Origin of the sequence: Pseudomonas sp. NPDC087615 (assembly GCF_044743445.1) — a bacterium.
Classification (GTDB): Bacteria; Pseudomonadota; Gammaproteobacteria; order Pseudomonadales; family Pseudomonadaceae; genus Aquipseudomonas; species Aquipseudomonas baetica_A.
The window spans coordinates 1-114,141 of sequence record NZ_JBIUWM010000002.1 but is presented as its reverse complement, the minus strand read 5'-3'; the positions used below and the strand labels follow the sequence as shown (position 1 = coordinate 114,141).

Annotated in this window: 103 protein-coding genes, 1 tRNA gene, 3 pseudogenes and 1 riboswitch (1 of these 108 only partly in view); of the genes and pseudogenes, 43 read left to right on the top strand and 64 right to left on the bottom strand. The window is 59.1% G+C overall.

Going from position 1 to position 114,141, the window contains the following annotated elements; all coding sequences use genetic code 11:
• On the bottom strand, window positions 1-156 hold the beginning of the coding sequence (locus tag ACIOU6_RS01985; RefSeq protein ID WP_007911408.1) for a sigma-E factor negative regulatory protein. It extends 432 nt beyond the left edge of the window; the window shows 156 of its 588 coding nt (coding positions 1-156); the start codon lies at window positions 154-156; the stop codon falls past the left edge of the window.
• A 30-nt stretch (window positions 157-186) separates the two neighbouring features.
• Window positions 187-768: an RNA polymerase sigma factor RpoE gene (gene rpoE / locus ACIOU6_RS01980; protein WP_003172477.1), complete on the bottom strand. Its 582-nt coding sequence runs from the start codon at window positions 766-768 to the stop codon at window positions 187-189.
• Between the two features lie 557 nt (window positions 769-1,325).
• Here rpoE and nadB point away from each other — a divergent pair.
• Entirely contained in the window at window positions 1,326-2,942 is a 1,617-nt protein-coding gene (nadB, locus tag ACIOU6_RS01975; protein WP_401133321.1) for an L-aspartate oxidase, read from the top strand.
• On the opposite strand, the gene ACIOU6_RS01970 is transcribed toward nadB, so the two are convergent.
• Window positions 2,911-3,363, bottom strand: a complete 453-nt coding sequence (locus ACIOU6_RS01970; RefSeq protein WP_401133319.1) for a protein YgfX — start codon at window positions 3,361-3,363, stop codon at window positions 2,911-2,913. The genes nadB and ACIOU6_RS01970 overlap by 32 nt on opposite strands.
• Window positions 3,347-3,601, bottom strand: coding sequence for a succinate dehydrogenase assembly factor 2 (locus ACIOU6_RS01965; RefSeq protein WP_401133317.1), 255 nt, complete (start codon window positions 3,599-3,601; stop codon window positions 3,347-3,349). Before ACIOU6_RS01965 ends, ACIOU6_RS01970 begins: the two co-directional genes overlap by 17 nt.
• A gap of 150 nt (window positions 3,602-3,751) precedes the next feature.
• On the opposite strand from ACIOU6_RS01965, the gene ACIOU6_RS01960 reads away from it, so the two are divergent.
• Both ACIOU6_RS01960 and ACIOU6_RS01955 read left to right on the top strand, forming a co-directional pair.
• The gene (locus ACIOU6_RS01960; RefSeq protein ID WP_401133314.1) at window positions 3,752-4,693 is read left to right on the top strand and encodes a YgfZ/GcvT domain-containing protein; all 942 of its coding nucleotides are present in this window, start codon (window positions 3,752-3,754) and stop codon (window positions 4,691-4,693) included.
• Between the two features lie 34 nt (window positions 4,694-4,727).
• Window positions 4,728-5,549: an HDOD domain-containing protein gene (locus ACIOU6_RS01955; protein WP_221734354.1), complete on the top strand. Its 822-nt coding sequence runs from the start codon at window positions 4,728-4,730 to the stop codon at window positions 5,547-5,549.
• A gap of 96 nt (window positions 5,550-5,645) precedes the next feature.
• Here ACIOU6_RS01955 and ACIOU6_RS01950 read toward each other — a convergent pair whose 3' ends face one another.
• Window positions 5,646-7,031 (bottom strand): sensor histidine kinase, encoded by a 1,386-nt coding sequence (locus ACIOU6_RS01950; RefSeq protein ID WP_401133311.1) that lies wholly within the window; start codon window positions 7,029-7,031, stop codon window positions 5,646-5,648.
• Window positions 7,024-7,695, bottom strand: a complete 672-nt coding sequence (locus ACIOU6_RS01945) for a response regulator (protein ID WP_221734356.1) — start codon at window positions 7,693-7,695, stop codon at window positions 7,024-7,026. Before ACIOU6_RS01945 ends, ACIOU6_RS01950 begins: the two co-directional genes overlap by 8 nt.
• Before the next feature lie 237 nt (window positions 7,696-7,932).
• Between ACIOU6_RS01945 and ACIOU6_RS01940 the strand changes: the two genes are divergently transcribed.
• The 5 genes from ACIOU6_RS01940 to ACIOU6_RS01920 are packed head-to-tail and all read left to right on the top strand — an operon-like array spanning window position 7,933 to window position 13,314.
• Window positions 7,933-9,225 (top strand): OprD family porin, encoded by a 1,293-nt coding sequence (locus ACIOU6_RS01940; RefSeq protein WP_221734357.1) that lies wholly within the window; start codon window positions 7,933-7,935, stop codon window positions 9,223-9,225.
• 53 nt (window positions 9,226-9,278) lie between these two features.
• Window positions 9,279-10,256: a tripartite tricarboxylate transporter substrate binding protein gene (locus ACIOU6_RS01935; protein WP_221734358.1), complete on the top strand. Its 978-nt coding sequence runs from the start codon at window positions 9,279-9,281 to the stop codon at window positions 10,254-10,256.
• Between the two features lie 59 nt (window positions 10,257-10,315).
• Window positions 10,316-10,774: a tripartite tricarboxylate transporter TctB family protein gene (locus ACIOU6_RS01930; protein ID WP_221731337.1), complete on the top strand. Its 459-nt coding sequence runs from the start codon at window positions 10,316-10,318 to the stop codon at window positions 10,772-10,774.
• Window position 10,775: 1 nt separating this feature from the next.
• Complete coding sequence (locus tag ACIOU6_RS01925; RefSeq protein WP_221731338.1) at window positions 10,776-12,290, top strand: tripartite tricarboxylate transporter permease; 1,515 nt, start codon at window positions 10,776-10,778, stop codon at window positions 12,288-12,290.
• Window positions 12,283-13,314, top strand: a complete 1,032-nt coding sequence (locus tag ACIOU6_RS01920; protein WP_221731339.1) for an AbrB family transcriptional regulator — start codon at window positions 12,283-12,285, stop codon at window positions 13,312-13,314. Before ACIOU6_RS01925 ends, ACIOU6_RS01920 begins: the two co-directional genes overlap by 8 nt.
• A gap of 64 nt (window positions 13,315-13,378) precedes the next feature.
• Here the strand turns inward: ACIOU6_RS01920 and ung are convergent, their stop codons facing one another.
• Window positions 13,379-14,071, bottom strand: coding sequence for a uracil-DNA glycosylase (gene ung, locus ACIOU6_RS01915; RefSeq protein ID WP_221731340.1), 693 nt, complete (start codon window positions 14,069-14,071; stop codon window positions 13,379-13,381).
• A gap of 132 nt (window positions 14,072-14,203) precedes the next feature.
• On the opposite strand from ung, the gene ACIOU6_RS01910 reads away from it, so the two are divergent.
• Window positions 14,204-15,316: an enoyl-CoA hydratase/isomerase family protein gene (locus tag ACIOU6_RS01910; protein WP_221731341.1), complete on the top strand. Its 1,113-nt coding sequence runs from the start codon at window positions 14,204-14,206 to the stop codon at window positions 15,314-15,316.
• A 60-nt stretch (window positions 15,317-15,376) separates the two neighbouring features.
• Here ACIOU6_RS01910 and ACIOU6_RS01905 read toward each other — a convergent pair whose 3' ends face one another.
• The 4 genes from ACIOU6_RS01905 to ACIOU6_RS01890 all read right to left on the bottom strand — a co-directional run bounded on the left by ACIOU6_RS01905 (window position 15,377) and on the right by ACIOU6_RS01890 (window position 23,626).
• On the bottom strand, window positions 15,377-20,932 hold the full coding sequence (locus tag ACIOU6_RS01905) for a calcium-binding protein (protein ID WP_401133305.1): 5,556 nt from the start codon (window positions 20,930-20,932) through the stop codon (window positions 15,377-15,379).
• A 2-nt stretch (window positions 20,933-20,934) separates the two neighbouring features.
• Window positions 20,935-21,795, bottom strand: a complete 861-nt coding sequence (locus tag ACIOU6_RS01900; protein ID WP_401133302.1) for a hypothetical protein — start codon at window positions 21,793-21,795, stop codon at window positions 20,935-20,937.
• A 36-nt stretch (window positions 21,796-21,831) separates the two neighbouring features.
• A complete protein-coding gene (locus tag ACIOU6_RS01895) occupies window positions 21,832-23,040 on the bottom strand; it encodes a glycosyltransferase family 4 protein (protein WP_401133299.1) in 1,209 nt (402 codons plus the stop codon).
• A gap of 199 nt (window positions 23,041-23,239) precedes the next feature.
• On the bottom strand, window positions 23,240-23,626 hold the full coding sequence (locus ACIOU6_RS01890) for a hypothetical protein (RefSeq protein WP_221731345.1): 387 nt from the start codon (window positions 23,624-23,626) through the stop codon (window positions 23,240-23,242).
• 389 nt (window positions 23,627-24,015) lie between these two features.
• A riboswitch (guanidine-I (ykkC/yxkD leader) is annotated at window positions 24,016-24,116 on the top strand.
• A 61-nt stretch (window positions 24,117-24,177) separates the two neighbouring features.
• Here ACIOU6_RS01890 and ACIOU6_RS01885 point away from each other — a divergent pair.
• From ACIOU6_RS01885 to ACIOU6_RS01825, 13 genes and pseudogenes are all read left to right on the top strand, one after another.
• On the top strand, window positions 24,178-25,245 hold the full coding sequence (locus tag ACIOU6_RS01885; protein ID WP_401133296.1) for a putative urea ABC transporter substrate-binding protein: 1,068 nt from the start codon (window positions 24,178-24,180) through the stop codon (window positions 25,243-25,245).
• An 18-nt stretch (window positions 25,246-25,263) separates the two neighbouring features.
• Window positions 25,264-26,079, top strand: a complete 816-nt coding sequence (locus tag ACIOU6_RS01880) for an ABC transporter permease (RefSeq protein ID WP_221731347.1) — start codon at window positions 25,264-25,266, stop codon at window positions 26,077-26,079.
• The gene (locus tag ACIOU6_RS01875; protein ID WP_221731348.1) at window positions 26,076-26,864 is read left to right on the top strand and encodes an ABC transporter ATP-binding protein; all 789 of its coding nucleotides are present in this window, start codon (window positions 26,076-26,078) and stop codon (window positions 26,862-26,864) included. Before ACIOU6_RS01880 ends, ACIOU6_RS01875 begins: the two co-directional genes overlap by 4 nt.
• A 13-nt stretch (window positions 26,865-26,877) precedes the next feature.
• Window positions 26,878-27,603, top strand: a complete 726-nt coding sequence (locus tag ACIOU6_RS01870) for an urea amidolyase associated protein UAAP1 (protein ID WP_221731349.1) — start codon at window positions 26,878-26,880, stop codon at window positions 27,601-27,603.
• 11 nt (window positions 27,604-27,614) lie between these two features.
• Window positions 27,615-28,268, top strand: coding sequence for an urea amidolyase associated protein UAAP2 (locus ACIOU6_RS01865; RefSeq protein ID WP_221731350.1), 654 nt, complete (start codon window positions 27,615-27,617; stop codon window positions 28,266-28,268).
• A gap of 278 nt (window positions 28,269-28,546) precedes the next feature.
• Window positions 28,547-32,194 (top strand): urea carboxylase, encoded by a 3,648-nt coding sequence (uca, locus tag ACIOU6_RS01860; RefSeq protein ID WP_401133292.1) that lies wholly within the window; start codon window positions 28,547-28,549, stop codon window positions 32,192-32,194.
• 24 nt (window positions 32,195-32,218) lie between these two features.
• Window positions 32,219-33,991: an allophanate hydrolase gene (atzF, locus tag ACIOU6_RS01855; protein WP_401133290.1), complete on the top strand. Its 1,773-nt coding sequence runs from the start codon at window positions 32,219-32,221 to the stop codon at window positions 33,989-33,991.
• 218 nt (window positions 33,992-34,209) lie between these two features.
• A complete protein-coding gene (locus ACIOU6_RS01850) occupies window positions 34,210-35,697 on the top strand; it encodes a sensor domain-containing diguanylate cyclase (protein WP_221731353.1) in 1,488 nt (495 codons plus the stop codon).
• A 4-nt stretch (window positions 35,698-35,701) separates the two neighbouring features.
• Complete coding sequence (locus tag ACIOU6_RS01845) at window positions 35,702-35,920, top strand: cysteine-rich CWC family protein (protein ID WP_311775952.1); 219 nt, start codon at window positions 35,702-35,704, stop codon at window positions 35,918-35,920.
• A gap of 32 nt (window positions 35,921-35,952) precedes the next feature.
• Entirely contained in the window at window positions 35,953-36,645 is a 693-nt protein-coding gene (locus ACIOU6_RS01840; protein WP_221731355.1) for a pseudouridine synthase, read from the top strand.
• A 317-nt stretch (window positions 36,646-36,962) separates the two neighbouring features.
• Window positions 36,963-37,847 (top strand): alpha/beta fold hydrolase, encoded by an 885-nt coding sequence (locus tag ACIOU6_RS01835; protein WP_221731356.1) that lies wholly within the window; start codon window positions 36,963-36,965, stop codon window positions 37,845-37,847.
• 158 nt (window positions 37,848-38,005) lie between these two features.
• Window positions 38,006-38,079: transfer RNA gene (locus ACIOU6_RS01830), tRNA-Gly, on the top strand.
• 330 nt (window positions 38,080-38,409) lie between these two features.
• Window positions 38,410-38,502 (top strand): annotated as a pseudogene (locus tag ACIOU6_RS01825) (type II toxin-antitoxin system HicA family toxin); the annotation flags it as partial.
• A gap of 88 nt (window positions 38,503-38,590) precedes the next feature.
• Here the strand turns inward: ACIOU6_RS01825 and ACIOU6_RS01820 are convergent.
• On the bottom strand, window positions 38,591-38,953 hold the full coding sequence (locus ACIOU6_RS01820) for a DUF6124 family protein (protein WP_401133287.1): 363 nt from the start codon (window positions 38,951-38,953) through the stop codon (window positions 38,591-38,593).
• A 570-nt stretch (window positions 38,954-39,523) separates the two neighbouring features.
• Between ACIOU6_RS01820 and ACIOU6_RS01815 the strand changes: the two genes are divergently transcribed.
• Window positions 39,524-40,252: a class I SAM-dependent methyltransferase gene (locus tag ACIOU6_RS01815; RefSeq protein WP_221731358.1), complete on the top strand. Its 729-nt coding sequence runs from the start codon at window positions 39,524-39,526 to the stop codon at window positions 40,250-40,252.
• A gap of 144 nt (window positions 40,253-40,396) precedes the next feature.
• The gene (locus tag ACIOU6_RS01810; RefSeq protein ID WP_401133284.1) at window positions 40,397-41,647 is read left to right on the top strand and encodes a VWA domain-containing protein; all 1,251 of its coding nucleotides are present in this window, start codon (window positions 40,397-40,399) and stop codon (window positions 41,645-41,647) included.
• An 81-nt stretch (window positions 41,648-41,728) separates the two neighbouring features.
• Here ACIOU6_RS01810 and ACIOU6_RS01805 read toward each other — a convergent pair whose 3' ends face one another.
• From ACIOU6_RS01805 to tam, 14 genes are all read right to left on the bottom strand, one after another.
• Window positions 41,729-42,307 carry a TerD family protein gene (locus ACIOU6_RS01805; RefSeq protein WP_221731360.1) on the bottom strand — a complete coding sequence of 193 codons (579 nt, stop codon included), beginning with the start codon at window positions 42,305-42,307 and terminating at the stop codon, window positions 41,729-41,731.
• Window positions 42,308-42,334: 27 nt separating this feature from the next.
• Window positions 42,335-42,910, bottom strand: coding sequence for a TerD family protein (locus ACIOU6_RS01800; RefSeq protein ID WP_221731361.1), 576 nt, complete (start codon window positions 42,908-42,910; stop codon window positions 42,335-42,337).
• A 31-nt stretch (window positions 42,911-42,941) separates the two neighbouring features.
• The gene (locus tag ACIOU6_RS01795) at window positions 42,942-43,940 is read right to left on the bottom strand and encodes a TerC/Alx family metal homeostasis membrane protein (protein ID WP_221731472.1); all 999 of its coding nucleotides are present in this window, start codon (window positions 43,938-43,940) and stop codon (window positions 42,942-42,944) included.
• A 43-nt stretch (window positions 43,941-43,983) separates the two neighbouring features.
• Window positions 43,984-44,433: a tellurite resistance TerB family protein gene (locus ACIOU6_RS01790; RefSeq protein ID WP_221731362.1), complete on the bottom strand. Its 450-nt coding sequence runs from the start codon at window positions 44,431-44,433 to the stop codon at window positions 43,984-43,986.
• A gap of 46 nt (window positions 44,434-44,479) precedes the next feature.
• A complete protein-coding gene (locus ACIOU6_RS01785; RefSeq protein ID WP_221731363.1) occupies window positions 44,480-45,646 on the bottom strand; it encodes a TerD family protein in 1,167 nt (388 codons plus the stop codon).
• Window positions 45,646-46,230 carry a TerD family protein gene (locus ACIOU6_RS01780; protein WP_401133279.1) on the bottom strand — a complete coding sequence of 195 codons (585 nt, stop codon included), beginning with the start codon at window positions 46,228-46,230 and terminating at the stop codon, window positions 45,646-45,648. Before ACIOU6_RS01780 ends, ACIOU6_RS01785 begins: the two co-directional genes overlap by 1 nt.
• Before the next feature lie 2 nt (window positions 46,231-46,232).
• The gene (locus tag ACIOU6_RS01775) at window positions 46,233-46,988 is read right to left on the bottom strand and encodes an HAD family hydrolase (RefSeq protein ID WP_401133276.1); all 756 of its coding nucleotides are present in this window, start codon (window positions 46,986-46,988) and stop codon (window positions 46,233-46,235) included.
• Window positions 46,985-47,935: an HpcH/HpaI aldolase/citrate lyase family protein gene (locus ACIOU6_RS01770; RefSeq protein WP_401133273.1), complete on the bottom strand. Its 951-nt coding sequence runs from the start codon at window positions 47,933-47,935 to the stop codon at window positions 46,985-46,987. The genes ACIOU6_RS01775 and ACIOU6_RS01770 overlap by 4 nt, the downstream gene beginning before the upstream one ends.
• Complete coding sequence (locus ACIOU6_RS01765; RefSeq protein WP_221731367.1) at window positions 47,935-49,029, bottom strand: cysteine protease StiP family protein; 1,095 nt, start codon at window positions 49,027-49,029, stop codon at window positions 47,935-47,937. The genes ACIOU6_RS01770 and ACIOU6_RS01765 overlap by 1 nt, the downstream gene beginning before the upstream one ends.
• Window positions 49,022-49,780 carry a trehalose phosphatase gene (locus tag ACIOU6_RS01760; protein WP_401133270.1) on the bottom strand — a complete coding sequence of 253 codons (759 nt, stop codon included), beginning with the start codon at window positions 49,778-49,780 and terminating at the stop codon, window positions 49,022-49,024. Before ACIOU6_RS01760 ends, ACIOU6_RS01765 begins: the two co-directional genes overlap by 8 nt.
• Window positions 49,770-50,897 (bottom strand): phosphoribosyltransferase domain-containing protein, encoded by a 1,128-nt coding sequence (locus tag ACIOU6_RS01755; RefSeq protein WP_401133268.1) that lies wholly within the window; start codon window positions 50,895-50,897, stop codon window positions 49,770-49,772. The genes ACIOU6_RS01760 and ACIOU6_RS01755 overlap by 11 nt, the downstream gene beginning before the upstream one ends.
• Before the next feature lie 70 nt (window positions 50,898-50,967).
• Window positions 50,968-52,107: a trypsin-like peptidase domain-containing protein gene (locus tag ACIOU6_RS01750; protein WP_401133265.1), complete on the bottom strand. Its 1,140-nt coding sequence runs from the start codon at window positions 52,105-52,107 to the stop codon at window positions 50,968-50,970.
• Between the two features lie 93 nt (window positions 52,108-52,200).
• On the bottom strand, window positions 52,201-53,202 hold the full coding sequence (locus tag ACIOU6_RS01745; RefSeq protein WP_221731473.1) for an ATP-grasp domain-containing protein: 1,002 nt from the start codon (window positions 53,200-53,202) through the stop codon (window positions 52,201-52,203).
• A gap of 164 nt (window positions 53,203-53,366) precedes the next feature.
• Window positions 53,367-54,140 carry a trans-aconitate 2-methyltransferase gene (gene tam, locus ACIOU6_RS01740; protein WP_221731371.1) on the bottom strand — a complete coding sequence of 258 codons (774 nt, stop codon included), beginning with the start codon at window positions 54,138-54,140 and terminating at the stop codon, window positions 53,367-53,369.
• Window positions 54,141-54,297: 157 nt separating this feature from the next.
• Between tam and ACIOU6_RS01735 the strand changes: the two are divergent.
• Window positions 54,298-54,462: pseudogene (locus tag ACIOU6_RS01735) on the top strand (low affinity iron permease family protein); the annotation flags it as partial.
• A 46-nt stretch (window positions 54,463-54,508) separates the two neighbouring features.
• On the opposite strand, the gene ACIOU6_RS01730 reads toward ACIOU6_RS01735, so the two are convergent.
• The 7 genes from ACIOU6_RS01730 to ACIOU6_RS01700 form a co-directional block, all read right to left on the bottom strand.
• On the bottom strand, window positions 54,509-55,012 hold the full coding sequence (locus tag ACIOU6_RS01730) for a DUF4142 domain-containing protein (RefSeq protein WP_221731372.1): 504 nt from the start codon (window positions 55,010-55,012) through the stop codon (window positions 54,509-54,511).
• 68 nt (window positions 55,013-55,080) lie between these two features.
• Window positions 55,081-55,209, bottom strand: a complete 129-nt coding sequence (locus tag ACIOU6_RS01725) for a KGG domain-containing protein (RefSeq protein ID WP_401133591.1) — start codon at window positions 55,207-55,209, stop codon at window positions 55,081-55,083.
• Window positions 55,210-55,348: 139 nt separating this feature from the next.
• Window positions 55,349-56,698 (bottom strand): diguanylate cyclase domain-containing protein, encoded by a 1,350-nt coding sequence (locus ACIOU6_RS01720; RefSeq protein WP_221731373.1) that lies wholly within the window; start codon window positions 56,696-56,698, stop codon window positions 55,349-55,351.
• A gap of 79 nt (window positions 56,699-56,777) precedes the next feature.
• Entirely contained in the window at window positions 56,778-57,416 is a 639-nt protein-coding gene (locus ACIOU6_RS01715; protein ID WP_221731374.1) for a LysE family translocator, read from the bottom strand.
• A 168-nt stretch (window positions 57,417-57,584) separates the two neighbouring features.
• On the bottom strand, window positions 57,585-58,301 hold the full coding sequence (locus ACIOU6_RS01710) for a hypothetical protein (RefSeq protein ID WP_401133260.1): 717 nt from the start codon (window positions 58,299-58,301) through the stop codon (window positions 57,585-57,587).
• Window positions 58,302-58,338: 37 nt separating this feature from the next.
• On the bottom strand, window positions 58,339-59,055 hold the full coding sequence (locus tag ACIOU6_RS01705; protein ID WP_401133257.1) for a hypothetical protein: 717 nt from the start codon (window positions 59,053-59,055) through the stop codon (window positions 58,339-58,341).
• 195 nt (window positions 59,056-59,250) lie between these two features.
• Window positions 59,251-60,525, bottom strand: coding sequence for a hypothetical protein (locus tag ACIOU6_RS01700; protein ID WP_401133255.1), 1,275 nt, complete (start codon window positions 60,523-60,525; stop codon window positions 59,251-59,253).
• 219 nt (window positions 60,526-60,744) lie between these two features.
• Here ACIOU6_RS01700 and ACIOU6_RS01695 point away from each other — a divergent pair, with 219 nt between their 5' ends.
• Window positions 60,745-61,344, top strand: a complete 600-nt coding sequence (locus tag ACIOU6_RS01695) for a hypothetical protein (protein WP_401133253.1) — start codon at window positions 60,745-60,747, stop codon at window positions 61,342-61,344.
• Window positions 61,345-61,390: 46 nt separating this feature from the next.
• On the opposite strand, the gene yiaY is transcribed toward ACIOU6_RS01695, so the two are convergent.
• Window positions 61,391-62,539, bottom strand: a complete 1,149-nt coding sequence (yiaY, locus tag ACIOU6_RS01690) for an L-threonine dehydrogenase (protein WP_221731379.1) — start codon at window positions 62,537-62,539, stop codon at window positions 61,391-61,393.
• Between the two features lie 154 nt (window positions 62,540-62,693).
• Here yiaY and ACIOU6_RS01685 point away from each other — a divergent pair, with 154 nt between their 5' ends.
• A complete protein-coding gene (locus ACIOU6_RS01685) occupies window positions 62,694-63,713 on the top strand; it encodes a DUF4917 family protein (protein ID WP_221731380.1) in 1,020 nt (339 codons plus the stop codon).
• A 60-nt stretch (window positions 63,714-63,773) separates the two neighbouring features.
• On the opposite strand, the gene ACIOU6_RS01680 is transcribed toward ACIOU6_RS01685, so the two are convergent.
• The 7 genes from ACIOU6_RS01680 to ACIOU6_RS01650 all read right to left on the bottom strand — a co-directional run bounded on the left by ACIOU6_RS01680 (window position 63,774) and on the right by ACIOU6_RS01650 (window position 68,831).
• Window positions 63,774-64,118 (bottom strand): YegP family protein, encoded by a 345-nt coding sequence (locus ACIOU6_RS01680; RefSeq protein WP_401133248.1) that lies wholly within the window; start codon window positions 64,116-64,118, stop codon window positions 63,774-63,776.
• A gap of 167 nt (window positions 64,119-64,285) precedes the next feature.
• Window positions 64,286-64,591, bottom strand: a complete 306-nt coding sequence (locus tag ACIOU6_RS01675; protein ID WP_221731382.1) for a ribbon-helix-helix domain-containing protein — start codon at window positions 64,589-64,591, stop codon at window positions 64,286-64,288.
• A gap of 13 nt (window positions 64,592-64,604) precedes the next feature.
• Window positions 64,605-65,186, bottom strand: a complete 582-nt coding sequence (locus ACIOU6_RS01670; protein WP_221731383.1) for a DJ-1/PfpI family protein — start codon at window positions 65,184-65,186, stop codon at window positions 64,605-64,607.
• Window positions 65,187-65,452: 266 nt separating this feature from the next.
• Entirely contained in the window at window positions 65,453-66,667 is a 1,215-nt protein-coding gene (locus tag ACIOU6_RS01665) for a class I SAM-dependent methyltransferase (RefSeq protein ID WP_401133245.1), read from the bottom strand.
• 138 nt (window positions 66,668-66,805) lie between these two features.
• A complete protein-coding gene (locus ACIOU6_RS01660; protein ID WP_401133243.1) occupies window positions 66,806-67,423 on the bottom strand; it encodes a TPM domain-containing protein in 618 nt (205 codons plus the stop codon).
• 33 nt (window positions 67,424-67,456) lie between these two features.
• Window positions 67,457-68,209 carry a TPM domain-containing protein gene (locus ACIOU6_RS01655; RefSeq protein WP_401133240.1) on the bottom strand — a complete coding sequence of 251 codons (753 nt, stop codon included), beginning with the start codon at window positions 68,207-68,209 and terminating at the stop codon, window positions 67,457-67,459.
• 13 nt (window positions 68,210-68,222) lie between these two features.
• Window positions 68,223-68,831 carry a LemA family protein gene (locus tag ACIOU6_RS01650; RefSeq protein ID WP_401133237.1) on the bottom strand — a complete coding sequence of 203 codons (609 nt, stop codon included), beginning with the start codon at window positions 68,829-68,831 and terminating at the stop codon, window positions 68,223-68,225.
• A 259-nt stretch (window positions 68,832-69,090) separates the two neighbouring features.
• On the opposite strand from ACIOU6_RS01650, the gene bglX reads away from it, so the two are divergent.
• Window positions 69,091-71,382 carry a beta-glucosidase BglX gene (gene bglX / locus ACIOU6_RS01645; RefSeq protein WP_221731388.1) on the top strand — a complete coding sequence of 764 codons (2,292 nt, stop codon included), beginning with the start codon at window positions 69,091-69,093 and terminating at the stop codon, window positions 71,380-71,382.
• Window positions 71,383-71,536: 154 nt separating this feature from the next.
• On the opposite strand, the gene ACIOU6_RS01640 is transcribed toward bglX, so the two are convergent.
• The 5 genes from ACIOU6_RS01640 to ACIOU6_RS01620 all read right to left on the bottom strand — a co-directional run bounded on the left by ACIOU6_RS01640 (window position 71,537) and on the right by ACIOU6_RS01620 (window position 75,886).
• Complete coding sequence (locus ACIOU6_RS01640; protein ID WP_401133233.1) at window positions 71,537-72,694, bottom strand: phosphatidylserine/phosphatidylglycerophosphate/cardiolipin synthase family protein; 1,158 nt, start codon at window positions 72,692-72,694, stop codon at window positions 71,537-71,539.
• 1 nt (window position 72,695) lies between these two features.
• Complete coding sequence (locus ACIOU6_RS01635) at window positions 72,696-73,286, bottom strand: YceI family protein (RefSeq protein ID WP_221731390.1); 591 nt, start codon at window positions 73,284-73,286, stop codon at window positions 72,696-72,698.
• A 202-nt stretch (window positions 73,287-73,488) separates the two neighbouring features.
• The gene (locus tag ACIOU6_RS01630; RefSeq protein WP_401133230.1) at window positions 73,489-73,785 is read right to left on the bottom strand and encodes an amidase; all 297 of its coding nucleotides are present in this window, start codon (window positions 73,783-73,785) and stop codon (window positions 73,489-73,491) included.
• Complete coding sequence (locus ACIOU6_RS01625; RefSeq protein WP_401133227.1) at window positions 73,782-74,855, bottom strand: serine hydrolase domain-containing protein; 1,074 nt, start codon at window positions 74,853-74,855, stop codon at window positions 73,782-73,784. The genes ACIOU6_RS01630 and ACIOU6_RS01625 overlap by 4 nt, the downstream gene beginning before the upstream one ends.
• Window positions 74,856-75,007: 152 nt before the next feature.
• Window positions 75,008-75,886, bottom strand: a complete 879-nt coding sequence (locus ACIOU6_RS01620; protein WP_401133225.1) for an acyl-CoA dehydrogenase — start codon at window positions 75,884-75,886, stop codon at window positions 75,008-75,010.
• Between the two features lie 153 nt (window positions 75,887-76,039).
• On the opposite strand from ACIOU6_RS01620, the gene olsB reads away from it, so the two are divergent.
• A complete protein-coding gene (olsB, locus tag ACIOU6_RS01615) occupies window positions 76,040-76,795 on the top strand; it encodes an L-ornithine N(alpha)-acyltransferase (protein WP_221731394.1) in 756 nt (251 codons plus the stop codon).
• Window positions 76,795-77,586 carry a 1-acyl-sn-glycerol-3-phosphate acyltransferase gene (locus tag ACIOU6_RS01610; protein ID WP_221731395.1) on the top strand — a complete coding sequence of 264 codons (792 nt, stop codon included), beginning with the start codon at window positions 76,795-76,797 and terminating at the stop codon, window positions 77,584-77,586. The genes olsB and ACIOU6_RS01610 overlap by 1 nt, the downstream gene beginning before the upstream one ends.
• 111 nt (window positions 77,587-77,697) lie before the next feature.
• On the opposite strand, the gene ACIOU6_RS01605 is transcribed toward ACIOU6_RS01610, so the two are convergent.
• Window positions 77,698-78,282: an ACP phosphodiesterase gene (locus ACIOU6_RS01605; protein WP_221731396.1), complete on the bottom strand. Its 585-nt coding sequence runs from the start codon at window positions 78,280-78,282 to the stop codon at window positions 77,698-77,700.
• 168 nt (window positions 78,283-78,450) lie between these two features.
• On the opposite strand from ACIOU6_RS01605, the gene ACIOU6_RS01600 reads away from it, so the two are divergent.
• The 3 genes from ACIOU6_RS01600 to ACIOU6_RS01590 are packed head-to-tail and all read left to right on the top strand — an operon-like array spanning window position 78,451 to window position 81,023.
• Window positions 78,451-78,771 (top strand): helix-turn-helix transcriptional regulator, encoded by a 321-nt coding sequence (locus ACIOU6_RS01600; protein WP_221731397.1) that lies wholly within the window; start codon window positions 78,451-78,453, stop codon window positions 78,769-78,771.
• 5 nt (window positions 78,772-78,776) lie between these two features.
• The gene (locus tag ACIOU6_RS01595) at window positions 78,777-79,943 is read left to right on the top strand and encodes an MFS transporter (protein ID WP_221731398.1); all 1,167 of its coding nucleotides are present in this window, start codon (window positions 78,777-78,779) and stop codon (window positions 79,941-79,943) included.
• A gap of 30 nt (window positions 79,944-79,973) precedes the next feature.
• Window positions 79,974-81,023: an alkene reductase gene (locus tag ACIOU6_RS01590; protein ID WP_339430678.1), complete on the top strand. Its 1,050-nt coding sequence runs from the start codon at window positions 79,974-79,976 to the stop codon at window positions 81,021-81,023.
• 205 nt (window positions 81,024-81,228) lie between these two features.
• Here ACIOU6_RS01590 and emhR read toward each other — a convergent pair whose 3' ends face one another.
• Window positions 81,229-81,861 (bottom strand): efflux system transcriptional repressor EmhR, encoded by a 633-nt coding sequence (gene emhR, locus ACIOU6_RS01585; RefSeq protein ID WP_221731400.1) that lies wholly within the window; start codon window positions 81,859-81,861, stop codon window positions 81,229-81,231.
• A gap of 267 nt (window positions 81,862-82,128) precedes the next feature.
• Here emhR and emhA point away from each other — a divergent pair, with 267 nt between their 5' ends.
• The 4 genes from emhA to ACIOU6_RS01565 all read left to right on the top strand — a co-directional run bounded on the left by emhA (window position 82,129) and on the right by ACIOU6_RS01565 (window position 89,523).
• A complete protein-coding gene (gene emhA / locus ACIOU6_RS01580; RefSeq protein ID WP_401133219.1) occupies window positions 82,129-83,286 on the top strand; it encodes an efflux RND transporter periplasmic adaptor subunit EmhA in 1,158 nt (385 codons plus the stop codon).
• 3 nt (window positions 83,287-83,289) lie between these two features.
• Complete coding sequence (gene emhB / locus ACIOU6_RS01575; RefSeq protein WP_401133216.1) at window positions 83,290-86,439, top strand: efflux RND transporter permease subunit EmhB; 3,150 nt, start codon at window positions 83,290-83,292, stop codon at window positions 86,437-86,439.
• Complete coding sequence (gene emhC, locus ACIOU6_RS01570; RefSeq protein WP_401133213.1) at window positions 86,436-87,896, top strand: efflux RND transporter outer membrane subunit EmhC; 1,461 nt, start codon at window positions 86,436-86,438, stop codon at window positions 87,894-87,896. Before emhB ends, emhC begins: the two co-directional genes overlap by 4 nt.
• 367 nt (window positions 87,897-88,263) lie before the next feature.
• Window positions 88,264-89,523: an OprD family porin gene (locus tag ACIOU6_RS01565; RefSeq protein WP_401133210.1), complete on the top strand. Its 1,260-nt coding sequence runs from the start codon at window positions 88,264-88,266 to the stop codon at window positions 89,521-89,523.
• A gap of 53 nt (window positions 89,524-89,576) precedes the next feature.
• Here the strand turns inward: ACIOU6_RS01565 and pcaC are convergent, their stop codons facing one another.
• From pcaC to pcaR, 11 genes are all read right to left on the bottom strand, one after another.
• Window positions 89,577-89,969: a 4-carboxymuconolactone decarboxylase gene (gene pcaC / locus ACIOU6_RS01560; RefSeq protein WP_136492108.1), complete on the bottom strand. Its 393-nt coding sequence runs from the start codon at window positions 89,967-89,969 to the stop codon at window positions 89,577-89,579.
• A gap of 10 nt (window positions 89,970-89,979) precedes the next feature.
• On the bottom strand, window positions 89,980-90,771 hold the full coding sequence (gene pcaD, locus ACIOU6_RS01555) for a 3-oxoadipate enol-lactonase (RefSeq protein WP_401133206.1): 792 nt from the start codon (window positions 90,769-90,771) through the stop codon (window positions 89,980-89,982).
• A gap of 11 nt (window positions 90,772-90,782) precedes the next feature.
• A complete protein-coding gene (locus ACIOU6_RS01550; protein ID WP_401133203.1) occupies window positions 90,783-92,147 on the bottom strand; it encodes a 3-carboxy-cis,cis-muconate cycloisomerase in 1,365 nt (454 codons plus the stop codon).
• Between the two features lie 45 nt (window positions 92,148-92,192).
• Entirely contained in the window at window positions 92,193-93,488 is a 1,296-nt protein-coding gene (locus ACIOU6_RS01545; RefSeq protein WP_221731407.1) for an MFS family transporter, read from the bottom strand.
• A 113-nt stretch (window positions 93,489-93,601) separates the two neighbouring features.
• On the bottom strand, window positions 93,602-94,168 hold the full coding sequence (pcaG, locus tag ACIOU6_RS01540) for a protocatechuate 3,4-dioxygenase subunit alpha (RefSeq protein WP_221731408.1): 567 nt from the start codon (window positions 94,166-94,168) through the stop codon (window positions 93,602-93,604).
• A 1-nt stretch (window position 94,169) separates the two neighbouring features.
• Complete coding sequence (gene pcaH, locus ACIOU6_RS01535) at window positions 94,170-94,874, bottom strand: protocatechuate 3,4-dioxygenase subunit beta (RefSeq protein WP_401133200.1); 705 nt, start codon at window positions 94,872-94,874, stop codon at window positions 94,170-94,172.
• A 36-nt stretch (window positions 94,875-94,910) separates the two neighbouring features.
• Window positions 94,911-96,116: a 3-oxoadipyl-CoA thiolase gene (gene pcaF / locus ACIOU6_RS01530; RefSeq protein ID WP_401133197.1), complete on the bottom strand. Its 1,206-nt coding sequence runs from the start codon at window positions 96,114-96,116 to the stop codon at window positions 94,911-94,913.
• Window positions 96,113-96,895: a CoA-transferase subunit beta gene (locus ACIOU6_RS01525; protein WP_221731475.1), complete on the bottom strand. Its 783-nt coding sequence runs from the start codon at window positions 96,893-96,895 to the stop codon at window positions 96,113-96,115. The genes pcaF and ACIOU6_RS01525 overlap by 4 nt, the downstream gene beginning before the upstream one ends.
• Window positions 96,892-97,749 (bottom strand): CoA transferase subunit A, encoded by an 858-nt coding sequence (locus ACIOU6_RS01520; RefSeq protein ID WP_401133194.1) that lies wholly within the window; start codon window positions 97,747-97,749, stop codon window positions 96,892-96,894. The genes ACIOU6_RS01525 and ACIOU6_RS01520 overlap by 4 nt, the downstream gene beginning before the upstream one ends.
• Window positions 97,750-98,037: 288 nt before the next feature.
• Complete coding sequence (locus tag ACIOU6_RS01515) at window positions 98,038-99,384, bottom strand: MFS transporter (RefSeq protein WP_221731412.1); 1,347 nt, start codon at window positions 99,382-99,384, stop codon at window positions 98,038-98,040.
• Window positions 99,385-99,678: 294 nt separating this feature from the next.
• Window positions 99,679-100,521: a pca regulon transcriptional regulator PcaR gene (gene pcaR / locus ACIOU6_RS01510; RefSeq protein ID WP_221731413.1), complete on the bottom strand. Its 843-nt coding sequence runs from the start codon at window positions 100,519-100,521 to the stop codon at window positions 99,679-99,681.
• Window positions 100,522-101,171: 650 nt separating this feature from the next.
• Here pcaR and ACIOU6_RS01505 point away from each other — a divergent pair.
• Both ACIOU6_RS01505 and ACIOU6_RS01500 read left to right on the top strand, forming a co-directional pair.
• Window positions 101,172-101,372 (top strand): hypothetical protein, encoded by a 201-nt coding sequence (locus ACIOU6_RS01505; RefSeq protein ID WP_221731414.1) that lies wholly within the window; start codon window positions 101,172-101,174, stop codon window positions 101,370-101,372.
• A 375-nt stretch (window positions 101,373-101,747) separates the two neighbouring features.
• Entirely contained in the window at window positions 101,748-103,223 is a 1,476-nt protein-coding gene (locus tag ACIOU6_RS01500) for an inorganic phosphate transporter (protein ID WP_221731415.1), read from the top strand.
• Between the two features lie 239 nt (window positions 103,224-103,462).
• On the opposite strand, the gene ccoM is transcribed toward ACIOU6_RS01500, so the two are convergent.
• From ccoM to ACIOU6_RS01485, 3 genes are all read right to left on the bottom strand, one after another.
• On the bottom strand, window positions 103,463-103,576 hold the full coding sequence (gene ccoM / locus ACIOU6_RS01495; RefSeq protein ID WP_003222396.1) for a cytochrome c oxidase subunit CcoM: 114 nt from the start codon (window positions 103,574-103,576) through the stop codon (window positions 103,463-103,465).
• A 146-nt stretch (window positions 103,577-103,722) separates the two neighbouring features.
• Window positions 103,723-103,884 carry a hypothetical protein gene (locus ACIOU6_RS01490; protein WP_187679436.1) on the bottom strand — a complete coding sequence of 54 codons (162 nt, stop codon included), beginning with the start codon at window positions 103,882-103,884 and terminating at the stop codon, window positions 103,723-103,725.
• 93 nt (window positions 103,885-103,977) lie between these two features.
• Entirely contained in the window at window positions 103,978-104,319 is a 342-nt protein-coding gene (locus ACIOU6_RS01485; protein ID WP_221731416.1) for an aspartate-semialdehyde dehydrogenase, read from the bottom strand.
• Window positions 104,320-104,549: 230 nt separating this feature from the next.
• Here ACIOU6_RS01485 and rapA point away from each other — a divergent pair, with 230 nt between their 5' ends.
• Window positions 104,550-107,396, top strand: coding sequence for an RNA polymerase-associated protein RapA (gene rapA / locus ACIOU6_RS01480; protein ID WP_221731417.1), 2,847 nt, complete (start codon window positions 104,550-104,552; stop codon window positions 107,394-107,396).
• A gap of 154 nt (window positions 107,397-107,550) precedes the next feature.
• On the opposite strand, the gene ACIOU6_RS01475 is transcribed toward rapA, so the two are convergent.
• Window positions 107,551-108,900, bottom strand: a complete 1,350-nt coding sequence (locus ACIOU6_RS01475) for a spinster family MFS transporter (protein ID WP_401133188.1) — start codon at window positions 108,898-108,900, stop codon at window positions 107,551-107,553.
• A gap of 301 nt (window positions 108,901-109,201) precedes the next feature.
• On the opposite strand from ACIOU6_RS01475, the gene ACIOU6_RS01470 reads away from it, so the two are divergent.
• Together ACIOU6_RS01470 and ACIOU6_RS01465 are read left to right on the top strand one after the other, a co-directional pair.
• Complete coding sequence (locus ACIOU6_RS01470) at window positions 109,202-109,570, top strand: YkgJ family cysteine cluster protein (RefSeq protein WP_221731419.1); 369 nt, start codon at window positions 109,202-109,204, stop codon at window positions 109,568-109,570.
• A gap of 148 nt (window positions 109,571-109,718) precedes the next feature.
• The gene (locus tag ACIOU6_RS01465; protein WP_221731420.1) at window positions 109,719-112,001 is read left to right on the top strand and encodes a bifunctional diguanylate cyclase/phosphodiesterase; all 2,283 of its coding nucleotides are present in this window, start codon (window positions 109,719-109,721) and stop codon (window positions 111,999-112,001) included.
• Here the strand turns inward: ACIOU6_RS01465 and ACIOU6_RS01460 are convergent.
• The gene (locus ACIOU6_RS01460; RefSeq protein ID WP_401133185.1) at window positions 111,892-112,788 is read right to left on the bottom strand and encodes an NAD(P)-dependent oxidoreductase; all 897 of its coding nucleotides are present in this window, start codon (window positions 112,786-112,788) and stop codon (window positions 111,892-111,894) included. The genes ACIOU6_RS01465 and ACIOU6_RS01460 overlap by 110 nt on opposite strands.
• 195 nt (window positions 112,789-112,983) lie before the next feature.
• Between ACIOU6_RS01460 and ACIOU6_RS01455 the strand changes: the two are divergent.
• Window positions 112,984-114,141, top strand: a pseudogene (locus ACIOU6_RS01455) (hypothetical protein); the annotation flags it as partial.

Here is a 114,141-nt window from a genome sequence, read left to right as displayed (position 1 = left end):
ATCCTTGTGCATGGCTGCCCGAGCGATCTGGTAACGAGCCCAGGTCTCACGGGTTTCAACGTCGTCCAGTGCATTGAGCACTCGACGCAATTCCAGTTCGTCCGCTTCGTTATCCATCACTGCGGACAGCGATTCCTGCAGGGCTTCACGACTCATGGCGTTCCTCTCTTGGCTGTCGCCGCTGTCTCAGTTTTCCTGCAACAACGGTTGCAGGGCTTTATCGATGGCCTCCCGGGCGCGGAAAATCCGAGAGCGCACGGTACCCACCGGACACTGCATGACGCTCGCAATGTCCTCGTAACTCAGACCATCGAATTCGCGTAAAGTTAAAGCCGTACGCAAATCCTCTGGCAGTTGCTGAATGGTTCGATGGACGGTGCCTTCGATCTCATCCCGCAGCAGTGCACGTTCTGGTGATTCGAGATCCTTGAGGCCATGATCGCCGTCGTAGAACTCTGCATCTTCTGAACTTACATCGCTATCTGGCGGCCGGCGGCCGCGTGAAACCAGGTAATTCTTCGCCGTGTTTATGGCAATACGGTACAGCCACGTATAAAACGCACTGTCGCCGCGAAAGTTTCCAAGTGCTCGATACGCCTTGATAAAGGCTTCCTGAGCGACGTCCTGGGCTTCATGGGTGTCGTGGACAAAACGCACGATCAACCCGAGAATTTTGTGCTGATATTTCAGCACCAGCAGATCGAAAGCTCGCTTGTCGCCACGTTGAACGCGCTCGACCAGTTGCTGATCCTCTTCCTGGGTTAGCATGAACACTCCTCGATAAGCCCGGAGGAGACTTGCATAACTAAATGACCAGACTTGCAACCATAGACTCGGGCTTTTCGCAAAAGTTCTCCCCCTCCAAGCAAGTTTCCTGCGGGCTCTGTTTTGGCACGCACGAAAAACGCAGCGCGGGATAAACCGGCTGCGCGAATAATCTTGTCATCGGTTTCACCGGCAGGAACCCAACCGCAGATTCCGCACGCAAGCCGACACTGTCCCTTGTTTCTGGCACCGTCTATTGATCTTGGGCCTTTGGCAAAAGTTCCAATTATTTATAGACGCCCCCACCCCACATTGGGCAACCCCGGGAAGAAAAAGTCTGTTTCATCGCCGATACAGTCGTTTCTCCCCAAAACTTATGGAAAATCTTCCGACGAAACACACGGCTTTTTCCGTCACAGTAGTTTCACAATGCCATATAGGCCCGGCTATTGTGCCGCCCCACCCCTCTATATACTAGTGGGCTGTGTGGCTGTCTTGACTCGCCGATCCAGCTGTCTTGCACCACCCCCGATCCGGGTCGCTTTGAGCGGAATCCTGAAATGAGCCAACAGTTTCAACACGATATTCTGGTCATTGGCAGCGGTGCTGCCGGTTTGAGTCTTGCGCTGACCCTTCCGGGTCATTTGCGCATTGCCGTACTGAGCAAGGGCGATCTCGCCAACGGTTCGACGTTCTGGGCCCAGGGTGGCGTCGCCGCTGTGCTGGACGACACCGACACTGTCGAATCCCACGTCGATGACACCCTGAACGCCGGCGGCGGTCTGTGCCATGAAGACGCCGTGCGCTTCACCGTCGAGCACAGCCGGGAAGCCATCCAATGGCTGATCGATCAAGGCGTGCCGTTTACCCGCGACGAGCAGTCCGGCACTGAGGACGGCGGTTTCGAATTCCACCTGACCCGCGAAGGCGGCCATAGCCACCGGCGCATCATCCATGCGGCCGATGCCACCGGCGCTGCGATTTTCAAAACCTTGCTGGCCCAAGCCAAAGAACGCTCCAACATCGAACTGCTGGAGCAGCGAGTTGCCGTCGATCTGATTACCGAACGTCGCCTGGGCATGGACGGCGACCGCTGCCTTGGCGCCTACGTGCTGAACCGCGCCACGGGCGAAGTCGATACCTACGGCGCACGCTTCGTGATTCTGGCTTCCGGGGGGGCTGCCAAGGTCTACCTCTATACCAGCAACCCTGACGGCGCCTGTGGTGATGGCATCGCCATGGCCTGGCGCTCGGGCTGCCGGGTGGCGAATCTCGAATTCAATCAGTTCCACCCCACCTGCCTGTATCACCCGCAAGCCAAAAGCTTCCTGATCACTGAAGCGTTGCGCGGCGAAGGCGCGCATTTGAAGCTGCCCAATGGCGAACGCTTCATGTACCGCTTCGACAAGCGCGCCGAGCTCGCACCGCGTGACATCGTCGCACGCGCCATCGACCATGAAATGAAGCGTCTGGGCGTGGATTGTGTCTATCTCGACATCAGCCACAAACCCGAAGCCTTTATAAAAAGTCACTTCCCGACGGTTTATGAACGCTGCCTCGGTTTCGGCATCGACATCACTCAACAACCGATCCCGGTCGTACCCGCCGCGCACTACACCTGTGGCGGAGTCATGGTCGACCAAAACGGCCGCACCGATGTACCGGGTTTGTACGCCATCGGTGAAACCAGTTTCACCGGCCTGCACGGCGCCAATCGCATGGCCAGCAACTCGCTGCTGGAATGTTTCGTCTACGCCCGCTCGGCGGCGGCAGACATTCTGGCGCAACTCGATGATGTGACAGCGCCAAGCGCCCTGCCCGCGTGGGATGCCAGCCAGGTCACCGACTCCGACGAAGACGTAATCATTGCGCACAACTGGGATGAACTGCGCCGTTTCATGTGGGACTACGTCGGTATCGTGCGCACCAACAAGCGCCTGCAACGGGCACAGCACCGTGTGCGCCTGTTGCTGGACGAGATCGACGAGTTCTACAGCAACTATAAAGTCAGTCGCGACCTGATCGAACTGCGCAACCTTGCACAAGTGGCTGAGCTGATGATTTGTTCAGCCATGGAGCGCAAGGAAAGTCGCGGCCTGCATTACACCCTCGACTATCCTGACCTGCTGCCCGAAGCGCTCGACACTATTCTGGTGCCGCCCACCTACGTCGGCTGAACTTGAGTCGTACTCGCAGGCGTCGGTGCAGATCCGCCGCCTGCGAGTCCCGAGGCACACAGATCGATCTGACCCGCCACTCCCCGCGCAAACGAAAGCGCAGCACCACGATCAACGGCAGTGCCAGACTGTCGGGTCGCAACTGCACGGCTTGCCAGCCATTGGCCTGATTCCACAGTTGCCAGCCGTCGGCATCTCGACGCAATCCACAAAATGCTTTGGGATGACTCAGCAGGATCTGCCGCGGCAACACCCAGAAACCGTGAAGCAGGCAACCGAAAGCACCGACCAGACTCGCCCAGAGTGGAATAGACAGTAGGCACAACGAGCCCAAAGCGAATGCCTGGGCCAATAGATACGCCGCCAGCAACTGCCGTGAGGCATGCCAGCGGCATTCAAACGTATTACTTGGGCTGAACACGATCCAGGATCATGCGAACCATGCGTTGCAACTCCGGATCTTCGGACTCGCTGCGCTCCATGAACCAACCGAACATGTCCTGATCCTCGCACTCGAGCAGGCGCACGTACAAATCGCGATCAACCTGATTCAGGCCTGCGTAAACCTCTTTCACGAACGGCACCAGCAGCACGTCAAGTTCAAGCATGCCGCGACGGCTGTGCCAAAAGTGGCGATTGAGTTCAACTTGTTCGACCATGGGGCCCTCCTCAAATTTGGCGGCAAGTATACAGCCCCGACGCGGCTCGCACAGTCGGCTTTGGTCGGGCACCACCGATCCTTTATGAACTACCCATTTCAACAGCACGCCCTTATGATGTGCCCCAGTCTATTTACCCTGCGAAGACCCATGGCCGATTCTGCTTTTTTCTGCACCCTGTCTCATGAAGGCGTTCTCGCGGTTCGCGGCGCGGATGCCGGAAAATTCCTGCAAGGCCAATTGACCTGCAACATCAACTACCTGAGTGACACCAAGGCCAGCCTGGGTGCGCGCTGCACACAAAAAGGCCGGATGCAGTCCAGTTTCCGCATTCTGCTCGAAGGTGACGGTGTGGTGCTGGCCATGGCCAGTGAGCTGCTGGAGCCGCAACTGGCGGATCTGAAAAAATACGCCGTGTTCTCCAAATCCAAACTGACTGACGAAAGCGCCGCCTGGGTGCGTTTCGGCCTGTCGCATGGCGACAGCGCCTTGGCCGGCCTCGGTCTGGACTTGCCGGCGGAAACAGACTGCGTCGTGCGCAGTGAAGGTCTGGTCGCAATTCGCGTCTCGCCGGATCGTGCCGAACTTTGGATGCCAGCCGATCAAGCCGATGCGATCAAAGGCAAATTGTCGGCAGCCCTGCCTGAAGGTGAACTCAATCATTGGCTGTTGGGGCAGATCCGCGCCGGTATCGGTCAGGTCATGCCGAGCACCCGCGAACTGTTCATCCCGCAGATGCTCAACCTGCAAGCAGTTGGCGGCGTGAGCTTCAAGAAAGGTTGCTACACCGGCCAGGAAATCGTCGCGCGCATGCAATACCTGGGCAAACTCAAGCGCCGTCTGTATCGCGTGAGCCTGGAGGCGGGTGAGTTGCCGGCGCCCGGCACGCAACTGTTCGCGCCTAGCCACAACAGTTCGATCGGCGAAGTCGTGCTGGCCGCCCACGCCGGACAAAACATTGAACTACTGGCGGTGCTGCAGGCCGAAGCTGCCGAAGCGGGCGATCTGCATCTGGGCAGCCTTGAGGGCCAGGCACTGCATTTGCTCGATTTGCCCTACGAACTGGATCGCGACCGCGAAATCCAGCGCTGATCGCCGCTTTTGTGCAACACCCTAGAGAGTCTAAATGAGCGAACTGGCGGATAAGGTCCAAAAGGATTTGATTGAGGCCATCGACAACGATGACCTGGTTCTGCCCACGTTGCCGGAGGTGGCCCTGCAAATTCGTAAGGCCGCTGAAGACCCGGAAATCAGCGTCAGCGACCTGAGCAAAGTGATAGGCCGAGACACCGCGCTCTCGGCGCGTCTGATCAAAGTGGTCAACAGCCCACTGCTGCGCGCGGCGCAGGAAGTCACCGACCTGCACACTGCCATCACCCGACTGGGCATCAACTACAGCAGCAATCTGGCGATTGGCCTGGTGATGGAGCAGATTTTCCATGCCAGCTCCGAAGTGGTGGAACAGACGATGCGCGACGTCTGGCGCAAAAGTCTGGAAATCGCCGGGGTCAGTTATGCGCTGTGTCGCCGCTACTCTCAGCTCAAGCCCGATCAGGCGGCATTGGGCGGGTTGGTGCATCAGATCGGCGTGCTGCCGATTCTGACCTACGCCGAAGACCACTACGAACTGCTGTCGGACCCGGTCAGCCTCAACCATGTGATCGACAACATTCATCCGCTGCTGGGTGACAAACTGCTGCGCGTTTGGGAGTTCCCCGAGCGACTGGTGAAATTGCCGGGGCTTTATCAGGATTTCACACGCGATTCGGCTGAGATCGATTACGTCGATCTGGTGCAAGTGGCGAGCCTGTATTGCCACAAGGACACCGACCATCCGTTTGCACGCATTGATCCGCTCACTGTCCCGGCGTTCAGGAAGCTTGGGATCGATCCCGAGAACAAAGTGTTGTGCGCAGACCTGGAAGAGTCGCGGACGATGTTTTACTGATCTGAAACCACGCCATTCGCGAGCAAGCCCACAGGTTTTACGCGCCCACTGTGGGAGCGAGCCTGCTCGCGAAGAGGCCTGCACAACCCATACAAATCACCCGGCGATAAAGCTCACCCGCACCTTCAACCCCGCCTGCTCACCATCGTGCAGGCTGATCTGCGCCAGATGCGCCCGACAAATCTCACCGACAATCGCCAAGCCCAAACCCGAGCCCGCCACCTGCTGATTACGCCGATAGAAGCGCTCGAACACCCGATCACGCTCCTCCAGCGGAATCCCCGGCCCGTCATCTTCAACCTCAAGCACCGCCGGCGCCGTGACCCGCAGAATCACATTGCCGCCCGACGGTGTATGCGCCAATGCGTTGTCCACCAGATTGCTCAGCAACTCATTGAGCAGCGTCGGCTCGCCACGCAACCACACCGGCTCATCCGCCTCCAGCGCCAGCGCGACACCGCGCGCGTGCGCCAGCGGCGCCATGGCCATGCCCAGTTCACGGGCCAATTGACTCAGATCGAGCAACTGCGCGCCGCCCTCGGCAATCGCCCGAGCGCCGTTTTCGACGCGGGCCAGCGACAGCAACTGATTGGCTAAATGGGTCAGGCGATCGGTGCTTTGCGCGGAGGATTCCAGAGTGCTGCGCCACGTCTCGGGTTCACTTGATCGCAGACCCAACTCAAGCCGCGCCTTGAGCGCTGCCAGTGGCGTACGCAATTCATGCGCCGCATCGGCGATGAACTGCGCCTGACGTTCAAATTGGCCGCGCAGGCGCTCGGTAAAATGGTTGAGGCTGCGTACCAGCGGACCAAACTCGTGCTGCACTTCCACCAATGGCAACGGGCGCAAGTCATCGGGCTGACGCTCCTCCACCGCCGTGCGCAACCGCTCCAATGGCCGCAACGCTGCACTGACCGCGAACCAGACCAACAGCAACGCGCCAATCGCCAACATGCCCAATCGCAGCAACGTATCGCCCGCCAGACCGCGCGCCATGCTGACGCGAGCTTCGTCGGTTTCAGCGACGCGAATTTCCGCCATGCCATTCATGTTCGGTTCGCTCACCGCTTTGAGCAGGCTGACCACGCGCACGTTCTGGCCCCGGTACGTGGCGTTGTAGAAGCGCGCCAACGCCGGATAATCGTCGGTTCTTGGCGTGCCGGGCGGCGGTCCTGGCAGGTTTTCGTAACCGGAAATCAGCTTCTGATGAATGTCGTTGACCTGGTAATAGATCCGCCCGGCGCTGTCGTAAGCAAAAGTATCGAGGGCCACATAAGGCACATCGGCACTGAGGGTGCCGTCACGCTGGGACAAGCCGGCAGCGATGGTTCGCGCCGAGGCCAGCAAGGTTCGGTCATAGGCAGTGTCGGCGGCGACGCGGCCATTCCAGTAAGCACTCAAGCCGCTGGCGAGCATCAACACCACCAGCAATAGCGCCAGATTCCACAGCAACCGCCAGCGCAGGCTGCTGGGCTTATGCATCGCGGCTTTCCAGCAGATAGCCGAGACCACGGAAGGTCACGATCGCCACCGGTTGGCCGTCGAGTTTCTTGCGCAAGCGATGCACGTAGATTTCGATCGCGTCAGGGCTGGCCTCCTCGTCAAGGCCAAACACCTGCGACGCCAGTTGCTCTTTGCTCATCACCCTCCCCGGGCGGGCGATCAGCGCTTCGAGTACCGCTTGTTCGCGGGACGTCAGGGTCAGCAATTCCTCGCCGAGGGTGAAACGACGGGTGTCGAGGTCGTAGGCCAGCACACCGCAACGCTGCTGACGCTCGCCACCGAGCACAGTGCGGCGCAACAGGGCCTTGACCCGCGCTTCCAGTTCGGTCAGTTCGAAAGGTTTGGCAAGGTAGTCGTCAGCGCCAAGATTGAGGCCGTGCACGCGATCCTTCACATCGCTGCGCGCGGTCAACATCAGCACCGGCAAATTCTTTCCGCGCGCGCGCAATCGCGCCAGCACCTCAAAACCGTCCATGCGCGGCAGGCCGACATCGAGAATCGCCACCGCGTACTCCTCGCTGCCGAGCGCAAGGTCGGCCGCCACGCCATCGTGCAACACATCCACGGTAAGACCCGTGCTCTTGAGCGCCTGAGCAACACTTTCGGCCAGTTGCAGATGGTCTTCGACGAGCAGAACACGCATGGATTTTCACCTCATTCAGGGATGGCCGACGCCACGCTTTGCCGCGAAGTTTACAGCCGCATCTGCCGCTGTGAAGCCCGAAAACCTTGAAAGTCAGTTGAAAGGTTAGCGAAAGGTTGGCCCGTTAGAGTCAATGCACGGACAGTCCAGACTGCCGTCGCTGATGCCACACAGCGTTACGAAAAACGCCACGAAGCGTTTTCGACCAATAAGAACAATAAACGGAGTACCCCACGCATGCCGTCCTTGCAGACCAAGGCTCTCACGCCTGTTCGTCCTTCCCGTTTCAGCCATACCGCCCTTGCCAGTGCCGCCGCCCTCGCCGGTTTTTCGCCGCTGAGCCACGCCGACTTCATTGAAGACAGCAGCGCTACCTTCGAAACCCGCAACATGTATTTCAACCGCGACTTTCGCTCGGGCACCAGCGCCCAGCAATCCAAACGCGATGAATGGGCTCAGGGTTTCATGCTCAATCTGCAATCGGGTTACACCGACGGCACCGTGGGGTTCGGTGTCGATGCGCTGGGCATGCTCGGGGTCAAACTCGATTCGAGTCCGGACCGTACCGGCAGCGGCCTGCTGCCGACCCACGACGATGGGCGCGCAGCGAACGAATATTCGAAAGTCGGCCTGACCGGCAAAGTAAAAATCTCCGCCACGGAACTGAAAATCGGCAGCCTGATTCCCGAACTGCCAATCCTCAAGGCGAACGACGGGCGCATCCTGCCGCAGACCTTTGAAGGCGGCTTGCTGACGTCCAAAGAGATCAAGAACCTGACCTTCACCGGTGGACGTCTGGAGAAAGCCAAGGATCGCGACAGCACCGATTTCGAGGACATCGCCCTCAACAACAAGAACGGCCGTTTCGCTGGCGCCGTCGCCGGTAAGCACTTCGATTTTGGCGGCGTGGACTACAAGTTCACCGACAAGATCACCGGCAGTTACCACTTCGCCCAACTCGACGAAGTCTACAACCAGCACTTTTTCGGCCTCGTCGCCTCACGGCCGATGGGCCCCGGTACGTTTGCGACCGACCTGCGTTTTGCCGTCAGTGATGACCAAGGCGCAGCCCGTGGCGGCGAGATCGACAACCGCTCGCTCAACGGTCTGGTCAGCTATGCCTTGAGCGGCCACAAGTTCACCGCCGGTTATCAGCACATGTCCGGCGACAGTGCATTCCCCTATGTCGATGGCAGTGACCCGTACCTGGTCAACTTCGTGCAGATCAACGATTTCGCCGGCGCCGAAGAACACTCCTGGCAAGCACGTTACGACTACGACTTCGGCAAACTCGGCATCCCTGGCTTGAGCTTCATGACCCGCTACTTGAGCGGCGACAACATCAAACTCAAGAACGGTGATGAAGGCAAAGAGTGGGAGCGCAACACCGAAATCAAATATGTGGTGCAAAGCGGTGCCCTGAAAGACGTTGCCGTACGCCTGCGTAATGCAACCTACCGTTCCAACTATTCTGCTCGCGATGCGGACGAAGTGCGTCTGCTGGTGAGCTATAGCGTTGCTCTTTGGTAAATGCCCTTGGGTAAGCAACACCTCGAATAACAACAATGTCCGTGGAGACTGAAATGAACTTATCACTGCGTAAAGTGGCACTCGCCGCCAGTTGCATCCTGTTTGCCGGCCAGCTCTTGGCCGAGCCGAGACGTCCGGAATGTATCGCCCCGGCCTCGCCTGGCGGAGGTTTCGACCTGACCTGCAAACTGGCGCAAAGCGCGCTGGTCAACGAGAAACTGCTGAGCAAACCGATGCGCGTGACCTACATGCCCGGCGGTGTTGGCGCGGTAGCCTACAACGCGGTGGTCGCTCAACGTCCCGCCGACGCCGGCACCCTGGTGGCGTGGTCGAGCGGTTCGCTGCTGAACCTGGCTCAGGGCAAGTTCGGTCGTTTCGATGAAAGCAACGTGCGCTGGCTGGCAGCCGTCGGTACAAGCTACGGCGCCATCGCCGTGAAAAGCGATTCGCCCTACAAGACTCTCGACGATCTCGTTCAGGCGCTGAAGAAAGATCCGAGCAAAGTGGTCATCGGTTCCGGTGGCACCGTCGGCAGCCAGGACTGGATGCAAACGGCGCTGATCGCCAAGGCTGCCGGGATCAACCCGCGTGACCTGCGTTACGTCGCCCTCGAAGGTGGCGGCGAAATCGCCACGGCCCTGCTCGGCGGTCACATTCAGGTCGGCAGCACCGACATCTCCGACTCCATGCCGCACATCCAGAGCGGTGACATGCGTCTGCTGGCGGTGTTTGCCGACAAGCGTCTGGATCAGCCGGAAATGAAAGACATCCCGACGGCCAAAGAGCAAGGCTATGACATCGTCTGGCCGGTGGTACGCGGTTTCTACCTCGGGCCAAAAGTCAGCGATGAAGACTACGCCTGGTGGAAAGCGGCATTCGACAAACTGCTGGCCTCCGAAGACTTCGCCAAGCTGCGCGATCAGCGTGAACTGTTCCCGTTCGCCATGACCGGTCCGGAACTGGACACCTACGTGAAGAAGCAGGTCGCGGACTACAAAGTGCTGGCCAAAGAGTTCGGCCTGATTCAGTGATCGTCTCTGTCTAGCGGCTGCGGCCCCGCTCGCCCGGGGCCGCAGCACAGGAGTTCCCCATGCTTATTCAACGCATTTTCGCCTCGGTGCTGTTGCTGGCCTGCGTCGGCCTGGCACTGATGGCCTGGCCGTATCAGGCAGCCTTTTCCTACGAACCGGTTGGCCCTCGCGCCTTTCCCCTGTTGATGCTCGGTCTGATGGGCCTGGCCTTGCTGTACATGGTGTTTCGTCCGGCGCCGATCAAAAGCAAAGATGACGAGCCGCCGCTGGATCGTGAAACCCTGACCAAGATCGGTATTTGCGTGATTCTGCTGCTGGTCTTCGCCGGCACCTTCGAACCCCTTGGTTTCGTCATCGCCAGCATCCTGACGGGGATACCGATGGCGCGCCTGTACGGCGGCCGCTGGCTACCAAGCATCGTGATCATCAGCCTGATGGCCGTCGGTCTTTACCTGCTGTTCGACCGCGTGATGGACGTTCCGCTGCCCCTCGGCCTGCTCGACGTTCTGGAGAACTGATATGGATACTCTTGGCTATTTGGGTCAGGGTTTTGGCGTCGCGCTAACCCCGTACAACCTGGTCACCGCGCTCTGCGGCACCTTGATCGGCACTGTCGTCGGCCTGCTGCCGGGTCTGGGCCCGATCAACGGCGTGGCCTTGCTGATCCCGATTGCATTCGCCCTCGGCCTGCCGCCGGAATCGGCATTGATTCTGCTGGCGGCGGTTTATCTGGGCTGCGAATACGGCGGGCGAATCAGTTCGATCCTGCTGAACATTCCTGGCGAAGCCTCCACCGTAATGACCACCCTCGACGGCTACCCGATGGCCCGCAAGGGTCTGGCTGGCGTGGCGTTGTCGCTGTCGGCGTGGAGTTCATTCATCGGCGCGTTCATCGCCACTTGCGGCATGGTGCTGTTCGCCCCGCTGTTGGCGAAATGGGCGATTGCCTTTGGTCCAGCGGAATACTTCGTGTTGATGGTCTTCGCGATAGTCTGTCTCGGCGGCATGGCCGGTGATCGACCGCTGAAAACCTTTATTGCGGCACTGATCGGTCTTTTCCTGTCGACCGTCGGCATCGACGCCAACAGCGGCGTGTATCGCTTCACCGGTGACAACATTCACCTGACCGACGGCATTCAGTTCGTCGTGCTGGTGCTGGGCCTGTTCTCCATCAGCGAAATCCTCCTGCTGCTGGAAAAAACCCACCACGGCCAGGAAGCGGTAAAAGCCACCGGCCGCATGATGTTCAACTTCAAGGAAGCGGCGTCGGTGTTCACGGTGAACCTGCGTTGCGGCGTACTGGGTTTCATCATGGGCGTATTGCCGGGGGCCGGTGCGACGCTTGCCAGCGCCGTGGCCTACATGACCGAGAAACGTCTTGCCGGCGCCACTGGCAAATTTGGTGAGGGCGATGTCCGTGGCCTCGCAGCCCCGGAAACCGCCATCGGCGGCGCCGCCTGCGGTGCACTGGTGCCGATGCTGACCCTCGGTGTTCCAGGCTCAGGTACCACCGCGGTGATGATCGGCGCGCTGTCGCTGTACAACATCACGCCGGGCCCACTGCTGTTTCAGCAACAACCGGACATCGTCTGGGGCCTGATCGCCTCGTTGTTCATCGCCAACCTCATGCTGGTGGTTCTCAACATCCCGATGATCCGCATCTTCACCCGCATCCTCGCCGTGCCGAACTGGGCACTGGTGCCGGTCATCGCCATCATCACCGGGATCGGCGTTTACGCGGTGCATGCCACCACGTTCGACCTGTTCCTGATGATCGGTATTGGTATCTTCGGCTACATCCTGCGCAAACTGGACTTCCCGTTGTCGCCGTTGCTACTGGGCTTCATCCTCGGCGAACTGATGGAGCAGAACCTGCGCCGCGCCCTGTCGATCTCCAACGGCGCGTTGGAAATCCTCTGGTCGAGCCCGATCACCCTCGGTTGCTGGGTGCTGACGGGGATCATGCTCTTGATGCCAATTATCCGTATCTGGCGCAAACGTTCCGCTGCCCGTCGCGCCATTGCCGGTGTCTGATCGGTCGCTCAAGACCTGGTGGGGAACGCCGCTGGTCGGTCTGCTTGGCGGTTATATCGCCAGCCAGATCGGCTGGCCACTGCCGTGGATGGTCGGCTCGTTGTTGGCGATTATCCTCGTGCGCTGCCTCACCCCTTGGCAATTGAGCGAAATCCCTGGCGGGCGCAAATGCGGCCAGTGGATTGTGGGGATCGGCATAGGCCTGCACTTCACCCCGGTGGTGATGGAACAGGTGCTGAGTCATTTCGGTTTGATCTTCTTCGGGGCGCTGGTCACCAGTGTGTCGGCGGTGGTCGGTGTGTGGCTGATGCGCCGTACCGGCGAAGATCGAGCTACCGCGTTTTTTTCCAGCATGCCCGGCGGCTCGGGTGAGATGGTCAACCTCGGCGCACGCAACGGCGCGATGCTCAGCCATGTCGCGGCGGGGCAGAGTTTGCGTGTGTTGGTGGTGGTGTTGTGTGTGCCGGCGGCGTTCAAGTATTTGCTCGGCGATGGCACGCCTATTTCCCACGCGGGCAGCGTCGACTGGCGCTGGCTGGCGCTTCTGTTTCCGGCAGGCGCCCTGCTCGCCTGGGTCTGGGAGCGACTGCGTCAACCCAATCCTTGGTTGTTCGGGCCGCTGTTGGTGAGCGCGTCGATCAGCATTGGCTGGGACTTGCACATCGGTCTGCCCGATGGCGGCAGTCAGATTGGCCAGTGGCTGATCGGCAGCGGTTTGGGCTGCCACTTCAACCGGCAATTCTTCCGGCGGGCGCCATCGTTCATGGGCCGCACGTTGATCGGCACGGTGTTGACCATGTTGATCGCAACATTGGCGGCGCTGGGCTTGAGCACACTGACCCATCTGGATCTACGTTCGCTGACCCTGGGCATGATGCCTGGCGGTATCGCTGAAATGAGTCTGACGGCGCAGACCCTGCAACTGTCGGTGCCGCTGGTGACGGCGATGCAGGTGATGCGGCTGTTGTTTGTGCTGTTTCTGGCGGAGCCGTTGTTCAAGTACTGGAACCGCAATCCCGAGTAACACTGACAGACCGAGTTGCCTTCTTCGCGAGCAAGCTCGCGAAGGGGCCAACCCGGTCAACCCATCAAACAGGCGGCAGGCGCCACTCAATCGGCGTTTCGCCATTCTGCTCAAGAAACTTGTTGGTGCGGCTGAAGTGCCCGCAACCCAAAAAGCCGCGATAAGCCGACAACGGTGACGGATGCACCGACGTCAGCACCAGATGCTTGGTCGCATCAATCAGCTTCTGCTTGCTCTGCGCATGGGCGCCCCACAGCATGAACACCAGGTGCGGCTGCTGCTCGCTGACCAATTCAATGATTCGATCAGTGAAAAACTGCCAGCCCTTGTCCTTGTGCGCGTTGGCGGTGGCGCGCTCCACCGTCATGGTGGTGTTAAGCATCAACACGCCTTGATCGGCCCAGCTCTGCAAATAGCCATGGTTGGGGATGTCGATGTTCAGGTCGCGCTTCAACTCTTTATAAATGTTGACCAGCGACGGCGGCGCCGGCACGCCCGGTTGCACCGAGAAGCACAGGCCATGGGCCTGGCCCGGGCCGTGATACGGGTCCTGGCCGAGGATCACCACTTTGACTTTATCCAGCGGCGTCGAATTCAGCGCGTTGAAAATCAGCGGCCCCGGCGGATAGATTTCCTTGCCGGCCGCCCGCTCCTGCTGCAGGAAGTTACGCAACTCTGCCATGTAAGGCTGGTCGAATTCAGCACGCAGTGCCTCCTTCCAGCTCGGTTCGAGTTTGATACGGTCGTCAGCAGTCATGGTCATACCCGGCAAAAACAATGGGGCGAACCCTAGGAAAGCCGACCACGCTTGTCAATTGATCTGACGCAGATCCGGCACTTTCCCACACAGCGATCATACTGAACGCTCAAATTCCCGATCGAGGTCACGATGAATCTGCACTTCGAAGAACTCACCGGCACCGACGGCGCCCGCATCGGTATCGCCAGCCTGGATGCTGAAAAATCGCTGAACGCGTTGTCCCTGCCAATGATCAACGCCTTGAGCGACAAACTGAACGTTTGGGCCAAGGATCCACAAATCGTCTGCGTACTGCTGCGCGGTAACGGCGCCAAGGCTTTCTGCGCCGGCGGTGAAGTGCGCAGCCTGGTGGAAGCCTGTCGCGCCCATCCCGGCGAAGTGCCGCCACTGGCCGCGCAGTTTTTCAGCGCGGAATACCGTTTGGATTACAGCCTGCACACCTACCCCAAACCGCTGATCTGTTGGGGCCACGGCTACGTGCTGGGCGGCGGCATGGGCTTGTTGCAAGGCGCGAGCACGCGGATCGTCACCCCGAGCAGCCGCTTGGCGATGCCGGAGATCACCATTGGTCTGTATCCGGATGTGGGTGCCAGTTGGTTTCTCTCAAGGCTGCCGGGCAAGCTCGGTTTGTTTCTCGGCCTGACCGGCGCGCACCTGAACGGGCGCGATGCGATTGATCTGGGCTTGGCCGACCGTTTTATGCTCGACGAACAACAACCGGAACTGATCGAAGGCCTGCTGCAATTGAACTGGCAGGAACAGACCGACATGCAACTCAACAGCCTGCTCAAAGCCTTGCAGCAGGAAGCCGTGGCGCAAATGCCAGAGGCGCAGTGGCTGCCGCGTCGTCAGCAAATCGACGATCTGCTCGACGTCAGCGACGTCACCTGTGCGTGGAAAGCCATCAGCCTGCAACGCGACAACAGCGACCCGTTACTCGCCCGCGCTGCCAAGACCCTGAGCGAAGGCTCGCCGGTGACCGCTCATCTGGTCTGGGAACAGATCATCCGCGCCCGTTATATGTCACTCGCCGAAGTCTTTCAGATGGAATACACCCTGAGCCTCAATTGCTGCCGGCATCCTGAGTTCAGTGAAGGGGTCCGTGCGCGGCTGATCGACAAGGATCAGAAGCCGCACTGGCATTGGCCGGACGTTAGCAGCGTGCCGGATGCGGTGGTCGAGGCGCACTTTCACAAGGTTTGGGAGGGGCGACATCCGTTGGCGGATCTGACGCCGTATTGAAGATTGATTGCCCGCGATGGTTGCTTCTCGGAACCTGTCGCGGGCACGCTCAAACGGCCGTTATTTCAACTCGTAAAACTTGATAATTTCCATCGTTGCCTGCATTGCTTCGCCGTCGTTCTTTTTCAAAATATCTTCTGCGTCCCGCAGCGGTGGAAAAGGATGTAGAAACTCAGCGAGTTGGGCCGCTGAATAATCTTGAGTCGATTTCTCTTCTTTTTTGACCCTGATGAAACTGATAGCAGCATCTCCCCCTAGAAAATGATTGGACACCCGGATTTTTGGCGACATACCGTAATTCACAACAATTACAAGATCATCCCTTTCACGGTGAAACTTCAATTGTCCAATGGGCAGATCCATCTCGGAAAAATCGATTCCATCAATCCCGCCCCCCGTGTTATCAATCAAGTCTCTTCCGAGGCCATCATATATATAAACGTCATTGCCAGCGCCACCGGACAATGTGTCATGACCAGGACCACCCAGCAGCACATCATCGCCAACGCTACCAGAGAGCACGTCATTTCCCTGCATGCCTCTGATTTCACCTGCCCCGCTTAAAGTGTCATTACCGCAACCACCTACAAGCGGCAGGGGTTTACCCTCTCGAATGGATCTGGCACCCGTCGTACCTTCAACAAGTGCACCCATGTGATAAGTATCCGGGGCAGGACCTAATTGACTCGACACTAAAAGTTCTTTCAGGCTGACGCTGGATCCATCAGCGAACTTTATAGTTTCAATGCCGTAACCCTCGAAATCCCCCGCACGGGGTAGAACAATGCGAACTTTCTGACCAGCTCCCCATTTTATATCGAGTGTCGAATACAGCATTTTTGCCCGCGGCGGATGGCGATGGGCATCGCGTGGAGGATCGGGGGCCAACTCGACATTTACTGTTTCAATCAACGTTGCCCCCCAACTTAATTGCAGCTTATCCCGCCTCGCCGCAGCGGGGAGAATGACAGTATCTTGATCCACTGACCCAAACTCGTCTCTCCATCCGGAAACACCGACTTCTGGTCGATGAAAAACTGGACTCAGCACATCCGCGATAATGGTCGTTGCACCAGCATGCGCTTGCACCATGTAAGTATCGGCGCCGTTCTCGCCGTAAAGCCAATCAACCCCTGAACCACTGATTAAATAGTCGGCACCTTCGGAGCCGAGCAACGTATCGTTACCTGCTCCAGCCGATAAAATAGCGCCCGGTAATCTGTCATTCACCGAACCATAATCAAGTGGAGCAAGCGAATAAACAACTACCAGGTCATCACCTTTACCGCCATGAAACGTATTTCCTACTTCGAGATTTACTCGTCCCCCTTTATCGTCACCTTGAACAATCTTGTGCTTGATAGTTTCGGTCTTTACATTCCAGCGAAATTCTTTACGGACAGTTTCGCCAGTGCCGAAGCTTCCTGCTGGATAGATGAACCATCCCTCAATGGCGCCTGAGTCTTTTCTATCTTCTACGACCACATCCCCCGCTTTAAACGAAAACCCGCTACCTGAACCAGATCGATAATACTGAGGTTGATGGAGCGATGGGGGTGCCGTTCCTTCTGCCTTTACATCCTTGAAATTGGACTGGGATGTAGAACTTGTCTGCCTATCACTGTACACAGCACTGCCAGAGACAGATTTCATCCACTTCGGCGTATCTGACAGGGATCCGTTTTCGACACTTTCATTGATCAAGTCGATATAGGTGGTGTAGCCCGCATCGGTGGTTACTATCTGGTTTCTGACCCAGATTCCTTGGTCACTCAACGTAAAACCTGTCGCCTTTCTACTTGCCGAACGCTTCCCTTGAATGTCTGCCAGAAACATTTCCGTCTCTTCAATGCCAGTACCCACATCCAACTCGTCTCCGTCGCTGGAAACACCAATGGTTGGCCGAGCCGGAATACCCGCTAAATCTCTGGATTCAGTCGTGTTTTCTATCTTTCCTTTGTCCACCGCCTCTATTTCCGGCGGATCGATCACAGCCATCGGAGCAATCGTTTTCTTAACGACATCCTGATAACTCAAGGCCACACCATCAATAAAACTGAAAGTCGAGGTATGCCACGCCTGATGATTTTTTATCAGGACGGCGTCACCCGATCCATTCGAGAGGCGCAATACCGCGCTCATTTCAATATCAAGAATTTGCGCTTTCAGATTCTCTGCAGAAAATCCGGCTCCAAACTTCATGACATTATTGCCACCCGCGTCGACTATGACATCGAGCCCATCGCCGGCTCCGAAATGGTAAATATCATCTCCGCCCAGCGCTTCCATATAATCGTTGCCGGCCCCGCCCTCAAACACATTGTTTCCTGAATCACCGCGCAGATAGTCCACACCCTCCCCGCCAGATAGCGTGTCGTCTCCGCCGCCGCCAAGTAACGTATCGTTGCCTGAGCCACCGTCCAGATAATCTGCGCCATGCTCGGCCTCAGGAGTTTGCTCGTAGTCGCCAGACAGCAAGTCGTCGTCAGCACCACCGTAAAGCGTATCGGCGCCTAAACCACCCCAAAGGGTGTCGTTTCCCGCATCACCTCGAACATAGTCATCGTTGGTTCCGCCGTACTGCAGGTTTGGCTCGTCGCCATCCAAAGCATCGGCACCCGCCCCCCCTATCAATGTATCGCAGCCACCTAGCCCGCGGAGCGTGTCGTCCCCAGGACCGCCATCGAGCAGATCATCACCGTGATAACGAATCGGGTGGTGAGGGTAATCGCCAACCAACTCATCGTTACCTGCGCCACCGAAAAGCAAATCACCTGCTCCGCCGCCCCAAAGGGTGTCGTCGCCCAAGCCTCCCTCTAAAACATCACGTCCGAAGAAATGCGCGGCGTCACCGGCAATACCGTCCAATACGTCGTCATCACCACGCAAGACATCATTGCCGGGGCCGCCGTACAACATGTCACTACCGCCGTTGCCCGCGAGAGAGTCGTGGCCATCGCCACCCTCCAAAAGATCGTTGCCATGGTGCTTGCTATGCAGACCGCCCCCCCAATCAAGGTTGTCTCCGAGCAATGTGTCGTTGCCACTGCCGCCGACCAGCGTGTCGTTGCCCCCGTCGCCGCGCAACTGATCATCTTCAGTGCCGCCATCGAGTAGATCATCGCCCCAACCGCCGCTAAGAACATCTCGCCCGCCTTGCCCATAAAGCATGTCGTCGCCTCCTTCCAAGGCATCGGCCACGGATGATTTGTCGAAGGTGGTGCGCATGCTGATGACGCCTTGGGCCAGTACAACTTGATGCCGCTCGTATTTCCAGCCTTGCTCCAGTAGCCCGGTCGTATCGTCGCCGTGCAAGAGGTCATCACCCGCTCCCCCCACTAACGTATCTCGACCGTTGCCACCGAGCATGACATCCCGTGAGACAGTTCCGACCAGCAGATCATCGCCCAGCCCACCGTCTAACCAATCACCACGGTTTACTTTTCCTTTAGCGCTATCAGCCAGGGCTTTTTCCAGGGTTGTTTGCTTGTCGCCAAATAAACGGTCATTTCCAGCCTTGCCGAACAGTCGATCAGATCCGCCCAGACCAAGGATGAGATCATCTTCGGCTGATCCGTAAAGTAAGTCGGCTTTGTTCCGTTGCTTAACTTTGGGCAATAGCACCGCGTTGCCCAATTCATCGTAAGCAGGTTGATGGCCGGGGATACTGGGGTCGGCGTCTTTTGCTTTCCAATCGCCCTGAATAACCAGGTCGGGCGCAGACATGGGCTGACGTTGATAATCGGGGAGCTGGACGCCCAGCATGCCTGGTTTGTAGCGCTTGATGACGATGAGATCGTCCAGGCCGTACTTAATGTTAAGCGTGCTATCAACGGTTTCTTCGATGAGCGTTAGCGTTATAGATCGATCTTCCGTAAACCACGTATTACTTAGAGGAGCACTGCGCGTGAGGGCTGGAACAGGAAGACCGTTTATCAACAATTGGCCCTCAACATCCGCATCGAAAATCTCATCGATGCCGTCTCCGTTAGCGAACTCGTACCGATCATTACCCTTGCCACCCGCAAGATAATCGTTACCTTTGCCCCCCACCAAAACATCATCCCCGGTCATGCCGTACAGCGTGTCGCTCCCATCGCCACCCCTTAACGAGTCGTTGCCTCGACCACCTTCAATGACATCATTACCAGCGAGTCCGTCGATCGAATCATTTCCTGCACCGCCATACAGGTGATCGGCATTTGGCGCACCACTGAAAGCTCTCCCGCCGTCATCACCAAACATGACCAGCGGATTGGATACGCCAATCGTCATCGGCGTCTGTTTGCCCGAGGCGATATCGGTATAGGAAAATTTCTGCAGTGTGTTTTCTCCGAACGAGGCATGGGTTCTGGAAATCAAACGGGCCAACATCTCTGCGCGGTCCGAGAGCCACTGCTCGGTAATGTCGCCCTCACCGGTACTCGGGTCATAAAGCTCCAGCCCACGGCCGGGAAAACCGTCGTCTCGCTCTATGACTATTTCACTCAGCTGTTTAAGCGAATTGCGTAATGCCTGACCGACTGGCGTTTTCTGCCCAGCTTGTTTTGCCCACGAACTTGCGCTGCCATATTCGCCAATGGTTCGGGTGACGATGCTTTGGGACTGAGCGGGTGAAAACGCTGAGAAAAACTCATAGGCATCAGACGCAAATGTTTCATCTGTGGTGGGACCCGCCGTAGAGTCTCCGTCGTATGTGCGCCGGAACATGTCAAAAAAATCATGGGTGCCATAGCGCAATATCAGATTAACGGTCGGTGAAATTGGCGTGCCTTTGACAACGTATTGGATGATTGGGTTATAGCTTCCGCTGGCAACTGCAATATTGATTTGTTCAGGTAGTACAGAAAACAAACTCTCAACTGCATTCACGCCGAAATTTTTAATTGCTGCCCGAAGGCCGACACTGTATGAGTCTATGGCGAATAAAATATTCTTGAAATCATCGAGTCGATTGACTTCGGCCAGTTCGTGCCTTCCTTTGATTTCGGAGCCAGGGTCTCCAGCAGAAATCAACCTCCAGGTTTCATAGGGAGGCTCTCCGCCTAACAGACTGAAACCGATCGTTCCCGACCAACCTGCGTTGCGACTAACAGCCGTATCGTCCCGACCACATTCTTTCTCGAACAAAACTTCGCCAATAGCACTCGCATCAATGGCGGCGATTTGACGGATTGAAGGTACTGTCCATGGAGCCAAACCGCCCCTCACTTCCCCATACATCAGTACATTCATGAAATTCACGGCCACCTGATTCGAGGACTGTTGCATCCGCTCCTCGGTGAACTTTTTATTTAGTCTAAGCTCGCCCTGCCGCAGGGTACAGGCACGAATTAAAGCAGAATAAGCACCGCGTCCACCATTGGCATCAATCGCCACATCAAGCCAGAGTTTGGCGCTCTGCAATACGCCTATTAAATCCGTATCAAAAGCCTCACCGCCGACAAGTTTTCCACGAATGACATCTGACAACAATCTATAAAAAGAAGCACAACTCCGCCCCTCTATTGGAACTGCCGCATATCGTTCACTCTCTAAATAAAACAACATCCCACCACAATTATTTGCAGCATAAATAATTGACGATCTTTCCAAATCATTAAAAACATAACTCATCGTTACTTCCCTGTAAGAATGGAGTTTGAAAGATACTCACTGATGAGTTTAAGTGCTTCAGGCGCGCCACGTAGCGAGCGTGTACTTAAGCTAACGCGCGCATCCCCACCAACAAATTCGAAGCTATGTAGCTGTACCGTACAAAAAGCTTGCAAGCCCCCGAAATCCAGCTCCTCTAACTGCGCTTTATTGAACTCAATCAGTTCGACCGCACTCAACTCTCCCGACAAAAATGAAGAGGGCGGAGAATACAAACCATCGCAATAAATTTTTCGCGGTGTTCCGTCGTGCCGACGCCAGTCACGCATAACAAACGCTGTGATGGGAAATTCATTTTTGGAGTGGGGAGGAGGAGCAGCAAGCCAAAGTTCTAATCCTGGATAGTTATTAAGCCTCACAATCAAGTTATCCGGCCAATCCACATGCCGCCCTCCCATTGAGTGCGGTTCAATAAACTCCTTTCGGGTATAGAGCCTGGCGGCGACACGGAAATAACTCCAGCTAGACGGTGGCTCTTTCCCGCTCTCCTGATACTCCGTACGAAGTTCAGTCCCCGTCCACCAAAACGAACCTTCGAGAGTATCGGCAATACACGATCCGTCACTCTTCAATGTGGAGCCGAAATAAAACCCGGGTATCCGGGTTCGATCAAGAAGGCTCCCGCCATGGATCGGAACCTGCTCCATACCCGCCAACGTTCTACGGCAGTCTGCCTGTTCCTTTTGGTAAATCGCCCTGCGCGCCGCTGCCTTCTCCCATTTGATATAGACACTGATGAGCCAAGAGCACATCAGCAAGAGTAATCCATACTTCAGTAAAGCCTTAAACCGCCTATAGGCTGCGTTGCGAGACATCTTAGACATTTCAAATTTCCATTTTAAAATGATAAAATCCGCTCTTTAAAACTTTGCAGCCATCGCATCTTCAAAAATCTGGAAATAACCCTTCAGGCCGTTTTCCACATCAAATTTTCTTGCCGTTTCCCTCGCTGAGTTTCTGATTCGGTCAAATTCATCCGGAGATTCAAGAACGTTGCAAACTGCATCAGCTATCGCTTCATAATCAAAAAAATCGACGAGAATTCCATTACATCCATGGACAATAACTTCTTTGACCGGAGCGGTATCGGAACCAATCACGGTACAACCGGAGGCCATAGCCTCCAACAATGACCACGACAAAATAAACGGATAAGTCAGGTAAACATGAGCCTTTGAGAGTTTCAGAGCAGCCCTGTACTCCTGGTAAGACAGCCTCCCGGTGAAATGCACATTAGACCTATCGAAATCCACTTCCGAAAGCATTCGCTCTCGCCAGTTCTTATAGCCGACAGGCAAACGTCCATAACTGACCTCGTCCCCCCCTATGATGACTATTTGCGCGCTCGGACACTTCGCTTGAATATGAGGAATGGACCTCACAAAGCTATGAAAACCACGATAAGGCTCCAGATTCCTGGCAACATATGTCACGACTGGCTGACCTGCGGTGATCACTACCCCATTGGACAGGATTAAAGATTCAACCGTTTCTAATCCTCGAACTGGAATAACACCTTCATGCATAACACGAATCTTGGAATGATAAACTGGCGGAAAAAGACTTCGCTGCCACACGGTAGGCGCAATTCCAATGTCACACTGCTCAATATTCAATAGATGCATTGAATTCAAGACTCTTAATCTTGAAGAGGAATTCGCCGCACAGGAAAACTCCGGATCGAAGCCCGAATCTGCACCGTGAGATTGATAATAATATTCACAGAAGTGAACAAGTGGGACATCGGGATACACATCCTTTATGAATAACGTCTCACCCCAGCCAGGATGAGCAAGCATGACATCGGGGCGATAGCCTTTTCGCTTGATCTGCCCCAACAACTCGCACACTTTCTGGCCATCAAACACAGCGTCTTCATATCTATGTAAATATGGATGACTCTCCCTTGGCTTTATTTGCGATGACCGATAACGAATCAGTTTTATCCCGGCGACACCCGGTGCCGTATCTCGCCCAATTGCCAGCACATTGAAACGTCTATGAAGCGCCGCCAATGCCACATGGCGAAACTGGCCTGGAAAATTCTGGTGAATAATAAGCAGATTCATACCTGAAAAAACTTCCGTATTTATATACCTCCATTAAATTGAAGTCTTGCGACATCAATAGGCATAGACAAACGCTAACAAGTATTCAGTAATAAAACTGTAGGAGGCTTCCGAGAATTTCCTAGGAGATGGTCACACGATTCATTTTCAGCAGACATAAAAAGCGGCGCATCATGCGCCGCTTTTTATTTGCGGTGAGTCACCAGCGGTTGCCACGTCCGTTGTGGTCGCCGCGACCGCTGTGACGGTCGTAGTTGCCACGACCGCGGTGGTCGTTGTCCCAACCGCCGCGACGGTGGCCGTTCCAGCCGCCACGATCATTGCCCTGCCAGCGACGGCTTTCGTAGTAGCGTGGCGCCGGTTGGTAGTAGCGCGGTTGCTGATAGTAACGCGGTGCTGGCTGGTAGTAGCGCGGGGCCGAGTAGTACGTGCTGCCGCCGCTGTAATAAGTGCCGCCACCGCTGTAGTACGCCGGCGCGGGGGATGAGTAGACCTCTGAGCGGTAGTAGCCATCTCCGTAGGAGTAGGGGACACAACCGCCAATGGAAAAAAGCATCACGGTAAGCAGTAGGATTCGGCGATACATGGCGGCCTCCTGGACCGCGGGTAGCCTCACCAGCGACGCTGGCAGGCGTCAGTCGTTTATTCGGTGACTGACGAATGATCTGACAACGTTTTCGGAATCTGGTGCGTTTCTGTAACAAGTTGAAACAAGTGATTCATGAAACCTTGTTCATCCGCCAACGCCGTCATTGAGCCGCTGATTAACGGTGGCCACCATGATAGCCATGACCATCGTTGGCGACCACGCTGCATCACGGTGCAACAACGCACCAACTCAACGCATCGAACCGCCCACGCGACCTTCGCGTTTCAATCCGAAACCCCGTGCCAGAGCGCCCAACACAACTTGGCACGGCTCTCGCTTTAGCAAACCCGTGCAGGAGTCATCACAGGTTCGCGGCACCACAATTTGCAATGGCTGACTAGGGTTCCGGCTCGCATCTGCGAGTGGCTGGTCCGAGAGTTGGCGACCTCCAGTTGAGGTTACACGGCGGGACAAAAGCCCGGGAGACAAGCCACCGTTCACGGTGCCGCTGCCGTCCTGTCCGCCCTTGATCAACTGGAGAATCCACCATGCCACGACTACGCCTACCCGCCCTGCTCGCCGCCGTCTTCGCCGCGCTTGTCAGCACCCAATCCCCCGCCGCCCAGAAAGACCATTTCAGCGTCTGTTGGACAATCTATGCCGGCTGGATGCCATGGGAGTACGCCGGTAGCCAGGGCATTGTCGACAAGTGGGCGAAGAAATACGGGATCAAGATCGACGTCGTGCAACTCAACGACTATGTCGAATCCATCAACCAGTACACCGCCGGCCAGTTCGACGGCTGCACCATGACCAACATGGACGCACTGACCATTCCCGCCGCTGGCGGCGTCGACAGCACCGCACTGATCGTCAGCGATTTCTCCAACGGCAACGACGGTATCGTGCTCAAGGGTGAAGGCAAGAAAGTCGCCGACCTCAAGGGCATGGACGTCAATCTGGTTGAACTGTCGGTGTCGCACTACCTGCTGGCGCGGGCGCTGGACTCGGTGGACCTGACCGAGAAAGACCTGAAAGTGGTCAACACCTCCGACGCTGACATTTCCGCCGCGTTCAACACCGATCAGGTCAACGCCGTGACCACCTGGAACCCGATGCTCTCCGACATCAAGGCCAAACCGGGCGTGACCGAAGTGTTCAATTCCAGCCAGATTCCCGGCGAGATCATGGACATGATGGTGGTCAACAGCGCCACCCTCAAAGACAACCCGGCACTGGGCAAAGCGCTGACGGGCGCCTGGTTCGAAGTCGTCGAACTGATGAACGCCAAAAATGCTGCGAGCACAGCCGCGCTGGAGCACATGGCCAAAGCCTCTGGCACCGATCTCGCCGGGTTCCAGTCGCAACTGGACACCACCAAACTGTTCGCCACCCCGAGCGAAGCGCTGAGTTTCGCCACCAGCGAACAACTGCCGGCAACCATGCGCAAAGTCGCCGAGTTTTCGTTCGAGCACGGTTTGCTCGGTGAAGGCGCCAAAGACACCAGCGCCGTCGGCATGTCGTTCGCCAACGGTGTGACCAGCGGCGACACCAGCAACCTCAAGCTGCGTTTCGATCCGACCTACGTGCAGATGGCCGCCGACGCCAAGCTGTAAGCCACGGAGGATTTGGCCATGCGCCTGATCAATCGCCACCCGGATCGTCCGAGCCGCTTGTTGCTGGTGATCCTGCCGTTCGCGCTGTTGCTGTTCGCCTACTTCATGGGCTCGGCCGAACGACTGGCAGACAACCCCAACGACAAACTGCTGCCCAGCGCGGTGCAGATGAGCGAGGCTGTAAAACGCCTGGCCTTCAATGCCGACAAACGTACCGGTGACTACCTGTTGTGGCAGGACACCGCTTCGAGTCTGCGACGCCTGGCCATCGGCCTCGGCATCGCTGCCCTGGCCGGGCTGTGTCTGGGCATCGCTGCCGGGACATTACCGTTGTTCGGTGCACCGTTGTCACCGCTGCTGACGGTGCTGTCGATGGTGCCGCCGCTCGCGATCCTGCCGATTCTGTTCATCGTTTTCGGCTTGGGCGAATTGTCGAAAGTGATGCTGATCGTGATCGGCATCACACCGGCACTCGCTCGGGATCTGGAACAGCGCGCCCGGGAAATCCCCGTCGAGTTGCTGATCAAGGCGCAGACCCTCGGCGCCTCGACCTGGACCTTGATGCTGCGCGTGGTGCTGCCACAACTGCTGCCACGTTTGCTGATTTCGCTGCGGCTGATGCTCGGTTCGGCGTGGTTGTTCCTGATTGCCGCCGAGGCGATCGCCTCCACCGACGGTCTCGGCTACCGGATTTTTCTGGTGCGCCGCTATCTGGCGATGGACGTCATCCTGCCCTACGTCGTGTGGATCACCCTCCTCGCCTGGCTGATGGATTGGGGTTTGAAACACCTGACGCGGCGCGCATTTCCCTGGTACGAAGGGGCCGCCAAATGAGCTTCATCCGTGTGAAAAACGTCTGGCAGCAATACGCCGATCAGGTCGTGCTCGAAGGCCTGAACCTGAACGTCAACGAGGGCGAGTTCTGCACGCTGGTCGGTGCGTCCGGTTGCGGTAAATCGACCTTCCTGCGTTTGCTGCTCGGCCAGGAAACCGCCAGTCGCGGCGAGATTCTGCTCGACGGTCAACCGCTGGCCAGCGAGCCCGATGCCAGCCGTGGCGTGGTGTTCCAGCGCTACTCGGTGTTCCCGCACCTGAGCGTGCTGGACAACGTCGTCATCGGCCTTGAGCTACCGCACTCGCCGCTGCTGGGGCGTCTGTTCGGCAGCGCCAGGCGCGAAGCACGCGAACACGCTTCGGCGCTGCTGCACAAAGTTGGCCTCGGTCATGCGCTGGACAAATATCCGGCGCAACTGTCCGGTGGCATGCAGCAACGGCTGGCGATTGCTCAGGCGCTGATCATGAAACCGCGAGTATTGCTGCTCGACGAACCGTTCGGCGCACTCGATCCAGGCATCCGCAAAGACATGCATGCCCTGCTGCTGGACCTGTGGCGCGAGACGCCGTTGACGGTGTTCATGGTCACCCATGACCTGGCCGAAGGTTTCAGCCTGGGCACTCGTTTGCTGGTGTTCGACAAGGTTCGACTCGACCCGCATGCCCCCGGCGCCTATGGCGCACGCATCACCTACGACATCCCTTTGAACAGCGACCGCCGCGCCCAACGCGCCGCCGTCGAAGCCTTGCCGGCGTCACTGGCGGGCGCACTTCGAACTGCTTGAGAGGCATATTCCAATGACTGATTCGACCCAACTGTTCCCACCGTTCGCAGAAGAAATGCTGCCCGGTGGCGGTCACCGTTCCTTCGTGTTGAAGCGTGGCCAATTGCTGCGCCTGACCGATCTGCGCGGTGGCGCCAACGTCAGCCTGACCCTGCTCAACGCCAACGAAAAAACCGAGCGGCTGAACCTGCCCGACAGCCTCAAATGCCAACACACCGCCAAGCTCACCACCGGCCACTGCCTGTATTCGGACATGGGCCGCGTGCTGGCAGCCATCACCGCCGACACTTGCGGCTGGAGCGACAGCCTCGGCGGTGTGCTTTGCGCAGAAGAAGTCGCGCACAAGTACGGCCAGGGGCGCTACCAGGAACTGCGCAATGGCTTCTTCCGCAATGGCACCGACAACCTGCTGGTGGAACTGGGCAAGTGGGGGCTGGGCCTGTCCGACCTGCTGATGACCCTCAATCTGTTCAGCCGCGTAAACGTCGATGAAGCGGGACATTTCCACTTCGTCGAAGACCACTCCAAGGCTGGCGACTACATCGAACTGTACGCGCCGATGGACACCCTCATCGTCCTCACCGCCCTGCAACACCCGATGGACCCGGCGCCGGACTACGCGCCCAAACCATTGAAGCTGAGCTGGATGAACGCCGATGCCAGCGTCGCCGAACACTGCCGCACCTCGCGCCCCGAGAACGAGCGCGGTTTTATCAACACTGACCGTTTGTTCGCCTGAGGATCGCCGCCATGTCATTTGCCATCGCTACTGCTGACGTTTGCGAAAACAGACAACCCGACACTGCGGTCTACCGCGCGACCATCCCTGCCGGCGAACCCTGGCTGATGGAGGTCAAGGCCGGCCAGACCCTGCGCATTCTTGATCTGGAAGGCAACCAGGCGATCGACACTTTGTTCTACAGCGTCGCCAATCCCAAAGAGCGCTACGACGTGCAACGCACCTTGCGTCGGCAGAACAGCGTCTACCTGAGCACCGGCAGCGTGCTTTATTCCAACCTCGGCAAACCGATGCTGACCCTCATCGCCGACACCTGCGGACGCCACGACACCCTCGGCGGCGCTTGTGCGCAAGAGAGCAACACCGTGCGCTACGCCCTGGAAAAACGCTACATGCACAGCTGCCGCGACAACTACCTGCGGGCCTGTGTGCACGACGGCCGACTGGGTAAAAGCGACATCGGGCCGAACATCAATTTCTTCATGAACGTCCCCGTCACTGCCGACGGTGGGCTGACCTTCGAGGACGGGATTTCCGCGCCGGGCAAATACGTCGACCTGCACGCCGAGATGGACGTGATCGTGCTGATTTCCAACTGCCCGCAACTGAACAACCCGTGCAACGCCTACAACCCGACTCCTGCGGAGCTGCTGGTATGGAACTGAAATTCAGCCGTTTGCGCCGCTGGTTGTTTGCCCTGTGCCAGGCCCGATCCGGGCAGTGCCTGAAACCGTCCGCACGCCCCTGATCAAAAGGTGGGAGCGGGCTTGCTCGCGAAAGCGGTGTATCAGATACACCTGCTGACTGACACAGTTTTTTCGCGAGCAAGCCCGCTCCCACAAGGGTTTTGTGCTGATTGGGAGAACGTGTTTTTCATCCGGGACGACCCGGATGCCAGTCGAAAAACGGCGGGACGGCCCGCTTCCCCTTCAGGGGTTATGCCATGTTCGAAAAAGTCCTCATCGCCAACCGTGGCGCAATCGCCTGCCGCATTCTGCGCACCCTCGCGCCGTTGCAGGTCAAAAGCGTCGCCGTTTACTCCGAAGCCGATGCCGCCAGCCTGCACATCCTGCAAGCCGATGAAGCCCACAGCCTTGGCGAAGGTGCAGCGGCCGGCACTTATCTGGATGTCGATAAAATCCTCGCCATTGCCAAAGAAAGCGGTGCCACGGCGATTCATCCCGGCTACGGCTTTCTCTCGGAAAACGCCGCTTTCGCTGAAGCGTGCCAAGCCCAAGGCATCGCCTTCATCGGCCCGACGCCGGAGCAACTGCGAGTGTTCGGCCTCAAACACACCGCCCGCGCTTTGGCGAAACAGCACGGCGTCCCTATGCTCGAAGGCACCGAACTGCTCGACAGCCTCGACGCGGCGCTGATCGCTGGCGAGCACGTAGGCTACCCGGTCATGCTCAAAAGCACCGCTGGCGGCGGAGGCATCGGCATGCGCGTGTGCCGCAGCGCCAGCGAATTGAGCGACTCATTCGAAGCGGTCAAGCGTCTCGGCCAGAACAACTTCAGCGACGCTGGGGTGTTCATCGAGAAGTACATTCAGCGCGCCCGGCATCTGGAAGTGCAGGTATTCGGCGATGGTCGCGGCGAAGTCATCGCCCTCGGTGTGCGCGACTGTTCAGTGCAGCGGCGCAACCAGAAAGTCCTCGAAGAAACCCCAGCGCCGAACCTGCCAGTCGGCATGGCCGATGAGCTGTGTGCGGCGGCGATCAAACTGGCCAAAGCGGTCAATTACCGTAGCGCCGGCACCGTTGAATTTGTCTTCGACAGCGCAGCGCAGCGCTTCTATTTTCTTGAAGTGAACACACGTTTGCAGGTCGAGCACGGCGTCACGGAACAGGTCTGGGGCGTGGATCTGGTGCGTTGGATGGTCGAACTGGCCGCGGGTGATCTGGCGCCGCTCGCCGAGTTGTACCGCGACCTGAAACCCGGCGGCCATGCTATTCAGGCGCGCTTGTATGCGGAAGATCCGGGGCGTGATTTTCAGCCGAGCCCGGGCCTGCTGACGGCTGTCGAATTCCCACCGGCCAACGGCATTGAGTTACGCATCGACACGTGGGTCGAGGCTGGCTGCGAGATCCCGCCATACTTCGACCCGATGATCGCCAAAGTCATCTCCTGGGCGCCGAACCGTGAACAAGCGCGCACAGAACTGCATCAGGCGCTCGGTGACAGCCAGTTGTACGGCGTAGAAACCAACCGCGATTACCTGCGCCAGATTCTGCTCGACACCCCGTTCGCCAGCGGTGAACCGTGGACCCGCTGCCTTGAGAACCTGGTCTATCGCGCCAATACCTTTGAAGTGCTCAGCGCCGGCACGCAAACCAGCGTGCAGGATTATCCCGGTCGCCTCGGTTACTGGGCCGTCGGTGTACCGCCCTCAGGGCCCATGGACAGCCGCGCGTTGCGGCTGGGCAATCGCCTGCTTGGTAATGCCGACGGCGCAGCGGCGCTGGAAATCACCATGAGCGGGCCAATGCTGCGCTTCAACTGCGAGGCGGTGGTGGCGGTGACCGGGGCGCCGATTGCCTTGGCGTGCGATGGTCAAACCGTACCAATGAACACCGCGCTGCTGATCCCGGCGGGCGCGACGTTGAACGTTGGCAGCATCAACGGTGCCGGGGCGCGCAGTTATCTGTGCCTGCGCGGCGGCTTGCAGGTGCCGGACTATCTGGGCAGCAAAAGCACGTTCACCCTCGGCCAGTTCGGCGGCCATGGCGGTCGTGCCTTGCGCGCTGGCGACGTGTTGCACATACCGGCGCTGGCCGATCGCAGCGCCGGTCAACACCTCGCAGCGCAGCACATCAGCGTGTTGCCGGCCGTGCGGCAGATTCGCGTGATCTACGGCCCTCACGGCGCACCGGAATACTTTACCGAACACGCCATCGACACCTTCTTCGCGACCCCGTGGGAAGTGCACTTCAACTCCAGCCGCACCGGCGTGCGCCTGATCGGCCCGAAACCGGAATGGGTGCGCGCCGACGGTGGCGAGGCCGGATTGCACCCCTCAAACATTCACGACAATCCCTACGCCATCGGCGCCGTGGACTTCACCGGTGACATGCCGGTGATCCTCGGCCCTGACGGCCCGAGCCTTGGCGGGTTTGTGTGCCCGGTGACGGTGATCGAAGCCGATCTGTGGCAGCTAGGGCAGCTCAAGGCTGGCGATAAAATCCAGTTCATCCCGGTGGGCCTCAAAACCGCCCGCGAACTCGCCCTGAAATGGGATACCCCCTGTGGGAGCGGGCTTGCTCGCGAAGAGGCCGTGTCCGTCAACATTGATGTGCCTGACACACCGCTTTCGCGAGCAAGCCCGCTCCCGCAGGGTTTGGTGTCGCCTGTGGTGTTGGAGTTGGGTCAGGGGGATCGGCGGCTTGTTGCGCGAGTCTGCGGGGATACTCACCTGTTGCTGGAAATCGGCGAGCCTGAACTCGATCTGGTCCTGCGCTTCCGCGCTCACGCCCTGATGCAAGCTTTGGAAAGCAAAGCCCTGCACGGTGTGATCGACCTCACGCCGGGCATTCGCTCGCTGCAAGTTCACTATCAGCCCGAACAATTGCCACTCGCCGACCTGCTCGGCATCGTCGCAGGGGAATGGGACGCGGTGTGCGCTGCCAAGGATTTGCAGGTGCCGTCGCGCATCGTGCATTTACCGCTGTCCTGGGACGACCCGGCCTGTCAGTTGGCGATCGAGAAATACATGACCACCGTGCGCAAGGATGCCCCATGGTGCCCGAGCAATCTGGAGTTCATCCGCCGCATCAATGACCTGCCGAACCTCGACGAAGTACAGCGCACGGTGTTCGATGCGAGCTATCTGGTGATGGGCCTTGGCGACGTCTACCTCGGCGCGCCGGTGGCCACTCCGCTCGACCCACGCCATCGATTGGTCACCACCAAATACAACCCGGCACGCACCTGGACCGCCGAGAACTCGGTGGGCATCGGGGGCGCTTACCTGTGCGTGTACGGCATGGAAGGCCCGGGCGGTTATCAGTTCGTCGGGCGTACGTTACAGATGTGGAATCGCTATCGCGAAGTGGCGGCATTCGATGGCAAACCGTGGCTGCTGCGCTTCTTCGACCAGATTCGTTTTTACCCGGTCAGCGCCGAGGCGTTGTTGCGTATCCGCAGGGATTTTCCCCTCGGGCGTTTTGAACTGGACATCGAACACAGCCAACTCAACCTCGCTGAGTATCAGGATTTTCTGAGCCGTGAAGCGCACAGCATCAGTGCGTTTCGCAACCAACAGCAAGGCGCATTCAACGCCGAGCGCGAGCGCTGGATCGCCAGCGGTCAGGCGCACTTCGACAGCGAAGAAGTGGCGCCGCCATCAACCGAGGACGCACCGTTGGCGCACGGCCTGCAGAGCATCGACAGCCATATCGCCGGCAACCTCTGGCAAGTGCAAGTCGAGGCTGGCAGCCGCGTCGCGGCGGGTGATGTGCTGGTGATTCTCGAATCGATGAAGATGGAAATCCCCGTGCTCGCGCCAATGGCTGGCGTCGTACGCGAAATTCGTGTGCAGCCGGGTTCGGCGGTGCGCGCAGGTCAACGGGTCGTGGTGCTGGAACTCGACTGAACCCATTTGGAAAAGGATCAACTCATGAATCTGCAACTCGATGTTCTGCGCCAGGCCTATATCAAGGGTGAAACAACACCCCGCACATTGCTGCCTGCACTGCGCGAAAAAGCCGCCGCGCTGAATCCCGACTATCACCTGTTCATCCACTTGCTCAGTGTCGAAGAACTGGAGCCGTACCTCGCCGCCCTCGACGGCCGCGACATCGACAGCCTGCCGCTGTACGGCGTGCCGTTTGCGATCAAGGACAACATCGATCTGGCGGGCATTCCCACCACCGCCGCGTGCCCAGCGTTCGCGTACACGCCGCAGCGTTCGGCGACCATCGTCGAACAGTTGATTGCGCTGGGGGCGGTTCCGCTGGGCAAGACCAACCTCGATCAGTTTGCGACTGGCCTCAACGGCAGCCGCTCACCCTACGGCGCATGTCCGAACAGCGTGTTGCCGCACTATCCGTCCGGAGGTTCCAGCGCCGGTTCGTCGCTGGCGGTGGCGTTGGGCGTGGCGAGTTTTGCCTTGGGCACCGACACCGCAGGTTCAGGGCGAGTACCGGCGGGCCTGAACAACCTGGTCGGTTTGAAAGCGAGCAAAGGGCTGATCTCCACGGCCGGGGTGCTGCCGGCGTGCCGGACGCTGGATTGCGTCACCACGTTTACCGCGACCGCGCGCGAGGCCAGTCAGTTGTTGGCACTGACCGCAAAACTCGATCCACGGGATGAGTACAGCCGCCCTAATCCGGCGTGGAATGACGGCTCGGCATTCGGTGCGCCACAGCCGTTTCGCTTCGGAGTCCCGCGTGCGCAGGATCTGGAGTTTTTCGGCTGCGTCGAAGGCCCGTTGCTGTTCGGCGATGCCATCGACCGGCTCCAGGCCCTGGGTGGCGAAGCGGTCGAGCTGGATTTGTCGCCGTTCCTGGAAGCCGCACGCTTGCTGTACGAAGGGCCGTGGGTCGCCGAGCGCTACAGCGTGGCGGGCGAATTGATGGAAGAGAATCCCCAAGCGGTCTTGCCGGTGATCCGTGCTGTGCTGGCCAAGGCTGCGGCGGTGACGGGCGTGCAGACCTTCCGCGCCCAATATCGGCTGCAAGCCCTGAAAGCGCTTTGCGATCAGGCACTCGAAAACCTCGACTGCGTGCTGACCCCGACCCTCGGCCGTCCCGTGACACTGGCGCAATTGGACGCCGAACCGGTGCTGCGCAATTCCGAACTCGGTTACTACACCAACTTCATGAACCTGCTCGATTACGCCGCCGTCGCCGTGCCAAGCGCGTTCATGGCCAATGGTTTGCCGTGGGGCGTGACGCTGTTCGGACGGGCGTTCACCGATCAATACCTGTTGAGCGTGGCGGATGCGCTGCAGCGCCAGCAAGATTGCGCGCAGCCAACACCTGCGAACGTGGCACGCAATGACCGCGCGCGTGTGGTGGTGTGCGGCGCGCATCTGCAAGGTTTGCCGTTGAACGGGCAACTCACGCAACGGGGTGGGCGCTTGCTGGAAACCACGTTCAGCTCGCCGGACTATCAACTTCACGCCTTGGCTGGCGGCCCACCGAGGCGCCCAGGCATGGTCCGGGTGAAGGATGGCGGCGTGGCCATTGCGGTGGAAGTCTGGGAGTTGCCGAGCAGCGAGTTGGGCTCGTTCCTTACCGGTATTCCCGCCCCACTCGGCCTGGGCAAGGTGCAACTGGCGGATGGGCGCTGGGAGAGCGGGTTCATCTGTGAGCCGTATGGCTTGGAAGGCGCCGTGGATATCAGCCATCTGGGCGGGTGGCGGGCCTATCTGAAAACCCTGGTCTGAGGCGCTCCTTGGCAGGCGTGAGCCTGCTCGCGATGGCGGTGTTTGAGCCGCATCATGGGTGAGTGTCACAGCCCCATCGCGAGCAGGCGCCCACCTACAAAGGGTGGCGTCACTTCAGGCGAATACAGGAACGACCATTCGCGCCGCACATGGGGCAGATATTTCCCCCGCAGTCCCATTAGAATGTTTGCCATCGGGCCACTGCCAACGGATCTGCCATGCCGCTTCGTTCTCCGCTGTACTCCCAACGTTCACTGGTGTTGACGCTGATCGCCCTGCTGGGCGCCGGTTTCCTCGCCACCTCGTTGCTCAGCTACTACGCCTCGCGCACGTCGATCCGCGACAACATCGTCAACACCGAACTGCCGCTGACGTCCGACACCGTGTATTCGGAAATCCAGAAAGACCTTGTCAGGCCGATCCTGATTTCCTCGATGATGTCCCGCGACACCTTCATGCGCGACTGGGTGGTAAACGGCGAACAGAACCCCGAGCAGATGACCCGTTATCTCGACGAAGTCATGACCCATTACGGCGCCTACACCGCGTTCTTCGTCTCCAACAGCACCCTCACCTACTACCACGCCAAAGGCGTGCTCAAGCAGGTCAAGGTCGAGGAGCCGCGTGACGCCTGGTACTTCCGCGTGCGCGACATGAAAGACCCGTACGAGATCAACGTCGACCCGGATCTGGCCAACAAGGACAACCTGACGTTCTTCATCAACTACAAGGTCTACGACTACCACAACCGCTTCATCGGCGCGGCGGGTGTCGGCCTGACGGTGGACGCGGTGATCAAGCTGATCGACAAATACCAACAGCGCTATCAACGCAGTGTGTACTTCGTCGACACCTTTGGCCGACTGGTATTGACCGGTGCCCAGGGCGGACCTGAAGGCGCGCACATTGGCCAGAGCCTCGGCGAAATCGACAGCATGAAAAGCCTGGTCAGCCAATTGCCCAAGCCCCACAGCGGCAGCTACGAATATTCCGCCCACGGTCAGGGGCACTTCCTTAACGTGCGGTTTATCCCGGAGTTGAACTGGTACTTGTTCGTTGATAAACGCGAAGACGGTGCACTGAGTGAAATCCGTCAGTCGCTGTACCTCAATCTGCTGATCTGCCTGCTGGTGACCTTGATTGTGTTGGCGCTACTGAACCGCGTGATCAAACGGTTTCAATCGAAAATCCAGGCCCAGGCCACGCTCGACAGCCTCACCGAACTGCCGAACCGGCGCGGCTTTGATCTGCTGGCCGCGCAAGCCCTGCACGAAGCGCAACGCGAAACCAAATCGCTGACCGCGTTGCTGCTCGATCTCGATCACTTCAAAGTGCTGAACGACACCTACGGCCACATGGCAGGCGATCAAGTGTTGATCGGTTTCGCCCGGGATCTACAGAGCTGCCTGCGCCATGCCGACATCGTCTGCCGCTGGGGCGGTGAGGAATTTATCGTTTTGCTGAAGGACACCGACGGCGAAACCGGTCAGAAAATTGCCGAGAAGATCCGTCAGCACGTCGAACAACACGAATACGCCTACAACGGCCACACGCTAAATCTGACGGTGAGCATCGGCGCCACCACCCTGCAACGGGATGACACCTTGCACAGCCTGCTGTCCCGGGCCGATCATGCGATGTACCGGGCCAAACAAACCGGCCGCAACCGCACCTGCGTGGAAATGCCTCACTCGACTTATGCCTGACGTCATTGAAAGACCCGACCTCTGCCCGGCCTGCGGTGCCCGCAACGACTGCAGCCTGGCCGACCCGCGCACCGCCGACCGCGCCTGCTGGTGCTACGGCGTGAGCATCGACCCGGCAGTGCTCGAAGCATTGCCGCCCGAACTGCGCGACAAATCCTGCCTGTGCCCACGGTGCGCGCAGGTCGAGGCGCAACTGCAAGCGGCCAGCCAGCCAATCCCGTAAGATGCGCGCCCTTCACCCAGCGAAACCTGAACATGCGCGTCGACCGTTTCCTCAGCAATCTGCCCCGCTACAACCGTCAGCAGGTTCGCCTGTTGCTGGTGGAAAAGCGCGTGCGGGTTGACGGAAAAATCGTCATCGATCCCCACAGCGATGTACTGGAATTCAGCCGCGTCGAAGTCGATGACCAAGTGCTGCAACTCGGCAAACCGGCGCGCTACTTCATGCTGCACAAGCCTGCGGGCTGCGTCAGCGCCACCCGCGACCCACAACACCCGACCGTGCTCGAGCTGATCGATGAGCCGGACAAAGACGACCTGCACATCGCCGGCCGCCTGGACTTCAACACCACCGGGCTGATGTTGATCACCAACGATGGCACATGGTCGCGACGCCTGACCCAGCCGCAGACCAAATTGCCGAAGGTCTATTACGTTGAGACCGAACAGGACATTGGCGCGCACTACGCGCTCACGTTTGCCGAGGGGATCTACTTTGCTTTCGAGGATCTGACCACGCAACCGGCGCATCTGGAGTTGCTCGGCCCAAGATCGGCGCGCTTGAGCATCGTCGAGGGCCGCTACCATCAGGTGAAGCGCATGTTTGGCCATTTCAACAACAAAGTCCTGCGCCTGCACCGCGAATCCATGGGCCCGTTGCTGCTCGATCACGCGCTAAAACCGGGCGAGTACCGCGCTTTGCGCACCGAAGAGATTCAATTGTTCTAAACCCGCGACCGCTCAGCAGAAGTCGTCGAAGAATTTACCAACGGCACTTGCGCGATCCTGATCCCCCTGCTTGAATCAGGACGTCGGCCGAAATGTGACCGACGAGTCACACCATACCTCTAAGAAACTTTTTGCCGGTAGACAGCCCTCAGGGCTGCGCCTCAGCCGGCAGACTGCCCGCCAATAACAATACCCGTCGACCTGCCGTACCGGATCGACATGGGCCAAGCAAATTTCAGGCGTATGCCTACCTGTCACAAAGCTCGTGCAATCTCTATTTGCGCGCATACCCGCTTGCTTGCCAGGAGTCTTATGACATGAGGCCAGAAATCGCTGTGCTGGATATACAGGGTCAGTATCGGGTTTACACGGAGTTCTATCGCGCAGACGCCGCAGAAAAGACCATCATCTTGGTCAACGGCTCGATGGCCACGACTGCGTCGTTTGCACAGACTGTGAAAAACCTGCACCCGCAATTCAACGTGGTCTGCTACGACCAGCCCTACGCGGGCAAGTCAAAAGCCCACAACCTGCACGAGAAACATCTGACGAAAGAAGTCGAAGGGCAGATCCTGCTGGAGTTGATCGACCACTTCGGCGCTGAGCATGTGTTGTCGTTTTCCTGGGGCGGCGCCGCCACACTCGTTGCCCTCGCACATCAGCCACGGCGCATCGAAAAAGCCGTGATCAGCTCATTCTCTCCGGTGATCAACGCGCACATGCTCGATTACCTGGAGCGCGGCGTCGACTACCTCGGCCAACGCGATGGCGACCGGGTCGGTGAACTGGTCAACAGCACCATCGGCAAACACCTGCCGTCGCTGTTCAAGCGCTTCAACTACCGCCACGTCAGCAGCCTGGCCGAGCACGAATACGGGCAGATGCACTTCCACATCAGCGACGTGCTCCACAGTGATCGTCTGTGCTATTTGAATGCAGCGCAGAAAATCAACGTGCCGGTGCTGTTTCTCAACGGTGAATGGGACGAGTACACCGCCGCCGACGATGCGCGCCTGTTCGGCAACCATGTGGCTCAGAGCACCTTCACCACGCTGCAGGCCACCGGGCACTTTCTCGACATGGAGCACAAGACAGCATGTCGCGACAGCCAGAACGCCCTGCTCGGCTTTCTGAAACCGGCACCGCAGGCGAGCCGAACGCGTTACTCGTTTGTTCAGGATCACCATGCACTGGCCATTTGAAAAAGCGTCGTCGCGAGCGAGCCTGCCGGGCTGAGATTTTCGTTTACTTACCCGCAGCGCTCACCCGCGATTGACCGTTTTCAGCGATTTAAAGCCATCGCACGCAAAAGAAAACTTCAAATTCGTTGGCGACTCTGGTACAAAGTCAGCCGCTCTGAGCGGGTATAGTTTAATGGTAGAACAGTAGCTTCCCAAGCTTCCGACGAGGGTTCGATTCCCTCTACCCGCTCCAATCGAATATAGGTCTCACGTCATGCTTTTTGACGGGGGATGCAGAAACAGAAAAAACCGGCCTTGATGGCCGGTTTTTTTGTGTCTGAAAACGGGTCCATGTCAGTTTTTCGAAACAATGCAAAAGCCGGCAACACACTCTCCAGCCCCTCGACAGTTCCTTTTCTAGACGCCCTCTCGCCACGATCTCGACAACGGACGATGACCACTCGGTGGTTATAGTGTTGATCACAGAAAACCAGTAGGCATAGCACCCACCGAGCACACCACAGAGAGGTGTTGTGAATAGCCGTTTTTAATCGGCCGGCTCGTCGCAGGCATTTGGTATTGAGTGAGCGTCAGAGGCCGTCATCATCACTTCAAGCATCCGACCAAGCCTGGACTGGTCACGGTGCCGCACCCGAAGAAGGATCTGTTGAAGAAATTTTGCAGCCGGGTTGAATTTTGCTACAGCCATGAAAAACCGGTCTTGAAGACCAGTTTTTTACGCGCTGTAGAAAGCCGCGCCGCGCCTACTCCGCAGGCATGACGTTATCCAGCGCCTGATTCACCGCCAATTCGCCCAACATGACGACCTGCGCAATGCCGAGTACGGTCTTGCGGTGCGAGTTGTCGAGCAGCGCGGCGAAGTTGTTGAGCATGGTGGTGGCCGAGCCGAGGGTTTCGCTGGCGTTGGCCAGCAGGGATTCGGTGTCGTACGCCGGATTGGCGAGAAACATCGGTTCGGGCTCGTTGGTAGAGCCCATGATTTGGCCTGCTGGGTTGAGACCGTGGTCGAGGGCGCGTTTGGCGGCTTCGTGGGATTTTTCTGAGCCGGTCGATTCGTAAGGGGATGCCGGATCGGTTTCTGGGGGGTTGGGCGTAACTTTGAACATGAAATCTTCCTCTATCGGTAACCGCAACCATCCCGCTGCTATACGAAAGGGTGGCAGCTGTGCGCAAGTTAGCAGACCGGTAGGAAGACCAAAAACCCGGCGCATCCGAAGATGCCATGCGCACAGCCACCATCAAGCGCAGGCGAACCTGACTGGAAGATGCATGTGCAACCGTTGGTCAAACCTAGCCGGGCTGCTAAACCCGATCACTGGAAATCAGTGACGCGAACCAAGTTACCGACCGCCCCCCAGGCGCACAAGCCGGCGGATTCTGGCGTACCGGTAGGCAACGACGCAAGGATTTGTAGGCTTCAGGACGTAACACCGAACGCCTCTAAACACATCCTTCAGAAAGCGTTTACGCACACCCAAAAAACGTCGATTCGTCCGACATTACAGATCCACAACACTCCACCGGTTCTCACTTGTCGCACGACCCGCTAGCATTTCCTCATCGACCACCCCCCTCTCCCTGCGCGGCCATCGACGAATACGCGTCATCACTTTCGAGGGAATCCCAATCGCGGCCAATTTGCCGCTGACGACTGAACTCAAAAGAGCACTTCACCCATGACTCAAAACATTTACGACGATCCCGAATTTTTCCAGGGCTACAGTCAGATGAACCGTTCCATCGGCGGCCTCGATGCCGCGCCGGAATGGCCGGCGCTCAAAGCGCTGCTGCCCTCCCTGCATGGCTTTAACGTGGTGGACCTGGGCTGCGGCTATGGCTGGTTCAGCCGCTGGGCCAGTGAACAGGGCGCGGCTAACGTGCTGGGGCTGGATGTCTCGGAAAAAATGCTGGAGCGCGCGCGCGAAACCACCACGGCGGCGAACATCCGCTACGAACGCGCCGATCTTGAACAACTCGCCTTGCCCGCCTGCAGTGTTGACCTGGCTTACAGCTCGCTTGCGCTGCACTACATCAAGGATCTGCCGGGGCTGTTTGCCCACCTCTACGGCGCGCTGAAACCGGGTTCGCACTTTGTGTTCTCCATCGAGCACCCGATCTTCATGGCACCGCGCAATCCGGGTTGGCTGATCGACAGTGAAGGTCGCAAGCGCTGGCCGCTGGACAGTTATCAGATGGAAGGGGAACGCGTAACGAACTGGCTGGCCGAGGGCGTGATCAAGCAGCATCGCACGGTCGGCACGTTGCTCAATTCATTGATTGGCGCTGGTTTCAGCATTCGTCATGTCAACGAATGGGGGCCAAGCGATGCGGATATCGCGGCGCAACCGGCGCTGGCTGAAGAACAGGAGCGGCCGATGATGATGTTGGTGGCGGTGCAACGCTGAGCACAAACCCATCGACCGTCGCTAGCCGGTTTAGGGTGATAATGCGCGGGCTATTCAATCGCCCGCGCATTATCGGATAACAGAATATTCGGCGTGCGCCGACGCGTTGCGCCGAGGCAGCAAATCATCACTCAAGGAAGCAAGATGCAGATCACCCAAGGACAGCGGCTCCCCCTGTCAAACATTCTTCAGGGGCAATCGCTCACACTCGCGGTACAGATCCAGTCCAGCGACGTCATCGATTTCGTCTGTTTCGGCGTCGACGCGCAAGGCAAACTTTCAGACGATCGCTACATGGTCTTTTTCAATCAACCGACGACGCCATGCGCCAGCGTAAAAATCGAAGATCAGGGCCGCTTTCAAATCAACCTCGCGCAGTTACCCACCTCCATAGACCGCTTGGTGTTCACAGCCTCCATCGACGGCCAAGGGACGATGAGCGCTATCGGTGCCAGTCACTTCAGCGTGTCCAACCCTGCCGGCCAGACCGTCGCTCAATGTGCGTTTTCCGGGGCGACGTTCAGCGCCGAGAAAGCCATTATGGTTGCCGAGCTGTATCGCAAGAACGGCGAATGGCGCCTGCTCTCGAACCTGCAAGGTTACGCACAAGGTCTGGATGCGCTGGTGAATCACTTCGGTGGCGAGGTTGCTGAAAGCCCTGCGCCAGCACCAGCACCAGCACCAGCCAAAATATCCCTCGAGAAAAAAATCGCCGACGCCGCACCGCATCTGGTCAGCCTGGCAAAGAAAGCACAGATCAGCCTGGAAAAAGCCAACCTCACCCATACCAAGGCCCGGGTTGTTCTGGTGCTTGATGCTTCTGGTTCAATGAACCATCAGTACGCCAAAGGCCGGGTGCAGGAAGTGGTCAACCGGCTATTGCCGCTGGCGGTGTCGTTCGATGAGGACGGCGAGCTCGATTGCTGGGCGTTCGGCGCCAAGCCGTTGCGCCTCTCGCCGGTGACGCTGGGCAATCACAAGGCATTCATCGACACCGACAATAGAGGTTGGAGAAACTGGGAACTCGGCAGCCGGATCAACGATGAGCCGAAAGTCATCCAGAAAGTCGTGGAGCAGTTTAAGCAATCCGACGACGGCACGCCGATGTATGTCCTGTTCATCAGCGACGGCGGCGTGTCTGAAAGCCGCAAAATCACTCGTCTGATGGTCGACGCGGCGAACCTGCCGATTTTCTGGCAATTCGTCGGGCTCGGTGGCCACGGCTACGGCATTCTGGAGAAACTGGACACCCTGCCGGGACGCGTGGTCGACAACTGCGGCTTCTTCGCACTGGACGACCTGCACGACATCAGCGAGGAACAGCTCTATGACATGCTGATGGCCGAGTTCCCGATCTGGCTCAAAGAGGCCAAGGCCAAAGGCATTATTCGCTGACGGCGTGCGGATAATTGCGCTGCCCGAACGCCGGGCAAGAAAAAGCCCCCTCGCGAGGGGGCCCCTCCCAACCCTTTCGGGTTAGCCGATGCTCACGCCGTGAGCTTCAGCCAGAGGCTTCAAGCCGCCAGCGAAACCCTGGCCGATCGCCTTGAACTTGAACTCTTCGCCGTTGCGATACAGCTCACCGAAGATCATCGCTGTTTCGGTGGAAGCGTCTTCGCTCAGGTCGTAGCGGGCCAGTTCTTTGCCGTCAGCCTTGTTGACCACACGGATGTAGGCGTTGGACACCTGACCGAAGCTTTGCTTGCGAGCTTCGGCGTCATGGATGGTCACCGAGAACACCAGTTTTTTCACAGCGGCAGCCAGGCCGTTGAGTTTGACGGTGGCTTGTTCGTCATCGCCTTCGCCAGCACCCGAACGGTTGTCGCCCATGTGCTCAACGGAACCGTCGGCAGAGGTTTTGTTGTTGTAGAAAATGAAGCCGTTGTCGTCGAGCACTTTGCCGTTTTCACCGACGATGAAAATCGACGCATCCAGGTCGAACTCGGCGCCGTCAGTGACACGCGGATCCCAACCCAGGCCCACGATCACTTCGGACAGGCCCGGAGCTTCTTTGGACAGCGAAACGTTGCCACCTTTGGACAGACTTACAGCCATGTTCAGATTCCTTTTGTTGGGGGTTGCTTAGAAGTTCATACCGTAGGAGTTGGCCAAGGCGCGCAGGCCGCCGGCGTAACCCTGACCCACGGCTCGGAATTTCCACTCGCCGTTGTGGCGATACAGCTCTGCGAACACCATCGCTGTTTCAGTAGAGGCGTCTTCAGCCAGGTCGTAACGAACCACTTCGGCACTGGTCACGTCATTAACGACACGGATGAAGGAACCACCCACCTGACCAAAGCTTTGCTTGCGCGCTTCGGCGTCGTGAATGGTCACGACGAAGACCACCTTGTCTACGTCAGCCGGGACACGGCTCAGGTCGACCTTGATCACTTCGTCGTCGCCGTCGCCAGCACCGGTGCGGTTGTCGCCAGTGTGCTCAACCGAGCCGTCCAGGCTTTTCAGCTGGTTGTAGAAAATGAAGTCAGCTTCGCCGCGGACCTTGCCATTCGCACCCAGCAGAAGAGCGCTCGCGTCCAGGTCAAACTCGGCGCCGTCAGTTGCACGCGGATCCCAGCCCAGGCCAACCAGAATCTTGCTCAGGCTCGGGTCGGTTTTGGTCAAAGACAGGTTTGCACCCTTTTGAAGAGTCAGTGCCATGGGTATTACTCCTTGTGGTGAAGACGATTACTCATTGGTTTTCAAGCGGTGCATCTTCCTTTGCAGGGAAGATCAGACTGGCAACGACGCCTATCGCCAGAACAACCATCACGATCAGCAAACTGGTGTTCGCGTCGATGGTATAGCCGTGATGGAACATATGATCCGTTGCATTCAAGCCCAACTTGACAGCAATGAAGAACAACAGTGCGATAACCGATTTTTCCAGGTGGACCAGATAGCGTTTCAGGGCTTCCAGAACGAAGTACATGGTGCGCAGGCCCAGAATGGCGAACAGCATGGCCGAGTAGACGATCAGCGGCTCGCGACTCACGGCGATCACCGCCGGCACAGAGTCGAAGGCGAACAGAATGTCGGATACCTCAGCCACCACCAGGCACAGGAACAGCGGCGTGGCGAACAGCGTGCCTTTGGCCGCGAGCGTCATGCCCTGGTGCTCAGGTTTCTTCAGTTCCACTTCGAGTTGCTTGCGGGACACAAAAAAGTTGTGGCCATACAGCTTTGGCCATACAGGAAAGAGCTTTTGCGCGAAGCGGTAGGCCATGTGCTTGGAATAGTCCTCCTCTTCTTCGTCATCACCGCCGCTGCGCAGCATCATGATGGCGGTCCAGGCGACGATCACGGCAAAAACCACCTCGACCCATGGGCCAAACGCCAACAGGCCGGTGCCAATGGCAACGAAGATCCCACGGAACACGATCGCGCCGATGATCCCCCAGTACAGCACCCGGTGACGCATGCCATCAGGCACTTTGAACCAGGCAAAAATCGCCATGAACACGAACAGGTTGTCGACGCTCAGGACTTTCTCCAGCGCATAACCGGTGACAAACAGGCTCGCGACCTGCGGCCCGTGCTGGACATACAGAAAGCCTGCGAACGCCAGCGAGATGGCAATCCAGAAAACCGACCAGATCGAGGCTTTAGCCAGCGAAATGGGCTTGTCGCCACGGTGCGTAACCATGTCGAGCAGCAGTGCGCCCAGCGCAATACCGACGAATACCGCCATGGTCAGTGGGGGAAATCCAATGTGACTGTCCAAGTACAGCTCCTTAAAGTTCGAAATCAGCCGGGTTCAAACCCAGCTCAAGGCAAATCTGACGGCAAGCCGCTTTTTCTTTGTCGTCGAAGTTGCCATCCGACGCGCCGATGGCGCAGGCAACACGGACCAGTAAGCGGCCAGCACCCGCATCGTTCTTGATCTTGCCGATGGTCTTCAGCGCTTCCGCCTGACCGATCTGAAAGTCGAACTCAAACTTTTCGCAGTGAGCGTTGAAGGACTTGATGACGTCGGCCATGTTGAAAACCTTCAATTCTGACGAGTTGTTGATGAACCCGGCCATTTTGGTTTTCTCGGCGGAGGAGATCTCTCCGTCTGCAGCAGCGACCAATGCGCAGGCTGCGGTCGTGGCATCCATGAATTTCTGATTTTTGAACTTGCTGACCTCAGAGGTCAGTTTGTCGCGTGCCAATGCAGCGTTTTCTTTAAGCCATGCAAGCATTTTGAAGTCCTCTAAAAGGGCGGGGCCCCAAGCCCCGCCAAGGTAACTATTTCGAACCGGCGCGCCAGTTCATGCCCCAGCCGTAGGCTTTATCCACCGCAGAATGCCCACGGTGGAAATCCACCCGCCGGGAAACCTTGACGGCGCCGTTGTCATTTTCGAGCATCGCAATGGCGCACATACCATCGCGTCCGCCCTCTTCGTTGAGGCGAACCTCGATCTCCGGCTGATTCGGGATGTAGATGGTTACTACGCCATCGGTCTCGCGCCAGTTAGGAGCCCCTTCGTAGATGAAGGCGAAAATCAGGATGCGGCGTACTTCAGCCCACTTCGCGCCATTGATGTGCAGCCACTCGCCACCGGCGACAGAGCCGGTACGGTCGTCACCCATCAGTTGGATGTAAGGCTCTTGGTTCAGGCTGCCGAAGCAGTTGCCAAGCGCTTGCACGACGCCCTTCTCACCGTCTTGCAACTCGTACAGGCAACCCACGTCGAGGTCGATCGAAGAACTGCTTTTGAAGAAGCCGCCAGAGCTGCGCTTGTTCCAGTTCAGGTTGACCTTGATCTCACCGAAACCGGCCGCGGTCTTCTCCAGACTGATAGAGCTGCGCGTCTTGTCGAGGGTCACCTTGCTCAGGCTGATCGACGACTTCGGCGCCGCAGGTGCAGGCGGCACGGGTGTTGGAGCGGGTGCTGGCGCCGCTGCCGGCGCGGCGACATCGACCCCGAAGTGCTTGGCCAATGGCTCAAGCCCGCCGTTGAAGCCCTGTGCAACACAACGGAATTTCCACTCACCCTGGCGACGATAAAACTCGCCCAGGATCAGCGCGGTTTCCTTCATGCCACTGGTAGAGATCTGCGCTTCGATACCACCGGACACCACGACCGACAGCTGCGAGACGCGCTCGAAACTGGCCTTGTTTTCGTAGATCGTGGCGGTCAGTGCGACCTTTTCCACGGCCGGCTCCAGTCGGCTAAGGTCAACTGTGAACACCGCGCGACCCGCCGAGGAGTCGGACAAGGTGACCGCCCCGCCCAGCACACTCGGCTGACCGTAAAAGCACATATCGCCATCGCCGCGAACCTTTGCCGTGGTTCCCAGAGCGAAGGCCGAGACATCAATATCGGCGCCTGGAATCGGCGAATAATTGATGTCGACGCGAAGCGGGCCGCTGGCAACGGGTGCGTTGCCGCCCGGAGCAAGAGTGGCCATTAGCGCAGCGCCTGCACGGCCAGGTTCACCAGGTCATCGGCGGTACGGCCGTTGGTGGTCTGGCCGATAGCGGTGAACTTCCAGCCATCGCTATCACGAGACAGGCTAGCCATCACGATGCCGGTGTGGGCGCCACGCTCGGACAGATTGAAGCGGGCCAGCTCATTCTTGTTACTGGCGTTGACGATGCGGCAGTAGGCGTTTTCGACTTTTTCGAAGTTCTGCCCGGTGAAGCTGTTCACCGTAAAAACCAGGTGCTGGACGACCGCCGGCAGACGCTGCAGATCAACTTGGATGGTTTCGTCGTCACCCGCGCCTTCACCGGTACGGTTGTCGCCGGAATGCTGGATCGAACCGTCCTGAGATTTCAGTTGGCGGAACCACACCAGGTCGATCGGTTGAAGGCTGGCGTCGAGCAGGATGCACGAAGCGTCCAGGTCGATTTCACCACCATTGCCCATCAACTTGCCGAGAAAACCGGCCTTTACCGGGTCCCAACCCAGGCCGAGGCTGACGCTGGTCAGCGCAGTGCCGGCGGTTTTTTCCAGGGAAATGGACTGTTTTTTGCTCAGGGTAAGTGCCATCGTTACGCTCCTTGTTGGTCATCGGTGTTCATGTGGCGATCGGATGTGCGCGCCACATGCAGGTCGGCCTGCGCACCGCGCACGCCCGGATTTATTCCATTGGCGACCCGCAGACGTCCACGACGCCATGCCGGATGAAAATGCCGCCAGTGCGGTTCTTCGGCTGCGGCGAGCAACTCATGATCACCTCGGGTATCGCCCCAGGCTTTGATCCGGAATTGCTGCAAAACGCCGTAGACAGCCTCAAGCCTCTGGACTTTGTTCTCGCATCTGCAATTGTTGCCGGTGATGTGCCCGGTCAATACGCCGTCCACCACTTCCAGTTCGGTGCCGATCAAACTGACGCCAAGACGCTCGGCGAAAGGCTGCAGTACCAGCGCCGGTGAAGCTGAACAGAGCGTCACCACCGCGCCGGATTTGATCTCGGCCTCAATCGCCAGCAAGCCCGAAGGACGCATCAATCGCGGCCAGACCCGCGTGCAATAACTCGCGGCTTGCTGTTGCAGCCACTCAAGCTTCACACCGGTCAGAAACGTGCGAATCAACTGCGCCTTGAGTTCGTCACGGCTCATGCGCCGCACGACGAATCGCAGGCTGGGTAGCGCCAGACTGAGCAGGCGCCGATTGAACTCCCGTGCTCCGAATGCAAACTTCAGAAACGGTACGAAACTGTCGTGCCGGGTCAATGTGCCGTCGAAGTCGAACACCGCAAGGACTGGCCGCTGCAGCGCGTTTGCATTGTCGATCTGCTCTTTCATCCTGCGGCCTCAGCCAGACGAATCGATGTTTCGCCGGCACCGGTTTCCGCATGACGGATACCGTGCCACCGCGCGCGCTCAAGAATCCGGGTCGCCCATTTGTAATGGGTCGCGGGCTCACACATTGCGTCGTTATGCCTGAATACCGCCGGTGCTACGTCGCTGACGATCAGTTTGGCGCTGTTGAAATCCTCGAGGCTGACGCGCAGGGTGTCCTGAATGATTTCAATCTGACTGGGGTGAATGGCGGTCTTGCCGACCAGACCATGGGCGATATCGAATTCCAGTTCTTCCTTGAGCAACTGAGGCGACGCCAGTTGCTCGAACACCGGTGCCGTCAACGCAAAACCTTGCGACCCCATGACCCCTGCCAACATCGGGATCACGTATCCCATCGGCGTGCTGTAGAGCGTGGTGCTCGGATTGCGACGCAGGCCAAGGCTGCCCATCAAGTCGTTTCCACCGATGCGCAAGGCGATGATTCGCTGGTCGAGGCTGGCCTTGAGCGCCTGCCCCAGTTCAACCATGGCGCCAGGATTGAAGACATCTGTGGTTTCCAGCGTCGGCATCAGGAACAGCGCGGGATTAGTCACGGCCTGCTCCCAGGCGCCCAGATTGGCCAGCGTCAGTTTCGGGATGACGAATCCATCGACATGCGACATCAGCGGCCAGTCGTTGAGTACCGCAGCCATCTGCGAGTCACGCGGGCGAACGAACAACAACGGGCCGCCCTCGGGACGACCGCCACGCTGATCGATAACTGTCAGCAAGCCATGCAGATTGGCCAGCGCCGTTTCGATATCAATGTCTGCAATCGCGTCCTCGAGGCAAACCACCAGGGAGCGAAGTTCCGGCAATTTGCTTCGGAACACCACATCAAGCAGATCCGGCCGGGTGGCGGGCATGTAAAGCGTGGCACCGAGGGCATAGGGCGAGAGGGTCTTCATCAGCCCAGACTCCGAATGATCGTCACTGCCCGGTAAGGCCCCAACTGCGCACCGACTTCCTCGACTGGAACGCCGGCAGCTTCTGTCAGGTGCATCAGCAATTGCACATCGCTGTCGCTACGGTCGCGGATCAACACATGGTGCGGGACACGACGCAACACGGCGCGTGTCGCCTCGGCGATGCCCGGCTTGACCCGATTGAGATTGGTCACCTCAAAACGTGCTGCCAGCGATTCGACGACGTGGGTGGCCGCGCCCTGGAGTTCGAGACGCTGTTCGTCGGTCCACGGCAGGGCTTTGGGGACGATGCCCAAGACTTTGCGCTGGGCTTCGATCTGCTCGATGAATACCTGTGTCACATCGTGCTCCTGCAGGTGGTCATAGACCACGCAGCCGTGCAGCCCGCCGTTTACAGGCCAGATCGAACGTGAGACGAGACCGGAGACTGTGGCTCCCAGAATCCCCGAGGGGATGACCCAATCCTCGGCGGACGCCGCCATCCACGCTCGGCCGCAAGGATCGGCCAGCACGACAAGTCGCGGAGATTTCGGGAAGCGTGCATCAGCGCTCAGGCTGCGCTGAATTTCGCCGCTGATCGCGCCCTTACCGGTCCAGCCATCGACGAAGACGATGTTCTCGGCCCCGTGAGTCTGAATGATGGCCTCCAGGGCAACCGTGTCGATGCCGCGATCACGGACGATGCTGATGCCGTAATGGAAGGCTTCGCGCCCCATCTCGATCAACGCACGACGCAACAGCACACCCAGCGGGAGGCCGGCGCGTACAAACGACACCAGCACGATAGACGTGCCGGTACACGCCTCATTCAAACCTAGCGCCAGTGCTTGAACATCCGTGGCCATGCGCGCACCGTTTTGCGCCAGAACACGCTCGTACAGTGCCTTGTGAGTTTCACTTGGGGCGCTTTCCTGACTGATCATTTCAGAATAGTGCTTCTGCTTCGTTTGAATCAGTCGCTCTTTTTCCTCGACGTCCGTCACGTCCATCTGCACGGCCTGCAACAGGAAATGCACGTCATCCGGCGCATAGCTTCCGCTGCCCACCGTTACCAGGTCGGTGATGGTTTCATTCATGGATCGAAGCCCCTGCCCGCTTGGCCAATTGGCTGCGCGTCGGAGTCGCCCACAGGTGGCACTCCTCCATGAAGGCCAGATCGGTGATGCTGTCGCCAAAGCCCAGCACAGGGCGTTCACCGTTGATTTCGCGATCACGGCGCAACCACTCCTGAACCGCTGCCTGCTTGGACAAGCCCTGCGGCAGGAACGCCAGGTTGTTGCTATTGGCGTGAATATGCATGCCATCCAGCAATCCCTGAGCCTGAACTTCAGCCAGCACCGCGCTCAGCACCTCGTCACTGGATTCGTTGTGCTTGGTCACCACGTAGTGGCGCAACCCCTGCTCTTCAACCACCCAACCGCGCAAGGAAATGCCCAACTGCCGGCCAATGGCCAGCGTCGCCTCACTGAGCTCCGGCAGGCGGCTTTGGTAGGCCGCGAGGATATCGCTCATGCGGTCCTGCCAGGCCTGATCGAGCGTGCCGTCCGGTCCCAGGATCACACCGCCATGGGAGCAAATGGCGCCTTGTTGAAATGGCAGCTTGACCCGCGTGAACGCTTCTACGCTGCGCGCCGTTACCGCTACCACATCGGTCGTTGCCAGCAGCCATTCGGCCATCGACTTCTGCACAGGGCTCATGTAGCCGTTGGGCTGGCCATGTATATCAAGTGTCGCCGTGTGGCGTGGTGTGCCTTCTTTCATCTTGCGCGCGGTTTGAAACAACGTGTCGTCGAGATCAACCAACGCCAAGGGGCGATTAATTGTCATCGACGATCACCTGCGCGTTCAAAGTCTGCAGCAACTCGGCAGAGACCGCCTGCGCTGGGGTTTCCGAACAGATCAGCACCCGATCGAATTGACCCGGGCGCACGTTGTAGAGGAAGTTGGGAATGCCCAGGCCGTAGTTATCAGCGAACGATAAGGCGTGCTCGATCACGTGGCCCAGTGCAATCGGCGAGCGGCTGGTCGAACTGAAATGCACATCCGCGCCCGCGCGCTCCAGACGTTCGGCGAGCAAGAACGGACGCCAGACAAACTCACTGGTGCCCACGACCAGAATCCGCTCGCCGGGTTGTACGTGAAGGTCTGGGGCCAACGAGTCGCCAACAGAGCGCACGCCCAAGCGTCCCCAGTCATTATCCGAATTCACCGGCCAGTCACCTACGGCGATAGTGCCCACCGCAGGCATATCGGGCAATGGCGCATCGGGGTCTTCGAAGAATTGGTAAGAACCCTGCAACAGCGACACTTGATGCGCGCAATCACCCAGCGCAGCACGCACTGCGCCGCCGGACCAATCCGTCAGCACACAGGTCACGACTTGTTCGACCTTGTCCAGACCGGCATCGACCAGAGCACGGTGCAGATTGATGAACGTCTTGCCCGTCGAGGCCTCGTCATCAACCAGCACCAGCGAACGGGCATTGAGCATCTGCTCACGCACTTGCGGATCGACTGGCAAGTGAATCAGATGCGCACTGGCATGGCTGTGCTCTTCTTCAAAACGGGTAAACAACTCGGTTCCCGTGGGATGACGGGTGCTGACCATATACACCGTATCGGGGCGAGTGGCGCTATATGCCCGATGCACGCCGGCACCGAGGCCAACGGCGGTTTCGGCCATGCCGATAACCAGGACAGGCCCCGGCAAATCCGCCGGAATTTCTGCGGCCAGGCTTTCAAAACTGGCGGCCATCACCGAGGGACGCACCGGAATATGTCGTCCGAGCACTTTAGACACGAACAGGAATGCCCGCTTCGGATTACGACGCTCGGCGAAGCCGAACAGTGAGTCGGGGGCAATGACAGCATCATCAACGTTGACGTCAAGACGTCCACGCATCAGTTGTGCGCTCAGCGCTTTCGTTGCTGTACGAGGTTCCATTAACAAATTCCTGCCTTGGCGTAGGATCACGATCCAGCGCCTCTTCGGTGGGTTTCAATTCAAAGATGAATCAGAGATTGGTAGCTTCCACCCGCCACATTGATGTTTGAGCTTCGCGCGCTATCTGCGCCGCGGTGAACGTCTGGCCAGATGCGTTTTTTTTGCCATCAACACGACAGGCATCAAGGAAAGAAATCAGCAGCGACGCTTTCACCGCAAAATTCATGTTCTGTGCATCGGGTACCGATGAGGTGACGAGGCCGACCACGGCTCCCGAAAAATCAAACAGCGGGCTGCCGCTGGACCCAGGCTGGATGGCAGCAGTGAACTGCAACAGGCTGGCGTCGTTGTGCAAACCGAACAGCGCCGACACCCCACCTTGAGTGACGTGGACGCCGCCACCGGCAAAACCGGCCAGTGGAAAACCCAACGCGACAATGTCTTCACCCAGATCGCAACCGAATCCGGATTTGAAGGCCACTGGCTTCAACACGGGGGAATCGATCACCCGCAGCAGGGCAATATCGTTACGCCGATCAATCACCACGGGGTCGACACGATAGCGCCCGTCAAACGAAGCGATGTGAATCTCACGCATACCTTCAATAACATGGGCGCAGGTCATGACATGGTTGGCCGAGACAGCGAATGCTGTGCCGCTGGCGCTGCTCGCGGATCGGCCAGCCCCTGGCGCGTTTGGGCGTCCCTTGGGATGCGCTTCGTCGATCTCGAGACCGATGCGGCGGCCGAGCGCCGCCAGACCGTAGGCAGAACCCTCGGCCAACGCGCGAAATTTCCATTGCTGATTGCGGCTGTAAAACTCGCCGATGATGATGGCGGACTCGCCGTTTTCGCGCAGATCCAGGGAGAACTCGATCTGGCCATCCACCTGCAGGTGCAGGTTTCTCAGTTCGCTGATCGGGCCGATGGCAGAAAACGTATAAACCACAAGAAGCACGCGGTCGCTACCCGCCGGGATGTCATCAAGGTTCAGCTTGCAGCCGACTTTTTGCTGATCACCTACCCATTCCATCCACGCGCATGGCGTTTGAAAAAGGGCGGCTTCACCTTTCGGGCGGCGTTTGTCATCAACCGGCAATATGGCAACCGCGGCATACTCCCCGAAAGCCGAAGAGTTTCCGCACTCCAGAGTCCATTCACTCCGGGCGCTTGATATTGCGGTGTTTGCGCCGGGCGCGAGCACCATCATTCCTTGAAAACTCCTTGTTTTGCTTCCTGCGTGGGTCGGTGTCGAACCACACAAACGCGCAAATGGTACCAGACTTCATATGTCTATTTAATATCAGGGGCGTGTTACCGCAGCAACGCTGACACCTTTTACACGCACGTTCGGCTGCCAAACACCCGGCGGCTCTGGCAAACCCAGTCGGCGAGTGGCGAATATGCCGGGGAGGTTCAAACCGGCCGCCCGGGTGTAACCGATGCCTCCCGAATAACGAGCGTTAATCTCCAACAGGTGTGGTTTACCGTCTGAGCTGTCGCGAGTCTGAACATTGACGATGCCATCACATTTGAAGTGCTCGGCGGCCCTGAGGGCGAGTTCGACGGCTGCACCTTCACGTTCAAAAACCTGATGCAGCCCTTTTTTGCGACGACCAACGAAAGCAATGGGGCGACCGGCTTCGCACACCATATCAACCGAACATTCGATTCCGGGCATGTAGGGCATCACGAGCATCGGTGGCGGCGGCGTAACCGCCGAGTGGTAGGCGTGCATATAAAGGTCGAAGTTGACCTCGCGCGCATCCGGGTTGGCGAAGCAGCGGAAAGGGTCAGCGCTTGCCTTGAACCGCCAGAAGCCTTGACCATAAATACCCACAGCCGGTTTGACGCAGACTTCGCCCAATGCGCTGAGCGTCTGAAAGGCCGCGAACATTTCTTCGGCATTGGCGGCGGTGATCGCTGGCACGCAGGCCAGGCCCACGCGTTCCGCTTCTGCCGTGAACTGGCTTTTGTCATCGACCAGATCAAATGTATTCAAAGAAAGCGCACCGGTGACCAGGACGAGACCAGCGCGCTCGAAACGCTCCCGATCGTGCTCGAATTCCCGACCAACACGGCCTGCCAGGACGACTTTGATTCCATGAGCCAGCGCGGTGGAAATGACCCAATCAATACGCTCTTGATTGTCCGCAGGCTCGGTGAAACTGACGTCGGCAAGCGAGGTGATTTCAGGACGATCCTGTCGATGCGAGGCATAAACCTTCACTTCGGCCGGCAGCGCCTCGCGCGCACCGAGAATGATGTCCCGTTGACTGGATTGCCCTTCTAGAAACCAGATCACTATGTTTACTCTTCCTTTTACAGACACCGAAAGCCGCGATATTTCTTGAAAACGTCGCTAGACCCGTACCGTGGGCAAGAACGGTACCGCCCTCCCACGCAAACTCAAGGGTAACATTGCGAATGGATCTGGCGTCCGCCGAACGCTCTGAGCGCCTTCCTGGATTATTCTCGAGTAGCCACAATAAACAACCGCGGAAACGGCAACAGCACCGAACCATCCGCCAGCGCAGGGTAAGCCTTCGCGACTTCTGCCAGATACTGCTCCAGATACTGCGTGCGCTGCGCCTCGGTCAGCGGGTTCAGAAACGGAATCAACCCGCTGCCCTTGAACCACTCCACAACCCCCGCAGCCCCGCCTGGCAACTGATGGTGATACGTCGTGCGCCACACATCGACCCGGGCACAATGCGGTCGCAACATCGAGAAATAATCACTGGCACTTGCCATATCGGTTCGCTGACCGGCAGCGCCGGAGAGTTTGCTGGCCCATGGGCCGTTGGCGGCGACTTCGCGCATCAGTCGATGGGAAGACTCATTGAGGTTGTCGGGCATTTGAATCGCCAGACTGCCGCCCGACGAGAGTTTGCTTGCCAGCGCCGGCAGCAAACTGGCGTGATCCGGTACCCACTGCAACACCGCGTTGGCGAAGATCACATCAAACGGCCCCGCATCGGCCCATTGATCAATCTCTGTCACGTCGAATTGCAACTGTGGCAAGCGCTTGCGCGCCGCTTCGATCATGTCCGGTGAACTGTCGAGCCCGCTGACTTTTGCCCCTGGAAAACGCTGCACCAAAAGCTCCGTCGAGTTGCCGGGACCGCAACCGATATCCACCACTGAGCGGGCCTGCGCCGTGGGAATCGCCGCCAGCAGATCGCGAGCCGGGCGGGTGCGTTCATCTTCAAAAGCGACGTATTGTTTGGCGGACCAGCTCATTGTGTTTTCCTTTTGGGACAAAAAGCGCATGAAGCCACGATACAGATAACAGGCTGATCAGACCTCCCTACGAACGTCGCGCAACACACCTGGATTTGTAATAAGAATTTTCAGGTTTCAGCAGGTGTCAGCATTTCAAGCGCTCCCCAATAAATTAGCCACCAGAAAGGCGCAGAACGCCATGCTCGGCTTGGAATCACTGGATTTGAAGCAACTGGAGGCGTTGCGCGAACACTTTCGCAAACTGGGCGAGGGAGCAGTGTTGAACCTTGAAGGACGGGGCGAGAAGAGCAAAGCGAAGCAGAACCTGAATGACTGCTGATAATCAAAAACGGCGCCAAAGCGCCGTTTTTATTTGAGGTCGGCCCTTAGCGGCTGGCTTGCAGCGCTCGGGCCATTTGCAGGTGATTCTGCAGTTTGGGCAACGTCTCATCGGCGAAGGCTTTGATCTCCGGCACGTCGGTGGTCTGCGCTTGCTGCTGGATCTGCTCAATGGCTTCTTCGGTGGCTTTCACCTGACTGGCGGCGTAGGCCTGGTCGAAGGTCGCGCCGTCCTTCACTTGCGGTATCAGTTGTTTGGCCTTGTCGGCCATTTCTTCACGGGGCGCGACGGGAAGATCGAGCTTTTTGGCGATCTTCGCCAAGTGCTGGTTGGCCGTGGTGCGGTCGTTGATGACCACGATGGTGTAATCCTTGACCTCTTTGGACTCGGTCTTCTGATGCGCCATACGGCTGGCCTCGATGTCGGCCATGCCTTTGGCGGACGCATCGTTGATGAATTCGGCGGGCGACTGGGCGAAAGCACTGCTGGCAAACAGGCCCAGTACGGTGACAAAACTGAAAGTGCGTATACGGGTGGCCATCCGGCTCATGGTCGCGCCCTCCTTCTCTGTAAATTCAAGCGGAAGCTTAGGCCCCCGCCGCTCAATCAAAACCACCGTCACCGACGACGTCGATGTCTGAACGGGCTAGGCCCCTTTCGGTTTTCGACAGTCATTTTGGTGGTTTCCCCACCTTTGCGACCCGTTTCAGAAGCCTTCGTTCGGTCGTTGGCGAAGTTTCCCCCCAGTTCGGGTTTCTTGAATCCGGCATGAGTCTATTGCGCTGGGTCGTGCTCCGGGCGAACAAGTGCCCACCTCAGTTGAGAATTTCCTGGCCGACAAAGGTTTAGAAAAGTTGCTGTTACCACGACGAACGGTGACCACCGTTCAGATATCCAGCGCCCGATGATTCAGACGTTTGGCGGCATACATCGCCTGATCGGCATGGCGGAACAGTTGCTGTTCCTCGCGGCCGTGCTCAGGGTAGCGGGCGACGCCGATACTCGGTTCGATTTGCAAGTTGTGGCCATCCAGGCGCATGGGTTGCACCAGCACTTGTCGCAGCTTTTGCGCCACGCTGTCGGCATCTTCCGTTGCTTGAACGCTGTGCAGCAACACAACGAATTCGTCACCGCCAATGCGCGCCACCGTGTCAGTCTCGCGCACACACCCCTTGAGGCGGTTGGCCACGGTTTGCAGCAGCATGTCGCCCACAGCATGCCCGAAGGAGTCGTTGACCTGCTTGAAACGATCCAGGTCGACATACAGCAACGCCATGTGCCCCGCTTGTTCCCGGGCGCAGGTCAACGCAGCCTTCACACGGTCGCGCAGCAACTCGCGATTGGGCAATTGCGTCAGTTGATCGTACTGCGCCATGCGTCGCAGACGGGCGTGTAACTGCTGGCGCTCGATGGCCGTGGCCACTTGGGCGCAGACGTATTGCAGCAATTCTTTGTCTTGCTCGGTGTAGCGTTCGCCGCCCGGCAGGCTTTTGACGATCAGCGCACCGATGGTGCCGTTTTTCGAGTTCAACGGAACGCCGAGCCAGCAAGGTGAATTCTGCCCCGCCACCAGTGCGGCGAAATCGGGCGCCGAATCGGGACTGTCCGGCGTCAGAAGAATCGGCTTACCGCTACGGATGACTTCCGCACACAGACGTCCGGTGACGGTGCCGGGTTGTTCAGGCTGCAACTCGTGATCGTTGACGTGATAGGGAAAATTCAGCTGAGCGCACTGATCGTCGTAGAGCGCCACGGAGAAATTCAGTGCCGGCAGCCACTCGCCGATGATCAGATGAATGCGCTTGAACAGCGCCAACAAGTCCTCCGCCGCATGCGCCGCCTCGGAAATCGCATACAACGCCGCTTGTCGCGATTCGGCTTGTTTGCGCTCGGTAATGTCACGGGCCACGGCAATGCGCAGTTGATCGACCTCCGACCAGCGCGCCGACCAGAGGATGTGCGCGACGCTACCGTCCTTGCGTATGTAGCGGTTCTCGAAGTTGTGCTTGGGCTCACCGCCCATGATTTGACCGGCGGCAGCCAAGGTGCGCTGACGATCAGCCGGGTGCACCAGTTCGATCATCGGACGGCCGATCAACTCGTCTGGCGTGTAGCCGAAAACCCGCTCGCAGGCCGCGCTGACAAAAACGAAGCGGCCTTGCTTGTCGACTGCACAAACGGCGTCCAGTAACAGGTCGATAAAACTCGCCAATGGCGCGGAATTTCGGCTTTCCATGGTTCAGTTTGGGTGTCCGAGTATTGCAGCATTGATCAACCATCCATGACCTTTTGAGAGCTCATCCCTGCAAACAAAATCAAGCCCTGTTCGGCATCAGCCCAGGCAGTGCATGCACCAGCGCATTGATGGCGAAACCAATGAACATCACGCCACACAAACGGGTGATCAGCCGCTCATGGCGTTGATACAGCATACGCACCCGCTGCGCGCCGACAACGCCGATGAGGATAGCGTAAGCCAACAACCCGCCGAGAAAGCTCAAGGCGATCAGCGCCGGCAGCATCGTCCAGTTGAGCAATTCGGCGCGGCTGGACAACAGCGCGGTAAATGTCGCCACCGCGACCGGGTAGGCCTTGGGGTTGGTCAGGCCAAACACAATGCCGTGCCAGAACGGCTTGCGTGCCGCGCCTTGGGGCTCGTCACCGTTGCGGCGCTGGGCACGCACCGCCCGCCAACCGAGCCAGAACAGATACAAACCACTGAGCACGCCGAGCACATCAAACGCGGTGCTGCCGATTTCCCGGGCGCCGACAATCGCGATCAACGCCGTGCTGCACCAGACCACATCACCGAGCAAATGCCCACACAGAAACCCCGCCCCCGCTCTGCGCCCATGCGCCGCGCCGATGCCAAACACCGCCAGCACACCAGGCCCCGGTGTGATGCCATAAATGAAACCCGAGGCCAGCACGGCCATTAACAACGATGGGGTCATGGAACACCTGCACATGACGACGCAAATGATGGCCAGTCTATATCAGCTCAACGCGTCGGGTCAGGACTAGTCGTAGAAACGCATGCCGACATGCAGATTCGGCATATCGCGGTCTGCCCCCTAGCTGCGGCTGGGCTCATTGACGGATTGAGGCCGGTGAGCATTGCTTCAGTAACCTCTGAGGTCTTCAGGCACGACGTATTGTTGGCCGTCGTAGGTCAGGGTGATTCGGGTTTTCTTCAGGTTGGTGTTTTTTGAAATGCACTGTTTTCCCGATTGGGTGTTTTTCATTTTGATGCCGCTGGTGGTGACGATCAGATCGGCGAAACCGTAGTGACTTGATGAACCGACCTCGACGGTTCTGCGGATCTTCCTGGCGTAACCCTCGCAATCACTCATGAATTCGCCGTTGTTCTTGTAGACCACCAAACCTTCCAGCACCGGGCGCAAGGTATCGCCCTCGCGCACATACAGCGCCAGATCGGTTTTCTCGTAGGGAATGGCGTGGGAACTGTGGACGAACTTCGAACGCAGGCCAAAAGCACGGACGTCCGGTGCCAGTCGGTAGCGGCCTGTGTCGACGCGCAGATCATCAAACCGCACGGCATCGGAGTTGTACGCGCCCGGTTTACGGTAAGTGGCGACGGGTTTGGCATTGCTGGCGTTGACGATCGCCAGATCCAGATCGAACACCCCGGCATCGTCGCCACCGGCATCAGCAAGGTAGGTGGACTTGACCGCGATCGCCTGACTCGGGAAGGCCGGCCAGACGATGCAGCGTGACAGTGATTGGCCGTCGAAGGCGTTTGTGGTGCAGGCGGCTTGGGCTTGGGCAGTGACAGCCAGAAAACCGAGGGCGATAAGGAGTCTGGTGGGGATGAGCATGGTTCTTCCTTGATAAAAATCGTTGTTGGCAGGCTGGCTACAGACTTTTGAAACCGGGTGGCAGGACGTAAGAATTTCCGTCGTAGCGCAAGGTTGTCAAAACCGGGCTGTAGACGGTGGTTTTATCTTCACACGCGTCCCCTTCACCTTCGCTTTTCGTGCCTGTTTGCTGGGTTTTGACGATCAAGTCTGCGTAACCGTGGGAGCTCGTTTTAGCGATATCGATGGTTCTTGAGATCTCGAAGCGCTCCCCAGCGCAGTTGTCATCCCACTCGCCGCCGTACTCATAAACCACCAACTGACGCAGGACTGGGCGCAATTTTTCACCCTCCCTGACGTAGAGCGAGAGTTGATTTTCTTCCAGTGGATTGAGGCGAGAACCGTTGGTGAGCAATGCCCGCACGCCAAAAGCGCGAAGGTCGGGGGTGAGTTTGTAGCGAGCCGTATCCAGTGTCAGCTCGCGCAAGCTGACGCCATCCATCACGAAAGCAGTGGCCTGGTGATAAGTCGCAATCGGCTTCGGTTGCGCGTCTTTCAGCACCGAAAGGTCCAGATCATGGGTGCTGAGCGCGCCAGCGGCGGCACGGGTGAACCGGGTTTTGGCGCTGATGGTCAGTCCCGGGTAAGCCGGCCAGTCCTTGCAGACTGACAAATCCTCGTCACCCATTACCGGCGCCGGCGTGCAATCGGCAAACACCTGCCCCGCCATCAGCCACCCGCACAGCGCCACACCGCCGATCAATCCAGACTTCATTGTCACATCCCGCTCCTCGATAGCTTTTCAGCCGCGCACTATCCCCTCCTGAACGAACGGTTTCAACCGAGTGAACTCTAAATGGCCACTACCTAATACGGTCCAGTCAAACCAGTGGAGCTAGCCGGTGCCACGCAGTGCACTGCCATCGCGAGACCGCTCATTCCCCCCAAAAAACCGTGCTTCAACTCGATATCAACTGTGCGTCAGCAATCGGATCAACTGTGCGGAGTCGTTCTTTGTTCCCAGCACCACGACTGAAGCGTCTTGCAAGCAGGCATCGCCGGCGATCCAGTAGATCTCGGCCGTGCCATCGAGATCAAACGACTCGTCCACCGAACCGTCCTTCAGGAAGCCCCCCGTCAGCAGATTGCGATGCCCTCCCGAGGTCTGACCCACGGTGACAATGCGCTGATCCGCAGAATCATCCACTACAAACCCAGCAACCCAGCTCTTGAGTTCCTGCGGTTGCGTCGAAGCGCTAAGAACCGGCGCGCCGCCATTGAACGACGGATCAATTTCGCCGGCGTGGGTGATACCGGTCATGAACGCATGTTGACGCTTCTCCCCGCCAGCCGCCTCGACAGCAGCGCCGATCAAGAGTAAGCGCTGTGCCGACTGCTCAACGATGCCGTTCACCGAGCTTTCCAGCGGAGTGCCTTCATTGCGAATGTTCAACAGCAAAGTACCGTCATTGCCGAATGACTTCGCAACCTGTCCGGCATTGTCAAACGCCATGATCCACCCCTGATGGGTGACTTCTGTCTTGCCATAAACCAGTATCAGCCCACTGTTCAGTTGCGTGACGCCTTGCAACTGAATGGCGACTCCGGGGTGCGTGATGTAGATCCAGCCGTTGGCATTAAACGCGGTGTCATCGCTGCCATCGAGGAAAAAGCGCGTCAGCAGCGCGCCCCCCTGTTTCGAAGTGGCGAAAAGCAACCTGTCGTGCGCCGCCGCTTTTTGGTCCGATTGCGCCAATTCCAGGCTTCCGGCAACCGCACCGAAGAGAGAAGGAACGCGCATGGGAACAATTTTGTAACCGCTCTGACTGTCACCGAACTCAAGATCAGGCGAACCGTCCGGCAGAAAGCGCGCAATGATTTGCTCGTAATCGACAGACGTCACTTTGATGAGTCCGCACACCCAGATCCCGCCGCTCGCATCGATGCTGAGTTTCCCGCCGTGTGAGGGTACATCACGCCTGTATTGCCCCACGACATAGCCGGCCTGGCCAAAAGTCGTATCAAGATGACCATCGGCGCGCAGACGCGCCAAGCCATAACACAAACTGCCCGATGCATCGGTGACGGTCGCACTGACCATGATCTGACCGGTGGGCGTTGTCGCCACACCCTGACCTACGGTCTTGCGTGCAGTGGGGAACTGCAGCGTTTGCAACCCGGCATTTGCAAAGGAACGATCCATTTCACCGGCTGACTGCGCTTCACGTGCGTTGGTTCGTGACATGTTCGTAGGCTCCTCAAGAGATCGGGTTTGATCCGTTTCCCGGGCCATTCGATCCGAGTCCTCCACAGACCACAACTGATAGAAATGACAGTCTTTTAGAAGAAATCGCAATTATTCATCGAACAAAAAAACCTAAAGAACTGTTACTTCTTACAGGTTCTCTAGAAAAAGAACCGTGCCAACCTTTCGCTTCATTCCACCCGGCAACGAGAGCACGTCATGAGCGCTTCGCCCCATTCCAAAATTGAGTCAGTGCCTGCCCCGGTCATCACCTACCCTGCCGCAGACGCCGAAACGGGCCCGGCAACACTCTTACTGGGCATCGGGGTACCCGGCGCTTTTGTCGAAGTGTGGGACATTGAACACACACAGTTGCACGGAAAAGGATCCGTCAACGCGAATGGCCGATGGGCCTTTAGTTTCAGTGGCGATCTTGCGCAGGGACCACACCGTATTCACGCCCGCCAAACGTTCAACGACGAAACATCCCCATGGACTGACATTCGTTTGTTTAATGTCCTCCTGCAACCGGATGTCAATGCACCTGCGATTGGCACGCCGCTGGAAGGAGAACAGACGGATAACGCTGCGGTTTTATCAGGCGATGTACGACAGCCCGGTGGCATCGTGGACATTATTGACCTCGACGCCAACCTGTGGATTGCCTCGGCAACGGTGGAGGGCGACCTGAGTTGGCAAGCACAGGCATCGAGCCCATTGTCGGCAGGCCCCCATCGGATTTCGGCCATTCACCGCGTGGCGGGCAAGGTTTCCGATTGGGCGCGTATCCGGACATTTTCGGTACGCGACGAGACGTAAGGCCAGGCGAACAAACCGTTCAGGCTGTTCGCCCAATCCGCGCACTTCAAAACGCGTTGCGGAAAATCTCCTCGATCTGGCGCTGATCCGCCGCTCGTGGGTTGGTCAGGCCACAAGCGTCTTTCAGAGCATTGGTGGCCAGGATCGGGATGTCCGTGAGTTTGGCGCCGAGTTCACGCAAACCACCGGGGATCTCGACGTCCTTGGCCAGACAACGGATCGCGTTGATCGCCGCCTGAGCGCCCTCCTCAGGGCTGAAACCGCGAACATCGGCCCCCATGGCCTGCGCCACATCGGTCAAACGTTCAGCACACACCAACGCGTTAAACGTCTGCACATGAGGCAGCAACACGGCGTTGCACACGCCATGGGGCAAGTCGTAGAAACCGCCCAACTGGTGCGCCATCGCATGCACGAAACCGAGCGAAGCGTTGTTGAACGCCATACCCGCGAGGAACTGCGCATACGCCATGTTCTCCCGCGCGATGAGGTCGCTGCCATCGCGCACGGCCAGGCGCAGATTGTTGCTGATCAGGGTCATGGCCTTCAGCGCGCAGGCGTCGGTAATCGGGTTGGCGGCTGTTGAAACGTAGGCTTCGATGGCATGGGTCAGTGCGTCCATACCGGTGGCGGCGGTCAGGCTTTTCGGCATGGCGACCATCAGCGCCGGGTCGTTGACCGACAGCAGCGGCGTGACGTTGCGGTCGACGATGGCCATTTTTACGTGGCGCGATTCGTCGGTGATGATGCAGAACCGGGTCATCTCGCTGGCAGTGCCGGCGGTGGTGTTGATGGCGACCAGCGGCAGTTGCGGTTTTGTGGATTGGTCGACGCCTTCGTAGTCGCGGATCTGCCCGCCGTTAGTCGCACACAGAGCGATGCCCTTGGCGCAGTCGTGGGGTGAACCACCGCCCAGCGACACCACGAAATCACAGCGGCTTTCCTTGAGCAGCCCCAGTCCGGATTCGACGTTGGCGATGCTCGGGTTCGGCTTGGCGCCGTCGAAGATCACCGAATCAATGTCCTGCATCGCCAGTTTCTCGGCGACCATCGCCGCCACGCCCGCCTTGGCCAGCCCCGCGTCAGTGACGATCAGCGCCTTGCGAAAACCATAGTTGCGGATCGCGACCATGGCTTCATCCAGGCATCCGCTGCCCATGATGTTTACGGCCGGAATGAAAAAAGTGCTGCTCATGCGCCTCTCCTGACTGGGGCCGAATCGACTGCTGCGATCCGGCGGACGCACACAGGATCGACTGATCGGTCACACCGGATGTTGATCTGGCTCAATGCCTGCTCGTGATAAAGTCGCCGCCCATCAGCCCCTTTGTTTTGAGACCTCCCACGCAATGACCGATTTTCTGGATGTCGACGCCACCCTCGAAGACTGGAATGCCTTGCGCGCCGCGACCGAGTTCAAGGGTTTGCTGGTGGGTAACGGCGCCAGTCGCGCCGTGTGGGACGACTTCGGCTACGACTCGCTGTTCGAAAACGCCCGCACCGTGGAAGAGAAACCGCTGAGCCCGTCGGAACTGGCCGTGTTCGACGCGATGCACACGCGCAGCTTCGAGCAGGTACTGGGCGCACTGAAAACCACCAGCCGGGTGAACAAGGCACTGGCCATCAGCTCAGCCGCACCGCGCAATCGCTACTACGCGATCAAGGAAGCGCTGATCAACGCCGTGCACGCCGTTCATATCCCGTGGCGACGGGTTCAGGCCTCGACGCTGACCACGCTCAACGGAGAACTGGCGCGCTATCGCACGGTGTTTACCACCAATTACGACTTGCTCAACTATTGGGCGCTGCAGCACAAAAGCGAGACCATCGACGATCTGTTCAATGGCACGAATGCGAGTTTTGATCTGAGTGAAAGTGCGACTGAAAAACCGCGCTTGCTGTATCTGCACGGTGGTCTGCATCTGGTGCGTAATCAGGACGGCACCGCGCGCAAACTGACCTCCACCGAGGGCACGCTGCTCGGCAGTTTTGCGATCAACAACACGATCAAAACCCTGGATGACGTGCCGCTGTTCGTCACTGAAGGGCCAAGTGCCGAAAAACTCAAAACCATTCGCAGCTCGGACTATCTGTCGTTCTGTTATGCGCAGTTATTGGCGCATGGCGACAGTTTATGCATCTTCGGCCATGCCTTGAGTGAGCAGGACGCTCACATTGTCCGGGCGCTGCGTTTGGCGAAACCGAACGCCGTGGCGATCTCGATTTATCCGCGCAGTGCGGCGTTCATTCAGCATCAGAAGCGGCATTACGCCAAGGTGTTTGAAGGGACAGGGGTTGAGTTGCGGTTTTTTGATGCCAAGACGCATGCGTTGGGGAGCCCGAAGCTTTCGGTGCCCGTCGAGGTCTGATGTCAGCGGGCCTGACGCCTTCGCAAGCAAGCCCGCCCACCTATTGACCTTCAGCGTTCCTTAGAGAACCGGCAGAGTCTTGTCCTTGATGGTTTTGGTTGGCCCGTTGGCCTTGACGCTGGCGATGCCTTTGGCGCAAGCGGCGTCTGAGGAGTACGACTCGCTGCTGCCGATGATCTGATGGTTGGCGGCCTTGAGGTTGAAGTACGGATGCCCGTCCTTCGTCGTTTTTTTCTCGTAGCGTTCATCCAGCGGGCTATTGGTCTGCACCGAAGCAATGCCATTGTCGGCTGCCGCGCGGGTGGTGTAGAGCTCGCTGGTGAGAATGGTTTCAGCGTTGGCGGCTTTCAGCACAAACCTGAACTGGCCGTTGCTGCTTTTACTGACTTCGTACCATCCGGACATGCTCGTTTCTCCTTGGCGGTTGAGAGGTTACGCGCCAATGAGTAAAGACCAGCCTCAGACTTCTGTCGCCTGAACCAGCCTCTTCGCGAGCAAGCCCGCTCCCAAATCTGGAACGCATTACCCTTGTGGGAGCGGGCTTGCTCGCGAATGAGGCGACTCGGTCCCGGCTATTTCACCCGCGCACGCACCACCGACAACGGCGTCTCAGCCACCCGACGCTGACTCAGATACCGCGTACAACTCACCCGCAAGAACGACGCAAAGTTCACCACCTCCCCGCGATAATCCATCACCTCTTCGTACAGTTTGGCGATCAACTGGTTAGTGGTCATACCGTCGACCTCGGCGATTTCGCTGAGGATGTCCCAGAACTGGTTCTCCAGGCGCAACGTCGTCACCACCCCGCAGATGCGCAATGAACGCGAGCGCGATTCGTAGAGGATCGGGTCGGCCTTGACGTAGAGCTCGCACATGGGCGAATCCTCGTTACAGGGTGATTTGGGTGCCCAGCAGACCGAGGAACCCGGCCAGCCAGTTCGGATGCGCAGGCCAAGCCGGCGCGGTGGCCAGATTGCCTTGAACGTGGCCGTCGGTCACGGGGATGTCGATGTACGTGCCGCCCGCCAGTCGGACTTCCGGCGCGCAAGCCGGATAGGCGCTGCATTCACGCCCTTTTAGCACGCCCGCTGCCGCCAGCAACTGGGCACCGTGGCAAACGGCGGCGATCGGCTTGCCGGCCTTGTCGAAGGCACGCACCAGTTCGAGGACTTTTTCGTTGAGACGCAGGTATTCCGGGGCACGACCGCCGGGAATCAGCAGCGCATCGTAATCGGCCTCGCTGACCTTGGCGAAATCGAAATTGAGTGCGAACAGGTGACCGGGTTTTTCGCTGTAGGTCTGATCGCCTTCGAAGTCATGGATGGCGGTGCGTACGGTCTTGCCGGCAGCCTTGTCCGGGCACACGGCGTGGACGGTGTGACCGACCATTTGCAGGGCCTGGAACGGCACCATGACTTCGTAATCTTCGACGTAATCGCCGACCAGCATCAGGATCTTTTTCGCGGCCATGGGGAGGACTCCTCTGGGAAAGGGCTTGCGGGAGTATTCAAGGTAGACCTTATCGGGACGAGCAGGTAATAACCGACTACTACCGAGTTATCGTTCTTCGCGGGCAAGCCCGCACACAGGTTCTGCGTCGATCACAGGTTGTGTGTGGGACGCAAATACTCTGGGGCGGGCTTGCTCGCGAAGGGCCCCTGACAGCCGACAGCTTCGTTGACTGTCAGTACGCCTTCGCGAGCAAGTCGAATCGGCGCACCGCCGCTGTCACAGGATCAGAGGTAACCGTCAGCGCGCAGCAGGGTCTCCAGGCAGTGCTCGCTGATGTTGTAGAACGCCTTCAACTCCTGAATCTTCACCAGCAACTGAGCCGGGTCCACCGGCTCAGCGCGTTTGACCGCCAGAATCATCTTGTTCTTGTTGGTGTGATCCAGCGAGATGAACTCGAACACCTTGGTTTCGTAACCACAGGCCTCAAGAAACAGCGCGCGCAGACTGTCGGTGACCATCTCCGCTTGCTGCCCCAGGTGCAAACCGTATTGCAGCATTGGCTTGAGCAGCGCCGGGCTCTGGATCTGCAAGCGGATCTGTTTGTGGCAGCACGGCGAGCACATGATGATTGAGGCGCCCGAACGGATGCCCGTATGGATGGCGTAATCGGTGGCGATGTCGCAGGCATGCAGGGCGATCATCACGTCCAGTTCGCTCGGCGCGACGCTGCGCACATCACCGCATTTGAATACCAGCCCCGGGTGATCCAGCTTTGCCGCAGCGCTATTGCACAGGTTGACCATTTCTTCACGCAACTCGACGCCGGTGACTTCGCCCTCGGCCTTCAAGGTGTTGCGCAAGTAGTCGTGAATCGCAAACGTCAGGTAACCCTTGCCCGAACCGAAATCCGCGACCCGCACCGGTTTGTCCAGCGCCAGCGGTGACGAGGTCAGGGCATGGCTGAACACTTCGATGAACTTGTTGATCTGCTTCCACTTGCGCGACATTGCCGGGATCAGCTCGTGCTGCGCGTTGGTCACGCCCAGATCCTTGAGGAACGGACGGCTCAGCTCCAGAAAGCGGTTTTTCTCGCGGTTGTGCTCAGCGGACGGAGCCTCACGCAATTGCTGAGGTTTGCTCCTGAAGAGCGAAGGCTTGCCCTTTTTGCTGTATTCGAGCTGCGCTTTGTCAGTCAACGCCAGCAAATGCGCATTTTTGAACGAGGCCGGCAACAGCGCGGCGATCATCGCTACGCCTTCCAGCAACGGCAGGTTCTTGGTGATGTCGCGGGTCTTGTAGCGATAGACGAAGGACAGGTTAGGCTGCGCCTTGACCGTCACCGGTTTGATGATGACCCGTTGCAAATCCGCCTCTTCGCCGACGTACTTGGCCAGCACCAGTTTGATGAAGCCGTTCTGTTCGAGGCTGGTTTGCAGCAACTCGATGAACTGGGCGTGGTGATCCGGCGCGGATGGCGCGGTGGGGGCGGTGACGGACATGAACAAACGGCCTCGGACGGGGCGAATCGGGAGTGGCGGGTATTTTAGGGGGGATGCGGGTTGGGGACACGCTCTTATTTACCGAACGGGATAAACTGCGCCGCCCCCACACCACAAGGGACTGCTGCGCCCTGAGATTTAACCCAACACCACCAACCGATTTGGCAATTCATTGCGTACCTGCGTCACCGGCACATGCACTTTGAGCAATTCGCCACACGCCTCGATGCAGGTGACAAACCCTTCCAGCGTGCGCCCCTGCCGCACCTGCTCGGTAAACGCCGCGACAATGGCATCCCAGCTTTTATTGTCCAGTCGCCGGGAAATGCCCTCGTCCACCAGAATTTCCACATACCGCTCAGCCTCGCAGACAAAAATCAGCATCCCGGTGCTGCCCACCGTGTGATGCAGGTTCTGTTCGAGAAACTGCCGACGTGCCAGATTCGAGGCGCGCCAGTGACGCACCCGGCGAGGCACCAGATGAGTGGTGATCTTCGGCAAGCGAAACAACAGACACAGCACAATGAAAATGCCCCACTGCACCAGCAGCAGACTGCGCATGGTCAGCCAGCCGGTCAGGTAATGCACAACGCCCGGTACCACCAGCGCCAGCAGGCTGGCCCACAGCAACGGGATGTACGCGTAATCGTCGGCGCGGGCGGCCAGCACGGTCACCAGTTCCGCGTCGGTGTCGCGCTCGACGCGGGCGATCGCCTCGGCGACTTTGCGTTGTTCGTGTTCAGTCAGTAATGCCATGTCAAAGAGTGCCTGCTCATTATTGTTGTGTACTCACCAGCCGCCCGACGAACCACCGCCGCCGAAACTGCCCCCGCCGCCGCTAAAGCCCCCGCCTCCACCGCCGCCGCCGAAACCTCCACCGCCAAAGCCACCGCCACCACCGGACCCGCCACGGCCGGCGGGAAGGATACCGAGCATCTGGCAGACAAACACCGTCAGGATGAACAACATCACTAAAAACACGAACAACGTCGGGTGCCGAGAGATGAAATCATCGGAAGGATCACCGCTGGGCTCATACACCGTTGACGGTTCGTCCAGCGGATTACCCCCCAGTACCACCAGCATCGCCGCGACGCCGTCGCTGATGCCCTTGCTGAAGTTGCCGGCTTTGAAGGCCGGCGTGATGACTTGATGGATGATCACCGACGTCTGCGCATCGGTCAGCCGGTCCTCCAGGCCATAACCGACTTCAATGCGCAATTTGCGCTCGTCCCGGGCGACGATAAGCAATGCGCCGTTGTTTTTGTCTTTCTGGCCGATGCCCCAGTGCCGGCCCAGTTGCACGCCAAAATCTTCGATGGTGGTGCCTTGCAGATCCGGCAGCGTCACCACGACCAATTGCTCGCAGGTCGCCTGTTCGTGCGCCTGCAACTGCTGGCTCAGTTGCGCACGCACTGACGGCTCGATCATCTGCGCGTCATCCACCACCCGCCCGCTCAGCGCCGGGAACGTCAACTCGGCCCGGGCGCTGACGGCGAACAGCCACAGCATCAGCACCAGGCCCATTTTCAACACACGCATGGGCAACCTCGGATCAGAACTTCACTTCGGGCGCCTTTTCTGCACCGGGGGTGGTGGCTTCAAAGGTTTCGCGGATCGGCAGGTCGCTGTACATCACGCTGTGCCAGAGGCGTCCCGGGAAGGTGCGGATTTCAGTGTTGTATTTCTGCACCGCCAGAATGAAATCGCGCCGCGCCACGGAGATACGGTTTTCCGTGCCCTCAAGCTGCGATTGCAAGGCCAGAAAGTTCTGGTTGGCCTTCAGGTCCGGATAACGCTCAGAGACCACCATCAAACGGCTCAACGCGCCGCTCAGTTGATCCTGCGCCTGTTGGAACTGCTTGAGCTTTTGCGGGTTGTCGAGGGTGCTGGCATCCACCTGGATCGACGTCGCCTTGGCCCGCGCCTCGATCACGGCGGTCAGGGTCGCCTCTTCATGCTTGGCGTAGCCTTTCACCGTTTCGACCAGATTGGGGATCAGGTCGGCGCGGCGCTGGTACTGGTTCTGCACTTGGCTCCAGGCCGCTTTGGCCTGCTCGTCGAGGGTCGGGATGTTGTTGATGCCGCACGCGGTCAATAGCGTGGCCAGTACCAGCAATGTGGCGACCTGCAAACGCGAGCGGTTGATTGGGCTGACATTCATCAAAGCGATGCTCCTTGGCACATTTCATTAAAAACCGTCGGCGAAAACTTCGGGGCCGGCTCTTGGGGCATAATCGGCCTCGTCACTGGAATGCGACGGGTGAATGGGCTAAAAAGTGCCCTGCGCGTTCACGCTACCGAGTGTCGGCTATGGTTTTTGGGCTCGGTATTTTTGAGCCGGCACCCGAACAACAATAGTCGCTCCCTAAATTTTGGCTGGCGGCATTGCATTGCCGCTTGGGCCCTTGAGAAAAACATTCATGAAGAAGCTGTGTTTGCTGGGTCTGCTCGTCAGCCTGGCCAGTCATCACGTATTGGCCGCCACGACCCCGGTGCCCCTGGAAAACAAGGACGCGTTCATCAGCCATCTGATGAGCCAAATGACCCTCGAAGAGAAGATCGGCCAGTTGCGCCTGATCAGCATCGGCCCGGAAATGCCCCGCGAACTGATCCGCAAGGAAATCGCCGCGGGCAACATCGGCGGCACGTTCAACTCCATCACTCGCCCGGAAAACCGTCCGATGCAGGACGCGGCCATGCGCAGCCGTCTGAAGATTCCGATGTTTTTTGCGTACGACGTGATCCACGGTCACCGTACGATTTTCCCGATTCCGCTGGCGCTGGCGTCGAGCTGGGACATGGACGCCATCGGCCTGTCCGGACGCGTGGCGGCCAAAGAAGCGGCGGCCGACAGCCTCGACATCACCTTCGCCCCGATGGTCGACATCTCCCGCGATCCGCGTTGGGGCCGCAGCTCCGAGGGTTTCGGTGAAGACACCTACCTGACCTCGCGCATCGCCAAAGTCATGGTCAAGGCTTATCAGGGCCAGACCCCGAGCGCCGCCGACAGCATCATGGCCAGCGTCAAGCACTTCGCCCTGTACGGCGCGGTCGAGGGCGGTCGTGACTACAACGTCGTCGACATGAGCCCGGTAAAGATGTACCAGGATTACCTGCCACCGTACCGCGCCGCGATTGATGCCGGTGCCGGCGGTGTGATGGTCGCGTTGAACTCGATCAACGGCATTCCGGCCACCGCCAACACTTGGCTGATGAACGATTTGCTGCGCAAGGATTGGGGCTTCAAAGGCCTGGCAGTCAGCGACCACGGTGCGATCTTCGAACTGATCAAGCACGGCGTGGCCCGCGACGGTCGTGAAGCGGCGAAGCTGGCGATCAAGGCCGGCATCGACATGAGCATGAACGACACCCTGTACGGCAAAGAACTGCCGGGCCTGCTCAAGTCCGGCGAGATCGAACAGAAAGACATCGACAACGCCGTGCGCGAAGTGCTCGCCGCCAAGTACGACATGGGCCTGTTCAAGGACCCGTACCTGCGCATCGGCAAGGCTGAAGACGATCCGGCCGATACCTACGCCGAAAGCCGCCTGCACCGTACCGAGGCTCGTGAAGTGGCGCGGCGCAGCCTGGTGCTGCTGAAAAACCAGAACGAAACCCTGCCGCTGAAGAAAACCGCGAAAATCGCGCTGGTCGGTCCATTGGCCAAGGCACCGATCGACATGATGGGCAGTTGGGCGGCGGCCGGTAAGCCGGCGCAATCAGTCACGCTGTTCGATGGCATGAGCGCGGTCATCGGCGACAAGTCGAACCTGATCTACGCCCGTGGCGCCAACATCACCAGCAACAAGAAGGTCCTCGACTACCTGAACTTCCTCAACTTCGATGCACCGGAAGTGGTGGATGATCCGCGCCCGGCCAACGTGTTGATCGACGAAGCGGTGAAAGCCGCCAAAGACGCTGACGTGGTCGTTGCGGCAGTGGGCGAATCCCGCGGCATGTCACACGAATCCTCCAGCCGCACCGACCTGAACATCCCGGAAACTCAGCGCGAGTTGATCCGAGCTCTGAAAGCGACCGGCAAACCGCTGGTGCTGGTGCTGATGAACGGCCGTCCACTGACCATCCTTGAGGAAAAGGAATCGGCCGACGCCATTCTGGAAACCTGGTTCAGCGGCACCGAGGGCGGCAACGCCATCGCCGATGTGCTGTTCGGTGACTACAACCCGTCGGGCAAACTGCCGGTGACCTTCCCGCGATCCGTGGGGCAGATTCCCACCTACTACAACCACCTGAGCATTGGCCGGCCGTTCACGCCAGGCAAACCGGGCAACTACACCTCGCAGTATTTCGACGACACTACCGGCCCGCTGTTCCCGTTCGGCTATGGCTTGAGCTACACCGATTTCAGCCTGAACGACATGGCACTGTCGTCGACCACCCTGAACGCCACCGGCAAGCTCGACGCCAGTGTCACGGTGAGAAACACCGGCAAGCGCGACGGCGAAACCGTGGTGCAGTTGTACATTCAGGACGTTACCGGTTCGATGATCCGCCCGGTGAAGGAACTGAAGAACTTCCAGAAAATCATGCTCAAGGCCGGCGAACAAAAAGTCGTGCACTTCACCATCACCGAGGATGACCTGAAGTTCTACAACGCTCAGCTCAAGTACGCGGCAGAGCCCGGCAAGTTCAACGTGCAGATCGGCCTGGATTCGCAGGACGTGACGCAGCAGAGCTTCGAACTGCTGTAACTATTCAGGCCACACATGCCCGTGTGAGAGGGGCCATTGTGGGAGGGGGATTGCTCCCGAATGCGGTGTATCAGCTAAATACATGCTCAATGACATGCCGCCTTCGGGAGCAAGCCCCCTCCCACATTGGAATCCACTGGTTTCGGAATTGGCGTTAACCGCGTCTGTCGAGAATGTTGACCACCAACCGATCCACCCACCCCCAGATCCGCTGCTTCACCCGTCGCCACAACGGCCGACGCTGCCACTCCTCCAGGCTCACCCGCTGACTCAAGCCGAAGTCCTTCTCGAAACTCGCCCGCACCGCCGCCGTCAACGACGGATCGAGTGCCTCCAGGTTCGCCTCCAGATTGAAACGCAGGTTCCAGTGATCGAAGTTGCACGAGCCGATGCTGACCCATTCATCCACCAGCACCATTTTCAGATGCAGGAAACACGGCTGGTATTCGAAGATCTGCACCCCGGCCTTGAGCAAGCGCGGGTAGTAGCGATGCCCGGCGTAGCGCACGGAGGGGTGATCGGTGCGTGGGCCAGTCAGCAGCAAACGCACATCGACGCCACGAGCGGCGGCCTTGCGCAGGGAGCGGCGGATTTTCCAGGTCGGCAGAAAATACGGCGTGGCCATCCAGATGCGTTTCTGCCCACTGTTCAGGGCACGGAACAGCGACTGCAGAATGTCGCGATGCTGGCGGGCGTCGGCGTAAGCCACGCGGCCCATGCCGTCGCCTTTATCCGGCACACGGGGTAAACGCGGCAGGCCAAAATGCGCGGCCGGGCGCCAGGCGCGGCGATAGCGGTTGGCGATCCATTGCCGGTCGAACAGCAACTGCCAGTCGATGACCAATGGACCGCTGATCTGCACCATCACTTCATGCCATTCGCTGGTGTTGTGGCCTGGCGTCCAGAACTCGTCGGTGACGCCCGTACCACCGACCACTGCAGAACATCGATCAACCAGCAACAGCTTGCGATGATCACGATAGAAATTGCCAACCCAGCGTCGCCAGCTCAAACGGTTGTAAAAACGCAGTTCGACCCCGGCCTGGATCAGGCGCTGGCGCAGATTGAGGGTAAACGCGAGGCTGCCGTAATCATCGAACAGACACCGCACACGCACACCGCGCTCGGCTGCCAGCACCAGCGCTTGAACGATGGTTTCGGCGCAGGCGCCCGCCTCGACCAGATACAGCTCAAGTTCGACCTGTTCTTTGGCCTGGGCAATGTTCTGGAGCATGCGCGCAAAGAATTGCGGGCCGTCGATCAACAACTCGAAGTGGTTGCCGTCACGCCACGCAAACACCGCGCCGCGCATGTCAGCGCGCCGTGAAGATCAGCACCGCACCCACCGGCACCGACAGACTGATGGCCGACAGACCGGCCAGTTTGCGCAAGCTTTCAAGCCCCGGAGCCAGGTCGAAATCCTCGGCATTGATCACCAGCGGCTCCAGCGTCACCACTTGAAAGCGCCGGTCATCGAGACGTGTTGCGAGCAACTCGGCGGGGTATTCATGTTGCTTGCCGTGCAGGTTGACGGTCAGCGGCAAACGTAATTCAAGTTGTGCGCCGGGGGCCAGATCGTTGATCGGGCGCAGGTCGATCCGGGTGGTGATGGTCGCAGCGGGGAACTGCTCAATCTGGAACAGCTCCTTGCGCATACGCTCGTCACGCAGGGGGATGCCGCTGTTGATCGAGTCCATCTCGATTTCGACTTCGGCGCGACCATTGGGGTCGACTTTGCCGTGCAACACCAGAAAGCGCTGCACTTCGGCAAGGCTGGCGTTTTTTGTGCTGACGAACGACAGCCGCGACGACTCGCCATCCAGATACCAATTGGCCTGCGCGGGCAGCGCAGCGGCGGCCAATAACAGGCTGGACAGGGTTGCAAACAGGGAACGGTTGAACATTGAAGACTCGTGGGGCCGATAAACCTGAGCCGAACATTAACCGCCCGTGGCGTTATTGCAAACTTTCAATCCTCGCCAGTCCATTGGCTGGAAAAGTTCCCGTGGGCGGGCTTGCTCGCGAAAGCGCCGGCACAGGCAACATTTGTGGTGACTGACACACAGCCTTCGCGAGCAAGCCCGCTCCCACTGGGGGACGAGCACATCAAGGATTGAGGCGGCAGCCTTGGCGTTCGCCCGACCACTGGGCGCTGTTGCTGCGCCCCATGCCGCTGACGGTGATGGTCTTGCTGGCGGGCTCATCGTTGAAACGGCTGGTCGGCAGCCACTGTTTCACATAGCCCCGGCAGTATTCGGCCTCGTTGTTCATCACGTAACGGCACGAACAATATTCCTTGGCGGTGTAGGCGCTGATGATGTCGGGGAAGGCCCACAGGTTTTCGCGTTCGTATCCAATCCAGCCCAGCAGCACGACCAACAGCACCAGCAAGAAGCGCTTCATGGCTGCACCGCCTTCAGCACACGTTTGAGCAGTTCGTTGTGGCGATAGCGGCCGTCGCGATCATCGGCGTAGCGCACGATCACCAGTTTCTCGCTAGGGATCACGTAAAGGGCCTGGCCCCAATGGCCGAGCGCGGCGAAGGTGTCGGGTGGTGCGTCGGGCCAGGGCGATGCGCCACCGTCCACCGGGCGATTAAGCCACCACTGGCCGCCGGGGACGGCTTCGTCCTGATGGGCCTTGTAGCCGGCGAAGGGTTTGAGGTTGAAGGCGAGCCAATCCTTGGGCAGCAATTGCCGATCAGCCCAGCGCCCGTCGCGGGCCATCAACAGGCCGACCCGCGCCAGATCCCGTGCGGTGAGGTAGGCATAAGACGAGGCGACAAACGTGCCGTTGGCATCGGTTTCCCACACGGCATGGCGTATGCCCAACGGGTCAAACAGGGCCGTCCACGGATAGTGCGGATAACGCTGCGGGCCGACGATGGTTTTCAGCGCGGCCGACAACAGATTGCTGTCGCCGCTGGAGTATCTGAACGACCGCCCTGGTACCGCATAGCTGTCGTGATTGGCCGTGAACGCCGCCATGTCGCGATGACCACGGGTATAAAGCATCGCCACCACCGAGGATTTGAGCGGCGCGTATTCGTAGTCTTCCTGCCAGTCGAGGCCAGAGGCCCAGTGCAGCAGATCGGCCATTGTGATGGCGGGGTGTTTTTCCAGGGCCGGGTAAAACTTCACGGCGGCATCATCAAGCCTGAACAGGCCTTCGCCGTACGCCACACCCAGGACTGTGGCCATCAGACTTTTACTGATCGACCAAGTCAGGTGCGGGGTGTCGGCAGTGGTCGGGCCGGCGTAGCGTTCGTAGACGATCTGGCCGTCGCGAATGACCAGCAACGCGTCGGTGCGCATGCCTTGGCGGGTGGTGTCGTCGCGGGGCGGGAAGGCGTAGGTCTCCAGTTCCTCAACCGCTGGGCCAGTGAGCTGCGGGCCCGTCGACCATTGCTCGCCGGGCCATTGCCCGGCCTGAACGGTGAAGCTGATCAGCAGCAGGAGCAGGCCTTTGAACATGGTGAGGGCTCTTGAAAATAACCTGCTGAGGGTAGTCGGGGTTTATGACAAATGTGTGGTGTTTTCAGGGCCCCTTCGCGAGCAAGTATTCGAGTTCCTTCAGTTGGAATGCAATCAAACTGTGGGAGCGGGCTTGCTCGCGAAAAGGCCGGTCAGGTCTGCGCCAAAGCCTTGGCCAGCCGCTTGGCCCTGGCCCCCGAAGCCAATTGCATCACGCCTTGATCACGCTGCCACATCGCCGCCCACTCCGGATTCCCATCGGCCAATGCCTGATCGACTTCAGGCTTGAGCGCCTCAAACTGGGCAAACAACCCACCCAGCAACACATGCCCGGCCGGGGTATTGGGTGGCTGCCGACTCATTTCGGCACACCCGGCCAACAACGCCAGCAAGCGTAATTGCAGCGCTTGTGGCCAATCGCTGTCCTGCCCGACGCCATACAACCACGCGGTCATCGCACTCAACACATAGACATCTTCCAGGGTGCGGAACGGTTTGACGTAAGCATCCCAGCCATCCCCGGCGAGCAATTCGCACAGGGCGCCATCGAGGTGCAGCCGACCATGGCTGATGTCTGGCATCAACGGCAGCGCCGGCAGTTTTTCCACGCGCACACCGGGTTCGCCGGGATACACCACCGCCAGGCTCAGGCGCGGCGTCTGGCCGGGGTCTTCACTGCGGGCGGCGATCAGCAGCCAGTCCGCCGCATCGCCAGCGGTGACGAAATCCTTGCGCCCGCTCAGATGCAAATCGGTCAGCCGCGTTTGCATATCCGCCGGGCGCAAACTGCGCTGTTCAGTCGCACACAACGCCCCAAGGCTCAGCGGTGCGCTGGGCCAAAGCATGCGCAACGCCGCTTGATAACCGACCAGAAACGCCAGCCCCGGCGTTGCCATCAACCGCCCTCCCGTCACCGCCATTTCGAACGGCGTGACGTTGCCCAGCGTGTGCAACAACGCCGCAAAACCTTCTGCCAGGTCAGCAACGACGGGCATTCGTTCACGGCTTTCAAGCAGATCGGGCCAAGGCATAAGAGGCTCCTCGTGGGCTGTCATATAAGCATCACCAAACGTTCATGGCGATGACACCGGGGCTACATAGCCTGACTTTGCACAACACGGCTGCATAAAGAAAGTCGATCGGCTGCAACCCACGACGGGTTAAAGGCCCGTACGGAGATTCACATGACTCAGATCGCCCGCATCAGCGACACCGGCAATGAACGCCGCCTGCAAGCCGAACGCCTGATCGGCGCCGAGGCCTTGCAGCAAGCCCAGGCCTTGCGTTTCAACGTGTTCAGCGGCGAGTTCAACGCCAAACTGAAAGGCGCTGAACTGGGTTTGGACATGGATGATTATGATGTTCACTGCAGCCACATCGGTGTGCGTGACCTGAACACCGGCCGCCTGGTGGCGACCACTCGCTTGCTCGACCACACCGCCGCCAGCAGCCTGGGCAAGTTCTACAGCGAAGAAGAATTCAGCCTGCATGGCCTGGCGCATTTGAAAGGCCCGATCCTGGAAATCGGCCGCACCTGCGTCGACCCGGCCTACCGCAACGGCGGCACCATCGCCGTGCTGTGGGGCGAACTGGCCGAAGTGCTCAATCAGGGCGGATACAGCTATTTGATGGGCTGCGCGAGCATCCCGATGCAGGACGGCGGCGTGCAGGCTCACGCGATCATGCAGCGTCTGCGTGAACGTTATCTGTGCACTGAACATTTGCGTGCCGAGCCGAAAAATCCGCTGCCGACCCTGGATATTCCGTCCAACGTGATTGCTGAAATGCCGCCGCTGCTCAAAGCCTACATGCGCCTGGGGGCGAAAATCTGCGGCGAGCCGTGCTGGGACGAAGACTTTCAGGTCGCCGACGTGTTCATCCTGCTCAAGCGCGACGAACTCTGCCCACGCTACGCCAAGCACTTCAAGGCGGCGGTGTAATGAGCCGGTTGCGTGTGTACGCGCGAATCGCGCGAGTGCTGCTGGTGGTGACGCTGGGGTTGACCATGGCCAGTGTCTTCGGGGTTTTTGAGCGTATTGGCCTGGCCCATTCGATGGAGCGCCGACAGCGCTGGTCGCGCTTTTTCATGGCACGCCTGAGCAACGCCCTGCCCTTTCGCGTGACCGTTCACGGCGAGCTGCCAACACACTCGATGCTGTGGGTCAGCAATCATGTGTCATGGACTGACATTCCCCTGCTCGGCATGCTCACGCCACTGTCGTTTCTGTCCAAGGCCGAAGTACGCACCTGGCCGGTCGCCGGTTGGCTCGCGGCGAAGGCCGGCAGCCTGTTCATCCGCCGGGGTTCGGGCGATAGCCAGTTGATCCGCAAGCAGATGACCCGTCACCTGCAAACCGACCATCCGCTGCTGATGTTCCCGGAAGGCACCACCACCGACGGCCGTTCGTTGCGCACCTTTCATGGTCGTCTGTTGTCGGCGGCGATTGATTCGCAGGTGATGCTGCAACCGGTGGCGATCCGTTATCTGCGTGACGGCGATATCGACCCGCTGGCACCGTTCATTGGTGACGATGACTTGCTGTCGCACTTGATGCGTTTGTTCAGCAATGATTGCGCCGATGTCGAAGTGCATCTGCTCAAGCCGATTGCCTGCCAGGGCCGGGAACGCGCGGCGCTGGCGTTCGAGGCACAACAGGCGGTGCAGAAGGCGTTGTTTGGGGCAATCCCGGACACACAACAGACCCCGATGCGCCCGGCAATCGCGGCCTGATACACAGGCTCTGACAGCGGCCGAGTCCCCCTGTGGGAGAGGGCTTGCTCGCGAAAGCGGTGTGCCATTGAGCATGTATGCTGGCTGATACACCGCTTTCGCGAGCCCGCATTAGGTTTTCAATGGCTCGGCGTGTTGGGCGAAATCCTGAAGTTGTGGGTAGAACAACGCAAAATCTTCACTCAACGGCTCATACAAACGCCGCAATTCCTGCATCGCACCCGCCAACTCTTCCGGCCGGGTCAAGCGTCGGGAGATCCCACGCAACACCTGCTCCAGCACTTCAAACTCCTGATACGACCCCAGCCAGTCATTGGCAACCATGTGCGGCGCGATCTTCGCCAGACGCTCGGGCAGTTGTCGCTCAAGCGATAGCACTCGATAGACGTCCGTCGTGAACTGCTCCAGCGGCTGGTCGGCGTACAAACGCCAGTCTCGCGCCAGGCAATGGTCGAAAAAAACGTCGAGGACGATCCCGGCGTAACGTCTTCGAGTAGCGGAAAACCGCCGCAACGCGATGTCCACCCGCGGATGGCGATCGGTGAAGACGTCAATCCGCCGGTGCAACTGGATGGCCGCCTCGACCTCGGGCGCAAACTGCCCCTGCAGCCGGCCTTTGACGAAGTCGCCATACAAACTGCCGAGTAATTGGCCCGGGCGCTGGCCACCGAGGTGCAAATGTGCGAGATAGTTCATGGGCGCAGCTTAGCACTGCGCTTTCATCGTTACACCCAACATATCGTTATAACCCGATATACCGATTTACATGATCTTCAGATCAAAATCATATTGGTATATCGCGAAATACCGATTTAAAGTTCGCCTCATCGCGATATAGCGCTACAGACATCACGAGCCCAAGCCATGAACCTCGACCTCGACGAAATAATAAAAGCCCTGGCACACCCAGTACGGCGAGACATCCTCATCTGGCTGAAAGACCCCAAAGTCCAGTTTCCGGAACAGATTCACAACCACGAGTACGGCATCTGTGCCGGGCAGATCGACCAGCGCTGCGGCCTGTCGCAGTCGACGGTGTCCGCCCACCTCGCCACGCTGCAACGCGCCGGGCTGATCAGCAGCCAGAAGGCCGGTCAGTGGAACTTCTTCAAGCGCAACGAGGACGTGATTCAGGCGTTCCTCGACGCCATCGTCAAAGAGCTCAGCGCTCCTCCAAGGAATTGATGCACATGCCCCTCTCGCTACTCATTTTGGCCTTGAGCGCCTTCGCCATCGGCACCACCGAGTTCGTCATCATGGGCCTGCTGCCCGATGTGGCGGCCGACCTCGGTGTGTCGATCCCGGGCGCCGGCTGGCTGGTGACCGGTTACGCCCTGGGCGTGGCCATCGGTGCGCCGTTCATGGCACTGGCCACCGCCAAACTGCCGCGCAAGGCTGCATTGGTTGCGTTGATGGGCATCTTCATTGTCGGCAACCTGCTCTGCGCCATGGCCAGTGATTACAACGTGCTGATGTTTGCCCGTGTCGTCACCGCGCTGTGCCACGGTGCATTCTTCGGTATCGGTTCGGTGGTGGCGGCCGGCCTGGTGGCACCGAACAAACGCGCTTCGGCAGTCGCGTTGATGTTCACCGGTCTGACCCTGGCCAACGTGCTGGGTGTGCCGTTGGGTACTGCGCTGGGTCAGGAAGCCGGCTGGCGTTCGACCTTCTGGGCAGTGACCGTCATCGGTGTAATTGCGCTGATCGGCCTGATCCGCTTCCTGCCGGCCAAGCGTGACGAAGAAAAACTCGACATGCGCGCCGAACTCGCCGCCCTCAAAGGCGCCGGCATCTGGCTGTCGCTGAGCATGACCGCGCTGTTCGCAGCCTCGATGTTCACCCTCTTCACCTACGTCGCCCCGTTGCTGGGCGATGTCACTGGTGTTTCGCCAAAAGGCGTGACCTGGACCCTGCTGTTGATCGGCCTCGGTTTGACGGTCGGCAACATCATCGGCGGCAAACTGGCAGACAAACGCCTCGGCGCCACCCTGATCGGCGTGTTCGTGGCGATGGCGGTGGTTTCCACCGTGCTGAGCTGGAGCAGCGTCGCGTTGATCCCGACTGAAATCACCCTGTTCCTTTGGGCCACCGCCTCGTTCGCTGCCGTACCGGCACTGCAAATCAACGTGGTGACCTTCGGCAAGGCTGCACCGAACCTGGTGTCGACCCTGAACATCGGCGCGTTCAACGTCGGTAACGCCCTTGGCGCCTGGGTCGGCGGCAGCGTTATCGCCCACGGTTTCGGGCTGACCAGCGTGCCTCTGGCCGCAGCCGCTCTGGCAGTGCTCGCCCTGATGGTGACCCTGATTACTTTCCGTCAGAACGGCAATGCCGATCTGGCCCCTGCTACCCACTGATTAACCACTTCACTGACGAGGGTTGTACACATGGCAACTATTTTCGATCCGATCAAACTGGGCGACGTCGAGCTGTCCAATCGCATCATCATGGCCCCACTGACTCGCTGCCGCGCCGACGAAGGCCGCGTGCCGAACGCGCTGATGGCCGAGTACTATGTGCAGCGCGCCTCTGCCGGCCTAATCCTCAGCGAAGCGACTTCGGTAACGCCGATGGGCGTTGGTTACCCGGACACCCCAGGCATCTGGTCGAACGATCAAGTGCGCGGCTGGGCTAACGTGACCAAAGCCATTCACGGCGCTGGCGGCAAGATTTTCCTGCAACTGTGGCACGTCGGCCGGATTTCTCACCCGTCGTACCTCAATGGTGAAGCGCCGGTCGCACCGAGCGCCATCCAGCCCAAAGGTCACGTCAGCCTGGTGCGCCCATTGGCCGACTACCCAACCCCACGCGCACTGGAAACCGCTGAGATCGCCGACATCGTCGACGCCTACCGCACCGGTGCCGAGAATGCCAAAGCCGCCGGTTTCGACGGTGTGGAAATCCACGGTGCCAACGGTTATCTGCTCGACCAGTTCCTGCAAAGCAGCACCAACCAGCGCACCGACAACTACGGTGGTTCCCTGGAAAACCGTGCCCGCCTGTTGCTGGAAGTGACTGACGCCGCCATCGAAGTCTGGGGCGCAGGCCGTGTTGGTGTTCACCTGGCACCGCGCGCGGACTCCCACGACATGGGCGACGACAATCTGGCTGAAACCTTCACTTACGTGGCTCGCGAGCTGGGCAAACGTGGCATCGCGTTTATCTGCTCCCGCGAGAAAGAAGGCGCCGACAGCCTCGGCCCGCAACTCAAAGCAGCTTTCGGTGGCCCGTACATCGCCAACGAACGCTTCACCAAGGACAGCGCCAATGCCTGGCTGGCGGCCGGCAAGGCTGACGCCGTGGCGTTCGGCGTGCCATTCATTGCCAACCCGGATTTGCCGGCACGCCTTAAGGCCGATGCACCGCTGAACGAGCCGCGTCCTGAGCTGTTTTACGGCAAAGGCCCGGTTGGCTACATCGACTATCCGACGCTGTAAGTCTTAATGCAGAAACGCAAAAGCCCCGACTCGCAAGAGCTGGGGCTTTTTCTTGGGTGCCCGGTATTGGGGCCGCTAACATTCCTTCACACAGGCGACACAAAATCACTACAAAATGCGTGGCTCGCTACCTATAAACTGCGAACCGCAAACGTATATAAAAGCGGGCCAATTGACATAAGCTGTGCCCATTACGCGCTTGTTTTCATCGGCGCAGACTGGGGCTTAAGCGCAGCATGTCCAACCCTGTATCGACCCAGCGCTCGGCTTCGGCATGCAACTCAAAGCTGTCCGGAGCTAACAGCCAGCCATACAGGAGGCCATCTATATAGGCATGAATGCTGATGGCTGCACGGGCAGTGTCGAGATCTTCAGGCAACTGGCCGCGATTCACCGCATTACGCAGGGTCAGCCCGATACGCACATTGCAATCGAGACTAGCCGTCCGGCGCTGCTGGCGCAGATCGCACATTTCATCGGTGAATTCGCACTTATGAAACAGAATTTCGTTGATACGCCGAGTCTTCGGGTCCAGTGCAACTTGATGAAACAAATGAATCAGCAGCTTGCGCATGCAGCCCAGCGGGTCAAGTTCATCCTCGCTCTCACTGGCCTTGGCCAGTTCATCCAGCGGCTCGTGCAAGCTATCGAGCATGGCTTGGACCAGGTCGGCCTTGTTGCTGAAATGCCAGTAGATGGCGCCGCGCGTGACGCCGGCCATGCTCGCGATATCCGCCAGCGTCGTGCGAGCGACGCCCCTTTCATAGAAGGCTTTCTCTGCCGCTTCCAGAATCTGGCTGCGGGTTTCTTGAGCTTCCTCTTTGGTACGACGGACCATGACAGTAAAACCTCAAACAGGATGTTTCAGGGATGGCTGAATATCCGCTGAATGAATAAAGAGGGGGCGATCTCTCGCGGATCGACTCCCCGGCCTACAATTTCGAACCTTGCGACGTTTTTTGTAACAAGGTGGGTACAGCGCCAAGGTGTTTACAAACAACCATGAACGTAAGTATATTCCTTAGCAAGCTACTTATCCACCCGGCAGATTTTTTTACTTCCACACTTCTTGTGCGTTTTTCGCGCGCCTGACCCGAGGATTTTCATGCAATTCAAGCCAGCTGTTACCGCTCTGGTCACTGCCGTCGCCCTGGCATCGCTGCTCAGCGGATGTAAAAAGGAAGAAGCGGCCCCAGCCGCTCCGCCTCCTCAGGTCGGCGTTGTCACCCTGCAACCACAAGCGTTTACCCTCACGTCCGAACTGCCGGGCCGCACCAGTGCGTTCCGCATTGCTGAAGTTCGCCCACAGGTCAACGGCATCATTCTCAAGCGACTGTTCAAGGAAGGCAGCGACGTTAAAGCCGGCCAGCAGTTGTATCAGATCGATCCATCGGTCTATGAAGCGACCCTGAAAAGCGCCGAAGCGAACCTGCGTTCAACCAAGTCGATCTCCGACCGCTACAAACAACTGGTCGATGAGCAGGCCGTCAGCCGCCAGGAATACGACACCGCCGTGGCCAACCGCATGCAATCGGAAGCGTCCCTGCAGAGCGCGCAGATCAACGTGCGCTACACCAAGGTCTATGCGCCGATTTCCGGCCGCATCGGTCGCTCTTCGGTCACGCAGGGCGCGCTGGTCAGCAACGGCCAGACCGACGCGATGGCGACGATCCAGCAGCTCGACCCGATCTACGTCGACGTGACCCAGTCTTCAGTTGAACTTCTTGAACTGCGCCGTGAGCTGGAAAGCGGTCGCCTGCAAAAAGCCGGCGACAACGCCGCTGCGGTCAAACTGACCCTGGAAGACGGCAGCCAGTACAAGCTCGACGGTAAGCTGGAATTCTCCGAGGTGTCGGTCGATCCGACTACCGGTTCGGTAACCCTGCGCGCGGTGTTCCCGAACCCCGATCACACCCTGCTGCCTGGCATGTTCGTCCGCGCCCAGTTGCAGGCAGGTGTCAACGCCGCCGCCATTCTGGCACCGCAACAAGGCGTGACCCGCGACCTCAAAGGTACCCCGACCGCACTGGTCGTCGGCGCCGACAACAAGGTCGAACTGCGTCAGCTCAAGGCCAGCCGCACCGTCGGCAGCAAATGGCTGATCGAAGACGGCCTGAAGGCTGGCGATCGTCTGATCACCGAGGGGCTGCAATACGTGCGCCCAGGTGTTCAGGTCAATCCGACCGAAGCGACCAATGTAGACACCAAGAACCCGGCCCCCGCACAGGCAGCTGATAAAGCCGCTGGCGGCAAAGGGGAGTAACCCATGTCAAAATTCTTCATCGACCGTCCGATTTTCGCCTGGGTAATTGCCCTGGTGATCATGCTGGTCGGGGCACTATCGATCCTCAAGTTGCCGATCAACCAGTACCCGAGCATTGCGCCACCGGCCATTGCGATCTCCGTGACCTACCCGGGCGCTTCGGCGCAAACCGTGCAGGACACCGTGGTTCAGGTGATCGAGCAACAGCTCAACGGTATCGACAACCTGCGTTATGTGTCGTCGGAAAGTAACTCCGACGGCAGCATGACCATCACCGCGACCTTCGAGCAAGGCACCAACTCCGACACCGCGCAGGTGCAGGTTCAGAACAAGCTGAACCTCGCGACTCCGCTGTTGCCGCAGGAAGTGCAGCAACAAGGTATCCGTGTGACCAAGGCAGTGAAAAACTTCCTCATGGTGATCGGCGTGGTGTCGAGCGACGGCAGCATGAACAAGGACGACCTGTCCAACTACATCGTGTCGAACATGCAGGATCCGATCTCGCGCACAGCCGGTGTCGGTGACTTCCAGGTCTTTGGTGCCCAGTACGCGATGCGCATCTGGCTCGACCCGGCCAAGTTGAACAAGTACAGCCTGAACCCGTCCGATGTCAGTGCCGCGATTTCGTCGCAGAACGTTCAAGTCTCCTCCGGTCAGCTCGGTGGTTTGCCGGCGCTGCCTGGCCAGCAACTGAACGCCACGATCATCGGCAAGACCCGTCTGCAAACGGCCGAGCAGTTCAAGGCTATTCTGCTGAAGGTCAACCAGGATGGTTCGCAAGTGCGTGTCGGCGACGTTGCTGACGTGCGCCTGGGCGGTGAGAACTCCAGCATTTCAGCCCAGTTCAACGGCAAACCGGCTTCTGGTCTGGCGGTGAAACTGGCCAACGGTGCCAACGCCCTCGATACAGCCAAAGCGCTGCGCAAAACGATTGATGATCTCAAGCCGTTCTTCCCGCAAGGCATGGAAGTGGTGTTCCCGTATGACACTACCCCGGTGGTGACCGAGTCGATCAAGGGTGTGGTTGAAACCCTGGTTGAAGCGATCGTACTGGTGTTCCTGGTGATGTTCCTGTTCCTGCAGAACTTCCGCGCCACCGTTATCACCACGATGACCGTGCCGGTGGTATTGCTCGGTACGTTCGGCATCCTCGCCGCCGCCGGTTTCAGCATCAACACGCTGACCATGTTCGGTATGGTGCTGGCCATCGGCTTGCTGGTGGACGATGCGATCGTCGTGGTGGAAAACGTCGAGCGGGTGATGGCCGAAGAAGGCTTGTCCCCGAAGGAAGCGACCAAGAAGTCCATGGGCCAGATCCAGGGCGCATTGGTCGGTATCGCCCTGGTTCTGTCGGCGGTACTGCTGCCGATGGCGTTCTTCAGCGGCTCCACGGGTGTGATCTACAAGCAGTTTTCGATCACCATCGTTTCGGCGATGGCCCTGTCGGTACTGGTTGCACTGATTTTCACCCCGGCGTTGTGCGCCACCATGCTCAAACCGATTGCGAAAGGTGAGCACGACACGCCGAAAAAAGGTTTCTTCGGCTGGTTCAATCGCAACTTCGACCGCGGCGTCAGAAGTTATGAGCGCGGTGTCGGCAACATGCTGCAGCGCAAAGCCCCGTATCTTTTGGCCTATTTGCTGATTGTTGTCGGCATGATCTGGCTGTTCACTCGCATTCCAACCGCGTTCCTGCCAGAAGAAGACCAAGGCGTATTGTTCGCTCAGGTGCAAACCCCGGCCGGATCCAGTGCCGAACGAACCCAAGTCGTCGTCGACGAGATGCGTTCCTACCTGCTGGATAAAGAGGCAGGCGCAGTGGCGTCGGTGTTCACCGTGAACGGTTTCAACTTCGCCGGTCGCGGTCAGAGTTCGGGCCTGGCGTTCATCATGCTCAAACCGTGGGGCGAACGTGACGCCAGCAACAGCGTGTTCGCGCTCGCACAGCGTGCCCAACAACACTTCTTCAGTTTCCGCGATGCGATGGTGTTCGCCTTCGCCCCGCCAGCGGTACTGGAATTGGGTAACGCCACCGGTTTCGACGTGTTCCTGCAGGACCGCGCCGGTATCGGTCACGAAAAACTGATGCAAGCACGTAACCAGTTCCTCGGTCTCGCGGCGCAGAGCAAGGTGCTCTACCAAGTGCGTCCGAACGGCCTGAACGACGAACCGCAATACCATCTGGAAATCGACGACGAGAAAGCCCGAGCCCTTGGTTTGAGCCTTTCCGACATCAACAGCACGCTGTCGATTTCCTTTGGTAGTAGCTACGTCAACGACTTCATCGACCGTGGTCGGGTCAAGAAGGTTTACGTGCAAGGTCAGGCTGGCGCTCGCATGAGCCCTGAAGACTTGAAGAAGTGGTATGTACGCAACAGTGCCGGGACCATGGTGCCGTTCTCCGCTTTCGCCAAAGGCGAGTGGATCTACGGCTCGCCGAAACTGGCCCGTTACAACGGCGTAGAAGCGATGGAAGTGCTCGGCTCTCCCGCGCCGGGTTACTCCACCGGTGACGCGATGGCCGAAGTCGAAGCGATTGCCAAGAAGCTGCCGGCCGGCGTCGGTATCTCCTGGACCGGTCTGTCCTACGAGGAACGTCTGTCCGGCTCGCAAGCGCCAGCGCTGTACGCCCTGTCGCTGCTGATGGTGTTCCTGTGTCTGGCGGCGCTGTATGAAAGCTGGTCGATTCCGATCGCAGTCATGCTCGTTGTACCACTGGGGATCATTGGTGCACTGTTGGCCACCAGCCTGCGCGGTCTGTCCAACGATGTGTACTTCCAGGTGGGCCTGTTGACGACTATCGGTCTGGCGGCTAAAAACGCCATTCTGATCGTCGAATTCGCCAAAGAACTGCATGAGCAAGGGCGCAGTCTGCGCGATGCGGCGATTGAAGCGTGCCGCATGCGTCTGCGACCGATCATCATGACCTCGCTGGCCTTCGTGCTCGGTGTTGTACCGTTGGCGATCTCCACCGGCGCAGGTTCAGGCAGTCAACATGCGATCGGTACTGGCGTAATCGGCGGTATGCTCACGGCCACGATCCTGGCGATCTTCTGGGTCCCACTGTTCTTCGTCACCGTGTCGTCCATTGGCCAGCGCAAAAACGCCGGCAAGGATGACGCCAAAGAAACTCCTAAAGAGGCTGGCCAATGAGCAAGTCGCTACTCTCCATCGCCGTCGCGGCCTTCGTGCTGAGCGGTTGCTCGCTGATACCTGATTATCAGCAGCCTGAAGCACCGGTTGCAGGCCAATACCCGCAGGGCCCGGCGTATTCGCCGGCCCAGGCACCGGCGCAAGCCGCTGCCGAGCAGGGCTGGAAGCAGTTTTTCCACGACCCTGCCCTGCAACAGCTGATCCAGGTATCGCTGGAAAACAACCGCGACCTGCGTGTTGCGGCGCTGAACATCGATGCCTATGCGGCTCAATACCGCATCCAGCGTGCCGACCTGTTCCCGGCCGTTTCGGCCAATGCCAGCGGCAGCCGTCAGCGGGTTCCGGCGCGGGCTTCGCAGACCGGTGAAGCGGGCATCACCAGCTCCTACTCCGCCACTGTCGGCATCAGCGCCTACGAGCTCGACCTGTTCGGTCGGGTTCGCAGCCTGGGCGAACAAGCGCTGCAACAATACTTCGCCACCGAAGAAGCGCGCCGCAGCACCCAGATCAGTCTGGTCGCCAGCGTCGCCAATGCGTATATGACCTGGCAGGCCGACAAGGAACTGCTCAAGCTGACACAAGACACCCTGGGTGCCTTCGAAGAAAGCTACAAGCTGACCAGCCGCAGCAATGAAGTCGGTGTCGCTTCGGCACTGGATCTGGCTCAGTCGCGTACCTCGGTGGAAAATGCCCGTGCCCAATTGGCGCGTTATACCCGTCAGGTCGCGCAGGACGAAAACAGCCTGACTCTGCTGCTCGGCACCGGTATCCCGGCCAATCTGCAAGCGGCCAAACCGCTGGCCGACGACCTGCTCAGCGACGTACCGCCCGGTCTGCCTTCGGATCTGCTGCAACGTCGTCCGGACATCATGCAAGCCGAGTACAACCTGAAGGCCGCCAACGCCAACATCGGCGCAGCGCGCGCAGCGTTCTTCCCGAGCATCAGCCTGACCGCCAACGCGGGCAGCCTGAGCCCGGATCTGTCCGGCCTGTTCAAGGGCGGTTCCGGTACGTGGCTGTTCCAGCCGCAGATCAACCTGCCGATCTTCAACGCCGGCAGTCTGCGCGCCAGCCTCGACTACGCCAAGATCCAGAAGGACATTGGCGTGGCGAACTACGAGAAGGCGATTCAAACCGGCTTCCAGGAAGTCGCCGATGGCCTGGCCGCCCGCCAGACCTACACCGATCAGTTGCAAGCGCAGCGTGACTTTGTGCAGGCCAACCAGGATTACTACCGCCTGGCCGAGCGTCGTTATCGCATCGGCGTCGACAGCAACCTGACCTTCCTCGATGCCCAGCGTCAGTTGTTCAGCGCGCAACAGTCGCTGATCACCGATCGCCTTGCGCAACTGACCAGTGCGGTCAACCTGTACAAGGCCCTGGGCGGTGGCTGGAATGCGCAAACCGCGCAGAACGAACCGCTGAAAGAAGAAGCACCGAAGATGAAGCTGTTCTGATCATCTGATGGACACAAGGAGCCCACCGTTTGGTGGGCTTTTTGTTGTCTGGCAGAACGTGATGTTGTCGGCACTGGCCTCATCGGTGGTTTGCCAGCGATGAGGCCCTCAGCTCACCACAAAATCGCGAACAATCTTGCGTTCGATAATCGCCCAAAACCCGCTTTCCCCGATTGAAACCCCGCCTCCGCGCCCCGCACCATTCGCTCCACAAAACCAATAACAACAGGTTCGACACCATGCCCCCGCGCCCTGCCCTTTCCGGCTGATCGCCTTCGCTTCGTCTCCCCAATTGCATTCCATATCTGCACCCCGAAAGTGGCGGCAGCGCCCCCGTTCGACTACAAAAACCAGAGAGATCCAATCCATGACAGCTTCCCCTGCGCCTTACGTATTTCCTGGCCTGATCGCCTTGGCCCTGGCCGGCGCCGCGCTGCCCGCTGCGGCTGAAGAAGCCGGATTTGTTGAAGGCGCCAAGGTCAACCTGAACCTGCGCAACTTCTACATCAACCGCAACTTCACCAACCCGACCAAGGCTCAGGGCAAGGCTGAAGAGTGGACACAAAGCTTCATCCTTGACGCCAAATCCGGCTTCACTCAAGGCACCGTCGGTTTCGGCATGGACGTGCTGGGCCTGTATTCGGTGAAGCTCGATGGCGGTAAAGGCACTGGCGGTACGCAGTTGCTGCCGCTGGATCATGACGGCCGCCCGGCGGACAACTTCGGGCGCACCAACGTGGCGTTCAAAGCGAAGTTTTCCCAGACAGAAGTGAAAGTCGGCGAGTGGATGCCGGTGTTGCCGATCCTGCGTTCGGACGACGGTCGCTCGCTGCCGCAAACCTTCCGTGGCGGGCAGATCACCTCGAAGGAAATCGACGGCCTGACACTCTACGGCGGCCAGTTCCGCGCCAACAGCCCGCGCGACGACAGCAGCATGAGCGACATGTCGATGTCCGGCAAAGCGGCGTTCACCTCCGATCGATTCAACTTCCAGGGCGGCGAATATGTGTTCAATGAAAAACGCACACAAATCGGTTTGTGGAATGCCGAACTCAAGGACATCTACAGCCAGCAATACATCAACCTGATCCACAGCCAGCCGCTGGGCGACTGGACCCTGGGCGCCAACCTCGGTTTCTTCTACGGCAAGGACGACGGTAGCGCCCGCGCTGGCGATCTGGACAACAAGACCTGGTCGGGTCTGTTCTCAGCTAAATACGGCGGCAACACCTTCTACGTCGGCTTGCAAAAACTCACCGGCGACAGCGCGTGGATGCGGGTCAACGGCACCAGCGGCGGCACCTTGGCCAACGACAGCTACAACGCCAGTTATGACAATGCCCAGGAACGCTCCTGGCAACTGCGCCACGACTACAACTTCGCAGCCCTCGGCGTGCCGGGCCTGACCCTGATGAACCGCTACATCAGCGGCGACAATGTGCATACCGCGACCACCACCGATGGCAAGGAATGGGGACGTGAATCGGAACTGGGTTACACCGTACAAAGCGGTGCGCTCAAGGACATGAACGTCAAGTGGCGCAACTCGACCATTCGCCGCGACTTCAGCAACAACGAGTTCGACGAGAACCGTTTGATCGTCAGCTATCCGATCAGCTTGCTGTAACCGCACGCCTGCTCCCCCAGTTGATCGTTTTTCAACTTGGGGAGCAGGCTAGATCACTCTCGGGATTCAACACCCAGTTCATCCCAAACCGATTCGGCCAGATGGAACGTCGCATTCGCCGCAGGAATCCCGCAATAGATCGCGCTCTGCATGATCACTTCCTTGATCTCGTCACGGCTCACGCCGTTATTGGCTGCGGCCCTGAGGTGCAGTTTCAACTCACCTTCGCGGTTCATGCCGATCAGCATGGCGATGGTGATCAGGCTGCGGGTGTGGCGAGGCAACCCCGGACGCGTCCAGATATCACCCCAGGCGTGGCGAGTGATCATCTCCTGGAACTCCGAGTTGAACTCGGTCAGCGTGGTCAGGCTGCGATCAACGTGAGCATCACCCAGCACCGCACGGCGCACTTGCATGCCTTCGTCGTAACGTTGTTTCTCGTCCACAAAAACGTCCTCAGTTAGCCTGCAAAAAAGCCAACACGCGATCACTGAAATCCGCACCGGCCTGTACGTTGGACAAATGCGCCGCGTAGAACTCGGCGTACTCGGCCCCACGTACATGCTCCTGAATGAAACGCCCGCCAGACGGCGGCGTGACAGCATCTTCAGTGCCGGCGATCACCAGCAACGGCACAGTGATCGAGGCGATCTGATCACGAAAATCGGCATCACGTACCGCCGCACAATTGGCCGCGTAGCCTTCAGGTGAAGTGGCCGCGAGCATGTCGGTAATCTGCTGGGCCGCTGCCGGCTGGGCCGCGGAAAAATCCGGGGTAAACCAACGGGCAATCGAGGCATCACGCAGGGCGACCATCGCTGCCGCGCCGTCACGCAATACGGTTTCGATGCGCGGGTTCCACACCGCTGGCTCGCCGATTTTCGCAGCGGTGTTGCACACGATCAGCGTGTGCAAACGGTGCCCGGCGTTGATCCCCAGCCACTGGCCGATCAAGCCGCCCATCGACAGACCGCAGAAATGCGCGCGCTCGATGTGCAGCGCATCCAGCAGCGCCAGCACGTCGCGGCCCAGTTGCTCGATGCTGTACGGCCCTGGCGTCACCAGCGATTGGCCGTGGCCACGGGTGTCGAACCGCAGCACGCGAAAATGCTCGGTGAACGCCGGCATTTGCGCGTCCCACATGTGCAGGTCAGTGCCCAGCGAGTTGGACAGCACCAGCACCGGCGCATCGACCGGGCCTTCAATGTTGTAGTGCAGTTCGCCATCGGCGAGTTGAACGAAAGCCACAGCCCTCTCCTTCAGACAGTCAAAGCGTTGTGTTCGGCCACCGCCCGTTCGACCCAGACGTGTGCCTGTCCGAGGTAATGGGCGGGGTTGAGTAAGTGATCCAGTTCAGCATTGCTCAGTTGGGCGGTAACGTTTGCCTCGTCACCGAGCACGGCACGCAGATGCCGTTGCTCGGCCACTGCACGTTTGCAACATTGTTCGAGCAAGTGATGCGCGGTGTCGCGACCGACCCGTTGCGCCAGGACGATACTGACCGCTTCGGCCAACACCAGCCCTTGAGTCAATTGGAGGTTACGGGCCATGCGTGCGGCGTCCACTTCCAGGCCGTCAGCGAGCAATCGCGCCTGTTGCAGTGATCCCGAAACGAGGCAACAGATCTCGGGCAGGGTTTCCCATTCGGCATGCCACAGACCGAGGCTACGCTCGTGCTCCTGGGGCATGGCACTGAACAATGTCGAAACCAGGCCCGGCACCCGCGTCGCCGCGCCGATCAGCACCGCCGCCCCGACCGGGTTGCGCTTGTGCGGCATGGTCGAAGAACCGCCCTTACCCGGCGCCGAGGGTTCGAAAACTTCCGCCGCTTCGGTCTGCATCAACAGGCTGATGTCGCGCCCGAACTTGCCGAGGCTGCCGGCGATCAATCCAAGTACCGCGCCGAACTCCACCACGCGATCGCGCTGGGTGTGCCACGGCTGTTCCGGCATGGTCAGTTGCAGTTCTTCGGCCAAGGCTTGGGCAATCGGCAAGGCCTGTTCACCGAGCGCTGCGAGTGTCCCCGACGCGCCGCCGAATTGCAGCACCAGCAAACGTGGTTTGAGTTCGCGCAGACGTTGACGACTGCGCGTGACAGCGCCCAGCCATCCAGCGATCTTCATGCCGAGGGTCACCGGCGTCGCGTGTTGCAACCAGGTACGCCCGGCCAGCGGTGTTGCGGCGTAACGTTGTGCCTGGATCGCCAGCGAGTTCGCCAGTTGTGCCAGATCACGTTCGATCAACGCCAGCGCCTGACGCAATTGCAGTACCAGCCCGGAATCCATTACGTCCTGACTGGTGGCGCCCAAATGCACATAACGCTCGGCCTCGGCATCCGTTGCGGCGATCTGCTTGCCCAACGCCTTGACCAATGGAATCGCCGAGTTGCCCGCCGTGGCGATCGCCTCGCCCAACGCGGCGAAGTCATAGAGACCGGCGTTGCAGGCGTTTTCAATGGGTGAAACAGCACTCGTCGGAATCAACCCCACACGCGCTTCGGCCCGGGCCAGTGCCGCTTCGAAGTCGAGCATCGCCTGCACACGGCCCTGATCGCAGAACACTTCGCGCATATCGTGGGCAGTGAAATAGGCATCGAACAATTGATTGCCCGGTCGCTGAGTCATAGAAGTCCTTGCTGGCGCGGGCCACATTGGCCCGCGCGTTTCGGGTTAGAGGTCGTGGTGCAAATATTTAGCCTGTTTCGGCAAGCGCAGGCTGAACAGGAAGGCCACCGCCATCATCAGCGTAACGTACCAGTAGAAGGCGTTTTCCATGCCGCCGGCCTTGAGGCTCAAAGCCACGAATTCCGCCGAGCCGCCGAAGATCGCGTTCGCCACCGCATACGCCAGGCCAACGCCGAGGGCGCGCACCTCGGGCGGGAACATTTCAGCTTTCACCAGACCGCTGATCGAGGTGTAGAAACTCACGACGGCCAATGCCAACGTGATCAGCACAAAGGCCAGGAATGGGCTACTGACGCTTTTGAGCGTCAGCAGGATCGGCACGGTCAACAGCGTACCGAGGGCGCCGAACCACAGCATCGAATGACGTCGGCCGATCTTGTCGGCGAGCATGCCGAACAGCGGCTGCATGCACATATACAAGAACAGCGCGCCGGTCATGATGTAGCTGGCGGTCTTGGCGTGCATGCCAGCAGTGTTCACCAGGTACTTCTGCATGTAAGTGGTGAACGTGTAGAAAATCAGCGAACCACCCGCGGTGTAACCCAGCACAGTAATGAAAGCCGCTTTGTGGTCACGGAACAACGCGGTGATGCTGCCGGCGTCCTTGTTTTCACGCATTTCCTTGCTGCTGGTTTCTTTCAGCGAACGTCGCAGCAGCAAGGAAATCACCGCCGCCGCCGCGCCGACCACAAACGGAATCCGCCAGCCGTAAGCACGCAGGTCTTCTTCAGTCAGGAACTGTTGCAGGATCACCACCAGCGACACCGCCAACAATTGCCCGCCAATCAACGTCACATACTGGAACGAGGCGAAAAACCCGCGCTGCCCCTTGAGCGCCACTTCGCTCATGTACGTCGCCGTGGTGCCGTACTCGCCGCCCACCGACAGACCTTGCAGCAACCGCGCGAACAACAGCAGCAACGGCGCCCATACGCCGATGGTGTTATAGGTCGGCAGACAGGCGATGAGCAACGAGCCGAAGCACATCATCAGTACCGAGATCATCATCGAGGCCTTGCGGCCCTTCTTGTCCGCCAGGCGACCGAAGATCCAGCCACCAATCGGTCGCATCAGAAACCCGGCGGCGAACACGCCCGCGGTGTTGACCAACTGCACCGTGGGGTTGTCGGAGGGGAAAAACGCCGGGGCGAAATAGATCGCGCAAAAGGCGTAGACGTAGAAGTCGAACCATTCGACAAGGTTGCCGGACGAGGCACCGACGATGGCGAAGATACGCTTGCTGCGCTCTTCGCCGGTGTAATGGGAAGTGGTGGTTGTCATTGTTTTTCACTCAATAGGGACAGTGAGAGTCTAGACATACTTTGCAACACTCCCGTTCCACGGAGATATCCGTCCCCTGCAGAGCGCGGGGACGATCCGCGGGGAGGCGTTCTTCAATAATCGAAGAACACCGTCTCGGCATCAGTGCCCTGCAGAACCACATTCCACTGATACACACCCGCCGCATCCGGCTTGGCCAGCAATGTCCGACGGCGCTCGGCCGGTACGCATTCGAGCAGCGGATCATTCACGTTCGCCGGATCGCCCTCGAAGTAAATCCGCGTCAGCAAGTGCTTCACCAACCCGCGAGCAAACACCAACACCACCAGATGCGGCGCCTGGGTCGAGCCCTTCAAACCCTCGACTGTGCCCGGTTTGATCGTGGTGAAACGAAAGCGTCCTTCGGCATCCACCGGAACGCGACCGAAACCTTCGAAGTGCGGGTCCAGCGGTTTGTCTTGTTCGTCTTCCGGGTGGTCATATTTGCCGGCGGCATTGGCTTGCCAGACTTCAAGCATGGCGTCGTTGACGATGTCGCCGTTGCCATCGACGACTTGCCCGGTGATCGCCACACGCTCGCCGAGGGTTTGTTCGACAGCCAGGTGTTCGCGGTTCAGCCAGGTCAGGCCGATGTGGTAATACGGCCCGACGGTGTGGGACGTGGTTGCAGTCAGGGGCATTTTATTTCTCCATCGGCGTGGCTTCACGGCCGCGCAGCACGATGTCCCAGCGGTAACCGAGAGCATAGGAAGGAATGGTTTTTTCCAGATCGAAAGCAGCGATCAGACGCTCCTTGGCCGAAGTGTCCGGTACGCAGTTGTAGATCGGGTCGTAAGCCAGCAACGGGTCACCGGGGAAATACATCTGCGTCACCAGCCGGGTGAGGATGCTCGGCCCGAACAGCGAGAAATGGATGTGCGCCGGGCGCCAGGCATTGTGGTGGTTGCCCCACGGATAGGCGCCGGGCTTGATGGTCTGGAACTGGTACCAGCCGTCGGCGTCGGTCACGGTGCGGCCGGTGCCAGTGAAATTCGGGTCCAGCGGTGCGTCGTGCAGGTCGCGCGGGTGGTTGTAGCGACCGGCCGCGTTGGCCTGCCAGATCTCCACCAGAATCCCCGGCACCGGCAGACCGTTTTCATCCAGGACACGGCCGTGGATGATGATGCGCTCGCCCTGCGGTTTGCCGCTGTGCTGCGCAGTCAGATCGTTGTCGGTTTCAGCCACGCGCTCGGCACCGATGGTCGGCCCAGTGATCTCCGACAGCGAATGCGGCAGATGCACCAAAGGCTTGGATGGCGAGCGCAAATTGGTCGATTGATAGGTCGGGTGCAGGTACTCAGGCTGGGTGCCTTCCTGCGGGCGACGGTAACCAGGCTTGTCAGTCATTTCGCTTTCCTCAGTTCTTGTTCTTGCCGCTGTGCGTCAAACGCGTTCGATGGCCAGGGCCAGACCCTGTCCGACACCGACGCACATGGTGGCCAGACCTTTCTTGCCACCGGTCTTTTCCAGGTGATGCAACGCGGTCAGCACCAGGCGCGCACCGCTCATGCCCAACGGGTGCCCCAGGGCAATCGCCCCACCATTGGGGTTAACTTGCGGCGCATCGTCCGCCAGCCCCAGTTCACGCAGCACCGCCAAACCTTGGCTGGCGAACGCTTCGTTGAGTTCGATCACGTCGAAATCGCTGACCGCCACGCCGAGGCGCTCGATCAGTTTGCGCACCGCCGGCACCGGGCCGATGCCCATCACGCGTGGCGCGACACCGGCGCTGGCCATGCCCAGCACTTTGGCGCGGGCAGTCAGGCCATGTTTTTTCACGGCTTGAGCCGAGGCCAGAATCAACGCCGCGGCGCCGTCGTTAACGCCCGAGGCATTGCCGGCGGTGACGGTTTTGCCCACGCCGTTGACCGGTTTCAGTTTGGCCAGAGCTTCGATTGTGGTGTCGGCGCGCGGGTGTTCGTCCTGACTGACCACGATTTCACCCTTCTTGTGGGCGATCCGCATTTCGACGATTTCTTCAGCGAAGTAGCCGGCGGCCTGTGCGGCGGCAGTCCGTTGCTGGCTGCGCAGGGCGAAAGCGTCCTGATCCTCGCGCGACACTTTATAGTCGTCGGCGACGTTATCAGCGGTTTGCGGCATCGCATCGACGCCGTACTGAGCGTTCATCAAAGGGTTGATGAAACGCCAGCCAATCGTGGTGTCTTCCAGTTTCATGTTGCGAGAGAACGCCGCGTCGGCCTTGCCCATCACGAACGGCGCGCGGGACATCGACTCGACGCCGCCGGCAATCGCCAACTCCATCTCACCGCTGGCGATGGCGCGGAACGCCGTACCAATCGCATCCATGCCCGAAGCGCAGAGACGATTGAGCGTTACGCCCGGAACGGTTTCCGGCAAGCCAGCCAGCAGCAGCGCCATACGTGCGACGTTACGGTTATCTTCGCCGGCCTGGTTGGCGCAGCCGAGGAATACCTCGTCGATCGCGCTCCAGTCCACGGACGGATTGCGCTCCATCAACGCCTTGATCGGTACGGCGGCGAGATCATCGGCACGCACGGCAGACAGACCACCGCCGAAACGGCCGATGGGCGTACGAATCGCATCGCAGATATACACATCACGCATCATGCTTCTCCCGGTGCCTGGCCATGGGCGGCGGCGGTGCGCGCTTCGAGATCGCGCAGCGCGGTCAGTTCGACGTCAGTCGGTGCCGCAGTCGTTTCAACGTCGTCGGCAAACCGGATCGCCCAACCGGTGGCGGCAACCACTTGTTCGCGGGTGACGCCCGGATGCAGCGCGGTGACCACGAACTCGTGAGTCCCCGCTTCCGGCTCCATGATGCACAGGTCGGTAATGATGCCGACCGGTCCGGCACCCGGCAGGCCCAGACGCTTGCGTGAATCGCCACCCTCGCCATGACCGACCGAGGTGATGAAGTCGAGCTTGTCGACAAACGAACGCGCCGACTGTTTAAGGATGATCAATACACTCTTCGCCGAGCCGGCAATTTCCGGCGCGCCACCGGCACCCGGCAAGCGCACTTTCGGTGCGTGATAATCGCCGACCACCGTGGTGTTGATGTTGCCGAAACGGTCCACTTGCGCGGCGCCGAGAAAACCGACGTCGATGCGCCCGCCCTGCAACCAATAGCGAAAAATCTCACCGGTCGGTACGACGGTGTCAGCGGTTTCCGCCAACTCACCGTCACCGATGGACAGCGGCAACACACTGGGCTTGGCGCCAATCGGGCCCGATTCGTAAATCAGCACCACGTCCGGCGATGACGTCAGGCGCGCCAGGTTCGCAGCTTTCGACGGCAGGCCGATGCCGACGAAGCACACCGAACCGTTCTTCAAGCGACGGGCCGCCGCGACGGTCATCATTTCGTTGGTGGAGTACGTCATTATTTGGCCTCCGAAGCAGCGGCCAACTTGGCCTGGAACTCGCTGAAGTCAGCGCAGCCATGGATGTATTCGTTGATCCATGCGGTAAACGTCTCACGGTCACGGGCGATCGGATCCCACGCCTGATAGAAACGATTGTCGCGTTCGGTGTAACCGTGGGCGTAGGACGGATGTGCACCGCCCGGTACGTGGCAAACCGCGCTCAGGGCCCAGGTCGGCAGGACACAGGCGTTCATCGGAGCCTTGAGGTCGTCGACGATTTCTTCCACGGTGACGATGCAGCGTTTGGCGGCCAGTGCCGCTTCTTTCTGCACACCGAGAATGCCCCACAACAGAACGTTGCCTTGGCGGTCGGCTTTCTGCGCATGGATCACGGTGACGTCCGGGCGTACCGCAGGGACCGCCGCCAGCACTTCCCCGGTGAACGGGCAAGTGACGGACTTGATCAGTGGATTGACCTTCGGCAGGTCGGAACCGGCGTAAGCCCGCAGCACCGCGAACGGCAGGCCGGAGGCGCCAGCCACGTAAGCATTGGCCAGGTCGGCGTGGCTGTGTTCTTCGATTTCCAGCGGGTGCGGCCACTGCTTCTCGACCGCGTCGCGCAGACGGTGCAGCGAACCCACACCCGGGTTACCGCCCCAGGAGAAAATCAGCTTGCGTGCACAACCGGCGCCGATCAGTTGGTCGTAGATCAGGTCAGGCGTCATCCGCACCAGCGTCAGATCTTTCTTGCCCTGACGAATGATTTCATGACCCGCTGCCGTAGGGATCAGGTGAGTGAAGCCTTCGAGCGCGACCGTGTCGCCGTCGTTGACGAATTGCTTCACCGCGTCGTGCAGCGAAAGGATCTCAGCCATGGAGCGGGCTCCTGTTTTTGTAATGAATCGCCAGTGATAAAAAGGCGCGAGGTTCAGCGCCGGAGTCACTGCAGATTAAGCCTGGGAAAATCGCCAAACAATCCGATAATCGACTGAGTGTTCGTTTATCGAACAGATTGTTACCACCCTAACAATCGACAGCAAAAGCTTCGTCGGAACGCCGCCCGGCGCAAACCCGCTCCCACATTTTGAAATGCATTTCAATGTGGGAAAGGGCTTGCCCGCGAAGGGGCCAGAACATTCAACAAATGTTCTTCCCCTTTAAACTCAAGTCGCATCCGCGTGGCTGACTATCCCTTTGATCACCACAGCCGCCGCCGCCAACGCCGCCGGAATCACCAACGCCGTCAAAACCTGCTCAAAGTTCCAGCCCAGCCCCAACAGCGTCGCGCCCATCCAGGCCCCGAGAATCGCGCCAAACCGACCAATCCCCAGCATCCACGACACCCCGGTCGCCCGCCCTTGAGTCGGATAGAACCGTGCCGCCAGCGAAGGCATTGCCGATTGCGCACCGTTCACGCACATCCCCGCCACCAGCACCAGCGTCGCCAGTAGCGTGATGTTGCCCAGGCTCTGCCCTACCGCGTAGGCAAACACGCCGGCCAACAGGTAGAACGTGCCGATGACCTTGTGCGGATTGAACCGATCCATCGCCCATCCCACAGCGACCGCGCTCAACACTCCACCGAACTGGAACAACGCGCCAATGAACGCTGCCTGCTCCATGCTCGCGCCACTGTCACGCATCAGCGTCGGCAGCCAACTGGTCAGCAGGTAAACGATGACCAGGCCCATGAAGTAGGTCAGCCACAGCAGCAGCGTACCGGTGCTGTAGGTGCCAGAGAAAATCACCGCGAACACGTTGCGTGCCTTGACGGTTTTCTGTTCCGGCACGCTGAAGCTTGAGGCCTGGGCGACGACGACAGGATCAATCGGTGCCAAGGTCTTGCGCACCTTGTCGGTGCCACGGTTACGCACCACCAGATAACGCGCCGACTCCGGCAGCCAGAACAGCAGTACGACGGCGAGGATCAGCGGCAGAATCCCGCCGATCAGCAACAGGCTGTGCCAGCCGAACGCTGGAATCAGCTTCGCCGAAATGAATCCACCGCCAGCCATACCAAGGTTGAAGCCGCAGAACATGCTGGTCACCAGCAGCGACTTCTTGCGCTCCGGGGTGTATTCCGAGAGCAGCGTGGTGGCGTTGGGCATCCCGGCGCCAAGACCCAGGCCGGTCAAAAAGCGCAGCACCAGCAGTTGGTCGAGATTACTGCTGTACGCCGACGCGAGGCTGAATGCACCGAACAGCAGGACCGCGCCCACCAGTACGACTTTTCGCCCAAAACGGTCAGCCAACGGGCCGGAACCGAGGGCGCCAAACACCATGCCGATCAATGCAGCGCTCATCACCGGGCCGAGGCTGGCGCGGTCGATGCCCCAGTCCTGGGACAACGCCGGGGCAATGAAGCCCATCGCGGCGGTATCGAGACCATCGAGGAACACAATCAGAAAACACAGGATCACCACCCGCCATTGGTAGCGCGAGATCGGTTGGGCATTGATGAAGGTCTGCACGTCGAGGCATTGACCTACAGCGGACTGAGGCTGGTTCATTATTTTTATTCCACGCAAAAAACGCAGTCGAACGGGGGCCGGCCAAAGAGCGGCACGGTCACAAGAATAGAAGGTGTGAATCAGGCGTTGCGGTGAACCCGGCAACACGGGCTAAAGCTTTGACAGTCGGGGAACGTGCACATGGGGAGTTGCCTCTTGTCATTATTATGGGGGTCGGCAGTCCGGCGAGGCCATTGACGTCAGCGCCGGATGACGCTGCCGCGACATTAATGATCCGAGGGTTTTAGCGTCAATTCGATAAACGCAACACTGTGCGTTTATCGAACAGCTTCATCAGGCGAACAACTGCGCACTGAGGTCGCGACTGGCACTGAGCAGGCCTGGCAGGAAGCGCTGTTCCAGCTCGCTGCGGCTGACGCGGCCGGCGTGGGTACTGACGTTGAGCGCCGCCACCACTTGGCCCGATGCGTCGTAGACCGGCACCGCTATCGAACGCAGCCCTTGCTCCAGTTCCTGGTCGACGATGCACCAGCCCTGCTGCCGCACTTCTTGCAGGCATTCGAGCAACGCCTCGGGCGTGTGAATCGTGCGGCTGGTCTTGGCCACGAGTTCGGCGTGGTCGAGGTATTCACCCAAGGTCGTGTCGTCCAGCGCGGCCAGCAGAATGCGGCCCATTGAAGTGCAATAGGCCGGCAGGCGCCCGCCCACTGACAAATCCACCGAAATCAGCCGTTGAGTCGTCGCCGAACGGGCGATGTAGAGAATGTCGTCGCCCTCGAGCGTGGCCATGTTGCAGGCTTCGTGCAGTTGCTCGCTCATACGGTCGAGGTAAGGCTGAGCCGAGACGGCGAGCGGCGTTGAGGACAGATAAGCGTGGCCGAGGGTCAGCACTTTCGGCAGCAACGAGTAGGTACGGCCATCGGTGGTGGCGTAGCCGAGCTTGATCAAGGTGTGCAGGCAACGGCGTACGGCAGCACGGGGAATTTCCGTGCGGTGGCTGATCTGGGCGATGGTCAGGTGCCGCTTGCGCTCTTGAAACGCCTGCACCACGGCCAGGCCACGGGCCAGCGAGGTCATGAAATCCGGATCGCCTGTCAACGCCTGGATCCGCTTGGCCGGCGAGGCGACGATCGGCGGCGCCACGGAGGTGAAGGAGTTACGCATTTGATCGTTCATTTCAGGTCCTTTATCCGGCTCGGATCAGTGGCTATACAAACGGCTCGCGGGCCAATACACAAGCAACGCCCCTCAAGATCGGGCGATTATCGAACCGCCGACCGATAATCGCAACAAACCCACAGGCCCGCATCACCGCTTGATCCGCTCGCCCAACTTCGCTGACACACTGAATCGCCCCCTTAGTTGATCGAGTAAATGGCGCCAAAAACAGAACGCGTGGCAAATAACGATTTACCTGCACTTCAACTAGCGACAAAAGTTGCGAGTAACAAAACAATCACACATCCAGAACCGTTTTTAACTTGGCAAAGATAGTCATTCCTGAATCGGCCGCTATAATGCACACCAGTGAGGCCGCGATTTTTTAATCAGCAAGGTCGCCACTGGCTTTCGCGATATCCATCGTCGTCAGCCCCAGCCAGCGCTTGACGCTCATTATTCATGCAACGCCAGCGCTCGCTGAAACAGGAAACTGATGCTGCGTCAGTTTTAATCTGGTGCCGTAGCCGCCTGTAACACGGAAGTCTTGATCGCCCTGCCGATGCCACCAATGCCTGTTCAGGCGTGGCGCGCTCGACGGGTCTGTTCAATTGATTCGTTGCAGTGCGTTTCACCAGATATTTATCTCAACTCAAACAGGTAGCACTGTGACGAAAGACGAACTGCGCGCGGAACTTGAGCGCCAGGAACAACGTTACAAGGAAGTTTACGGCGGGGAAGTCACCACCTACGCCGCTCAGCCCGAACCGGAGCGCAAGCCTTGGCGTAAGCGCGCCACCGTTCAGGATCAGGTCTTCAAGCAAGAGATTGAAAAGATCGAAAAGGAACTCAAAGCCGAAGAGCCATGAGCCACGGGTTTTGATTATTTCGAAGGTCGTGCGCGCACCGGCTACAAGCGCGGTGTATCGACGATGCCTTGCGCGCCCGCTATCCGCGGGCAGCGGCGGCTATGCACCGCCCTAAAGGCCAATGGCATGCTTCAGACAGGTTTCAGAGATATTTCAGACAAGCGTTTGAGCCCGCGACACTGCCTGAAAAACGCTCACCTTCAGTGGTTTTTCTCAATAAAACCAATAGATTAAAAAACCCTGCGTAACGCTGGGTTTTAACGCTCTGCAACAAATTAAATCGAAGAAGAATGTTACCAATGAGCAGGTAGGGCATCGATTTCGAGACTTTTCTGGCATAATCGCGCCCCCTTACGACCGGGTCAGAAAACCTTCATGATCGATTTATTCAGCGGACTGGATGCTTGGGTGCTTGTGAGCCTCTTGCTCGCCCTGACGTTTGTCCTCGCCTTCGAGTTCATCAATGGATTTCATGACACCGCTAACGCGGTAGCCACTGTTATCTACACCAAAGCCATGCCGCCTCACCTGGCGGTGTTCTTTTCCGGTGTGTTCAATTTCCTCGGCGTGCTGCTGGGCGGCGTTGGCGTGGCGTATGCCATTGTTCACTTGCTGCCGGTTGAACTGCTGATCAATGTGAACACGGGCCATGGCCTGGCAATGGTGTTCTCCTTGCTCGCCGCGGCCATCGCCTGGAACCTTGGCACCTGGTACTTCGGTATTCCCGCCTCCAGTTCCCACACCTTGATCGGTTCGATTCTCGGTGTCGGCCTCGCCAACGCCCTGATCAACGATATTCCGTTGGCCGACGGGGTTAACTGGCAGAAAGCGATCGATATCGGCGCCTCGCTGGTGTTCTCGCCAATGGCCGGTTTCCTGGTTGCAGGCCTGGTGCTGGTTGGCCTGAAATGGTGGCGCCCGCTGTCGAAGATGCACAAGACACCGGAACAACGCCGCAAGATCGACGACAAGAAGCACCCGCCATTCTGGAATCGCCTGGTACTGGTGATGTCAGCCATGGCCATGAGCTTCGTGCACGGCTCCAACGATGGTCAGAAAGGCATCGGCCTGATCATGCTGGTCCTGATCGGTATAGTGCCTGCTCAGTTCGTACTCGACCTGAACAGCACCACTTACCAGATCGAACGTACCCGCGACGCCACCCTGCACCTGAGCCAGTTCTACCAGCGCAACGCCGAAACCCTCGGCGAGTTCCTGGCCCTGGGCAAAAGTGTCGAAGGCGACCTGCCGGAGAAATTCCGCTGCAACCCGCAGCAGACCGAACCGACCATCTCCGCCCTGCTCCACACCCTCAAGGGTGTAGCGGACTACCACTCCCTGCCGGCCGACAGCCGCATCGAAGTGCGTCGTTATCTGCTCTGCCTGGACGACACTGCGAAGAAAGTCGCCAAGCTGCCGGGCCTTCAGGCTCGCGAAAAAGCTGATCTGGACAAACTGCGTAAAGATCTGACCACCACCACCGAATACGCCCCGTTCTGGGTAATTCTGGCGGTCGCCATGGCCTTGGGTCTGGGCACCATGGTCGGCTGGAAGCGCGTGGTAAAAACCATCGGCGAGAAGATCGGCAAGCAAGGCATGACCTATGCACAGGGCATGTCAGCCCAGATCACCGCCGCAAGCATGATTGGCCTGGCCAACATCTTCAGCCTGCCGGTGTCCACCACCCACGTTCTGTCCTCGGGCGTGGCCGGTACCATGGTCGCCAACAAAAGCGGCCTGCAAGGCGGGACGGTGAAAACCATCCTGCTGGCATGGGTTCTGACCCTGCCGGCAACCGTGGCACTGTCGGCCGGATTGTTCTGGCTGGCGTCCAAGGTGCTGGGTAGCTGATAGACAGCAGAAAATGAAAAAGGCGCGATTCGAGAGGATCGCGCCTTTTTTGTTCATCTCGGGAAAAAGGTAACACTGGCAGAGATGGGGCGATTGGGCCGCCTCTTCGCGAGCAAGCCCACCTTTCAAAACGTATACACCGACCAAAGCATGGTTGGCCCGCTGGCCGACAAGCACACAAAAAAAAGGGCAACCGAAGTCGCCCAAAATGCCTTGCGTGCTCATCAATCCAGAAGAACCTACTTCTTGCGTTTATTCGCATCCTTCCAGATAAAAAATCCAAACCCTGCAAAAAACAGAACCATGAGGCCCACTGTCAGGACTCCGGCAAACACCACGTTATCGAAAAACATGACTGGCCTCCTGGCCCCTGCTCTGCTGCGATGGAGCTAAGTTAACCAATCAGGCAGGCGCGGAAATTGACCGAGGTCAATGCCACTGAAGAAGAGGAGTAAAGGCGGGAAAATAACTGACCTGCATCAAAGGATGCAGGGGGAGATCAACGCTTTTTCGGTTTGTTTTTCGACTTTTTCTTGGCTTTTCCCAACGGCATGGCCTGTTCGAAGGCATTGCGCACTTCATTCAGACGCTTCTCGTTGAGGTCATGCACGCGTTTGGCGCGTTCGGTACTGAGGTCGATCAGCTTGTCGTCTTGGCTCATGGCGTTCGATGCATCGCTTGAAGAAAACACAACTGCCAGATCACCGGCAGGACTGCGTCAATAATGCAGCCTGACGTCAGCGCTGACCAGCCATCAGATCTCGATATCAACCCACATGCCCTGACGCGGCTGATCTTCCATCAGCGGCACCACCGGCACGGTGTTGTCGGCATTGAGTTCTGTGCCTGGCACGGCGAGATGTTCTTCGGGGTCTTCATCCGCTTCGCGGCGGCGACGCTCGCGCTCCTGCTGACGGCGCTGTTCCTCGCGCAATTGCAGCGCGGCCTCTTCCGGGTCGCGCTTTTGCAGGTCGATCGTGCTTTCGCTGGAGCTTTCCTGCACCGGCACCACCGGAGGAATGTCCGGGCGCTGGCGGATCGGGTCCTGCTGGGAAGTGATCGGCACAGCGCTCAGGGGGAGCATCGGTGGCAGCATATAGAGGGTCTCCTGTCAGCAGGCTATCGGCTTGAGCGATCATGGCTTGAGCCGTCGGTCGCAAACTTGTGACCGGATTGGCACTCACAGGTGCCCTGCCACTTCCTGAAACCGACGCATGGCCTAATCTTCCCTGAACACATAAAAGCTGGGCGCGGCTCCTAATCCTTTGGCCTCGGGGCCTCATTCCGTTAAGATAGCCCGCTTTTTCAAGGTGGGAGTCAGGCAGCATGGCGCAGCAGTATCAACCGGGGCAACGCTGGATCAGTGACAGCGAAGCAGAGCTTGGTTTAGGCACCGTTCTGGCACAGGACGGCCGCTTGTTGACCGTGCTTTACCCGGCCACTGGCGAAACCCGCCAGTACGCGCTACGGAATGCGCCCCTCACCCGCGTGCGGTTTTCGCCGGGTGACAGCATTACCCACTTCGAAGGCTGGAAGATGACCGTGCAGCAAGTCGACGATGTCGATGGGCTGATGGTCTATCAAGGCCTCAACGCGCAGAACGAAGCGGTAACACTGCCGGAAACCCAGCTGTCGAACTTCATTCAGTTCCGTCTGGCCAGCGACCGTCTGTTTGCCGGGCAGATCGACCCGCTGGCCTGGTTCTCCCTGCGCTACAACACCCTCGAACACACCAGCCGCCAGTTGCAATCTTCGCTCTGGGGCCTGGGCGGTGTGCGTGCGCAGCCGATCGCGCACCAGTTGCACATTGCCCGTGAAGTCGCCGACCGTATCGCGCCGCGGGTTTTGCTGGCGGACGAAGTGGGCCTGGGTAAAACCATCGAAGCCGGTCTGGTGATCCATCGCCAACTGCTCTCGGGCCGTGCCAACCGCGTGCTGATCCTGGTGCCGGAAAACCTCCAGCACCAGTGGCTGGTGGAAATGCGCCGCCGCTTCAACCTGCAAGTTGCACTGTTCGACGAAGAGCGTTTCATCGAAAGCGATGCCACCAACCCGTTCGAAGACACCCAACTGGCGCTGGTCGCGCTGGAATGGCTGGTCGACGACGAAAAGGCGCAGGACGCCTTGTTCGCCGCGGGTTGGGACTTGCTGGTCGTCGACGAAGCGCACCACCTGGTCTGGCACGAAGAAAAGGCCAGCCCCGAGTATTCGCTGGTCGAGCAATTGGCTGAAGTAATCCCGGGCGTGCTGCTGCTCACCGCCACTCCGGAACAACTCGGTCAGGACAGCCACTTCGCCCGTTTGCGCCTGCTTGATCCGAACCGTTTCCATGACCTGGCCGCATTCCGCGCCGAGAGCGAGAACTATCGCCCGGTGGCCGAAGCCGTGCAGGAACTGCTCGACAAAGGGCGTCTGTCGCCTGAAGCACACAAGACCATTCATGGTTTCCTCGGCAACGAAGGCGAAGCCCTGTTGACCGCGGTCAACGATGGCGACACCGAAGCCAGCGCTCGCCTCGTGCGTGAACTGCTTGACCGCCACGGCACCGGCCGCGTGCTGTTCCGTAACACCCGCGCCGCCGTGCAGGGGTTTCCGGAGCGCAAACTGCACCCGTACCCGCTACCGTGCCCGGACGAATATCTGGAACTGCCGCTGGGCGATCATGCCGAGTTGTACCCGGAAGTCAGCTTCCAGGCCCAGCCGGATGCCAGCGAAGAAGAACGCTGGTGGAAATTCGACCCGCGCGTCGAATGGCTGATCGATCAGCTGAAAATGCTCAAGCGCACCAAAGTGCTGGTGATCTGCGCCCACGCCGAAACCGCGATGGATCTGGAAGACGCCTTGCGCGTGCGCTCCGGCATCCCGGCCACGGTGTTCCATGAAGGCATGAACATCCTTGAGCGTGATCGCGCTGCCGCCTACTTCGCCGATGAAGAATTCGGCGCACAAGTGCTGATCTGCTCGGAAATCGGCAGTGAAGGTCGCAACTTCCAGTTCGCTCACCACCTGGTGCTGTTCGACCTGCCGTCGCACCCGGATCTTCTGGAACAGCGTATCGGTCGTCTCGACCGAATCGGCCAGAAGCACATCATCGAACTGCATGTGCCGTACCTGGAAACCAGCCCGCAAGAGCGCCTGTTTCAGTGGTACCACGAAGCGCTGAACGCGTTCCTCAACACCTGCCCGACCGGCAACGCCCTGCAGCACCAGTTCGGCTCGCGCCTGCTGCCGCTGCTCGAAGAAGCTGACGATAGCGAGTGGCAAGCGCTGATCGACGAAGCGCGTACCGAGCGCGAGCGTCTGGAAGAAGAGCTGCACACCGGTCGCGACCGTCTGCTGGAACTCAACTCCGGCGGTTCGGGCGAAGGCGATCAGTTGGTCGAGGACATCCTTGAGCAAGACGATCAGTTCGCCCTGCCGATCTACATGGAAACCCTGTTCGACGCGTTCGGCATCGACAGCGAAGACCATTCGGAAAACGCCCTGATCCTCAAGCCGAGCGAGAAGATGCTCGACGCCAGTTTCCCGCTGGGCGACGACGAAGGCGTGACCATCACTTACGACCGCAACCAGGCGCTGTCGCGTGAAGACATGCAGTTCATCACCTGGGAACACCCGATGGTGCAGGGCGGTATGGATCTGGTGTTGTCCGGTTCGATGGGCAACACCGCCGTCGCACTGATCAAGAACAAGGCGCTGAAACCGGGCACCGTGCTGCTGGAGCTGCTCTACGTCAGCGAAGTGGTTGCTCCGCGCTCGCTGCAACTGGGCCGTTACCTGCCGCCGGCCGCATTGCGCTGCCTGCTCGACGCCAACGGCAACGACCTGTCGGCACGCGTGTCGTTCGAAACCCTGAACGATCAGTTGGAGAGCGTGCCGCGTGCCAGCGCCAACAAGTTCATTCAGGCCCAGCGCGATCAACTGACACCACGGATCAACGCCGGTGAAGACAAGATCACCCCTCGTCACGCCGAACGCGTGGCCGAGGCTCGCCGCCGCCTGGCGGCCGACACCGACGAAGAACTGGCGCGCCTGACCGCGTTGCAAGCGGTCAACCCGACCGTGCGTGACAGCGAACTGGTTGCCTTGCGCGAGCAGCGTGAGCAGGGCCTGGCGATGCTGGATAAAGCGGCGTTGCGCCTGGAAGCGATCCGGGTGTTGGTAGCGGGTTAAACCGCCCCGCCCCACCGCTGAAAACAAGAAGGCCCGCAGTGATGCGGGCCTTTTTGTTTGGCGGGCAATTAACAGGGTGATGCTGTCGGCCTCTTCGCGAGCAAGCCCCACTTTGGAATGCATTTCAAATGGTGGGGCTTGCTCGCGAAAGCGATTATGCAGTCGCCACTGCTCCATCAGGTTCAACGACAGCCACCAACCCCTCCTTCATCCGCTTGGCATCGCGAACAAAACACCGAGAGGCCAAAAACAGAAACACCATCGTCAAAAACAGCGCCACCGGAATCAGGTACATGGCGTCATGCAAGCCAACGGCTTTATAAGCCTCGGTCATTTGCTCAGCACCCTCGGCCAACATCGCCGTGTGCGCGAAATGATCCGACAACCCGCCTACCACCACCGGTCCCAAACCACCGCCCAGCAGGTACAACCCGGCAAAGAACAACGCCATCGCCGTGGCCCGCAGGCGCGGTTCGACCACGTCCTGAATCGCCGTGTACACGCAAGTGTAGAAGTTGTAGGCAAACAGCCAACCGACACTGAACACCGCGACAAACACACCTATTTCGATTCGCCCGGCATGCAGTGCCCACGCCGTGCACAGCGTCGAGATGATCAGACTGAACCCCGCAAACAACAGTCGGCCACTGGCCACCCGCTGATGAATCTTGTCAGCGATCCAGCCGCCAAGCGTCAGGCCGATCAACCCGGTGACGCCGACGATCAATCCCGTCGCCACCGCCGCATCCTGCAATGGCATGAGGAAATAGCGCTGCAGCATCGGCACCAGAAACGAGTTACAGGCGTAAGTGGCGAAGTTGAAGCACAACCCGGCCATCACCAGCCACAGAAATGTCGGAACCGCCAGAACGCGACGGATCGGCTTGTCGACCTTCTCTTGGGAAACCTGCACGGCTTCGGCAGCGCCGCGCTTGGGCTCCTTGATGAAAAACATGAAAATCGCGAGGATCAACCCCGGCACAGCAGCGATGAAGAACGGCGCCCGCCAGCTATCGAACGCCTTGACCATCGCGCCGATGGTGAAAAATGCCAACAGCAACCCCAGTGGCAGGCCCAGCATGAAGATGCCCATGGCCCGCGCCCGACGATGGGCCGGGAACAGGTCGCCAATCAGCGAGTTGGCCGCCGGCGCGTAACTCGCCTCGCCGATGCCGATGCCCATGCGTACGATCAGGAAGCTCCAGAAACTGCCCACCAAGCCGTTGACGGCGGTCAACGCGCTCCACGTCGCCAAACCCCAGCCCATGAGTTTGCTACGCGAACCGGTGTCGGCCATGCGCCCTAAAGGCAGGCCGGCGACGGCATAAACGATGGTGAAGGCAGTGCCGATGATCCCCAACTGAAAATCGCTGAGGTGCCATTCCATGCGGATCGGCTCAATGATGATCGCCGGGATGGTGCGGTCGAAGAAGTTGAACAGGTTGGCGAGGAACAGCAGGAACAGAATGCGCCAGGCATTCGCCGCTTGGGTCGAGTTCTGCATGGGTCCGTCTCTTTATTGTTATAGGGCTTCACTGCCGACGCATCCGAGCCCGGAACCTGCAATCTAGTCAGCCGCACAGGGGCTGTCTGTGATCATTCGTCTGCCTGATATCGGGCCATGGCACTGTAACGAAACGTAAACTCTTGATAACGCTGCAATCCCCCGAAAACCGGGGCTTTTGTCGAAAAAACCTGCCACAAAAAAATAGTTCCGCGCCCCCCTTCCCAAGCCCGTGGCGAAGCCTAGAATGGCCGCCGGATCCGTCCGGATCTTCCGATCAATCCCTTTGATACCCCCGCCCATGTCCGAAGTCAGTCCGTGTCTGAATTGCGGTGCCTGCTGTTCCCATTTTCGTGTGTCTTTCTTTTGGGGTGAGTGCTCATCCTCTGGCGGTACAGTCCCCGATGAACTGGTCACGCAAATCACCCCAAGCCGGGTGGCAATGATCGGCACTGACCGCAAACCACCGCGCTGCACCTCGTTGGCTGGCGAAGTCGGCAGTACGGTGCAATGCACGATCTACGACAAGCGCTCCAGCACCTGCCGCGAGTTCGAGGCGTCCTGGGAAAACGGTGAACACAACCCCGATTGCGACGCCGCCCGTGCCCGCTTCGGCTTGCCGCCACTGCAAGAGGGCTGGGCCGAAATCCCTTTGGAAAAGATCGCCTGACGCTTAGCGCCAATCGCTATTGCGGTAATGCCGAAATCATTACCGCCAATGTGCCACTACGGCTTCTGCAGCAAAAACCGCCTCTATACTCCAGACATTCGCCTGCGTTAACCGCGCGGTAGTGACGACTTCAGAGACGGGGCATGCTATGGAGTGGCTTGGTTTGCAGTTTGTTGCCGAGCTGCCGGAGAGCGGGCAGGTCATATTCAATGGCACACACAACCCCTTGCTGATGCTGGTGGCCTATCTGGTCGCGTGCGCCGCGAGTTTTGCCACCCTCGACATGGCCGAACGAGTCGGTCACGCCGAAGCCCCGGGCTCGCAGCGGGTGTGGCGCTGGGTCGGCGCGACGTGTCTGGCCGGCGGCATCTGGGCCATGCACTTTATCGGCATGCTCGCCTTCCAGGCCCCGATCGAAATCCACTACGACTTGCCGATCACCCTGTTCTCCCTGCTGATTGCGCTACTGGCCTCATGGCTGGCGATGCACACGCTGAGCGAGGCGCAACCGAGTCTGGTGCATTGCCTCAAAACCGCCCTGCTGATCGGGCTTGGCATCGCCGGTATGCATTACGTTGGCATGGCAGCCATGAAATCGAACGCCCCCCTCTACTACCAACCGTTCTTGTTCGTGCTGTCGATCGTAATCGCCATGGGTTCCAGTTTCGCTGCGTTGTGGGTGGCGCGCTATCTGCGCGAAGGCAGTGGCCTGTTTCATCAGATGCTCAAGTACGGCGCCGCGCTGATCCTCGGCGCTGGTATTTTCAGTACGCACTTCACCGCGATGGCCGCGTTGAAATGGGTATTGCCACCGGGCAACGTCCCGCCCCTGCCAGCGGAAACCAACCACCTGCAATTGGGCCTGACCGTGGCGCTGATCATCTTGCTGATCCTGGGCAGTGCAATCAGCGCCGCGCTGGCCGACAAGAAACTGCAGAACAAGGAACACGACCTGCGCCGGGTCAACGCCCTGCTCAGCCAACTTGATCAAGCGCGTATGTCGCTGCAACAAGCGGCCAACTACGACGCCCTGACCAACCTGATCAACCGTCGCGGCTTCAACCAGATCTTCGCCGAGAAACTCAGCCAGAAAACCACCGAGGGAGGCATGCTCGCGGTGATGTTTCTCGACATTGACCACTTCAAACGCATCAACGACAGCCTCGGTCACGACGCCGGCGATGCATTGCTCAAAGTGATTGCCAATCACATCAAAGGCTCAGTGCGCAGCCATGACGATGTAGTCGCGCGTTTTGGCGGGGATGAGTTTTGCATCCTGATCGGGCTGAACGACCGTGAAGAAGCACGCAACATGGCTCAACGCATCATGCTGAGAATGAAAGAGCCGATAGAGCTGGCCGGACGGCGCATGGTAATGACCACCAGCATCGGCATCAGTCTGTATCCCGACGACGGTTCCACCTGCGAGGAACTGCTCAAACACGCGGATCTGGCGCTGTATCAATCCAAGGGCGCGGGGCGCAATGGCCTGCATTTTTTCAATTCCAACCTGAAAAGCCGAGCCAGCATGGAGCTGCAACTGGAGGAAGAACTGCGCCAGGCGTTGGGTGAAGAAAACGGTCTGATGCTGTATTACCAACCGATTTTCGAACTGAAAACCGGTCGGGTCACCAAGCTCGAAGCGCTGATCCGCTGGCAGCATCCGTTACAGGGTCTGCTGACGCCGGACCGTTTTATCAGCATCGCCGAAAACAACGGTCTGATCGCCGAACTGGACAATTGGGTGCTGCGCCGTGCCTGCAAGGACCTGGGCGAGTTGTCGCGCCATGGCTGCGAAGCGTTGAAAATCGCCTGGAACTGCTCGCCGCTCAATCTCACACGGGAAGCGTTGCCCGACGAAATCGAAAGTGCGTTGCGCACGGCAGGTGTCGCGCCGGAGCGCCTGGAACTGGAAGTCACCGAAAACGCCCTGATGGGCAACATTGCCAACACACTCGTGCTACTGCGGCAGATCCGTGCCCTCGGCGTGTCGTTGTCGATCGACGATTTCGGCACCGGCTATTCATCGCTGGCCTACCTCAAGCGCCTGCCGCTCAACACCTTGAAGATCGACCGTTCCTTCATTCTGGACATCCCCAAAGCCACGGCGGACATGGAGATCGTCCAGGCGATCATCGTCATGGCGCACACCCTGCATTTGCAGGTGGTCACCGAAGGCGTGGAAAACCTGGCGCAGTACGAATTTCTCGAGCGTTCGGGCTGCGATTTCATTCAGGGCTACCTGCTCAGTCGTCCGGTACCAATGGACGAACTGCGCCCGGTACTGGAAGAAATCAATCAGCGCAAACATTCACCTGCGGTCAATCCGTTGATTCTGGCGCGCGGTACATTTGCACCAGCGTCGCAGGATCTTTCTCCAGAAAGCCTTGCGCCCCATGCAGGCGCATCAGTTGTGCGGCCAATCCGCTGATCGGCGTCGCCGAACCCTGCTCGCGAGAGAATTTCACCGCCGTGTCGAGATCCTTGAGCAGCGTGCGCACATGCCATTTGATCGGTTCGAAACGGCTTTCAGCCATTTGCGGGGCGAGGATCTGCAACGGTTTGGAGTCGGCAAAACCACCGGCCAGCGCTTCGGCAATCAGGCTTGCATCGACCCCGGCCTGTTCGGCCAGCGCCACCACTTCGGCGATCACCAGTGCATTGCAGGCGACGATCATCTGGTTGCAGGCTTTGGTCACCTGTCCCGCACCGATGCCACCCATGTGCGTAACACGTTGACCGAGATTGAGCAGCACCGAGCGCACGCGCGCAAGGTCCGCCGCATCGCCACCGACCATGATCGCCAGACTGCCCGCCTCGGCGCCGATCACGCCGCCGGACACCGGTGAGTCCATCCAGCGCATACCGGTTTTGTCTGCCAGTTCAGCCGCCATCTCACGCGTCGCCGTCGGTTCAAGGCTGGAAAAGTCCACCAGCAACTGACCGTGCTTCGCGCCCTCGACAACGCCGGCCGGGCCGAACACCACCTCACGCACCACCGCCGTATCCGCCAGGCACAGCATCACCACCTCGGCGTGTTCGCACAGTTCGGCCGGGCTGGCGACTTGTCGGGCACCGGCGTCGACCAGCGCAGCGCACTTGGCCGGATTGCGATTCCACACCGTCAGCGGATAGCCCGCCGCCAACAGGCGCCGACACATCGGCAGGCCCATCAGACCGATTCCGGCGAATCCCAACGAAGGTAGCGTTGACATCATTTAGCCTCCTTTTGATTAAAGATCGCCGAATAATGGCCGATTCATCATCGATCAGGAAAGGATTCCCCCCAGCGACAGTCAGGCCAAATCCCTGACGCTCGGGCTCAATTCGCGCAAAAAAGACGCGAGATCTTATTCCGTGAGGTTCGCTGACATTGGTTATCGAGCCGAACCAGTCCAGGTATATGGCGCACAATGACTTCTAAAAACAATCCCGCCACAGCGGTATCCGATCTGACCGCGAGCCCCGCTGCGAACAGCCCGTCATCGTCCAAGCCATTGGTTCCCTCGCGCCCGCTCTCAACCCAGCAATACCTGTACTTCACCGAAACCAATACCGACCGTATCCTCGACAACCTCGACGGCCTGCGTGATCTGGTGTTCCCGCGTCCGCCGCACCTGGAAGGCGACAACGAACAGCACAACGATCAGGAATTCCCGTCGGTGTGCCTGATCGGCCTCGGTCGTTGCGGCTCCAACATCGCCCTCGACGTGGCCGAGTTGGTTTACAACGCGCGCAAGTTCTACCTCAACGAATTCAATAACGAAGATCGCCTGTCGCCGGACAAGCGCTACGCCGAAAAGGGCTACAGCCCGGCTCAGTGGATCAAAAACAACCTGCGGATCGGCCAGAACAAAGCGAGCAAACCGGTGTTTCTGGTTGAGCCGCTGGTGATGCTCGGCGATCTCGACAAAGACATCGCCGGGCGTATCCGCTTCTCGCGCAAGGGCGAGAAAAGCGGCTTCCTGCGCGACTACAGCAAAATGAAAATCATGGACTTGTCCGAAGTCCACGCCGGTGGCGCCGGTAACGCGCCGATCCTCGGCCAGTACCTGGCCAAGATCATCCTCAACAAGGACACCCAGCGTTTCTCCAGCCCTGACTGGAAAATGATCCACTCCTACCTGATCGACAGCTGCGGCATCAAGGCCAACCAGTCGCGCCTGTATTTTTCGATCTTCAGTGCCGGCGGCGGTACCGGTTCGGGCATGGCTTCGGAATTCGGCCTCGCCCAGCAGCACTCGTACATGAACAAGACGTTCGACACCAAACCGATGGACGAGCATGACGGCAAGAGCGGTCATTCGTTCGTGTTCGAGCCGATCTTCACCAGCGGCATCTGCGTGCTGCCGAACATCTCCGACCACCGCAGCGAAATGTCCGAGGCGCTGCACATCAACGCCGGTCGCTTGCTGTGCAAATACCTGTCGGAAGAGTGGGATTTCTCCTACAACTTCGCCAATGAAGACAGCAGCGAAGCCAGCGTCATGGGCCGTATCCGCCCATGGAACGCAATGATGCTGATCTCCAACGACATCATGCGTTACGCCGAAGAGAGCGATGACGGCAAC

Bases quoted from the DNA above. Each gene is read 5' to 3' on its own strand.
- rpoE (WP_003172477.1), bottom strand. From the start codon at position 768: ATGCTAACCCAGGAAGAGGATCAGCAACTGGTCGAGCGCGTTCAACGT.
- nadB (WP_401133321.1), top strand. From the start codon at position 1,326: ATGAGCCAACAGTTTCAACACGATATTCTGGTCATTGGCAGCGGTGCT.
- ACIOU6_RS01965 (WP_401133317.1), bottom strand. From the start codon at position 3,601: ATGGTCGAACAAGTTGAACTCAATCGCCACTTTTGGCACAGCCGTCGC.
- ACIOU6_RS01960 (WP_401133314.1), top strand. From the start codon at position 3,752: ATGGCCGATTCTGCTTTTTTCTGCACCCTGTCTCATGAAGGCGTTCTC.
- ACIOU6_RS01955 (WP_221734354.1), top strand. From the start codon at position 4,728: ATGAGCGAACTGGCGGATAAGGTCCAAAAGGATTTGATTGAGGCCATC.
- ACIOU6_RS01950 (WP_401133311.1), bottom strand. From the start codon at position 7,031: ATGCATAAGCCCAGCAGCCTGCGCTGGCGGTTGCTGTGGAATCTGGCG.
- ACIOU6_RS01945 (WP_221734356.1), bottom strand. From the start codon at position 7,695: ATGCGTGTTCTGCTCGTCGAAGACCATCTGCAACTGGCCGAAAGTGTT.
- ACIOU6_RS01940 (WP_221734357.1), top strand. From the start codon at position 7,933: ATGCCGTCCTTGCAGACCAAGGCTCTCACGCCTGTTCGTCCTTCCCGT.
- ACIOU6_RS01935 (WP_221734358.1), top strand. From the start codon at position 9,279: ATGAACTTATCACTGCGTAAAGTGGCACTCGCCGCCAGTTGCATCCTG.
- ACIOU6_RS01930 (WP_221731337.1), top strand. From the start codon at position 10,316: ATGCTTATTCAACGCATTTTCGCCTCGGTGCTGTTGCTGGCCTGCGTC.
- ACIOU6_RS01925 (WP_221731338.1), top strand. From the start codon at position 10,776: ATGGATACTCTTGGCTATTTGGGTCAGGGTTTTGGCGTCGCGCTAACC.
- ung (WP_221731340.1), bottom strand. From the start codon at position 14,071: ATGACTGCTGACGACCGTATCAAACTCGAACCGAGCTGGAAGGAGGCA.
- ACIOU6_RS01910 (WP_221731341.1), top strand. From the start codon at position 14,204: ATGAATCTGCACTTCGAAGAACTCACCGGCACCGACGGCGCCCGCATC.
- ACIOU6_RS01905 (WP_401133305.1), bottom strand. From the start codon at position 20,932: ATGAGTTATGTTTTTAATGATTTGGAAAGATCGTCAATTATTTATGCT.
- ACIOU6_RS01900 (WP_401133302.1), bottom strand. From the start codon at position 21,795: ATGTCTAAGATGTCTCGCAACGCAGCCTATAGGCGGTTTAAGGCTTTA.
- ACIOU6_RS01895 (WP_401133299.1), bottom strand. From the start codon at position 23,040: ATGAATCTGCTTATTATTCACCAGAATTTTCCAGGCCAGTTTCGCCAT.
- ACIOU6_RS01890 (WP_221731345.1), bottom strand. From the start codon at position 23,626: ATGTATCGCCGAATCCTACTGCTTACCGTGATGCTTTTTTCCATTGGC.
- ACIOU6_RS01885 (WP_401133296.1), top strand. From the start codon at position 24,178: ATGCCACGACTACGCCTACCCGCCCTGCTCGCCGCCGTCTTCGCCGCG.
- ACIOU6_RS01880 (WP_221731347.1), top strand. From the start codon at position 25,264: ATGCGCCTGATCAATCGCCACCCGGATCGTCCGAGCCGCTTGTTGCTG.
- ACIOU6_RS01875 (WP_221731348.1), top strand. From the start codon at position 26,076: ATGAGCTTCATCCGTGTGAAAAACGTCTGGCAGCAATACGCCGATCAG.
- ACIOU6_RS01870 (WP_221731349.1), top strand. From the start codon at position 26,878: ATGACTGATTCGACCCAACTGTTCCCACCGTTCGCAGAAGAAATGCTG.
- ACIOU6_RS01865 (WP_221731350.1), top strand. From the start codon at position 27,615: ATGTCATTTGCCATCGCTACTGCTGACGTTTGCGAAAACAGACAACCC.
- uca (WP_401133292.1), top strand. From the start codon at position 28,547: ATGTTCGAAAAAGTCCTCATCGCCAACCGTGGCGCAATCGCCTGCCGC.
- atzF (WP_401133290.1), top strand. From the start codon at position 32,219: ATGAATCTGCAACTCGATGTTCTGCGCCAGGCCTATATCAAGGGTGAA.
- ACIOU6_RS01850 (WP_221731353.1), top strand. From the start codon at position 34,210: ATGCCGCTTCGTTCTCCGCTGTACTCCCAACGTTCACTGGTGTTGACG.
- ACIOU6_RS01840 (WP_221731355.1), top strand. From the start codon at position 35,953: ATGCGCGTCGACCGTTTCCTCAGCAATCTGCCCCGCTACAACCGTCAG.
- ACIOU6_RS01835 (WP_221731356.1), top strand. From the start codon at position 36,963: ATGAGGCCAGAAATCGCTGTGCTGGATATACAGGGTCAGTATCGGGTT.
- ACIOU6_RS01820 (WP_401133287.1), bottom strand. From the start codon at position 38,953: ATGTTCAAAGTTACGCCCAACCCCCCAGAAACCGATCCGGCATCCCCT.
- ACIOU6_RS01815 (WP_221731358.1), top strand. From the start codon at position 39,524: ATGACTCAAAACATTTACGACGATCCCGAATTTTTCCAGGGCTACAGT.
- ACIOU6_RS01810 (WP_401133284.1), top strand. From the start codon at position 40,397: ATGCAGATCACCCAAGGACAGCGGCTCCCCCTGTCAAACATTCTTCAG.
- ACIOU6_RS01805 (WP_221731360.1), bottom strand. From the start codon at position 42,307: ATGGCTGTAAGTCTGTCCAAAGGTGGCAACGTTTCGCTGTCCAAAGAA.
- ACIOU6_RS01800 (WP_221731361.1), bottom strand. From the start codon at position 42,910: ATGGCACTGACTCTTCAAAAGGGTGCAAACCTGTCTTTGACCAAAACC.
- ACIOU6_RS01795 (WP_221731472.1), bottom strand. From the start codon at position 43,940: ATGGCGGTATTCGTCGGTATTGCGCTGGGCGCACTGCTGCTCGACATG.
- ACIOU6_RS01790 (WP_221731362.1), bottom strand. From the start codon at position 44,433: ATGCTTGCATGGCTTAAAGAAAACGCTGCATTGGCACGCGACAAACTG.
- ACIOU6_RS01785 (WP_221731363.1), bottom strand. From the start codon at position 45,646: ATGGCCACTCTTGCTCCGGGCGGCAACGCACCCGTTGCCAGCGGCCCG.
- ACIOU6_RS01780 (WP_401133279.1), bottom strand. From the start codon at position 46,230: ATGGCACTTACCCTGAGCAAAAAACAGTCCATTTCCCTGGAAAAAACC.
- ACIOU6_RS01775 (WP_401133276.1), bottom strand. From the start codon at position 46,988: ATGAAAGAGCAGATCGACAATGCAAACGCGCTGCAGCGGCCAGTCCTT.
- ACIOU6_RS01770 (WP_401133273.1), bottom strand. From the start codon at position 47,935: ATGAAGACCCTCTCGCCCTATGCCCTCGGTGCCACGCTTTACATGCCC.
- ACIOU6_RS01765 (WP_221731367.1), bottom strand. From the start codon at position 49,029: ATGAATGAAACCATCACCGACCTGGTAACGGTGGGCAGCGGAAGCTAT.
- ACIOU6_RS01760 (WP_401133270.1), bottom strand. From the start codon at position 49,780: ATGACAATTAATCGCCCCTTGGCGTTGGTTGATCTCGACGACACGTTG.
- ACIOU6_RS01755 (WP_401133268.1), bottom strand. From the start codon at position 50,897: ATGGAACCTCGTACAGCAACGAAAGCGCTGAGCGCACAACTGATGCGT.
- ACIOU6_RS01750 (WP_401133265.1), bottom strand. From the start codon at position 52,107: ATGATGGTGCTCGCGCCCGGCGCAAACACCGCAATATCAAGCGCCCGG.
- tam (WP_221731371.1), bottom strand. From the start codon at position 54,140: ATGAGCTGGTCCGCCAAACAATACGTCGCTTTTGAAGATGAACGCACC.
- ACIOU6_RS01730 (WP_221731372.1), bottom strand. From the start codon at position 55,012: ATGAGCCGGATGGCCACCCGTATACGCACTTTCAGTTTTGTCACCGTA.
- ACIOU6_RS01720 (WP_221731373.1), bottom strand. From the start codon at position 56,698: ATGGAAAGCCGAAATTCCGCGCCATTGGCGAGTTTTATCGACCTGTTA.
- ACIOU6_RS01715 (WP_221731374.1), bottom strand. From the start codon at position 57,416: ATGACCCCATCGTTGTTAATGGCCGTGCTGGCCTCGGGTTTCATTTAT.
- ACIOU6_RS01710 (WP_401133260.1), bottom strand. From the start codon at position 58,301: ATGCTCATCCCCACCAGACTCCTTATCGCCCTCGGTTTTCTGGCTGTC.
- ACIOU6_RS01705 (WP_401133257.1), bottom strand. From the start codon at position 59,055: ATGAAGTCTGGATTGATCGGCGGTGTGGCGCTGTGCGGGTGGCTGATG.
- ACIOU6_RS01700 (WP_401133255.1), bottom strand. From the start codon at position 60,525: ATGTCACGAACCAACGCACGTGAAGCGCAGTCAGCCGGTGAAATGGAT.
- ACIOU6_RS01695 (WP_401133253.1), top strand. From the start codon at position 60,745: ATGAGCGCTTCGCCCCATTCCAAAATTGAGTCAGTGCCTGCCCCGGTC.
- yiaY (WP_221731379.1), bottom strand. From the start codon at position 62,539: ATGAGCAGCACTTTTTTCATTCCGGCCGTAAACATCATGGGCAGCGGA.
- ACIOU6_RS01685 (WP_221731380.1), top strand. From the start codon at position 62,694: ATGACCGATTTTCTGGATGTCGACGCCACCCTCGAAGACTGGAATGCC.
- ACIOU6_RS01680 (WP_401133248.1), bottom strand. From the start codon at position 64,118: ATGTCCGGATGGTACGAAGTCAGTAAAAGCAGCAACGGCCAGTTCAGG.
- ACIOU6_RS01675 (WP_221731382.1), bottom strand. From the start codon at position 64,591: ATGTGCGAGCTCTACGTCAAGGCCGACCCGATCCTCTACGAATCGCGC.
- ACIOU6_RS01670 (WP_221731383.1), bottom strand. From the start codon at position 65,186: ATGGCCGCGAAAAAGATCCTGATGCTGGTCGGCGATTACGTCGAAGAT.
- ACIOU6_RS01665 (WP_401133245.1), bottom strand. From the start codon at position 66,667: ATGTCCGTCACCGCCCCCACCGCGCCATCCGCGCCGGATCACCACGCC.
- ACIOU6_RS01660 (WP_401133243.1), bottom strand. From the start codon at position 67,423: ATGGCATTACTGACTGAACACGAACAACGCAAAGTCGCCGAGGCGATC.
- ACIOU6_RS01655 (WP_401133240.1), bottom strand. From the start codon at position 68,209: ATGCGTGTGTTGAAAATGGGCCTGGTGCTGATGCTGTGGCTGTTCGCC.
- ACIOU6_RS01650 (WP_401133237.1), bottom strand. From the start codon at position 68,831: ATGAATGTCAGCCCAATCAACCGCTCGCGTTTGCAGGTCGCCACATTG.
- bglX (WP_221731388.1), top strand. From the start codon at position 69,091: ATGAAGAAGCTGTGTTTGCTGGGTCTGCTCGTCAGCCTGGCCAGTCAT.
- ACIOU6_RS01640 (WP_401133233.1), bottom strand. From the start codon at position 72,694: ATGCGCGGCGCGGTGTTTGCGTGGCGTGACGGCAACCACTTCGAGTTG.
- ACIOU6_RS01635 (WP_221731390.1), bottom strand. From the start codon at position 73,286: ATGTTCAACCGTTCCCTGTTTGCAACCCTGTCCAGCCTGTTATTGGCC.
- ACIOU6_RS01630 (WP_401133230.1), bottom strand. From the start codon at position 73,785: ATGAAGCGCTTCTTGCTGGTGCTGTTGGTCGTGCTGCTGGGCTGGATT.
- ACIOU6_RS01625 (WP_401133227.1), bottom strand. From the start codon at position 74,855: ATGTTCAAAGGCCTGCTCCTGCTGCTGATCAGCTTCACCGTTCAGGCC.
- ACIOU6_RS01620 (WP_401133225.1), bottom strand. From the start codon at position 75,886: ATGCCTTGGCCCGATCTGCTTGAAAGCCGTGAACGAATGCCCGTCGTT.
- olsB (WP_221731394.1), top strand. From the start codon at position 76,040: ATGACTCAGATCGCCCGCATCAGCGACACCGGCAATGAACGCCGCCTG.
- ACIOU6_RS01610 (WP_221731395.1), top strand. From the start codon at position 76,795: ATGAGCCGGTTGCGTGTGTACGCGCGAATCGCGCGAGTGCTGCTGGTG.
- ACIOU6_RS01605 (WP_221731396.1), bottom strand. From the start codon at position 78,282: ATGAACTATCTCGCACATTTGCACCTCGGTGGCCAGCGCCCGGGCCAA.
- ACIOU6_RS01600 (WP_221731397.1), top strand. From the start codon at position 78,451: ATGAACCTCGACCTCGACGAAATAATAAAAGCCCTGGCACACCCAGTA.
- ACIOU6_RS01595 (WP_221731398.1), top strand. From the start codon at position 78,777: ATGCCCCTCTCGCTACTCATTTTGGCCTTGAGCGCCTTCGCCATCGGC.
- ACIOU6_RS01590 (WP_339430678.1), top strand. From the start codon at position 79,974: ATGGCAACTATTTTCGATCCGATCAAACTGGGCGACGTCGAGCTGTCC.
- emhR (WP_221731400.1), bottom strand. From the start codon at position 81,861: ATGGTCCGTCGTACCAAAGAGGAAGCTCAAGAAACCCGCAGCCAGATT.
- emhA (WP_401133219.1), top strand. From the start codon at position 82,129: ATGCAATTCAAGCCAGCTGTTACCGCTCTGGTCACTGCCGTCGCCCTG.
- emhB (WP_401133216.1), top strand. From the start codon at position 83,290: ATGTCAAAATTCTTCATCGACCGTCCGATTTTCGCCTGGGTAATTGCC.
- emhC (WP_401133213.1), top strand. From the start codon at position 86,436: ATGAGCAAGTCGCTACTCTCCATCGCCGTCGCGGCCTTCGTGCTGAGC.
- ACIOU6_RS01565 (WP_401133210.1), top strand. From the start codon at position 88,264: ATGACAGCTTCCCCTGCGCCTTACGTATTTCCTGGCCTGATCGCCTTG.
- ACIOU6_RS01550 (WP_401133203.1), bottom strand. From the start codon at position 92,147: ATGACTCAGCGACCGGGCAATCAATTGTTCGATGCCTATTTCACTGCC.
- ACIOU6_RS01545 (WP_221731407.1), bottom strand. From the start codon at position 93,488: ATGACAACCACCACTTCCCATTACACCGGCGAAGAGCGCAGCAAGCGT.
- pcaG (WP_221731408.1), bottom strand. From the start codon at position 94,168: ATGCCCCTGACTGCAACCACGTCCCACACCGTCGGGCCGTATTACCAC.
- pcaH (WP_401133200.1), bottom strand. From the start codon at position 94,874: ATGACTGACAAGCCTGGTTACCGTCGCCCGCAGGAAGGCACCCAGCCT.
- pcaF (WP_401133197.1), bottom strand. From the start codon at position 96,116: ATGATGCGTGATGTGTATATCTGCGATGCGATTCGTACGCCCATCGGC.
- ACIOU6_RS01520 (WP_401133194.1), bottom strand. From the start codon at position 97,749: ATGGCTGAGATCCTTTCGCTGCACGACGCGGTGAAGCAATTCGTCAAC.
- ACIOU6_RS01515 (WP_221731412.1), bottom strand. From the start codon at position 99,384: ATGAACCAGCCTCAGTCCGCTGTAGGTCAATGCCTCGACGTGCAGACC.
- pcaR (WP_221731413.1), bottom strand. From the start codon at position 100,521: ATGAACGATCAAATGCGTAACTCCTTCACCTCCGTGGCGCCGCCGATC.
- ACIOU6_RS01500 (WP_221731415.1), top strand. From the start codon at position 101,748: ATGATCGATTTATTCAGCGGACTGGATGCTTGGGTGCTTGTGAGCCTC.
- ccoM (WP_003222396.1), bottom strand. From the start codon at position 103,576: ATGTTTTTCGATAACGTGGTGTTTGCCGGAGTCCTGACAGTGGGCCTC.
- ACIOU6_RS01490 (WP_187679436.1), bottom strand. From the start codon at position 103,884: ATGAGCCAAGACGACAAGCTGATCGACCTCAGTACCGAACGCGCCAAA.
- ACIOU6_RS01485 (WP_221731416.1), bottom strand. From the start codon at position 104,319: ATGCTGCCACCGATGCTCCCCCTGAGCGCTGTGCCGATCACTTCCCAG.
- rapA (WP_221731417.1), top strand. From the start codon at position 104,550: ATGGCGCAGCAGTATCAACCGGGGCAACGCTGGATCAGTGACAGCGAA.
- ACIOU6_RS01475 (WP_401133188.1), bottom strand. From the start codon at position 108,900: ATGCAGAACTCGACCCAAGCGGCGAATGCCTGGCGCATTCTGTTCCTG.
- ACIOU6_RS01470 (WP_221731419.1), top strand. From the start codon at position 109,202: ATGTCCGAAGTCAGTCCGTGTCTGAATTGCGGTGCCTGCTGTTCCCAT.
- ACIOU6_RS01465 (WP_221731420.1), top strand. From the start codon at position 109,719: ATGGAGTGGCTTGGTTTGCAGTTTGTTGCCGAGCTGCCGGAGAGCGGG.
- ACIOU6_RS01460 (WP_401133185.1), bottom strand. From the start codon at position 112,788: ATGATGTCAACGCTACCTTCGTTGGGATTCGCCGGAATCGGTCTGATG.